General features: G+C 73.0%; 72 protein-coding genes and 1 tRNA gene. 45 read left to right on the forward strand and 28 right to left on the reverse strand.

The window, feature by feature from the left end; all coding sequences use genetic code 11:
- Positions 1 to 358 precede the first annotated feature (358 nt).
- The 5 genes from AB0H53_RS01570 (at position 359) to AB0H53_RS01590 (ending at position 6,478) form a co-directional block, all read left to right on the forward strand.
- Positions 359 to 1,576 (forward strand): NADP-dependent malic enzyme, encoded by a 1,218-nt coding sequence (locus AB0H53_RS01570; protein WP_362105424.1) that lies wholly within the window; start codon positions 359 to 361, stop codon positions 1,574 to 1,576.
- A gap of 293 nt (positions 1,577 to 1,869) precedes the next feature.
- Positions 1,870 to 2,448, forward strand: a complete 579-nt coding sequence (locus AB0H53_RS01575) for a phosphoesterase (protein ID WP_362105426.1) — start codon at positions 1,870 to 1,872, stop codon at positions 2,446 to 2,448.
- The gene (locus AB0H53_RS01580; RefSeq protein WP_362105429.1) at positions 2,445 to 4,001 is read left to right on the forward strand and encodes an alkaline phosphatase D family protein; all 1,557 of its coding nucleotides are present in this window, start codon (positions 2,445 to 2,447) and stop codon (positions 3,999 to 4,001) included. Before AB0H53_RS01575 ends, AB0H53_RS01580 begins: the two co-directional genes overlap by 4 nt.
- A 69-nt stretch (positions 4,002 to 4,070) precedes the next feature.
- Positions 4,071 to 5,036, forward strand: a complete 966-nt coding sequence (locus tag AB0H53_RS01585) for a zinc-binding dehydrogenase (protein ID WP_362105432.1) — start codon at positions 4,071 to 4,073, stop codon at positions 5,034 to 5,036.
- Positions 5,037 to 5,089: 53 nt separating this feature from the next.
- Entirely contained in the window at positions 5,090 to 6,478 is a 1,389-nt protein-coding gene (locus AB0H53_RS01590; protein ID WP_362105435.1) for a cellulase family glycosylhydrolase, read from the forward strand.
- Positions 6,479 to 6,524: 46 nt separating this feature from the next.
- Here the strand turns inward: AB0H53_RS01590 and AB0H53_RS01595 are convergent, their stop codons facing one another.
- From AB0H53_RS01595 to AB0H53_RS01605, 3 genes are all read right to left on the reverse strand, one after another.
- Positions 6,525 to 7,412, reverse strand: coding sequence for a PadR family transcriptional regulator (locus AB0H53_RS01595; protein ID WP_362105438.1), 888 nt, complete (start codon positions 7,410 to 7,412; stop codon positions 6,525 to 6,527).
- A gap of 361 nt (positions 7,413 to 7,773) precedes the next feature.
- On the reverse strand, positions 7,774 to 7,956 hold the full coding sequence (locus AB0H53_RS01600) for a DUF6104 family protein (protein ID WP_003961784.1): 183 nt from the start codon (positions 7,954 to 7,956) through the stop codon (positions 7,774 to 7,776).
- A 76-nt stretch (positions 7,957 to 8,032) separates the two neighbouring features.
- Positions 8,033 to 8,278 (reverse strand): hypothetical protein, encoded by a 246-nt coding sequence (locus AB0H53_RS01605; RefSeq protein ID WP_362105441.1) that lies wholly within the window; start codon positions 8,276 to 8,278, stop codon positions 8,033 to 8,035.
- 153 nt (positions 8,279 to 8,431) lie between these two features.
- Here AB0H53_RS01605 and AB0H53_RS01610 point away from each other — a divergent pair, with 153 nt between their 5' ends.
- Both AB0H53_RS01610 and AB0H53_RS01615 read left to right on the forward strand, forming a co-directional pair.
- Positions 8,432 to 8,563: a hypothetical protein gene (locus tag AB0H53_RS01610; protein WP_362105444.1), complete on the forward strand. Its 132-nt coding sequence runs from the start codon at positions 8,432 to 8,434 to the stop codon at positions 8,561 to 8,563.
- Positions 8,564 to 8,690: 127 nt separating this feature from the next.
- Positions 8,691 to 8,891 (forward strand): DUF6191 domain-containing protein, encoded by a 201-nt coding sequence (locus tag AB0H53_RS01615; protein ID WP_362105447.1) that lies wholly within the window; start codon positions 8,691 to 8,693, stop codon positions 8,889 to 8,891.
- Positions 8,892 to 8,966: 75 nt separating this feature from the next.
- Here the strand turns inward: AB0H53_RS01615 and AB0H53_RS01620 are convergent, their stop codons facing one another.
- The 4 genes from AB0H53_RS01620 to AB0H53_RS01635 all read right to left on the reverse strand — a co-directional run bounded on the left by AB0H53_RS01620 (position 8,967) and on the right by AB0H53_RS01635 (position 15,682).
- Positions 8,967 to 12,833, reverse strand: coding sequence for a multifunctional oxoglutarate decarboxylase/oxoglutarate dehydrogenase thiamine pyrophosphate-binding subunit/dihydrolipoyllysine-residue succinyltransferase subunit (locus tag AB0H53_RS01620; RefSeq protein WP_362105450.1), 3,867 nt, complete (start codon positions 12,831 to 12,833; stop codon positions 8,967 to 8,969).
- A gap of 269 nt (positions 12,834 to 13,102) precedes the next feature.
- Positions 13,103 to 14,197, reverse strand: a complete 1,095-nt coding sequence (locus AB0H53_RS01625; protein ID WP_362105452.1) for an ATP-binding protein — start codon at positions 14,195 to 14,197, stop codon at positions 13,103 to 13,105.
- Complete coding sequence (locus tag AB0H53_RS01630; protein ID WP_362105455.1) at positions 14,194 to 14,931, reverse strand: response regulator transcription factor; 738 nt, start codon at positions 14,929 to 14,931, stop codon at positions 14,194 to 14,196. The genes AB0H53_RS01625 and AB0H53_RS01630 overlap by 4 nt, the downstream gene beginning before the upstream one ends.
- Positions 14,932 to 15,019: 88 nt before the next feature.
- The gene (locus AB0H53_RS01635; RefSeq protein WP_362105457.1) at positions 15,020 to 15,682 is read right to left on the reverse strand and encodes a spermidine synthase; all 663 of its coding nucleotides are present in this window, start codon (positions 15,680 to 15,682) and stop codon (positions 15,020 to 15,022) included.
- Between the two features lie 184 nt (positions 15,683 to 15,866).
- Here AB0H53_RS01635 and AB0H53_RS01640 point away from each other — a divergent pair, with 184 nt between their 5' ends.
- Positions 15,867 to 16,808, forward strand: coding sequence for a rhomboid-like protein (locus tag AB0H53_RS01640; protein WP_362105460.1), 942 nt, complete (start codon positions 15,867 to 15,869; stop codon positions 16,806 to 16,808).
- Here the strand turns inward: AB0H53_RS01640 and AB0H53_RS01645 are convergent.
- The gene (locus AB0H53_RS01645) at positions 16,805 to 17,461 is read right to left on the reverse strand and encodes a GNAT family N-acetyltransferase (protein WP_362105462.1); all 657 of its coding nucleotides are present in this window, start codon (positions 17,459 to 17,461) and stop codon (positions 16,805 to 16,807) included. The two genes, AB0H53_RS01640 and AB0H53_RS01645, sit on opposite strands and share 4 nt — an antisense overlap.
- Before the next feature lie 183 nt (positions 17,462 to 17,644).
- Here AB0H53_RS01645 and lon point away from each other — a divergent pair, with 183 nt between their 5' ends.
- The gene (gene lon, locus AB0H53_RS01650) at positions 17,645 to 20,071 is read left to right on the forward strand and encodes an endopeptidase La (RefSeq protein WP_362105465.1); all 2,427 of its coding nucleotides are present in this window, start codon (positions 17,645 to 17,647) and stop codon (positions 20,069 to 20,071) included.
- Between the two features lie 118 nt (positions 20,072 to 20,189).
- Here lon and AB0H53_RS01655 read toward each other — a convergent pair whose 3' ends face one another.
- On the reverse strand, positions 20,190 to 21,017 hold the full coding sequence (locus AB0H53_RS01655) for a trypsin-like serine protease (RefSeq protein WP_362105468.1): 828 nt from the start codon (positions 21,015 to 21,017) through the stop codon (positions 20,190 to 20,192).
- Positions 21,018 to 21,058: 41 nt separating this feature from the next.
- The gene (locus AB0H53_RS01660; RefSeq protein ID WP_362105471.1) at positions 21,059 to 22,102 is read right to left on the reverse strand and encodes a helix-turn-helix domain-containing protein; all 1,044 of its coding nucleotides are present in this window, start codon (positions 22,100 to 22,102) and stop codon (positions 21,059 to 21,061) included.
- A 173-nt stretch (positions 22,103 to 22,275) separates the two neighbouring features.
- Here AB0H53_RS01660 and AB0H53_RS01665 point away from each other — a divergent pair, with 173 nt between their 5' ends.
- Positions 22,276 to 25,080, forward strand: a complete 2,805-nt coding sequence (locus AB0H53_RS01665; protein WP_362105474.1) for a M4 family metallopeptidase — start codon at positions 22,276 to 22,278, stop codon at positions 25,078 to 25,080.
- 107 nt (positions 25,081 to 25,187) lie between these two features.
- On the opposite strand, the gene AB0H53_RS01670 is transcribed toward AB0H53_RS01665, so the two are convergent.
- Positions 25,188 to 26,015, reverse strand: coding sequence for a lysozyme (locus AB0H53_RS01670; RefSeq protein ID WP_362105477.1), 828 nt, complete (start codon positions 26,013 to 26,015; stop codon positions 25,188 to 25,190).
- 199 nt (positions 26,016 to 26,214) lie between these two features.
- Between AB0H53_RS01670 and AB0H53_RS01675 the strand changes: the two genes are divergently transcribed.
- Positions 26,215 to 26,703: a MarR family transcriptional regulator gene (locus AB0H53_RS01675; protein ID WP_362105479.1), complete on the forward strand. Its 489-nt coding sequence runs from the start codon at positions 26,215 to 26,217 to the stop codon at positions 26,701 to 26,703.
- On the opposite strand, the gene AB0H53_RS01680 is transcribed toward AB0H53_RS01675, so the two are convergent.
- Both AB0H53_RS01680 and AB0H53_RS01685 read right to left on the reverse strand, forming a co-directional pair.
- Positions 26,700 to 27,713 (reverse strand): zinc-binding dehydrogenase, encoded by a 1,014-nt coding sequence (locus tag AB0H53_RS01680; RefSeq protein WP_362105482.1) that lies wholly within the window; start codon positions 27,711 to 27,713, stop codon positions 26,700 to 26,702. The genes AB0H53_RS01675 and AB0H53_RS01680 overlap by 4 nt on opposite strands.
- A 127-nt stretch (positions 27,714 to 27,840) precedes the next feature.
- Entirely contained in the window at positions 27,841 to 28,617 is a 777-nt protein-coding gene (locus AB0H53_RS01685; protein WP_362105485.1) for a hypothetical protein, read from the reverse strand.
- A gap of 428 nt (positions 28,618 to 29,045) precedes the next feature.
- Between AB0H53_RS01685 and AB0H53_RS01690 the strand changes: the two genes are divergently transcribed.
- The 5 genes from AB0H53_RS01690 to AB0H53_RS01710 are packed head-to-tail and all read left to right on the forward strand — an operon-like array spanning position 29,046 to position 34,711.
- Positions 29,046 to 31,928, forward strand: a complete 2,883-nt coding sequence (locus AB0H53_RS01690; protein WP_362105487.1) for a nitrate- and nitrite sensing domain-containing protein — start codon at positions 29,046 to 29,048, stop codon at positions 31,926 to 31,928.
- Entirely contained in the window at positions 31,925 to 32,449 is a 525-nt protein-coding gene (locus AB0H53_RS01695; protein WP_362105490.1) for a roadblock/LC7 domain-containing protein, read from the forward strand. The genes AB0H53_RS01690 and AB0H53_RS01695 overlap by 4 nt, the downstream gene beginning before the upstream one ends.
- A 23-nt stretch (positions 32,450 to 32,472) precedes the next feature.
- Positions 32,473 to 32,850, forward strand: coding sequence for a DUF742 domain-containing protein (locus AB0H53_RS01700; protein ID WP_362105650.1), 378 nt, complete (start codon positions 32,473 to 32,475; stop codon positions 32,848 to 32,850).
- 4 nt (positions 32,851 to 32,854) lie between these two features.
- On the forward strand, positions 32,855 to 33,460 hold the full coding sequence (locus AB0H53_RS01705; protein WP_362105653.1) for an ATP/GTP-binding protein: 606 nt from the start codon (positions 32,855 to 32,857) through the stop codon (positions 33,458 to 33,460).
- A gap of 15 nt (positions 33,461 to 33,475) precedes the next feature.
- Complete coding sequence (locus tag AB0H53_RS01710; protein WP_362105493.1) at positions 33,476 to 34,711, forward strand: styrene monooxygenase/indole monooxygenase family protein; 1,236 nt, start codon at positions 33,476 to 33,478, stop codon at positions 34,709 to 34,711.
- Here the strand turns inward: AB0H53_RS01710 and AB0H53_RS01715 are convergent.
- The 4 genes from AB0H53_RS01715 to AB0H53_RS01730 form a co-directional block, all read right to left on the reverse strand.
- Positions 34,684 to 35,967 carry an NlpC/P60 family protein gene (locus tag AB0H53_RS01715; protein ID WP_362105496.1) on the reverse strand — a complete coding sequence of 428 codons (1,284 nt, stop codon included), beginning with the start codon at positions 35,965 to 35,967 and terminating at the stop codon, positions 34,684 to 34,686. The two genes, AB0H53_RS01710 and AB0H53_RS01715, sit on opposite strands and share 28 nt — an antisense overlap.
- A gap of 77 nt (positions 35,968 to 36,044) precedes the next feature.
- Positions 36,045 to 36,338 carry a hypothetical protein gene (locus AB0H53_RS01720; protein ID WP_362105499.1) on the reverse strand — a complete coding sequence of 98 codons (294 nt, stop codon included), beginning with the start codon at positions 36,336 to 36,338 and terminating at the stop codon, positions 36,045 to 36,047.
- A 10-nt stretch (positions 36,339 to 36,348) separates the two neighbouring features.
- Positions 36,349 to 37,071 (reverse strand): TetR/AcrR family transcriptional regulator, encoded by a 723-nt coding sequence (locus AB0H53_RS01725; RefSeq protein WP_362105502.1) that lies wholly within the window; start codon positions 37,069 to 37,071, stop codon positions 36,349 to 36,351.
- A 39-nt stretch (positions 37,072 to 37,110) separates the two neighbouring features.
- Positions 37,111 to 38,046, reverse strand: a complete 936-nt coding sequence (locus tag AB0H53_RS01730; protein WP_362105505.1) for a diiron oxygenase — start codon at positions 38,044 to 38,046, stop codon at positions 37,111 to 37,113.
- Between the two features lie 169 nt (positions 38,047 to 38,215).
- Between AB0H53_RS01730 and AB0H53_RS01735 the strand changes: the two genes are divergently transcribed.
- On the forward strand, positions 38,216 to 39,322 hold the full coding sequence (locus AB0H53_RS01735; protein ID WP_362105508.1) for a ferritin-like domain-containing protein: 1,107 nt from the start codon (positions 38,216 to 38,218) through the stop codon (positions 39,320 to 39,322).
- 162 nt (positions 39,323 to 39,484) lie between these two features.
- Here AB0H53_RS01735 and AB0H53_RS01740 read toward each other — a convergent pair whose 3' ends face one another.
- The 9 genes from AB0H53_RS01740 to ligD all read right to left on the reverse strand — a co-directional run bounded on the left by AB0H53_RS01740 (position 39,485) and on the right by ligD (position 51,121).
- On the reverse strand, positions 39,485 to 40,987 hold the full coding sequence (locus AB0H53_RS01740) for a penicillin-binding transpeptidase domain-containing protein (RefSeq protein ID WP_362105510.1): 1,503 nt from the start codon (positions 40,985 to 40,987) through the stop codon (positions 39,485 to 39,487).
- Positions 40,984 to 42,366, reverse strand: a complete 1,383-nt coding sequence (locus AB0H53_RS01745; RefSeq protein WP_362105513.1) for an FtsW/RodA/SpoVE family cell cycle protein — start codon at positions 42,364 to 42,366, stop codon at positions 40,984 to 40,986. The genes AB0H53_RS01740 and AB0H53_RS01745 overlap by 4 nt, the downstream gene beginning before the upstream one ends.
- Before the next feature lie 248 nt (positions 42,367 to 42,614).
- Positions 42,615 to 43,808, reverse strand: coding sequence for a HAMP domain-containing sensor histidine kinase (locus AB0H53_RS01750; RefSeq protein ID WP_362105656.1), 1,194 nt, complete (start codon positions 43,806 to 43,808; stop codon positions 42,615 to 42,617).
- 83 nt (positions 43,809 to 43,891) lie between these two features.
- A complete protein-coding gene (locus AB0H53_RS01755; RefSeq protein ID WP_362105516.1) occupies positions 43,892 to 44,629 on the reverse strand; it encodes a hypothetical protein in 738 nt (245 codons plus the stop codon).
- A 157-nt stretch (positions 44,630 to 44,786) separates the two neighbouring features.
- Positions 44,787 to 45,032: a zinc-ribbon domain-containing protein gene (locus AB0H53_RS01760; RefSeq protein ID WP_362105518.1), complete on the reverse strand. Its 246-nt coding sequence runs from the start codon at positions 45,030 to 45,032 to the stop codon at positions 44,787 to 44,789.
- Positions 45,029 to 47,197: a PBS lyase gene (locus AB0H53_RS01765; RefSeq protein WP_362105520.1), complete on the reverse strand. Its 2,169-nt coding sequence runs from the start codon at positions 47,195 to 47,197 to the stop codon at positions 45,029 to 45,031. The genes AB0H53_RS01760 and AB0H53_RS01765 overlap by 4 nt, the downstream gene beginning before the upstream one ends.
- A 961-nt stretch (positions 47,198 to 48,158) precedes the next feature.
- Complete coding sequence (locus AB0H53_RS01770) at positions 48,159 to 49,061, reverse strand: DNA ligase (RefSeq protein WP_362105523.1); 903 nt, start codon at positions 49,059 to 49,061, stop codon at positions 48,159 to 48,161.
- 159 nt (positions 49,062 to 49,220) lie between these two features.
- The gene (locus AB0H53_RS01775) at positions 49,221 to 50,102 is read right to left on the reverse strand and encodes a sulfurtransferase (protein ID WP_362105659.1); all 882 of its coding nucleotides are present in this window, start codon (positions 50,100 to 50,102) and stop codon (positions 49,221 to 49,223) included.
- 125 nt (positions 50,103 to 50,227) lie between these two features.
- A complete protein-coding gene (gene ligD, locus AB0H53_RS01780; RefSeq protein WP_362105526.1) occupies positions 50,228 to 51,121 on the reverse strand; it encodes a non-homologous end-joining DNA ligase in 894 nt (297 codons plus the stop codon).
- A 41-nt stretch (positions 51,122 to 51,162) separates the two neighbouring features.
- Here ligD and AB0H53_RS01785 point away from each other — a divergent pair, with 41 nt between their 5' ends.
- Both AB0H53_RS01785 and AB0H53_RS01790 read left to right on the forward strand, forming a co-directional pair.
- Positions 51,163 to 52,245: a Ku protein gene (locus AB0H53_RS01785; protein ID WP_362105529.1), complete on the forward strand. Its 1,083-nt coding sequence runs from the start codon at positions 51,163 to 51,165 to the stop codon at positions 52,243 to 52,245.
- 66 nt (positions 52,246 to 52,311) lie between these two features.
- Complete coding sequence (locus AB0H53_RS01790; RefSeq protein WP_362105532.1) at positions 52,312 to 53,055, forward strand: alpha/beta fold hydrolase; 744 nt, start codon at positions 52,312 to 52,314, stop codon at positions 53,053 to 53,055.
- A gap of 27 nt (positions 53,056 to 53,082) precedes the next feature.
- Here AB0H53_RS01790 and AB0H53_RS01795 read toward each other — a convergent pair whose 3' ends face one another.
- Complete coding sequence (locus AB0H53_RS01795; RefSeq protein ID WP_362105662.1) at positions 53,083 to 53,787, reverse strand: SEC-C metal-binding domain-containing protein; 705 nt, start codon at positions 53,785 to 53,787, stop codon at positions 53,083 to 53,085.
- A 696-nt stretch (positions 53,788 to 54,483) separates the two neighbouring features.
- Here AB0H53_RS01795 and AB0H53_RS01800 point away from each other — a divergent pair.
- The gene (locus AB0H53_RS01800) at positions 54,484 to 54,765 is read left to right on the forward strand and encodes a hypothetical protein (RefSeq protein ID WP_362105535.1); all 282 of its coding nucleotides are present in this window, start codon (positions 54,484 to 54,486) and stop codon (positions 54,763 to 54,765) included.
- Positions 54,766 to 54,926: 161 nt separating this feature from the next.
- Here the strand turns inward: AB0H53_RS01800 and AB0H53_RS01805 are convergent.
- Positions 54,927 to 54,998 (reverse strand) — tRNA-Arg (locus AB0H53_RS01805).
- A gap of 103 nt (positions 54,999 to 55,101) precedes the next feature.
- Here AB0H53_RS01805 and AB0H53_RS01810 point away from each other — a divergent pair.
- From AB0H53_RS01810 to AB0H53_RS01930, 25 genes are all read left to right on the forward strand, one after another.
- Complete coding sequence (locus AB0H53_RS01810; protein ID WP_362105538.1) at positions 55,102 to 55,656, forward strand: response regulator; 555 nt, start codon at positions 55,102 to 55,104, stop codon at positions 55,654 to 55,656.
- Positions 55,657 to 56,094: 438 nt separating this feature from the next.
- Entirely contained in the window at positions 56,095 to 57,111 is a 1,017-nt protein-coding gene (gene nrtL, locus AB0H53_RS01815; protein ID WP_362105541.1) for an ArgS-related anticodon-binding protein NrtL, read from the forward strand.
- Between the two features lie 15 nt (positions 57,112 to 57,126).
- Positions 57,127 to 58,518, forward strand: a complete 1,392-nt coding sequence (lysA, locus tag AB0H53_RS01820; RefSeq protein ID WP_362105544.1) for a diaminopimelate decarboxylase — start codon at positions 57,127 to 57,129, stop codon at positions 58,516 to 58,518.
- A 98-nt stretch (positions 58,519 to 58,616) separates the two neighbouring features.
- Positions 58,617 to 59,909, forward strand: a complete 1,293-nt coding sequence (locus AB0H53_RS01825; protein WP_362105546.1) for a homoserine dehydrogenase — start codon at positions 58,617 to 58,619, stop codon at positions 59,907 to 59,909.
- Between the two features lie 6 nt (positions 59,910 to 59,915).
- Positions 59,916 to 60,980: a threonine synthase gene (gene thrC / locus AB0H53_RS01830; RefSeq protein ID WP_362105549.1), complete on the forward strand. Its 1,065-nt coding sequence runs from the start codon at positions 59,916 to 59,918 to the stop codon at positions 60,978 to 60,980.
- A 681-nt stretch (positions 60,981 to 61,661) separates the two neighbouring features.
- A complete protein-coding gene (gene thrB, locus AB0H53_RS01835) occupies positions 61,662 to 62,579 on the forward strand; it encodes a homoserine kinase (protein ID WP_362105552.1) in 918 nt (305 codons plus the stop codon).
- 381 nt (positions 62,580 to 62,960) lie between these two features.
- A complete protein-coding gene (gene rho / locus AB0H53_RS01840) occupies positions 62,961 to 65,027 on the forward strand; it encodes a transcription termination factor Rho (RefSeq protein WP_362105555.1) in 2,067 nt (688 codons plus the stop codon).
- Positions 65,028 to 65,348: 321 nt separating this feature from the next.
- Positions 65,349 to 67,085: a trypsin-like serine protease gene (locus AB0H53_RS01845; protein WP_362105558.1), complete on the forward strand. Its 1,737-nt coding sequence runs from the start codon at positions 65,349 to 65,351 to the stop codon at positions 67,083 to 67,085.
- Positions 67,086 to 67,434: 349 nt separating this feature from the next.
- On the forward strand, positions 67,435 to 68,532 hold the full coding sequence (locus tag AB0H53_RS01850; RefSeq protein ID WP_362105561.1) for an LCP family protein: 1,098 nt from the start codon (positions 67,435 to 67,437) through the stop codon (positions 68,530 to 68,532).
- Positions 68,533 to 68,664: 132 nt separating this feature from the next.
- Positions 68,665 to 68,886 (forward strand): 50S ribosomal protein L31, encoded by a 222-nt coding sequence (gene rpmE, locus AB0H53_RS01855; protein WP_362105564.1) that lies wholly within the window; start codon positions 68,665 to 68,667, stop codon positions 68,884 to 68,886.
- A 106-nt stretch (positions 68,887 to 68,992) separates the two neighbouring features.
- Positions 68,993 to 70,069 (forward strand): peptide chain release factor 1, encoded by a 1,077-nt coding sequence (gene prfA / locus AB0H53_RS01860; RefSeq protein ID WP_362105567.1) that lies wholly within the window; start codon positions 68,993 to 68,995, stop codon positions 70,067 to 70,069.
- 39 nt (positions 70,070 to 70,108) lie between these two features.
- Entirely contained in the window at positions 70,109 to 70,990 is an 882-nt protein-coding gene (prmC, locus tag AB0H53_RS01865; RefSeq protein ID WP_362105570.1) for a peptide chain release factor N(5)-glutamine methyltransferase, read from the forward strand.
- 79 nt (positions 70,991 to 71,069) lie between these two features.
- Positions 71,070 to 71,717: an L-threonylcarbamoyladenylate synthase gene (locus AB0H53_RS01870; protein ID WP_362105573.1), complete on the forward strand. Its 648-nt coding sequence runs from the start codon at positions 71,070 to 71,072 to the stop codon at positions 71,715 to 71,717.
- The gene (locus tag AB0H53_RS01875) at positions 71,714 to 72,361 is read left to right on the forward strand and encodes a protein-tyrosine-phosphatase (RefSeq protein ID WP_362105576.1); all 648 of its coding nucleotides are present in this window, start codon (positions 71,714 to 71,716) and stop codon (positions 72,359 to 72,361) included. Before AB0H53_RS01870 ends, AB0H53_RS01875 begins: the two co-directional genes overlap by 4 nt.
- Positions 72,362 to 72,481: 120 nt before the next feature.
- A complete protein-coding gene (gene glyA, locus AB0H53_RS01880; RefSeq protein ID WP_362105579.1) occupies positions 72,482 to 73,777 on the forward strand; it encodes a serine hydroxymethyltransferase in 1,296 nt (431 codons plus the stop codon).
- Between the two features lie 106 nt (positions 73,778 to 73,883).
- A complete protein-coding gene (locus AB0H53_RS01885; protein WP_362105582.1) occupies positions 73,884 to 75,206 on the forward strand; it encodes an MraY family glycosyltransferase in 1,323 nt (440 codons plus the stop codon).
- A gap of 261 nt (positions 75,207 to 75,467) precedes the next feature.
- Positions 75,468 to 75,881 carry a hypothetical protein gene (locus AB0H53_RS01890; RefSeq protein WP_362105584.1) on the forward strand — a complete coding sequence of 138 codons (414 nt, stop codon included), beginning with the start codon at positions 75,468 to 75,470 and terminating at the stop codon, positions 75,879 to 75,881.
- Positions 75,882 to 76,106: 225 nt separating this feature from the next.
- Positions 76,107 to 76,916, forward strand: a complete 810-nt coding sequence (atpB, locus tag AB0H53_RS01895) for a F0F1 ATP synthase subunit A (protein ID WP_362105587.1) — start codon at positions 76,107 to 76,109, stop codon at positions 76,914 to 76,916.
- 85 nt (positions 76,917 to 77,001) lie between these two features.
- Complete coding sequence (gene atpE, locus AB0H53_RS01900; RefSeq protein ID WP_010474382.1) at positions 77,002 to 77,235, forward strand: ATP synthase F0 subunit C; 234 nt, start codon at positions 77,002 to 77,004, stop codon at positions 77,233 to 77,235.
- 41 nt (positions 77,236 to 77,276) lie between these two features.
- A complete protein-coding gene (locus tag AB0H53_RS01905) occupies positions 77,277 to 77,822 on the forward strand; it encodes a F0F1 ATP synthase subunit B (protein WP_362105590.1) in 546 nt (181 codons plus the stop codon).
- Positions 77,819 to 78,634: a F0F1 ATP synthase subunit delta gene (locus AB0H53_RS01910; protein ID WP_362105593.1), complete on the forward strand. Its 816-nt coding sequence runs from the start codon at positions 77,819 to 77,821 to the stop codon at positions 78,632 to 78,634. Before AB0H53_RS01905 ends, AB0H53_RS01910 begins: the two co-directional genes overlap by 4 nt.
- Before the next feature lie 131 nt (positions 78,635 to 78,765).
- Positions 78,766 to 80,364 (forward strand): F0F1 ATP synthase subunit alpha, encoded by a 1,599-nt coding sequence (gene atpA / locus AB0H53_RS01915; RefSeq protein WP_362105596.1) that lies wholly within the window; start codon positions 78,766 to 78,768, stop codon positions 80,362 to 80,364.
- A 20-nt stretch (positions 80,365 to 80,384) separates the two neighbouring features.
- Entirely contained in the window at positions 80,385 to 81,302 is a 918-nt protein-coding gene (locus AB0H53_RS01920; RefSeq protein WP_362105599.1) for a F0F1 ATP synthase subunit gamma, read from the forward strand.
- Complete coding sequence (atpD, locus tag AB0H53_RS01925) at positions 81,302 to 82,744, forward strand: F0F1 ATP synthase subunit beta (protein ID WP_362105602.1); 1,443 nt, start codon at positions 81,302 to 81,304, stop codon at positions 82,742 to 82,744. Before AB0H53_RS01920 ends, atpD begins: the two co-directional genes overlap by 1 nt.
- 152 nt (positions 82,745 to 82,896) lie before the next feature.
- Entirely contained in the window at positions 82,897 to 83,277 is a 381-nt protein-coding gene (locus AB0H53_RS01930) for a F0F1 ATP synthase subunit epsilon (RefSeq protein ID WP_362105605.1), read from the forward strand.
- The last annotated feature ends 141 nt before the right edge of the window (positions 83,278 to 83,418 follow it).

The raw sequence follows: 83,418 nt of genomic DNA on the forward strand, positions 1-83,418 counted from the left end.
TCAGCCGGAAAATCTCCGGTTGATCTCGTCATCCGGACGTGGGATCGGGCACAATTCGGATTCCGTGCGGACTTGTCCAGATTTCCTGCCATGAGTCATATCACCTGAAGGTGATCCGCGACAGGGTCGAGCCACCCTCCGGATATGGACTCGTCGGCGGGGCCGTCCGTCAGGTAAGAAGGATCCTTACACCCCTCATCCGGGGCTCAGGGCGCGTGTGCGGCGCGCCCGCGCGTACGTACCTCCCCCTGCGAGGCGGGCCAACCGCCTGACGCGGGGCACGGACGCGGTGCCCGCCCACCCCTCCTCAACCAGGAGCGGCCACCCTCAACAGATGAAGACTTAAGGGGTCAACAACATGGCAGCGGAGATCGTCAATCCTCGCAGCGACAGTGACAACGCCGCCGAGGGCGCGTCCGACGAGCCCTTCGATCCGGCGTTCGCGCTCCACCGGGGCGGCAAGATGGCCGTGCAGGCCACCGTGCCCATCCGCGACCGGGACGACCTGTCCCTCGCGTACACGCCCGGCGTGGCCAAGGTGTGCAGCGCCATCGCCGACAATCCCGAGCTCGTCCACGACTACACCTGGAAGTCGCAGGTCGTCGCCGTCGTGACGGACGGCACGGCAGTGCTCGGGCTCGGCGACATCGGTCCGGAAGCGTCCCTTCCGGTCATGGAGGGGAAGGCCATCCTCTTCAAGCAGTTCGGTGGCGTGGACGCGGTGCCCATCGCGCTGGCCACCACCGACACGGACGAGATCATCGACACCGTCGTCCGGCTCGGGCCGTCCTTCGGCGGCATCAACCTGGAGGACATCTCGGCGCCGCGCTGCTTCGAGATCGAGCGCCGGCTCCAGGAACGGCTGGACATCCCGGTCTTCCACGACGACCAGCACGGCACGGCGGTGGTCACCCTCGCCGCCCTGCGCAACGCGGCCAAGCTGACCGGGCGCGGCCTGGGCGAGCTGCGCGGTGTGATCTCGGGCGCGGGCGCGGCCGGCGTCGCCATCGCCAAGTTCCTGCTGGAGGCGGGACTGGGCGATGTGGCGGTCGCCGACCGCAAGGGCGTCGTGAGCCGGGACCGCGAGGACCTCACGCCGGTCAAGCGGGAGCTGGCCGAGCTGACCAACCGGGCCGGGCTGACCGGCTCGCTGGAGAGCGCGCTGGCCGGTGCGGACGTCTTCATCGGCGTCTCGGGCGGCACGGTGCCGGAGGCGGCGGTCGCCGCGATGGCCCCCGGCGCGTTCGTCTTCGCGATGGCCAACCCCCACCCCGAGGTCCACCCCGACGTCGCGCACAAGTACGCGGCGGTGGTGGCGACCGGCCGGTCGGACTACCCCAACCAGATCAACAACGTGCTGGCCTTCCCCGGCATCTTCGCCGGCGCGCTCCAGGTGCGGGCCTCGCGGATCACCGAGGGCATGAAGATCGCCGCGGCGAACGCCCTGGCTGACGTGGTCGGCGACCAGCTCGCCGCCGACTACGTGATCCCGTCGCCGTTCGACGAGCGCGTCGCCCCGGCGGTCACCGCCGCGGTCGCCGCCGCCGCCCGCGCCGAGGGCGTCGCCCGCCGCTGAGCCCCGCACAACCCGGCGCGTGCGGCGCCGGGCGGTTCACGGCCGCCGGTAGTCCGAGGGGTGTGGGCCCCGGATGAGAACACCAGAGCCGCGCCGTACTCCCCCGGGAGTGCGGCGCGGCTCTTCGTCCGCCCGGGGGCGGGCCCCACCGCCGTGGCGCGGGGGCGGGGCGCTTGGACTTTCCTGGCCGGTGCCCGGACCGGCCGCGCGATGTTCGCCGCCGCTCTTCCACCGGTTCATGTGCGGCTGCTGTGATGCGCGCGCCGGCATCCACCCCACCACAGGAGGCGCGAGTGAACCTGGTCGTCAACGGTGACGCCGAGAGCGGCCCCGGAGGTACCGCCGAACCCGTCGCGACCGTGACGGGCTGGCGGGTCGCGCAGGGCGCTCCCGCCCTCGTCGCGTACGGCCTCGCAGGCGGCTACCCCACCGCGTCCGACCCCGGCCCCGCCCGGCGCGGCAGCCGGTTCTTCTCGGGCGGCGACTCGCCCCGCACCGCGCTCCTCCAGGACGTCACCCTGCCCGCGACCGGGGCGACCGGCCACGCGGCCGTGGACGCCGGCCGGGTGCGGTACGCGGTGACCGCCTGGCTCGGCGGGTACGCCGGCCAGGAGGACGGCGCGCGGCTCTCGGTGGAGTTCCGCGACACCAAGGGAACCCCGCTCGCGCTCAGCGTGCTGGGCCCCGTCACCGCGGCCGAGCGGCACGGCCGTACCGCGCTGGTGGAGCGCACGGCGGGCGCCGCCGTGCCACCCGGCGCCCGCACCGCCCGCGTGCTGCTCGTCCTCACCCGCACCGGCGGCGGCACCTCCAACGACGGTTACGCCGACGGCATCTCGCTCACCCTCACGGCGACCGGAGGCCCGCTATGACCCTCAACCGACGCGACCTGTTGAAGGCCGCCGGCGCGGCGGGCGCGCTGGGCACCGTCTGGCCGCTCGCCGCCGGCCTCTCCCCGGCGCGGGCCCGCGAGGCCGCCGAGGCGCTCGGCGCCGACTACGACCCCGCGCCCTTCACTCTCGGAGTGGCCTCCGGCGACCCGCAGCCCTCCGGCGTGGTCCTGTGGACCCGCCTGGCGCCCGAGCCGCTCGCCGCCGAACAGCGGCTCCCCGAGATCGTCGAGGTGGAGTGGGTCGTCGCCGAGGACCAGGCGCTCACCCGGGTCGTGGCCCGGGGCACCACGCCCGCGTCGGCGACACTCGGCCACAGCGTCCACGTGCCCGTGACCGGACTCGGCCCGGGCCGCCACTACTGGTACGCCTTCAAGGCCCTGGGGAGGACCAGCCGGGTGGGACGGACGAGGACCGCTCCGGTGGGCAGCGTCCCCCGGGTCCGGTTCGCCGCCGCCAACTGCCAGGCGTTCCACGACGGGTACTACGCCGCGCACCGCGGCATCGCCCGCGAGAACGTCGACTTCGTCGTCCACCTCGGGGACTACATCTACGAGCACGGCCCGGTCGGCGGGGACCACGTGCGCGACCACGACGCGCCCGCCGTCCTCAGCCTCCAGGACTACCGCCGCCGCCACGCCCTGTACAAGGGCGACCCGTCCCTGCGCGAGGCACACGCCGCCCATCCCTGGTTCCTCACCTGGGACGACCACGAGGTCGTCAACGACTACAGCGGCACGGGCGGCGGGGCGCCCTTCCTGCGGCGGCGGGCCGCCGCGTACCAGGCCTGGTACGAGAACATGCCGCACCGCGACGACTCGGCCACCTCCGCCCTGCCCGACCCGGAGATCCACCGGGTCCGCCGCTGGGGGGACCTGCTGGAGCTGACCGTCCTGGACCTGCGCTCGTACCGCTCCGCGCAGAACCTGGCGAACGGCACCATCCTGGGCGCCGCCCAGAAGTCCTGGCTCAAGGGGAACATCGACCGCGCGCCCGACTCCTGGCACGTGTGGGCCAACTCGATCATGCTCAGCCAGCTCCGGGGCCGGCCGGGCGGCCCGTACATGTTCACCGACCAGTGGGACGGCTTCCTCACCGAGCGCGAGGAGGTCCTGAACCACGTGCACGGCAGCGGCCTGGAAGACCTCGTCGTCATCACCGGCGACTGGCACTCCGCGTTCGTCGACGACATCCGCACCGACTTCGACGACATCTCCTCACCGCTGGTCGGCACGGAGTTCACGGCCCACTCGGTGACCTCGGGCGCGTACTCCGCCGACTGGAACGCGGCCAACGGCCCCCTCATGGGCAGGGCCAACCCCCACCTGAAGTACTTCGAGGGCAACCGGTACGGCTACGACGTCTACGAGGTCACCCCCTCCCGGTTCAGCGCCCACATGCGGGTGATCGCCGACCGCCGGGACCCGGTCTCCCCGGTGACCACGCTCACCACCTTCCACGTGGACCGGGGCAAGGCCGGCTCCTACGAGGACCCGGCGACGAAGAACAGCCCGGCCCAGTGGCGCCGCGACTGACCCGGGGCTGACGCACGTCACACCGGTGCGCGGTTCCGCCGCGCACCGGTCCGCCCTATGGTCAAGGTCATGTTCGCTGCCTACGCCGCCCGCATCGACCGCGACCAGCCGCTCAACGGACTCGAACTGGGCGAACGCCCGGCCCCCGAGGCCCGCCCCGGCTGGACCACCGTCACCGTCAAGGCCGCCTCCCTGAACCACCACGACCTGTGGTCCCTGCGGGGGGTGGGACTCGGCGAGGAGAAGCTGCCGATGATCCTCGGCTGCGACGCCGCAGGCCTGGACGAGGACGGCAACGAGGTGGTCGTCCACTCCGTCATCGGCCAGACCGGCCACGGTGTCGGCCCGGACGAGCCGCGCTCCATCCTGACCGAGCGCTACCAGGGCACCTTCGCCGAGCGCGTCGCCGTCCCCGCCTGGAACGTGCTGCCCAAGCCGAAGGAGCTGTCCTTCGAGGAGGCCGCCTGCCTGCCGACCGCGTGGCTCACCGCGTACCGGATGCTCTTCACCAACGCCGGTGTCCGGCCGGGGGACTCCGTCCTGGTGCAGGGCGCCGGCGGCGGTGTGGCGACCGCGGCGATCGTCCTGGGCCGGGCGGCGGGCCTGCGGGTCTTCGCCACCAGCCGCGACGAGGCGAAGCGCCGGCGCGCGGTCGAGCTCGGGGCGGTCGAGGCGTACGAGCCGGGGGCACGGCTGCCGCGGCGGGTGGACGCGGTCATCGAGACGGTCGGCGCCGCCACCTGGTCGCACTCGGTGAAGTCACTGAGGCCCGGCGGCACCCTGGTGATCTCCGGCGCGACGAGCGGCGACCGGCCCTCCCACGCCGAGCTGACCCGCATCTTCTTCCTGGAGCTCAAGGTCGTCGGCTCGACCATGGGCTCCAAGGACGAGCTGGAGGACCTGCTGTCCTTCTGCGCGGCGACCGGGGTGCGGCCGGTCATCGACGAGGTGCTGCCGCTGGACCGGGCCCGCGAGGGCTTCGAGAGGATGGCGGCCGGCGACCTGTTCGGCAAGATTGTCCTGACGAACCCTTGATGGAGCGTCAGCCGCGCTGATGGGATCTCCGGCACCCGACGCCGGAGGTCCCCATGCCCGTCAAGCGCACCGTCGCCCTCGCCCTCTCCGCCCTGCTGGCCGTCGCCCCCGCCACCGCCCGCGCCCACACCCCGGGCGCTGCGGAGGCCCCGGGGATACCCCGCCTCACCGACGACCGGGGCCGGGTCCTGACCCTGCGCGGCTGGAACGTCGAGGACAAGACCCACCGCGGCGCCGCGGCGCTGTCCGCCATCACCGAGAAGCACTTCCGCGACATGCGCGCCCGGGGCTTCGACTTCGCCCGTCTCCTCGTCTTCTGGGACGACCTGGAGCCCAGGCGCGGCCAGTACAGCCGGGCGTACCTCCGCAAGATCGAGCGGATCCTCAACTGGGCGCACGCGCACGACATCCACGTCGTGATCGACGCCCACCAGGACGTCTTCGGCCCCGCCTTCGGCCACCGCGGCATCCCGGAATGGGCCACCCGCACCGACGGGCTGCCCTTCACCCCGCACCCCGGCGACTGGTTCGCGGAGTACTTCGAGCCGGCCGTGCAGCGCGCCTTCACCCACCTGTACCAGGACCCGGACCTGCGGCGCGCCCAGGCGGCGATGTGGCGGGTGCTCGCCGCCCGCTTCGCGCACCACCCGGCTGTCCTCGGCTACGACCTCATCAACGAGCCGATGGGCGAGCTGCGCGGGGGCGAGGACCTGGCGACGGCGGCCCGGCGGATCGAACGCGACCACCTCACGCCGCTGTACAACCGCCTGGCGGACGCGGTCCGTTCGGTGGACGACGGCAACTGGGTCTTCGTCGAGCCGACCCCGATCGTCGGGGAGGGCGTGCCCACGGGGCTCGGCAGGATCGAGGACCCGAAGGTCGTCTACGCCCCGCACTTCTACAACGCCGCGATGGAGGCGGGCGCCGACTACGACCCGGCGGCCGGCTGGATCGAGGCGTACGAGGCCGCGGTCACCACCTATCCGAAGAAGTACCGGGTACCGGTGGTGGTGGGGGAGTGGGGCCCGCTCAACAACACCCTGCCCAACATGGGCCGTTTCCACCGGGAGGCGCTCGCCTCGCTGAACCGCTACAGCTCGGGCTGGGCGGCCTACGTGTGGTGCTACGGCGGCGGGTACTGCGCGGTGGACGCCGCCGGGGCCTTCCGTACCCACAAGGAGCAGACGGCAGCGCCCTACGCGGAGGCGGTGGCGGGCCGGGTCGTGGCGCAGTCCCACGCCCACACCGAGTACCGGCTCTCCTACACCGCCGGGCCCGGGGCCACCGTGCTGTCCCTGCCGCCGAGCGCGCGGGGCTGGCGGGTCGCGGCGGAGGGGCGCGCGTGGCCGCGCACCACACTGGTGGCGCCGGGGCCGTCCGCGCGGGTGGTGGTACGCGCCGTGCCGGGCGCCCCGGTCACGGTCTCCGTCAGCCCGGGGTGAGACGGGCGGCGCGGCGGTGCGACGGGCGGTGCCCTCGGCGGGCGGCTCAGACCCCCGGCGTCCGCAGCACGGCGGCGATGTGGGCCGCCGCCGTGGAGAGGTGGCGGCGGGCCTCGTCGAGCTGCGGCTCCGTCACGCCGTGATCGCGAGCCGCGTCCCGGATGTCGTCGCGGAAACGGTCCAGCAGCCGGTCCAGGTCGCGTGCCGGGTCACCGGAACTCTCCGTGGCGCGCGCCCGGCCGGGAGCGGGCCCGGGCGCGGCCGGGCCCGGCCCGGCCCCCGCCGCCCGGTTCGCCGCCGTACCGCCGAGCAGGCCGCCCAGGTGGCCGACCAGGTCGTGCAGGCCCTCGCCCCGGGTGACGCGGTCCCGCACCTGCTGGGCGAACCGCTGCATCTCCAGGCGGGCCGCGGCGGCGTCCTCGCGGGCCCTGCGCGACTCGTCCCTCGCCCGCCGCGCCTGTTCCTTCCACTCCCGCTCGGCCCGCCGCAGTTCCTCCCTGGCGGTGTGCCAGGCGTCCGCCTCGACACCGCCGCCGGGCGGGGAGTGCCGGGTCCCGTGCGCCGCCGCCCGCACCTCGCCGCGCAGCCGGCCCGCCGCGCCGCGCACGTCGTCGCGGAGCTCGGCGGCCAGTTCGGAGACCGACTCGCGGATCTCCAGCTCCAGGTCGGCCAGTTCGGCGCCCCGGCCGGCCAGCTCGGCGCGGCCCGCGGCGGTGATCGAGTACACCTTGCGGCCACCCTCGGTGGTGTGCCGCACCAGCCCCTCCGCCTCCAGCTTGGCCAGCCGGGGGTACACCGTGCCGGCCGAGGGCGCGTACAGGCCCTGGAAGCGCTCCTCCAGGAGGCGGATCACCTCGTAGCCGTGGCGCGGCGCCTCGGCCAGGAGCTTGAGCAGATACAGCCGCAGGCGGCCGTGGGCGAAGACGGGCGGCATCTCACAGCACCTTTCCCCGTGGGTCCCCGGACTCGTGCGGGGGCCGCCGCAGCAGCGCCGGGGGACCGGACACAGCCCCGTCCCCGCCGGCCCCGAGGGTGCCGGTGCGTCCCGGGACGGGGGCGGACGGCTCCGCCAGACGCAACATATCGCGTTTGTCCCTATACGCGCTATATCGCGGCGGGCGGACGTCACGGGTGAGCCATCGGGGCGGATCGGCCGAGCGCGGTGCGGCGGGTCGACCGAACGTGGTGCCGAGCGCGGTGCGGCGGGTGGAGCGAGCGCGGTGCGGTGGGTCGGCTTCCCGCCGCTGCCCTCACCGTCACGCCCGCCCCGCCTCACGGGGGCGCGGGGTGGCGGACTACTCGTCCTCGTCCTCGTCGTCGAGCCGCGCCAGCCAGGTGGCCAGCCGCTCCACGGGAACCTCGAAGTCGGGGTTGAGGTCGACGAACGTGCGCAGCTGCTCGGCGAGCCACTCGAAGGTGACCTCCTCCTCGCCGCGCCGCTTCTCCAGCTCCTCGATGCCACGGTCGGTGAAGTACATGGGACAAGCCTAACGACAGGGGAAGGGCCCGGCTCCCGCGGATCACGCGGAAGCCGTCCCCTGGGAACGCCGTGCGTCAGGAGATCGCCTTCATGGCCTGCCAGCCGCCGTAGCCGACCACGGCCGGGGCGCCGATCAGGCCGGTCCTGCGGCCCGGGAGGAACTCCAGACCGGCCGTCGTGCTGGCGGTGAGATCGGCGTGGCCGTCCCCGTCGAGATCGCCCGGCGAGGCCAGGGTCATCACGCCCCAGCCGGAGTTGCCGATCGGGTAGCCCGACCGCCGACCGCCGACCGTCGGCCCCGGGGGCGGGCGGTCGGCCAACGACACAGCACAGCGCTGCCGCAGGCTCGTCCAGCGGCACCGCTGCTCGACTTCTCGGGGTTCCACCGCCGCCGCGCGAGCTGGTGGGCCTGTCCGGTGGCACCGTCGTCGAAGGGCCGCTCAAGTCAGGTGAGGGCCGTTGCCGAGGGTCGTGTGACAGCGCTCGACGCCTTCTCGCAGCGCCTGCTCGACCTGGAGCGCCATACCGCCCTTCAAGCCCGTGACTTGCCGGAGCACCTGCCGATCGACGGCGTGACTTTCACAGCGCCCGGCACCGGGGCTTGAGCCGCCCTGCCCCGTGCTGCATGAGAAGGCCGGGCGGGTCACCCCGGTGGGCCGCACGACCCGGTTCTGGCGCACTATGGAAGTCGGCCGCAGCCGGTGCGGTCGCCGATCGACAGGAGTACGACAGATGTTCGGCAGTGCCTTGAACGAGCTGTTCGCTCCTGGGCGGCGTCACACCGAGGAGGAGCGGCGCCGGCAGGAGATCACCCTGGACGAGGTCGGTGACGCGGACCCCGGCCAGGGGCCGATAGACCTCGGCAGCGGTGTCGTCGTCATCCGGGTGCCCGAGACCCGCGACGGTCCGCGGGAGCCGCACATCCGCGCTTGACCCGCGTCACCGCGCACGCCGGAGGGCCCGGCACCCCCTCCGGGGTGCCGGGCCCTCCGTGCGTGCCGCCGCCGGTCAGGCCTCGAAGACCTCGTTGACCAGCTGGACCTGCTCCGCCTGGTGGCGCTTGGCCGAGCCGACCGCCGGGGAGGAGCTGTGCGGGCGCGAGATGCGGCGCAGGCGCTCGCCGTGCGGGATGTCCGCGCCGACCGCCAGGTCGAGGTGGTCGATCAGGTTGAGCGCGATGAACGGCCAGGCACCCTGGTTCGCCGGCTCCTCCTGGGCCCACAGGTACTTCTCGGCGTTCGGGTACTTGGAGATCTCCGCCTGGAGCTCGGCACCCGGCAGCGGGTACAGACGCTCGAGACGGATGATCGCCGTGTCCGTGACCCCGCGCTTCTTCCGCTCGGCGTCCAAGTCGTAGTAGACCTTGCCGGTGCAGAAGACGACCTTGCGGACCGCGTTGGCCTCGACCGACTCGTCACCGATCACCGGGCGGAAGCCGCCGGTGGTGAACTCCTCCGCCTTGGACGCGGCGGCCTTCAGGCGCAGCATCGACTTCGGCGTGAAGACGACCAGCGGCTTGTGGTGCGGGTTGTGCACCTGCCACCGCAGGAGGTGGAAGTAGTTCGACGGCAGGGTCGGCATGGCGACCGTCATGTTGTTCTGCGCGCAGAGCTGGAGGAAGCGCTCCGGGCGGGCGGACGAGTGGTCCGGGCCCTGGCCCTCGTAGCCGTGCGGCAGCAGCAGCGTGACGCCGGACGTCTGGCCCCACTTCTGCTCGGCCGAGGAGATGAACTCGTCCACGACCGTCTGGGCGCCGTTGACGAAGTCGCCGAACTGGGCCTCCCACATGACCAGCGACTCCGGACGGGCCAGCGAGTAGCCGTACTCGAAGCCCATCGCCGCGTACTCGCTGAGCAGCGAGTCGTAGACGTTGTAGCGGGCCTGCTCGTCGGAGAGGTACATCAGCGGGGTGTAGTCCTCGCCGGTCTCCTGGTCGACCAGCACCGCGTGGCGCTGGCCGAAGGTGCCGCGGCGGGTGTCCTGGCCGGCGAGCCGGACCGGGACGCCCTCCATCAGCAGCGAGCCGATGGCGAGGGTCTCGCCCATGCCCCAGTCGACCGTGCCGTCCTCGACGGAGGCCGCGCGGCGCTGCATCTGCGGCATGAGACGCGGGTGGACGGTGATCCGGTCGGGGATGTTGACCTGCGACTCGGCGATCCGCTTCACGACCTCCTGGGAGACCGCGGTGGTGACGGCGACCGGGAACTCGGCCTGGACGCCCGGGCTGGGCGCCGGGGCCGGGTGCGAGGTGGCCTCGCGGACCTCGGTGAACACCTTCTCCAGCTGGCCCTGGAAGTCCTGGAGCGCCTGCTCGGCCTCTTCCAGCGTGATGTCGCCACGGCCGATCAGCGACTCGGTGTACAGCTTGCGCACCGAGCGCTTCTTGTCGATCAGGCTCACCATCTGCGGGTTGGTGAACTGCGGGTTGTCGCCCTCGTTGTGCCCGCGGCGGCGGTAGCAGATGAGGTCGATCACCACGTCCTTGTTGAACGTCTGGCGGAACTCGAAGGCGAGGCGCGCCACGCGGACGCACGCCTCCGGGTCGTCGCCGTTCACGTGGAAGATCGGCGCCTCGATCATGCGGGCCACGTCGGTGGCGTACATCGAGGAGCGCGACGACTCCGGGGCGGCGGTGAAGCCGACCTGGTTGTTGATGACGATGTGGACCGTGCCGCCGGTGCGGTAGCCGCGGAGCTGCGACATGTTCAGCGTCTCGGCGACCACGCCCTGGCCCGCGAAGGCCGCGTCACCGTGCAGGGCGACGGGCAGGACGGTGAAGTCCGTGCCGCCCTTGTTGATGATGTCCTGCTTGGCGCGGACGATGCCTTCCAGGACCGGGTCGACCGCCTCCAGGTGCGAGGGGTTGGCGGCCAGCGAGACCTTGATCTGCTCGCCGTCCAGGCCGGTGAAGGTGCCCTCGGCGCCCAGGTGGTACTTCACGTCGCCGGAGCCGTGCATCGACTTCGGGTCGAGGTTGCCCTCGAACTCGCGGAAGATCTGCGCGTACGACTTGCCGACGATGTTCGCCAGGACGTTCAGCCGGCCGCGGTGCGCCATGCCGATGACGACCTCGTCGAGGCGCGACTCGGCCGCGGAGTCGATGACCGCGTCGAGCAGCGGGATGACCGACTCGCCGCCCTCCAGCGAGAACCGCTTCTGGCCGACGTACTTGGTCTGCAGGAACGTCTCGAACGCCTCGGCGGCGTTCAGCCGGCGCAGGATGCGAAGCTGCTCCTCGCGCTCCGGCTTGGAGTGCGGGCGCTCGACGCGGTCCTGGATCCACTTGCGCTGCTTGGGGTCCTGGATGTGCATGAACTCGATGCCGGTGGTGCGGCAGTACGAGTCGCGCAGGACACCGAGGATGTCGCGGAGCTTCATCATCGACTTGCCGCCGAAGCCGCCGACCGCGAACTCCCGCTCCAGGTCCCACAGGGTGAGGCCGTGCTCGGTGATGTCCAGGTCCGGGTGCTTGCGCTGGCGGTACTCCAGCGGGTCGGTGTCGGCCATGACGTGGCCGCGGACCCGGTAGGAGTGGATCAGCTCGAAGACCCGGGCGGCCTTGGTGACGTCGTCGTCGTGCGAGGTGTCGATGTCCTTGAACCAGCGGACCGGCTCGTAGGGAATGCGCAGCGACTTGAAGATCTCGTCGTAGAACTCGTCCTCGCCCAGGAGGAGGTTGGCGACGACGCGGAGGAACTCGCCGGACGCCGCGCCCTGGATGACCCGGTGGTCGTACGTCGAGGTGAGGGTCATCACCTTGGAGATGCCCAGCTTGTTCAGGGTGTCCTGCGACGTGCCCTGGAACTCGGCCGGGTAGTCCATCGAGCCGACGCCCATGATGACCGACTGACCGGGCATCAGGCGCGGTACGGAGTGGACCGTGCCGAGGCCGCCGGGGTTGGTCAGGGAGACGGTGACGCCGGTGAAGTCATCCATCGTCAGCTTGTTCGCGCGGGCGCGGCGGACGATGTCCTCGTAGGCCTGCCAGAACTCGAAGAAGTTCAGCGTCTCGGCCTTCTTGATGGCCGCGACGACGAGCTGGCGGTCGCCGTTCGGCTTCACCAGGTCGATGGCGAGGCCGAGGTTGATGTGCGGGGGCTTGACCAGGACGGGCTTGCCGTCCTTCTCCCCGAACGACCAGTTCATCGACGGCATGGCCTTGATGGCCTGCACCATGGCGAACCCGATGATGTGCGTGAAGGAGATCTTCCCGCCGCGGGCCCGCTTGAGGTGGTTGTTGATGACGATGCGGTTGTCGAAGAGCAGCTTCACCGGGACGGCGCGGACCGAGGTGGCGGTCGGCAGCTCCAGCGAGGCGTTCATGTTCTTCGCGACAGCGGCCGAGGGGCCGCGCAGCGGCACGATCTCGGGGCCCTCGGCGGCCTCCTTGGCCGGCTCCGCCTTGGCGGCGGGCTTCTCGGCGGCGGGCCTGGCCTCGGCGGCCTTGGCGGCCGGCTCGGCGGTGGCCCGGGCCTGGGGCGCCGGAGCCTGAGCGGCCGGCTGTGCGGCGGCCGCTGCGGGCTTCGGGGCCTGGGGCTGGGCCGGGGCGGCGGCCGCGGGCTGCGCCGGGGTGGCGGGCGCGGCCGGGGCCTGGGGCGCCGCGGGGGACGTCGGGGCCGGCTGCGTCGTGGTGCCCGCAGCCCCCGCGGCCGCGGCACCCTCGCCCGCGGGCTTGTCCGCCGAGCCGGACGTGCCCGGCTTGTAGTCGGCGAAGAAGTCCCACCAGGCGCGGTCGACCGAATTAGGGTCCTGGAGGTACTGCTGGTAGATCTCGTCGACGAGCCACTCATTGGGACCGAACGCGGCAGCAGGGTTCTGACCCTGCCCGTCTTGGTCGGTCGATGTGCTCGAGTTACTGGGGGACTGAGACGACACGGCGGTAACCGCCCTCTTCCGCTTCACAAGGTGATGGACAGCGGAAATAAAGGCTACGCCTCCCTGGCCTGGAGATGCAGGCCGGGCATGCCTTCGTCGCGTACATCACATCGCAAGCCTGGTTTCAGCACGAGAAATGGCGGGAAACAAGTGTGGTTCGGGCATGATCGGGTACACGTCGGCGCGGCTACGGCCTCCGACCCGCCGCACCCCGGCCGACGTCCTGCCCCGGTACACGCAGAACCACGACTTCCGGTTCGAACCCTACGTCAACCGCGCTGCTGAGGAATGCCCGGAAGGGTGACCTTGATTCGGCAACCGCGAGCGGATTCGGCCACTCCGATGCGGCCACCGTGCAGATCGACCGCCCAGCGGGCGATCGCCAGCCCCAGTCCCGTACCGCCGTCGCTGCCCGGGCCCTGCGGCGAGGCGGCGATGCCGCGGTTGAAGCGCTCGAAGACCTTGTGCCGCTCCGACTCCGGGATGCCCGGGCCCTCGTCCAGCACCTCCAGGTCCAGCGACTCCGGCTGCGGCCCGCGCCGGGCCCTGACCGTCACCCGGCCGTGCGGCGGCGAGTGCTTGACCGCGTTGTCGATCAGGTTCGCCACGACCTGGTGCAGCCGCTCGGCGTCCGCGTGGGCGGTCAGCTCCGGCGGCGAGACGTCCAGGTGCAGATGGACGTCGGTACGGGTGTGGCGGCCGGAGCCCGAGCTCAGGAAGCGCTGCGAGGCGGCCAGGTTGGCCTCCTTGAGCACCCCCGACAGGTACGGCCACACCTCGAAGCGGCGCGAGCGCAGCGGTACGACACCGTTGTCGAGCCGGGACAGGTCCAGCAGTGTCTCCACCAGGCTGCCCAGCCGTTCGGTCTGCTTGAGCGCCAGCCGCATGGTCTCCGGGTCGGCGGCGGAGACCCCGTCGACCACGTTCTCCAGCACCGCGCGCAGCGCCGCTATGGGAGTGCGCAGCTCGTGGGAGACATTGGCGACCAGCTCCTTGCGGTGCCGGTCCACCGCCTCCAGGTCGTCCGCCATGCGGTTGATGGTGGAGGCGAGGTCGCCGAGCTCGTCACGCCGCCCGGCGCCGCGCACCCGCCGGGTGTAGTCGCCGTGCGAGATGGACTTGGCGACGGTGTTCATCTCGTCCAGCGGCGCGGTCAGGCCGTGCGCCACGAACTGGGTGATCAGCAGCGTGGCGATCACCGAGAACACGGTGATGAAACGGAGCTCGGTCTCGGTGCGCAGGGCCACCATCAGCAGTCCGGTGGTGATGAAGACCGAGACCACCACCAGGCTGCACAGCTTGGTCTTGATCGAGATCGTCACCGACCGCGCCCGGCGGCGGAGCCGCCCCGCGGGCCACCTCATGGTGCCGGGGTCTCCAGCGCGTAGCCGACGCCGTGCACCGTACGGATCCGCTCCGCGCCGATCTTCCGGCGCAGCGCCTTGATGTGGCTGTCCACCGTCCGGGTGCCCGACGCGTCCGCCCAGTCCCACACCTCCGCCAGGAGCTGCTCGCGCGAGAGCACCGCCCGCGGGGTGCCGGCCAGGCAGACCAGCAGGTCGAACTCGGTGGGCGTCAGGTGCACGTCCTCGCTCCTGACCCGCACCCGGCGCTGGGCGTGGTCGATCTCCAGCTCGCCCAGGCGCAGTATGCCGCTGCGGGGCGTCACCGCGGCCTGCGCCGCCCGCTCCACCCGGCGCAGCAGCACGTGCACCCGGGCCGCCAGCTCCCGCATCGAGAACGGCTTGGTCATGTAGTCGTCGGCCCCGACGCCGAGCCCGACCAGCATGTCGGTCTCGTCGTCCCGGGCCGTCAGCATCAGCACCGGTACCGGGCGCTGGGCCTGCACCCTGCGGCACACCTCCAGGCCGTCGAAGCCCGGCAGCATGACGTCGAGGACCATCAGGTCCGGCTGCCACGCCTCGGCGGCGTCGACGGCCGCCGGGCCGTCGGTCGCCGTCTGCACCAGGAAGCCCTCGGCCCGCAGCCGGGCGGAGATGGCCTCGACGATGGTGGTGTCGTCCTCCACGACCAGAACTCGCCGCTGGGCACCCGGCGTGACCGCCGTCCCGCTGTGGCTGGTGTGTGTCTGCTCCATCGCCCCGCCCCTGTCGCGCCCCGGGGCGCGAACCGCGTGTAGATCCGTGTGTTCGGTCAGCAGCGTAAAGGCAGCGACCGCGTCCCGGCTACGCAGGGCGAACGCCGAGGTGGACCACGTCCGGTACGCCCCGGGCAACCGGGATCTCTTCGGTCCTTACCCCGTTGAATCCGGCATTGCGCAACGACTCTTCGAAATCGGCGGACGGCCGCGCGGACCACACGGCCAGGATCCCGCCGGGATTCAGCCGTGCCGCGCAGGCCGCCAGACCGTCCGGCGAGTAGAGGTTCTCGTTGCCCTGCGTGACCGTCCAGTCGGGCCCGTTGTCGATGTCGAGGCAGAGCGCGTCGTAGGTGTCCGGGGAGGTGCCCAGGTGGGTGAGCAGGTCGTCGTGCACCAGCAGGGCGCGGGGGTCGGCCAGCGCCCGGCCGGAGATCGCGGCCAGCGGGCCCTCGCGGTGCCAGTCGATGATGGCGTGCTCCCGCTCCACCACCGTGATACGGGCCCAGAACGGGTCCGCGGCGGCGTGGGCGAGCGAGAAGCCCACTCCGAGGCCGCCGATGAGCACGGTGGGGGTCGCGCGGTCCCCCAGCGCCTCCCGGGCGGCGTCCACGAGCAGCCGTTCCGAGCGGCCGTCGGAGGTGTCCATGAGGAAGGTCCCGTTGGCGATGATCTCGAAGTGGTCGCCGTCCTGCCGGAGGACCACCTCGCCGTACGGGCCTTCGCGTCGGTCGAGAATCGTGGGAGCCATGGGCCTCAGCGTAGTGAGCGGCGCCCGGCGGCGGTCCGGGCCGTCGGGGGCCGGCGGGCACGGAACCGCGGGCGGGTGCGGGCCGTTCCCGGGTGTGACGCAGGTCATGGACGGGCGCGGTGGTGATCGCGTTGGGTGGGGCAAGGTGGACCGGGGGAAACGGACACGGAAGGACGGCCTCTCGGTGCAGCAGCTCCGTACGCGCGAGGCGCGGGCGACCGGAACGGCCCACGTGACCGGCGGCACGGGCGGCGCACCCCCGGGGGCCGCCGGAGCGGGCCCGAGCGCCGCGCTGCTGGACGCGGTCCCGGCCCAGCGCGCCACCGCCTCGTCCGGGTGCGGATCCACCGCGGCCTCCGTGCCCGGGAGGACAGCCGTGGCCGGAGCGGGACCCGCTGCCACCGCTGCCGAGTCCGGAACCGGAACCGGATCCGGATCCGCTGTCGAGTCGGCGCCGCAGGCCGTTCCAGGCGTCGCCCGCCCGGCCGCTCCCGGTGGTGCCCCCGCCCGGTGGCGGCGTCTCGCGCGGCTGCTGCCCACGCCGGCCGGCACGCCCTTCACCTTCGGCTACGGCCTCATCCTGCTGGCCACCTCGCTGTTCACCGAGTACGGCGACCCCGGGACCGTCACCGCGCTGCTCAACGGCTCCAGCACCGACGTGGCCCATCTGGTGCGCACCCCCCTGCTCGTGCTGGTCGCCAGCGCGCTGTGGGTGGCCGGCGGGCTGCTGTCGCCGTACGCGGTGGGCTTCGTCTTCGTCCTCACCGCGCTGGAACGGCGGATCGGGGCCTGGCGCACCGCCGCCGTGTTCCTGGTGGGGCACGTGGTGGCGACACTGGCCACCGAGATCCCGGTCGGCCTGTCCGTGCTGGCCGGCCACCTGCCCGCGACCTCCCTGCACCGCCTCGACTACGGCATCAGCTTCGGGCTGATGGCGAGCGTGGGCGCGCTGGCCGGGCTGCTCACGCCGGTGGTGCGGGGAGCCGTGCTGGCCTGGGTGTCGCTGATGCTGGTCCAGGACCTGGTCCGGTTCGAGGACCCGCTCACCAACTGGGGCCATCCGTTGGCGCTGCTGGTGGGGATCGCCTGCTGGCAGCCGGTGCGGCGGGTGGCCCGGCGGCGCTAGCCGTCCGCCCGGCCGCCGGGCGCACCGCGCACCACGCCGGTCAGCGGCCCCTGGTACCGCCACCCCAGGGCGCGGTACAGCGCCCGGCCCTGGGTGGTCGCCGCCAGCACGCCGGTCACCGCGCCCGCCCGGGCGCCCGCCGTTTCGAGGACGCGCATCACCGCCCGGCCGAGCCCGCGCCGCCGGTGGCCCGGGTACGTCTCGATCTGGTCCACCACCGCCGTGTGCCCGGTCGGGGCGAGCTGTCCCCGGGCGGCGAGCGCCCCGTCGGTGGCGAGGAACCGCACCCGGAAGACCCCGTCGTACCAGGAGGTCTCCCGCGCGTACCCCGGCGGCAGCGCCGGGGCGGGAGCGGGGCGCAGGGCGGTGAACATCAGGAAGCCGGGGTCGTCCGGCACCGTCCAGCCCGGCGTGATCCAGCCGGCCACCTCCTCGGGCCGGGCCAGGACCTTCAGCCAGGCGCCCGGCCGGGTGACGGCCTCGCAGAGCTCGCGCACCGAGACCTCGTCCGGCTCCGGCAGCACGTGCCGGAACACGTGGTGCGGCAGGCCGACGTCGATGCGGTAACCCCAGGGCTCCACCACCGGAGCGGGGGTGCCACGGGAGACGGCCCAGCCCCGCACCCAGACAGATGTAATAGCTGAATTGCGCATAGAGCCATTACGCACTGCGCACCGGCCGGGCGGCCAGTGGATTCACCGCGCGGCCGGGAGGTTTTCGGCCAGCCGTGGACAGCCGGAACGGTGATCGCCAAGAGCGAACAGAGGGCCGGGAACATTCGGCGGCTCCGTCACATTGAGCCTGTACAGCTCAACTTGACTGCCGAAAGGAAGATCATGGCTTCGACGTCCACACCGCTCACCCTGCCCGTGCTGCCGCTCGACGACGAGGTCGTGCTGCCGGGCATGGTGGTGCCACTGGACCTGTCCGACAGCGAGGTGCGTGCCGCCGTGGAGGCCGCCCAGGCCGCCGCCCGGGCCGACGCGTCCGGCAGCGGCAAGCCGAAGGTGCTGCTGGTGCCGCGCATCGAGGGGACCTACGCGGGGACCGGTGTCCTCGGCACCGTGGAGCAGGTGGGGCGGCTCTCCGACGGCGACCCCGGCGCGCTCATCCGGGGCCGCGGCCGGATCAGGATCGGTGCCGGGACGACGGGGCCCGGCGCCGCCCTGTGGGTGGAGGGCACCGAGGTCGACGAGGCCGTGCCCGACCCGCTGCCCGGAGCGGTCACCGAGCTCGTCAAGGAGTACAAGGCGCTCGCCACCAGTTGGCTGAAGAAGCGCGGCGCCTGGCAGGTCGTGGACCGCGTCCAGCAGATCGACGGCGTCTCCGCCCTTGCCGACAACTCCGGCTACTCGCCGTTCCTGACCACCGCCCAGAAGGTGGAGCTGCTGGAGACGGCCGACCCGGTCGCCCGCCTGAGGCTCGCCACCGAGCAGCTGCGCGACCACCTCGCCGAGCAGGACGTGGCCGAGTCCATCGCCAAGGACGTCCAGGAGGGCGTCGACAAGCAGCAGCGGGAGTTCCTGCTGCGCCGCCAGCTGGAAGCCGTGCGCAAGGAGCTGCGCGAGCTCAACGGCGAGCAGGAGGGCGAGGGGTCCGACGACTACCGGGCCCGCGTCGAGGCCGCCGACCTCCCCGAGAAGGCGCGCGAGGCGGCGCTGAAGGAGGTCGACAAGCTGGAGCGGTCCAGCGACCAGAACCCGGAGACCGCCTGGATCCGCACCTGGCTCGACACGGTGCTGGAGATGCCGTGGAACGAGCGCAGCGACGACCGGTACGACATCCGGGGCGCCAGAGCGGTCCTGGACGCCGAACACGCCGGCCTGGAGGACGTCAAGGAGCGGATCACCGAGTACCTGGCCGTGCGCAAGCGCCGCGCCGAGCGGGGCCTGGGCGTGGTCGGCGGGCGGCGCGGCGGCGCGGTGCTCGCGCTGGTCGGGCCGCCCGGCGTGGGCAAGACCTCGCTGGGCGAGTCGGTCGCGCACGCGATGGGCCGGAAGTTCGTGCGGGTCGCCCTCGGTGGTGTACGCGACGAGGCGGAGATCCGCGGTCACCGGCGCACCTACGTCGGAGCGCTGCCCGGCCGGATCGTGCGCGCCGTCAAGGAGGCCGGGTCCATGAACCCGGTGGTCCTGCTGGACGAGATCGACAAGGTCGGCTCCGACTTCCGGGGCGACCCGGCCGCCGCGCTGCTGGAAGTCCTGGACCCGGCGCAGAACCACACCTTCCGCGACCACTACCTGGAGGTGGAACTGGACCTGAGCGACGTGGTGTTCCTGGCCACCGCCAACGTCCTGGAGGCCATCCCCGAGGCGCTGGCCGACCGCATGGAGATCGTCCGGCTCGACGGCTACACCGAGGACGAGAAGGTCGTCATCGCCCGTGACCACCTGATCCCGCGCCAGCTGGAACGGGCCGGGCTGGAGAGCGGCGAGGTGACCATCGAGGAGGCGGCGCTGCGCCGGCTGGCGGGCGAGTACACCCGGGAGGCGGGCGTACGGAACCTGGAGCGGTCCGTCGCCCGGCTGCTGCGCAAGGTCGCCGCGCGGAACGAGCTGGGTGAGCGCGACCTGCCGGTCACCGTGCGCGCCGAGGACCTGCGGGACCTCGTCGGACGCCCGCACCACGTGCCCGAGTCCGCCCAGGACCCCGCCGAGCGCCGCACCGCCGTGCCGGGCGTGGCCACCGGCCTGGCGGTCACCGGGGCCGGCGGCGACGTGCTGTTCGTGGAGGCGTCGCTGGCCGACCCGGAGACGGGCGCCGCCGGGCTGACGCTGACCGGCCAGCTCGGGGACGTGATGAAGGAGTCCGCGCGGATCGCGCTGAGCTTCCTGCGCTCGCACGGCGCCGAGCTGGAGCTGCCCGTCACCGGCCTGAAGGACCGGGGAGTGCACATCCACTTCCCGGCGGGCGCGGTGCCCAAGGACGGCCCGAGCGCCGGCATCACCATGACCACGGCGCTGGCGTCCCTGCTGTCCGGGCGCCTGGTCCGTACGGATGTGGCCATGACCGGCGAGGTGTCGCTGACCGGCCGGGTGCTGCCGATCGGCGGCGTGAAGCAGAAGCTGCTGGCCGCGCACCGGGCCGGGATCACCACCGTGGTCATCCCCAAGCGGAACGAGCCGGACCTGGACGACGTGCCGGCCGAGATCCTGGACGGGCTGGAGGTCCACCCGGTGACGGACGTCCGGCAGGTGCTGGAGATCGCCCTGTCACCGGCGACGACGGACGCCCCGGCGGCCTCGGTCCCGGCGGCCGCCTGACCGCGCCGGCCGGCTGCCCGACCGGCTGCCCGGCCGTGCCCGGCCGGCCGGGCACGGCCGCCCGTGCCCCGCGCCCCCGCCGGACCGGGGCGCGGGGCCCCGCCGTGCCGGCCGCCGGTCAGGCCTTGACCGCCCGGGTGTACAGGGCCCGCGCCCGGGCGTCGAAGAGCACCGCCGTCGAGGTCGTGTCCGTGTCGCCGCCGCTGAGCACCCCGATCACCCGGCCCGGGTGGGCGGCGTCGCGGTGGTCCGCGAGCCAGGGGCTGCCGCTCGTACCGTCCCAGAAACCGGCGCACCGCATCACCATCGAGCCCGCCAGGTCCGGATCCTCGGCTGTGTCGGTGGTGCAGGAGATGGGGCGGTTGGCCGGATTGTGCTCCTCGTTGGGGTAGCCCACCACCGTCACATGCCGTCGCGGCCCGGACCCCCAGTCGGCGGGCGCCCCGCCCACCACCTGCTGCACCTGCCGTCCCCTGCCGTCCGGCTCCAGGGTCAGGAAGGCGTAGTCGCGGGCGTCGTCGCCGGTGCGCCGCCAGGCGTCGTCCACCTGGATCGCGCGGACCCTCCACTTCCCGTACGGCGCCGAGGCGGCGCCCTTGCCGCGGAAACCGGGGACGAAGGAGAAGCCCTCGGCGTACACCCCGTACTCGTACACGCAGTGCGCGGCGGTCGCGACGACGTTGCCCCTGGGGCTGGCCACCACGCTCGCCGTGCACCAGTGCCCCTCGTCGTCCAGGAGCACCCCGACCGACGGCAGCCCCGCCGACGGCGCGGCCGAGCGCTGCGAGGAGGGCACCGGCGCGGGGGCCGGGCGCCGTTCCTGCCCCTGCGCCCGCTCCTGTCCCCCGTGGGCCGCCGGGCGCGGTGCCGAGTGCGACGGCACCGTACACGCGGTGGCGGCGGTCAGGAGGGCGACGGTCCACAGCAAGGGCCTTTTCCAGTGCATGCGCCCCATCCTGACCCACCGCCCGCCACCAGGGAATTACCTCAGGGCTCCAGCCAGCCCAGCGAGGTCGCCCGCGCCCCCGCCTGGAAGCGCGTCCGGGCGTCGAGCGCCTCCAGCAGCCGGCTGATCCGCCGCCGCGCGGTGTGCACGTGCACACCCAGCCGGCGGGCGATGGCCTCGTCCTTCAGCCCGGCCGCCAGCAGCGCCAGCAATTCCCGCTGCTGCCGCTCGGACACCGCCCCGTCCCGGCCGCCGTCCAGGGGCGTGGCCCGCTCCCACACCGTCTCGAACAGCGGCACCAGGGCGTCCCGCAGCGGCGCCGGCCCGTCGCCGACGACCAGCGCCGCCGCCCGGGGGTCGGCCGGGTCGCCCGGGGGCAGCAGCGCGACCCGGCGGTCGACGGTGATCAGCCCGGCCGGTACGCCGGTGGCGACCCGCACCCGGAGGCCCTGGTCCACCAGGGCGGTCAGCCAGCCGGGCGGCTCCGGTTCCGCCGGCGCCGGCCGCTCCAGCACGGCCCGTACCGTCACCCCCCGGGCCAGCAGCGCCGCCAGCGCCGTGCCGTCGTCCGGCCCGGCGCCGTGCCCCCTGTCCGGCCCGGTGGCCGGCCACGCGCCGAGCCCCGCGCCCGGCGACCGGCGCAGGATCGTCACCTCCCGCTCGGCCGCCGCCAGCAGTTGCCCGGCCCGTTCCCCGATCGCCCGCCGCCCGGTGACGACCTCCACGCCGCAGCCGGGGGCGGCCGGGCCGGGGCGCCCGGCGAGGGCGAGCCGGTCGGCGGTCATCCGCAGCCGCGCCAGCTCCGCCGATCGCAGGTGCAGTTCCGCCTGGCGCCGGTGGATGAGCGTACGGATGGCGGCGGCGGGCGCCGCCGGGCGCGGCAGACCGCGCCCGTCCCCCGGGACGGCCGGCCGCGCGAAGCCGTGCTCCACCAGCCGGTCCAGCGCGGCGTCCACCCGTTCGCGCGGCAGCCGCAGCAGCCGTGCCAACTCGTCCGCGCCGTCCGCCCGTCGGGCGAGCAGTGCCCGGTACGCGCGTTCCTCGGTCTCGCCCAGGCCAAGAGTGGTCAGTTCTCCCTGGATCATGCGGGGGATTCTCACCGCGTCTTCACAGGACACACAAGTGCGCGTGTCCACTTCTCAACGCCGCTGGCTCATTGCCGCCTTGGCATCCCCCCGCTTGCATGGCGGTGACCACCTGAACGGCTGACCAGCACGTGGGAGGGGTACGACCTGTGCGCAAACCCAGTAGACGCTCGGTGAGTTCCGGCATACGAACGGGGCCGGGGGCCAGAGGCGCCGCCGCGTTCCTCGTCGCCGCGGGGCTCCTGATCACCGCGGTTCCGGCCCAGGCGGCGACCGCGCCGGCCGCACCGGCCGCGCCGCGGGCCGGGGCGCCGTCGGCGGACGTCGTCCCGGGGACGAGGACCGCGACCCCGGCCCTGGTCGACGGCATCCGCGAGGCGGTGGACGCCGGGCTGCCCGCCGCGGACGCGGCCCGCCGCCACCTGGCCGCCAAGGAGAGCCGGTACAAGATCGACAATCCCGGGCGCGATCTCGCCCCCCTGCGGACGCAGCGGCACGGCGCCGACGAGACCGTACGGCTCCAGCAGAGGCACCGCGGTGTGCCGGTGCTGGGCGGCCAGTACGTGGTCCGGATGGATAACGGGGGCGGCGAGCGGGTCGTCACCGGCACCTCCGGGAAGTACTTCACGGGCCTGCGGACCGGAACCACACCGTCCGTGGACAAGGACGTGGCGGTACGGCGGGCGGTGACCGCGACCCTCGAACGGCTGGGCGGACACCGGCTCACCGAGCCGGCCCCGGACCGGGGACTGCGCGGCACCGCCGGGGGCCTGGTGGTGATCCCGCGCGGCGAGGGCGTGCTGGCGTACCAGGTGACCGTGCGCGGGGCGGACCCGGTGACCGGCGGGCCGGTGCTCCAGCAGGTGTACATCGACGCGCGGGCCGGGTTCCCGGTGCTCCAGTTCAGCGGCATCAGGACGTTCACGGCCCCGCCGGCGACCGCGGCCGGTGGGACCGCCGCCACCGCGACAGTGCCGGGCCCCGGGGCCGCGGGTGGCGGTTCCGCCGCCGCGCCCGAGCCGGTGACCGGCAGCGGCACACTGCTGAGCGGCGGCAAGGTCGAACTCAATGTGTCCAGGCGGGCCGACGCCTATGTGATGGCCGACGCCGCCCGAGGGGTGAGCACGTGGGACGCGCGCGGCCGGGACGTCATGGAGGCGGCCGGCGGCTGGCCCGAGGGCATCGAGGAGTTCGCCTCGCCCACCGCCGGGTTCGGCAAGGAGGCCACCGACGCGGGCGCGGTCGACGCGCACTGGGCCGCCGCCCGGGTGTACGACTACTACAAGCGGCAGCACGCCCGCGACGGCCTCGACGGCCGTGGTTCGGCCGTCAACTCCCTGGTGGGCGTCACCGACTTCGGTTCGCCGTTCGTCAACGCCTTCTGGGACGGCACGAAGATGGTCTACGGCTCCGGCGACGACGAGTACAAGCCGCTGTCCGGGGACCTCGACGTGGTCGGCCACGAGATGACCCACGGCGTCGTCGAGCACACCGCCAACCTGGTGTACGCGGGCCAGTCCGGCGCCCTCAACGAGGCGATCGCCGACTACTTCGGCAACGCGATCGACGTGACCGTGTCCGGCATGGCGATGGACCACCCGGACGCCGGCCTGGTCGGCGAGGACCTGTGCCGTACCGCCGAGCCGCGCCGGTGCGCCTTGCGCGACCTCGACGACGGCGCGACGACCTCGGAGAACTTCCTGGGCGTGACCTTCGGCACCGACAACGGCGGCGTGCACCTCAACTCCACCATCTTCGCCGGCGCCCTGTGGGACCTGCGCCAGGACCTGGGCGGCGAGCTGGCCGACCGGATCGTCTACAAGGCGCTGTCCGAGTACCTGACCCCGCTGGACGGCTTCACCCAGGGCCGCGACGCGGTGCTGGCCGCCGCGGCGGACCTGGGGGTGGCCGGCGGGCAGCTCACCGCCGTCAGGCGCTCCTTCAACGCCCACGGCATCGTGGCGGGCTGGGAGGAGGCACTGGGGGTCGACTCCGACGAGCTCTTCGGCAAGCTGAACATCAACGGCACCGGCGTCCAGGCCGGCGGCGGCTGGTGGGCCACGTCCAAGTCCAACGACGACGGCACCGAGCCGTACTCGGTGTACGCCGGGCGGGCGGACGGCACCGGCACGCCCAGGCTGATCAGCCCCAACGACGGCCGCTACCACGTGTACCCGGCGACCGACGGCAGGACGGTGGTCTGGGCCGCGTACGGCGGGAGCGGGGTGGACATCCTGTCGCGCCCGCTGGCCGGCGGCCCGGTCAAGAGGCTGTACACCACCGGCACCGGTGACGTCTTCAACCTGCGCGTCGACGGCGGCGTGACCGTCTTCGAGGTCTGGGACCCGTTCGGCGCCCGCCATGTCGCCGTGCTGCGGCCCGGCGAGAAGGCGCCGACGTTCGTCGACGGCGGCCGTGACGACGTGATGACGGCCCTGCCGTCCGTCTCCCGGGGCCGGATCGCCTACGCCAAGGTCTACCCCGACGGTGACGGCCACCGCCTCGGCGTCGACATCCGCGACGTCGCGACGGGCCGGACGGTACCGGCCGGGCAACTGGGCGAACCGCAGTCCCTCGGCCGCACCGCCGTCAACGGCAGCCACGTCTTCTGGCTGGTCGACGAGATCGTCCAGGACGACGGCCGGATGGCGGTCCGCCGTGCCGACCTCGACGGCACGAACGCCTACGACCTCAGCGGTGAGGCCAAGCCGGGGGCGCTGGTCCCCGACGACCTGACGGTCTCCGGGACGGCGGTCACGGTCAGCGCGGTCCTGCCGGAGATGGAACTGCGCAACGAGACGCTGTCGAAGGTCTGGCAGCTCACCCCGGACGGCTCCCGCAAGGAGCGCTTCTCCTGCAACCGGGGCGAGCAGATCTCCCCGGCGGCGGTCTCCGGCACGCAGGTCGTGTGGCTCGACGGCACGACGGGCTGGACGAACCTGGTCACCCGCGGCCGGCCGGCGGGCCGCTGCGGCTGACCGGCGTGGCCGGGCCGCCGCGGCCGGCGGCCCGGCCGGCACGGACCTCCGGCGCCCGCGCGGCGCCGGGGGTCCTCCGGGCGCCGGGCACGGGCCCGGCGGGCCGTTCAGCCGTACGCCAGCGCCTGCACGCGGTCGTAGGCGCCGTTGAACCTGTTGTGGTCGCCGACGATGGGGCCGGACGAGGTGTACTGCCACATCGTGTGGAAGGCCCACCCGGCGGGCAGTTCGCCCACCGTCGTGTTGTAGCGGGCCACCCAGAGCGGGTTGGTGGCGCCGAAGCCGGCGTAGTTGCCGGTGCACTGCTTCCACCAGCTGGTGGCGGTGTAGATCACCGCGTCCCGACCGGTACGGGCCTTGTAGCGGTTGAGGAAGTCGCGGATCCAGGCGACCACGGCGGACTGGCTCTTGCCGTAGCAGGCGGCGCCGTACGGGTTCCACTCGATGTCCAGGACGCCCGGCAGGGTCATGCCGTCGCGGGACCAGCCGCCGCCGTTGTCGACGAAGAAGTCGGCCTGCGCGGCGCCGGTGGCGGTGTCGGGGGTGGCGAAGTGGTAGGCGCCCCTGATCAGGCCGGTGTGGTACGAGCCGGTGTACTGCTGTGCGAAGTACGGGTTCTCGTAGTACGTCCCCTCGGTGGCCTTCACATAGGCCCACCGGACACCGCTGGCCCACAGGGCGCCCCAGTCCACGCCGCCCTGGTGGCTGGAGACGTCCACGCCCTCGGTCTGGGCGACGCGGGGGACGGGCGGCAGGCCGCCGACCCCGTCGTGGGCGGCGACGCCCATGCCCATCCGGGCGGTGCCCCGGGCGGGCTTGTCGGCGGCGGTCGCCGCGCCCGGCAGGGTGAGGAGGAGGGCGAGGACGGCGAGGAGGGCCCCGGCCAGGGGCGTGGGTCTGAGCGGGGTGGCCGTTCCGGATCTGCGCACGGGCATGCGTGCCTCCGAAAAGTCGTGGTGGGGGGCATGTCCTGGTGTGGACATGTCATTGGAAGCTACGCACGTAGACCCACCGGGCGGAAGGGGGTCCGGGCGCCGCCGTTGGTCTACGCCTGCGAAATACTGACCGAGCTGCGGCAATGACCGCCCCGGCAGGAAACTTTCAGAACCAGGAAAGCGCGCGAGGGGTGCTGACGTGCACGGAAGCGGTACGGGGAGCGAACACGGCACCACCGGGGGGAACGGGGTGGACCACGAGTTCCTGGCCCTGGAGCGGGAACTGGCCGTCTTCCTGCGGCGCGCCCGCGCCTCGTCCGGCGAGATGGCCCGCGAGGTCCACCCCGAGCTGGAGCCCGCCGCGTACGGACTGCTCGTCAGGCTGGACGAGGCCGGCCCGCAGCGCGCCACCGACCTCGCCGGCTACTTCGGCGTCGGCAAGGCGACCATGAGCCGCCAGTTGCGCGCCCTGGAGGACCTCGGGCTGGTCGCCCGCGACCCGGACCCCGCCGACCGCCGCGCCTCGCACGTACGCCTCACCGACGAGGGCCGCGGCCGGTTCCGCCGGGTGCGCGACGCCCGCCGCGAGCGCTACGTCCGCAAGCTCTCCGGCTGGAACCGCGCCGAGGTCGCCGAGCTCGCCCGGCTGCTGCACCAGCTCAACACCGGGGCGGAGGACGCCCCCTAGGCCCGCTCCCCCCGGGCCGGATCCGCGACCTCGACCACGATCTTGCCGAACTGGCGGCCGGCGGCCATCCGCTCGTACGCGCCCACCACCCCGGCCAGCGGATGCGTGCCGTCCACCACCGGGACGATCCGGTGCCGGTCCACGAACGCGAGCATGTCCCGGAACTCCTCGGCGCTGCCCATGGACGTACCCAGCAGCGCGTGCTGCGGGAAGAACAGCGACCGCAGCGGCAGCCGCACCTCGTCACCCGAGGTGGCGCCGAACGACACCACCCGGCCGCCGGGCCGCACGACCTCGGAGTACCGCTGGAACACGGCCGGCCCCACCCCGTCCAGCGCCAGGTCCACCGGGTCCCCGCCCAGCTCGGCGCGCCAGTCGCTCCCGCTCTCCAGGGCCCGGTCGGCCCCCAGCGCCAGCGCCCCGGCCCGCTTGTCCGCCTGCCGTGAGGTCACGGTCACCCGGGCCCCGGCGGCCTTGGCCAGCGACAGCGCGAAGGTGGCCACCCCGCCCCCGATGCCGGGGATGAGGACGTGTTCGCCCGGACGCAGACCGCCCCGGGTGAACAGCGCCCGGTAGGCGGTGACGGCGGACAGGGGCAGGGCCGCGGCCTGCCGCCACGTCAGGTGCGGCGGCTTGGGGTGCGTCCGGGCCGCCGGGATCAGCAGGGTCTCGGCGAGCGTGCCGTCGGAGGGACCGCCGAGGATGTCCGGTACGGCGGGCACGTCGGCCGCGCGCTCCCAGTTGAGCGTCGGGTTGACGACGACCTCGTCGCCCTCCCGTACCCCGGTCACGCCGCTCCCGGTGGCCGTCACGACACCCGCGCCGTCCGAGCCCGGCACGAAGGCGGGGTCACCGGTGCCCCGGGTGTCCATCAGGAACAGGTCCCGGTGGTTCAGCCCGGCGGCCCGGATCCTCACCGTCACCTGGCCGGGGCCCGGGACCGGCTCCGGGATCTCGGTGATCTTCAGGCCGGTCAGCCCCTGGTGTCCCTGGTGGATGGCCGCGCGCATCGGGCTCCCCTGTGTCGGTCGGACGCTCGGAGGCGGCGGAGCCGGCCGGGGGTGGCCGGCCGCCGCCGGGATCACCGTACGGTCACGGCCGCCGGCCGCCGCCGGCCGCCCCCTCCGGCCGCACCCGCTACAGCTCCACGTACACGGCGGTCGCGTCGTCGTGCCGTTTGCCCCCGCGCACGCACTCCCGCACCGACTCCAGCTCCCGTACCCGGTCGATCAGCCCGTGGGGGCCCTCCTTGGCCAGCACCGTGAAGCAGTCCGTCCAGTCGCCCTCGCCGAACCGCTCCGTCCAGCGCGTGGCCCCGTCGGTCAGGGCCGCCAGCGCCCGCACCTGACCGCGCGGGGTGCGGCCGGTGACCGCCCGGGCCACCACGGACGGATCGGCCGCGGCCGTGAAGAAGCCGCTCTCCTTGTTCCGCACCGTCGTGTCGCAGACCGCCTCGCTCGCCAGCGCGCCGGGCGGCAGCCGGTCCAGCCGGTCGTCCAGCACCGCCCGCACCGGCCCGTCGGGCGACTGGAGCAGCAGCGCGGAATCGGACAGCACCAGGTGTTCCACCGCGACCGTGTCCCAGCGCGCCATCACCACCGTCGCCTGCGGGGTGCGCACGTGAGAAAGGTCACAGGTGCCGCGATGGGCCTCGGCGGTACGCCGGATGCCCGCCGCCAGGATCTCCACCAGGGTCAGTTCCGGCCGCGAACCGGACAGTTCGGTCAACGCGCTCCCCAGGCGGGTGGTGAACCAGGGAACGGAGTGCACGCACCCGTCGCCGTCCCGGGGTGGCGTCACCCCGTCCAGCACGATCACCGTTCCCCCCTGGCCCGAAGCCGGAACGGCCACGGACGCCCAGTCCTCGTTGGGGCGTTCCCGGTCGCCGGGGATCGAACAGATCTCGGTGCGCATGCGGACCAGTCTGCATGACTTCTCCCCATGCCCGCCGCGATGCCCGAATTGATCTGTTCCAGCAGGTCACGCCGGGCGTACCGGGGCGGAGGACGGCCTTCCGGCAAGGTGCGGGCGCGCATCCTGCCAAAGCCCGCGCGGAAGTTCCAACCCGCCGGGCGGACTCCGGGGCACCGCGCCCGGGGGCGAGTTGTTCGTCAACTCCGGAGTGTTGTTCACTCGTTCAGGTGGCGGAGCGGCCGATGCGCGCACCCTTCCCAAAAGCACTGGAATGGTCGGAAGCCGTACCAGGGGTGGTGGGACGGCGCTCGCGTGACCGGTCGTCACCTCTGCTTCATGGGCGAACGAGTTCAAGAATGTGAGCACCGGTGCAGAAGCGCAGTGACACTCCCGGCGACCCTCAGGCTCCGGGCGGCCGCGGCGTACGTGTGCGCAGCCGACTCGTCGCGGGCGTCGCCCTTGTCGGTATCACCGTCCTCGGGGCCGGCACGCCGGCCGTCCTCACCGCCTCCTCGGAGCTGACCGACTCCCAGCGCCTGGTGACCCTCGCCCAGCTCAATCGCCAGGCGGTCACCCTGGCGCACTCCCTGGCCGACGAGCGGGACCGCGCCACCGCCTACATCGCGGCCGGGCGGGAGGACGAGCGCACCGGGAACCAGGACGGGACGCGGGACGGGAAGCAGGACGGCGGGAGCGACGGAAAGCAGGACGGGAACCAGGACGGCCGGCAGGACGGCGCCGGGCGGAACGGCGCCGGCGTCCCGGACCGGCGCGGCGGCGCCGCGGGCCTCACCGCACGCGTCGACCGGCAGATCGACGAGATCCGCCCGGCCGCCCCCGACGAGCTGCGCCGCGACCTCGCCACCGTCCCCGCCGTCCGGCGCGCCGCCCTCACCGGCAAGGGCACCGCGATGGAGGCCCACCGCGCGTACACCGACATCATCGCCAAGCTCCAGGTCCTCGCCGACGAGCTCGCCGACAGGACCCCTGCCCGCGCCACCGGCGCCGGCACCCGCGCGGCCGCCGAGCTCGGCCACGCCGCCGAGCAGGCCTCGGCCACCCGCGGTCTGCTGCTCGCCGCCCTCGCCGTCCCCGGCAGGAAGGCCACCGGACCGGTCTACGACCCGGTGACCGGGCGGTACACCGGGACCGGCGACCAGGCCGCCGAGGGCGCCGACCGGACCCGCGGCGCGCTCAGCGCCGCCGCCCAGCAGGCCCGGGTGCGCGAGCAGGCCGCCCTCGCCGACTTCGACCAGGCCGCCGGCCCCGCCGCCCGCGACCGCCTCGCCGCCACGGTCACCGGCCCCGAGGTCAAGACCGCGGAGGGCTACCTCGCCCGCCTCACCGACCGGCCCGAGCTGTCCGACGAGGACCGCGGGATCAACGAGGAGAAGCTGGCGGCGGCCCTGACCGCCCGGATCGAGCAGATGCGCGGCGTCGAGTCCGCCCTCGCCACCGGCGAGGTCCAGCACATGGAACGGCTGCGCGACGACGACGTCACCGCCCTGGAGCTGCGTATCGCGCTGCTCGGCGGCTGCCTGCTCGTCGCCATCGGCGTCTCCACCGCCGTCGCCCGTACGCTCACCCGGCCGCTGGCCGTCCTGCGCATCGGCGCCGCCCGGGTGGCCGCCGCGCCCGAGACCGAGGAACCGGTCCGCTTCACCGGCCGCAACGACGAGTTCGCCCAGGTCGTCCGGTCCCTCAACACCTTGCACGGCAAGCTGCTGGACCTCGCCGGCCGGGCCGGGAAGGCCGAGGACGAACGCGCCGACGCGGTCGCCGGACGGGAGGCGCTGGCCGCCGAGCTCGCCGCGCGCCGCGCCGAGCTGAGCGAGCGCACGGCCGAGGTCACCGCCGAGCTGGAGCGGCTGCGGCACAGCGTCCAGCACACCTTCGTCAACCTCTCGCTGCGCACCCTCGGGCTGGTCGAGCGGCAGCTCGCCGTCATCGAGAAGCTGGAGGAGCGCGAGCAGGACCCGGAGCGGCTCGCCACCCTCTTCAAGCTGGACCACATGGCCACGGTCATGCGCAGGCACAGCGAGAACCTGCTGGTCCTCGCCGGCCACGAGCACGGCCACGCGCACCAGGGGCCGGTTCCGCTGGTGGACGTGGCACGCGCGGCGGTCAGCGAGATCGAGCGGTACGAGCGCGTCACCATCCAGTCGCTGCCGCCGCACACCCACGTGGCCGGGTTCGCCGCGGACGACCTCAGCCACCTGGTGGCCGAGCTGCTGGAGAACGCCACGGCGTTCTCGCCGCCGGAGGCCAAGGTCCAGCTCTCCGGCTGGCTGCTGGAGAGCGGTGAGGTGGTGCTCTCCGTCCAGGACGAGGGCATCGGGATGACCGAGGACCGGCTGGCCGAGCTGAACGCCCGGCTCGCCGACCCGGAACCGGACGACGACGACCACGACGGCGAGGGCCTCGGCATCCGCGTCACCGCGCTGCTGGCGGCGCGGCACGGGGTACGGGTGCGGCTGCGCGAGCAGAAGCAGGGCGGCGTGGCGGCGGTCGTCGTCCTCCCGCAGTCCCTCCTCCCGGAGCCCCCGGCGACCGCCGTGGGCACGGCCCCCACGCTGAAACTGCCCGGCTCGGTGGCCGAGGCCAACTCCAACGCCCTCCCGGGCCGTGCCGCCCGCGACGCCGCCGACCCGTTGGTCGCGGCGGCGGAGGCGGCCATCCGGGAGACGTCCCAGGAGCCGGACCCCGAACCCGAGCAGCCGGAGCCGGAGCGTCAGGAGCCGGAGCGTCAGGAGCGGGAGCAGGACGCGTCGTCCGCGCCGCCGGCCGGGCCCGGGGAGCCCACCTCCGAGACGACGCTCCAGGTCCGTGTCCCGGAGCCGCCCGCCGGGCCCGCCGCTCCCGAGCCGCCCGCCGAACCCGCCGCTGACGGGCCGGCCGGCCCCTACGCCGTCGGGCCCGACGCCCATGAGCGGGCCGCTGAGGCACCGGGCCACGAGGACAGCCACGACCGGCCCGGCCGGGCCCCGGAGTCCGACGGCGCCGAGCGGCCCGACCCGGCGGCGGAGCAGGACGCCGGGCATCCCGGTGAAGCGTCCCGGCCCACCTGGGAGCGCGTCACCGACAAGGGGCTGCCCAAGCGGACGCCCCGGATCGTGCAGGCCGGCACGGCGCCCGCCGAGCGCGCCGGCGGGGTCGACGCCGAGGCGCTGCGCGCCCGGCTCGGTGGCTTCCACCAGGGCGCCCTGGCCGGCCGCCGTGATGTGGAAGCGCAGCTCGCCGAGGAAACACAGCAGCTGGAAGCGGTAGGTACCGAAGAGACGGGGGACACAGTCGAGGAGGCACGCAGTTGACCGCGACGACAGGCACCGGCACGTTCGGACTGAGCAGTGAGGCCCGCAACCTGCACTGGCTGCTGGGCAACCTCGTCGAGGAGGTGCCAGGGGTCCGTTCCGTCGCCGTCGTCTCGTCCGACGGGCTGCTGCTGCTCTCCTCCGACCCCGAGCAGAACGCCGCCGCCAGGAACAAGCCCGCCGCCGTCACCGCCCCGGCACCCGGCGGCCAGCGCCCCGACGGCCCGCGCGGGTCGAGCGCGGACCTCGCCACCATCGTCTCCGGCATCGGCAGCCTGACCGTCGGCGCCGCCAAGCTGATGGACGGCGGCGCGGTCAAGCAGACCATGGTCGCCATGGAGCAGGGCAGCGTCTTCGTGATGTCGATCAGCGACGGCTCGCTGCTGGGGGTGCACGCGACCCCGGACTGCGACATGAGCGTCGTCGCCTACCACATGGCCCTGTTCGTCGGCCGCGCCGGACACGTACTCACCCCCGAACTCCGCAGCGAGCTGCGCAAGTCGATGGAGAGCGCCCAGTGACCGCCGCTTCCGCCAGGCTGCCGATGCGCGGCGAGGGGCGGCGCCCCGCCCGGGTGCGCCCCTACTCGCTCACCGGCGGCCGGACCCGCTTCGGCCACGTCCTGCTGGTCGAGACGTTCGTCGCCGCCCTGGAAGCGCCCGAGGAGCGCAAGGAGCTGCCGAACGGCGGGCTCGCCTCCCGGGTGATGCCCGAGATGCGGGCCATCGTGGAGCTCTGCCGGCGGATGCGTACGGTCGCCGAGATCTCCGCGTTGCTGAGGATGCCGCTGGGGGTCGTCCGGGTGCTGCTGAGCGACCTGGCCGACCAGGGAAGGATCCGCGTGTACGGGACCGGTCACGGCACCGGCCAGCCCGACCGCGCGCTGCTCGAAAGGGTGCTGAGTGGACTCCGCCGTCTCTGACGACCTGCTGGAGGCGGGGCGGGCCGAGGAGGCTCCGCGCTCCTGGCAGCTCGACCACACCCGGGCGCCCATCGCGACGAAGGTCGTCGTCGCGGGCGGCTTCGGCGTCGGCAAGACGACCTTCGTCGGGTCCGTCTCCGAGATCACGCCGCTGCAGACCGAGGCGCTGATGACGCAGGCCAGTGAGGCCACCGACGACCTCACCGCGACGCCCGGGAAGACCACCACCACCGTCGCGATGGACTTCGGCCGCATCACCCTGGACGACGACCTGGTGCTGTACGTCTTCGGTACGCCGGGACAGCAGCGCTTCTGGTTCATGTGGGACGACCTGGTGCGCGGTGCCATCGGCGCGGTCGTGCTGGCGGACACGCGCCGGCTGACCGACTGCTTCCCCGCGCTGGACTACTTCGAGAGCTGCGGGCTGCCGTACGTGGTGGCCGTCAACCACTTCGAGGGCACCGAGCTGTTCGAGGTCGAGGACGTGCGTGAGGCCTTGACGGTCCCGCCGGACGTACCGATCGTGATCATGGACGCCCGTCAGCGGACCACGGTGATCGAGTCGCTGCTGACACTCGTCGCCCGCGCGCTCGAAACCACCCCAGAGTAAGGAAGCCCCCTCTCGATGCGGAAGATACTCATCGTCGGAGCCGGCCAGTCCGGTCTTCAGCTCGCCCTCGGACTCCAGTCCCAGGGGTACGAGGTCACCCTGATGTCCAACCGCACACCGGACGAGATCCGGGCCGGCCGGGTCATGTCCACCCAGTGCATGTTCCACACGGCGCTCCAGCACGAGCGGGACCTGGGCATCAACTTCTGGGAGTCGCAGGCCCCGCGCATCGAGGGCTTGGGCATCTCCGTCGCCGCGCCCGACGCCACCCGCGCGGTCGACTGGGTCGGCAGGCTGGAGGGGTACGCCCAGTCCGTCGACCAGCGGGTCAAGATGGCGGGCTGGATGGAGACCTTCGCCCAGCGCGGCGGCCAGCTGGTGATCCACGGCGCGGCCGTCTCCGATCTGGACTACTTCTCGCGGACCTACGACCTGGTGCTGGTCGCGGCCGGCAAGGGCGAGCTGGTGTCGATGTTCGCCCGCGACGCCGCCCGCTCCCCGTACGGCGAGCCGCAGCGCGCGCTGGCCGTCGCGTACGTGCACGGGCTCGGCCCGCGCCCGGAGCACCCGGAGTTCGACGCGGTGCGCTGCAACCTGGTACCGGGGGTCGGCGAGCTGTTCATCATGCCGACGTACACCCTCAGCGGCCGGGCGGACATCCTGTTCTGGGAGGGCGTCCCCGGCGGGCCGCTGGACGTCTTCCAGGGCGTCAAGGACCCCGCCGAGCACCTGTCGCTCACCCTGGAGCTGATGGAGCGGTTCCTGCCCTGGGAGTACGCGCGGACCAGCGGGGTCGAACTGACCGACGCGGGCGGCACCCTGGCCGGCCGGTACGCCCCCACCGTCCGCAACCCCGTCGGCCGGCTGCCCGGCGGCGGCCTGGTACTGGGCGTCGCGGACGTCGTCGTCGCCAACGACCCGATCACCGGCCAGGGCTCCAACTCGGCGTCCAAGTGCGCCGCCGCCTACCTGGCGTCGATCACCGAGCACGGCGACCGGCCGTTCGACGAGGCGTGGATGCGGCGGACGTTCGACCGTTACTGGGAGACGGCACGGCACGTCACCAAGTGGACCAACGCCATGCTGGGCGCGCCGCCGGAGCACGTGCTGAACCTGATCGGCGCCGCCGGGCAGATCCCGGCCGTGGCCGACCGGTTCGTGAACGGCTTCAACGACCCGGCCGACTTCGAGAACTTCTTCTACGACCCGGAGAAGACCGCCGCCTACCTGGCGTCGGCCACCCCCGCCTGACCCTCCTGGGCGCCGGCAGCGTCACCGGTGCCGGCGCCGTACCCCTCGTCGGAGCCGTCCGCCGCTCCGGCGGGGAGCTCCGGCGGGGTGTACGAGCGCAGCGGCCGGGCCGCCGGGTCCGGGCGCACCGCGCCCAGCGGCGGGTTGGCGGCCAGCGGGGACACCTTGACGCGGGCGCCCGGGCGCGGGGCCTGGATCACCAGGCCGCCGCCCAGGTAGATCGCCACATGGGTGGCCTCGGGGAAGTACACCACCAGGTCGCCGGGGCGCAGGGACCGCAGCGGCACCTTGGGCAGGGTCCGCCACTGCTCCTGGCTGGTGCGCGGGATGGCACGGCCCGCGCTCGCCCAGGCCCGGGACGTCAGGCCCGAGCAGTCGAAGGCCCCCGGGCCCTCGGCGCCCCACAGGTACGGCTTGCCGATCTGCCCGGCCGCGTACCGGAGCGCCTCGCCGCCGTCCTCGGACGGGGTGCGCGCGTCGTCGAGCTCGCCGGTGGCCAGCAGCTCGCGCTGGGCGTCGGCCGTCTCGGCCCGTTCCAGCTCCGCCAGCTCGCCGATCTCCTCGTCGGAGAGCGAGGCGAGCAGTTCCTCGACCTCCTTCAGCCGTGCCGTCACGCTGTCGCGGGCCGTGCGCCGCCGGTCGGCCAGGGCCTGCTGCCGGTCCAGGGCCCGGCGGGCGGCCGTCGCCAGTTCGTCCGCCCGCCGCTCGCCGCGCTCCAGCCGGGTCACCGCCGCCGCTCGCTCGCGCGCCGCCCGGCGGACCAGGTGCCCCTGGTCCAGGGCGTGCTGCGGGTCGCGGGCCAGCAGCAGTTGCAGGGAGGAGGAGAAGTCCAGCCGACCCTGGTACTGCGCCCGGGCCAGCCGCCCGGCCTCCGCCCGGCCGTGCGCCAGCGCGTCGCGGGCCCGGGTGAGCTCACCGGTGAGCCGCTTCGTGGCGGCGCTGTGCGCCCTCAGCTCCTCCTCGGCGGCGTTGTACGCCTCGGTCGCCGCCTCGGCCTGCCGGTAGAGGGTGCGCAGCCGGCCGAGCAGCCCGGCGACGGAGGACCGCTCCCCGGCGGTGCCGGGCGCGGGTCCGTCCGCCGGTCCGGTGGTGGCCTCCGCCGACGGTCCGGGCGTCGACTCCGCCGGCGGCTCGGCGGCGGGGGAGGAGGGTGTGGGCGCGGGCCCGGGGGCGGCCGTGGCGGGCGCGAGGGACGTGACGGGGAGCGCGGCGACCAGTACCGCCGTGCAGATGGAACGCAGGAGTGGTCCTGACACATCATCACCTCCGTCCGCATTCATGCGGCGGCGGATGATACGACTAACTCACGACTGGTGCGAACGGCCCAATCCGGTCACCCGCCGTGGGGGCCGCCACCGCTCCGCCGGGGTTTCGACCAGGGCCACTTCGGCCCGCGCGGCCCCCGGCCCTCCGGGACGTACTCGTACTTCCAGCCGCGCTGGATGCCGAGCCGCTTGGTGTGGCCGGCCGGGACGCGGCGGTAGGCGTGGACGGTGGGCGGCCCGCCGTCGGCGGCCGGGACCGGGATCTCGTACCACTTGGGCGGGTGTCCGGTGGCGCCGGTCAGGACCGGCAGGGCCTGCCCGTCCAGCGGGCCGCCGCAGAAGGGGGTGTTCTCGCTTCGCACGGGAACAGTGTCACAGCAGATGGGCCGCGTCGCCCAGCACGGGGGCCACCCGGCGGGCCAGCGTCCCCACCGGCCCCTCGGGCGTCTCCAGCGACAGCAGCGCCGCCATCACCTCCGCGGTCCGCGGGTCGGTCGCCGCCGTCGCCGCCAGCAGCGCGACCAGGTGGTCCACCAGCCAGGAGCGCAGCTCGGGGGCGGGCGGCCGCTTGCCCTCGTCCAGCCAGATCAGCGACGCGGCCTCCACCGCCGCTATCCAGGTGCGCACCATCATCCGGAGCCTGGGCCCCGGCTCCGGCACGCCGAGGTGGATCAGGATCTGTTCGGCGGCGGCCCGTCGCACCTCGTCCACGATCGCGGTGGCGCGGGAGGTCTCGGCGACGCTGCCGCCCCGCAGCAGCGCGCTGAAGCCGGTGTCGTGCCCGTCCACGAAGGCCAGGTAGCGGTCGAGGACCCGGGTCAGCCGCTCGGTGGGGGGACCGGCGGGCGGCTCGGTGAAGCACGACTCCAGCTCGTCGGCCGCCGACCGCAGCGCCGCCTCGTACAACTCCTGCTTGCCGCCGGGGAAATAGCGGTACACCAGCGGCCGGGAGACGCCGGCCGCCTCGGCCACGTCGTCCAGCGAGACCTCCTCCGGGGCCCGGTGCGCGAAGAGCGAGAGGGCGACGCCGAGGAGCTGGCCGCGGCGCTCCTCGACGCTGAGCCGCCGGTACGCGGGCGTGGCGGGACTGGTCATGCCCGCAGCGTAACTCCGCGCCCCGCGCCGCGGGTCCCCTCAGGCGAGGAGTCCGGAGCTCTTCCACAGCCGGCGCCCCGGGCCGCGCAGCACGCCTATGTCGTCGAGGAAGTCCGTCAGCCGCCGGGCGCCGGACTGCATGACCTCCCGGCGGTGGCCGCTCGCCCTGACCTGGGCGACCGCCTCGCGCCGGTCGAGGCCGACGTTCTCGTACACCTGGGGGTTGACGAAGCAGACGGAGAAGACCCGGGCCGCCTCGCCGCAGCTGATCCTGGTGAACTCCTGCTCCCAGCGCGGCGCCGTCACCATCTGGCGGCGCAACTCCTCGCGCGCGTACCGGACATGGCGGGCCTCCTCCACCACGTGGATGCGGGTGACCCCGCGCACCAGGGTCTGGACGCGCTCGTCCGGGAAGGTCAGGCGCTGCATCCAGTCGAGGATCTCCTCGCCGAGCAGGGTGGCCGCGAACGACCCCGGGGTGGTGGAGACGGTCTTCAGGACGCGGGCCATGTTGTGGTACCGCCGCGGTACGGGGTAGGCGGGCGCCCCGCCCTTCTGGATCATCCGGGCGAACATCATCGAATGGCGGCACTCGTCGGCGATCTCGGTGAGGGCGTAGCGCACGTGGTTGCTGGTGACGGACTTGTCGTAGATGTGCCGCACCAGCAGCTGCATCAGGATGATCTCGAACCAGATGCCGAGGGAGGCGAGCGACGCGGCCTCGTGCCGGGCCAGGTCCATCCGCTGCTCCTCGGACATCCTCCGCCACAGCGGGGTGTCGTAGAGCGAGACCAGCTCCGGGGGCCAGAACCACTTGCCCTCCTCGGCCGGGGCGTCCCAGTCGAGTTCCTCGTCGGGGTCGAAGGAGTGCTTGGCCGAGGATTCGAGCAGGCGCTGGGCGACCTGCTCGCGGTCCCGGAGCGGGCCGAGCGCGTCGCTGAGCAGACGTATGTCGCGTCCGGTCACGGTCGTCATGGCTGAGGGCACCTCGCGCAGTTGGGTTACCGGGGGTCATCCCTTATAAGACTGCTTGTCAGCAAGGCCGTCAATCCCCCGCGCGCCACTTGTTGACCCGGCGTCTACCAACGTGTGAGCCTGCCCCTCATCCGTACGTTCGCGGGAACGAGTGGGCAAAGGAGCCGCCGTGCCGACGCAGGACCTCTACGCCAAGGACCCCGGAGACCCGATCTGGCAGGTGCCGGCCACCGGTTCGGCCCGCTTCAACTGGGAGTACGACGAGGGCCGCGACCGCCTGCTGGCCCTCTACCAGAAGGGCAAGGACAAGCAGTGGGACGGCGCCAAGCGCATCGACTGGGAGCTCGAGGTCGACCCGTACGACCCGCTGGGCACCCCGGACGAGTCGATGTCGCTGTACGGGACGCGGCACTGGTCGAGGATGACCGACAAGGACAAGGGCGAACTGCGCAGGCACTACGCGTCCTGGCAGTTCAGCCAGTTCCTCCACGGTGAGCAGGGCGCGATGATCTGCGCGGCCCGGATCGTCGAGTCGGTCCCCGACATGGACGCCAAGTTCTACTCCGCCACCCAGACGATGGACGAGGCCCGGCACGCCGAGATCTACGGCCGCTTCCTCCACGAGAAGATCGGGATGCTCTACCCGATAAACGACAACCTCCAGGGCCTGCTCGGTGACACCCTGCGCGACTCCCGCTGGGACATGCCCTACCTCGGCATGCAGGTGCTCATCGAGGGCCTGGCGCTCGCCGCGTTCGGGATGATCCGCGACACCACCGACAAGCCCCTGCCCCAGCAGATCCTGGCGTACGTGATGCAGGACGAGGCCCGCCATGTCGCGTTCGGCCGGATGGCGCTGCGCGACTACTACCGGCAGCTGACCGACGCCGAACTGCGCGAGCGTGAGGAGTTCGTCATCGAGGGCTGCTACCTGATGCGCGACCGGCTGCGCGGCGTCGAGGTGCTGGAGAACTTCGGCATCGGCCGGAAGGAGGCCGAGGAGTACGCGGAGAACTCCGAGTTCCTGCACCTGTTCCGCAAGCTGCTGTTCAGCCGGATCGTGCCCTGCGTCAAGGACATCGGCCTGTGGGGCGAACGCCTCCAGCGGGCGTACGTCGACATGGGCGTCTTCGAGCTCGGCGACTCCAGCCTCGACCTGCTCATGTCGCAGGACGAGGAGATCGCCGAGCGGCTCGACCGTGAGCGCTTCGCGGCCGAGGAGGCCGAGCGGGTGGCGGAGGTACGGGAGGCGATCGCGGACGGCGGCACGGCGTGAGCCACCGGCCGGCTCCGGGCGGGACGCGGTGCGGCCCGGCCGTCCGGCCCGCCCCCGGGCGCCCAGGGCCTCGCCCCGGGCTCGCCGCCAGGAGGGGGGCCGCCACCGGTCCGGGCGCGGCGAGTACGTCCGCGAGTACCGGGGCGCCGGACGTCCCGCGCGCTACCCCTCGCGGCGCAGCGCCTCCTCCATCACCGACCGCGCGATGGGCGCCGCGCTGCCGCCGCCGCTGATGTCCTCGCGCTCCGCCGACGCGTCCTCCACCACCACCGCCACCGCGACCGCGGGCTGCCCGGCGTCCCGCGCCTGGGCCCAGCCGATGAACCAGGCGTACGGCGTGCCCGTGTTGCCCACGCCGTGCTGGGCGGTGCCTGTCTTGCCGCCGACCCGCGCGCCCTCGATGGCCGCCTTGCTGCCGGAGCCGCCCTCCACCACGTCCACCATCAGCCGGCGCAGCCGCAACGCCGTCAGCGGCTCCATGGCCCGCTGGTAGGGGCGGCGCGTGGTCTGCGACACCACCGTGCCGTCCGGCCTCGTCGTCCGGTCCACCAGATACGGGTACGCCAGCTCCCCGCCGTTGGCCACCGCCGCGGCGACCATCGCCATCTGCAACGGGGTGGCCGTCGTGTCGTACTGCCCGATGGCCGACAGGGCGAGCTGGTCCGGCGTCATACGGCGGTCGAAGTTGGACACCGCCACCCGCGAGGGGATGCGCAGCGACGAGTCGTTGAAGCCGAACCTGGACACCGCGTCCAGCATCCCCGCCGGCCCCACCCGCACGCCCAGGTGGGCCATCACCGTGTTGCACGACCAGCGGATCGCGTACGCCAGTGAGGCACCGCCGCAGCCCTTGGCCTCGTCCGGCAACCGGGTGCGGGTGCCCGGCAGCAGGTAGGGGTCGGGCGCGCCCGCCGGGGCGTCGACGTCCGTCACGACGCCCGCGTCCAGCGCCGCCGCCGCTGTGACGATCTTGAAGGTGGAGCCGGGCGGGTAGGTCTCCCGGATGGCCCGGTTGAGCATCGGCCGGCCGCGCGCCGCGTTCAGCCCGCTCCACGCGCCGCTCACCCGCGCCCCGGTGCCGGACAGCAGCCCGGGGTCGTACGAGGGGCTGCTGACCAGCGCCAGGATCCGGCCGCTCGACGGCTCGACCGCGGCGACGGCCCCGCGCCTGCCGTCCAGGCCCTCGTAGGCGGCCCGCTGCAACGGCGCGCTGATGGTGGTGACCACGTCCCCGCCGGGCCGCCGGGCGCGGCTGAAGTCGTGCCACAGGGGGAAGGGGCTCAGCAGCGCGCTGGTACCGGAGAGGATCGCGTCCTCGGCGTTCTCGACGAGGGTGGTGCCGTAGGTCTGGGAGGCGTACCCGGTGACCGGGGCGTACAGCGGCCCGTCGGTGTACGTGCGCTCGTAACGCAGCGCCTGGCCGGTGTCCTTGGAGCCGGTGACCGGCTCGCCGTCGACCACGATGTCCCCGCGCGGCTGCGCGTAACGCGCCATGACCAGGCGCCGGTTGGCCGGGTTCTGTTCCAGGGACGAGGCCTGGAAGACCTGGACGCGGGCCGCGTTCCCGAGCAGGGCGACCAGCAGCAGCAGGCACAGCACGGCGGCGCGCCGGACGGTGGAGGTCCCCCCGGTCCGGGCGAGGTCGAGGGACGGCGGGAGGCTCACCGCACCCCCTCCGCCAGCGGGGCGGGAGCGCCGGGCACGGCGGGCCCGGGCAGCGGGGCGCGGGCCGAGTCGCTGACCCGGATCAGCAGCGCCACGATGATCCAGTTGGTGACGACGGACGAACCGCCCTGCGCCAGGAACGGCATCGCCATGCCGGTCAGCGGGATCAGCCCCATCACCCCGCCCGCGATGACGAACACCTGGAGCGCCACGATGGAGGCCAGGCCCACGGCGAGCAGCCGGCCGAAGGGGTCCCGCAGGGCCAGGCCGGTGCGGTAGCCGCGGGCCACCAGCAGGGCGTACAGCAGGAAGAAGGCCGTCAGCCCGGCCAGCCCCAGCTCCTCACCGGCGGTGGCGAGGATGAAGTCGGACTTGGCGGCGAAGCCGATCAGGGTGGAGTGCCCCAGGCCCAGGCCGGTGCCCAGCACCCCGCCGGAGCCGAAGGCGAACAGCGACTGGGCCAGCTGGCCGGGCCCGCGGCCCGCCTCGATCGACGCGAACGGGTCCAGCCAGTCCTGCACCCGTGCCGCGACGTGCGGTTCGAGGTCGCCCATGGCGAACGCGCCGAGCGCGGCCAGCAGCAGCCCGGCGGTCACCCAGCCGGTCCGGCCGGTCGCCACGTACAGCATGATCACGAAGAGGCCGAAGAAGAGCAGCGAGGTGCCCAGGTCCCGCTCCAGCACCAGCACCCCCACACTGAGCAGCCAGACCGCCACGACCGGGCCGAGGACCCGGCCGGCGGGGAACCGCAGCCGCCAGACCCGGCGGCCGGTGAGGGTGAGGGCGTCCCCCTTGGCGGCGAGGTACGCGGCGAAGAAGACGGCCAGCAGGATCTTGGCGAACTCGCCCGGCTGGAACGACAGCCCCCCGACCCGGATCCAGATCCTGGCGCCGTTCACGGCCGGGAAGAAGATCGGCACGCTGAGCAGGAGCAGCGCGGTGGCGACACAGAGGTACGCGTACCGCTGGAGGACCCGGTGGTCGCGGACGGCGACGACGACGCCGATGAACAGCCCCACGCCGAGGGTGGACCACACGAGCTGGGTGGGCGCGGCCCGGTCGGCGGGGGTCTCCAGGTCGAGGCGGTAGATCAGGACCAGTCCGAGACCGTTGAGCAGGACCGCGATGGGCAGGGGGAGCGGATCGGCGTACGGGGCGCGGAGGCGGACGGCGAGGTGGGCGAGCAGGGCCAGCAGGCCCAGGCCGGCCCCGTAGCCGGCGGCGTCGGGCGGGACCTCGCCGTTCCTGGCCAGCCCGACGCCGATGTAGCCCTGGACGCAGATGAGGACGGCGCAGAGGAGGAGCGACAGCTCCACGCCGCGACGCCCGGCCAGGCGCGGCCCGGGCGGGCGCGCGGCGTCGGCCCTGGTGGCGGTCATGGACCGCAACGTAGCAAGCCGGGCAACGAATGTCCTTTATGCCCGGGTGTCCCGTCCGGTGGTGCGAGTGGGTGCGCGGGGCGGCGCGGGCGCGGTGCGCCCGTACGGGTTCGGGCGCGCGGGCCCGCGCCGTGGCGCCCGCCGTGCGGGTCCGGGGCCGTGCGGGTTCGGGGCGCGGACCTGGCCGGGGCACCGCCGGGCGGATGCCGGGCCGGGGGCCTCCGGGAGGGCGGCCGTGGCCGGGCGGTTCAGCCGGGCGGTTCGGCCTGCCCGGCGCCGGGCAGGGCCAGGCGGGCCTCGGCACCGCCGTCCGGTGCGTTGCCGAAGGTCAGCTCGGCGCCGATGACCGCCGCCTGGCCCGCCGCGATGGTCAGGCCCAGCCCGTGGCCCTTGCTGCCGCTCTCGGTGCGGAACCGCTGCGGCCCGTGCTCCAGGAGGTACTCCGGGAATCCCGGCCCGTGGTCGCGGACGGTCAGCACCGGCCCGTCCACGGTCACGACGACCGGGGGGCGCCCGTGCCGGTGCGCGTTGGCGACCAGGTTGCCCAGCACCCGTTCCAGGCGCCGCCTGTCCGTCTCCACCCGGGCGTCCCTGACGACCCGTACCTCCGTCCCGGCGCCGGCCGCCCGTATCGCCCGCTCGGCCAGCGGACCCAGCGCGTGCACGTCCAGGTCGACCTGCTCGGTACGCGCGTCCAGCCGGGAGATCTCCAGCAGGTCCTCGGTCAGCGCGCGCATCGCCCGCACCCGGTCCCGCACCAGTTCCGATGGCCGCCCCGGCGGCAGCAGCTCGGCCGCCGCCGACAGCCCGGTCAGGGGTGTGCGCAGCTCGTGCGCCACGTCGGCGGTGAAGCGCTGCTCGCTGAGCAACTGGCGCTGGAGCGAGGACGCCATGGTGTCCAGCGCCCCGGAGACCGTGGCGACCTCGTCCTCGGGGCGCGAGGGGTCCCTCGTCCGGGGATCGTGGACCCGCGCGTCCAGGTCGCCCGCGCTGATCCGGCGCGCCACCTGCGCCGTCAGATGCAGCCGGCGCGTCACCCGGGTCACCGCGAACGCGCCGACCAGCAACGTCGCCCCGATCGCCAGCACCGACGAGCCCACGATGGCCTGGTCCAGGCCGCTGATGGTCTGCGCGCTCAGCGAGTAGTCCACGCGCACCGCCAGCGCCCGGCCGTCGGCGGGCCCGGCCGCCCACATGGTGGGGCGCCCGGCGTCGGCCGCGACCATCGTGCCCCGCCGGCCCCTGAGGGCCAGGTCCCGCAGCGAGGGCGGCAGGCCGCTCGGATCCACCCCGGCGAACGGCGGCAGCGGCTCGCCCGCCTCGTAGGCGTGGGTCACCTCCTCCAGCCGGTCCAGCGCCTTCTCGCGGGCGGTGTCCACGGTCTGCTGGGTCACCGAGACATGCACCAGGATGCCCAGCAGCGCGGCCAGGGCGCAGCACATCACCGTGATGAAGACGGCGGCCTTCCAGGTCAGGGTCGCCGTCCAGGCCGGCACGCGCAGCCGGCGCGGTCGCCCCGCGCGCCTCACCGGGACCCCGCCGGCGGGGAGGGAGGCGGGGCCGAGGGCTCCGACGGGGACGTCGGCGGGGGGACCGGCTTGACGCGGACGATCTCGTCCCGGGTCGGCAGCATCGTCCGCTGCTGGGCGTCCCACGACCAGGCCGTGCGGTACTCGTAGCCGGGGATCCCCGCCGACACCACCCGGACGACCAGGTCCCGGCCGGCGAGCTCCACGCTGACGATCTGGTCGACCGTGGACATGATCCGGGTCAGCCCGCCCCTCTCGGGGGTGTAGCAGCGCAGCCCGAGCTGCTGGTCGGGCATCCTGATGCCGACGATCAGCTCGTCCCGGCCGTCGCCGGTCAGGTCCCGGTAGTGCGGCGGGAGGACCGGGCACGCCTTCGGCTTCCTCCGGCAGTCGGAGATCTGCCGTGCCGTCTCCGCGTACAGCCCGTCAGCTCCGCTGTACTCGCCGGGGTGCGCCGACGCCTCGGCCCGCACGACGGCGACCGGGTCGACCTGGTGGACGTCGCCGTCCGGCACCGCGACGCCCGGAACCCGCTCGGTGTCGCTCTCGCCGTAGTCGATCGGCGGCGAGGTGATCGGCGGCAGCGTGGGCCACAGCCGGACCGGGCCGGTGGCCGTCGGGGTCGGGCCCGCGCTCTGGAGCTCACCCGCGTTGTCGCAGCCCGACAGCAGCGCGACGGCCACCGAGGTCGTCAGCAGGAGCGCCGCTCGCGGGGCGGGACGGTGGCGGATCACTGGGCTCCTGCCTGGGTCGGATGGTCGGTCGTCCCGTAAACCCTAAAACCTTATTCACGGGGAAGTCCTATTTGTCCATCCGGTGGACCGTCCGGCACCGGGCACCGGCGGGCGACGGCGCCCCACCGGGCACCGGCACCGCACCGGCCCCCGCGCCTCAGCGCGTCCCCGAGCCCTGCGCCGCCATCCGCTCGGCCTGCTCCGCCGTGACCCGCTGCTCGGCACCGCAGAACGAGCACTGCGTCAGGTACTTGGTCGACACCGGGAACAGCGGGACGAAGAACAGCGTGAACTTGGTGACCCGCTTGCGCAGCGTGTGCGCCGCCGGGTTGCCGCAACGGCCGCACACCAGGGTGAGCACCGCCAATGAGTACAGGTAACCCTTCGTACCGAAGATGATCACGAGGCGGTCCCTCTTCCGCAGTGGCCCAGTGCCCGGCGGCACAGGGCCAGCAGCTTCTCGTCGTGGTGGATGTCGTGGTCGCCGGAGCTGCCCTCCGCGACGTTGTGGCGGCGCGGGCGGGCCAGCTCGGACCGGAGCAGCGGCGCGGCCTCCGGTGCCACCGGGCCCAGCTCCGCCAGGCACTCGGCGATCTCCAGCCGGGTGTACCGGTTCTCCCTCCAGGCTGCCACGAGTACCGGCAGCGCCTCACGGGCGTCCCCGGTCACCCGGCTCAACGCCACCCCCGCGTCCACCCGCAGCCACAGGTCCTCCGACGCCAGACAGGCCCGCAGCTCCGGCGCCGCCGCCACCGCCGCCCCACCGATCGCGCCGACCGCCCAGGCCGCCTCCCGACGGTCGTGCACGTCCGGCGCCAGCAGCAGCGCGCGCAGCCTCGGTAGCACCGGACCGGCGTCGCCCTCCACCGCCCACAGGGCGCGGGCCGCCGAGGCCGCCAGTCCCACCGAACCGTCGCTCAGCAGGGCCCGCAGGTCACCCACCGCCTCACCGGCCGCGGGCCCGAAGGCGGTGATCGCCCGCAGGGCCGAGTCGACCACCCACTGGCGGCGGAACGCCGGAGCCCCGCGCAGCACCCGCAGCACCTCCGGCAACGCCTCCACGGCCCGCATGTGTGCCAGCGCCAGCAGCAGCGGAGCCGCCTGTTCGCTCAGCTCGTCGTCGAGCGGCAGCTCGCCCAGCCGCCGGCACAGCAGGGGCACCAGCGGGGCGCCGGCGTCCGCGACGTACGGGATGGCGTACGCGAGCCGGCTGTTCAGCTCCGGCTCCGCCAGGGCCCGGGCCAGTGCCGGTACCGCCCGCGGGTCACCCGCCCGGGTGAGCGCCAGCAGCGCGCTGCTCACCCCGTACCGGCCGCCGGTCCGGTCCGGCGCCCAGGGGGCCGGGTCCTCGGCCACCCGCGCCGCCAGCGCGTCGGCGGCCGGCCGGGCCAGCCCGAACAGCCCCTCCAGCCAGGCCGCCGCCGCCTCCCGCAGCCGTGGCTCGGGGTCGGCGAGCTGCGCCCCGACCAGGCGCACCACCTCGTCGTACGCGCCGCGCCAGGTCCGCACCAGCCCCCCGCACATCCACACCGCGTCGGCCCGCTGCTCCCAGTCGGGACTGCGCAACTGGGCGGTGAGCAGGGCGATCCGGTCGTCCACGCGGTCGTCCAGGGCGCCGTGCAGCGTCCGCAGCAGGTCGTCCGCCCACGCGGTGCCACGGCCCGCCCGCTGCTCCTCGCGCGGCTCACGGAAGGGGCTCCTCCCCGAGCCCGGCCGAGCGCCGTCCACCAGGTCCGCCGGGTCGAAGCCGTCGACCAGGTCCAGCGCGTCGAGGCCCTCCAGCGCGTCGGCGGGCCGCCACCCGTCAACGGTCAGCGCCGCGCCCCGCACCCCGCGCCGCAACTCCGCCAGCAGCCCGGTCACCGTCACCACCACGTCCCGGGGCAGCCGCGCGGGCGCGCAGCGCGCGAGCTGCGCCAGCGACGCCAGCCGCAGCGACGGGTCCTGGGCGGCGCCCATCAGCCACTCCAGCCAGTCGACGATCTCGTCCCGCATCGACTCGTACCGCAGCGCTATCCGGCCCACCGCCTCGACCAGCGCCAGCCGCACCTCGGAGTCCGTCTCCACGGTGAGCCGCTCCCGGAGCATCAGCAGGACCCGGGTGGGGTCGCGGTGCAGCGAGGCGAGCGCGCCGGGCGCCGCGAGCCGCACCTCGCGGTCCTCGTCGTCCAGCAGACCGAAGAACACGTCGGCACCGGCGGCGACGGCCGCGGCGGCCATGGCGTAGTTCGCGGCGTCCTCGAACTCGGCGCCCTCCGGGTCGAGTTCGTCCACCTCGTCGTCACCGCACAGGTCGATGCAGCCGATGCTGGTCAGCAACTCGACGATGCAGCCGCGGTCCAGGACCTCCGGGTCGGCCACCAGCTCCAGCAGGAACGGGATGCAGGCGAGGGTCGAGTCGTACACATCGCCCTGGTGGTGCACCGCGCCGTACATCCCGTCCAGCGCGCTCTCCCGCTCCGCCGGGTCCGCCGACGCCAGGCCGCGCAGCAGCGCGGGAACGTCGTCGGCCGGACCGTAGGCATGACCCAGCGAGGCCCAGTCGACCTCGTCGATCCCCGTGAACATGCCCATCCCTCCCCGCGAACACTGCACTTCGGGGCAATAGTGCACCACACCACCGCCGACGATGACCCGGCAATCGGACAGGGCCGGTTGTCCCGTCCCGTCCCGCTTGTTGCCCTGTGGGCAACCCGTCGCGGCCCCCGCCGAGGCGGCCGCGCGGACGCCCGCACCGCGTGTCCCACCGGCCCGGCGGCCCTGCCGGTCCCACCCGGTGCCGGTGGCCCGGAGGCGCCGGGCGCGGCGCGGTACGCGGGGCAGAGCGGCCGGATCAGTCTGCTGGCCGCCCGCCGCTCGCCCGCTCCCGCCCACCACTGCCGGGGCCGGCGGGCTCCCGGCCCCGCCCACCGCTCGTGCCCCGTCCGCCCCCCGCTAACCCAGGAGGAACCGGGGCCGCGCCGTCCGGCCCCCGGTCCGCCCGCGAGGACCCGGCCCGTCCGGCCCGCCCGAGCGACGGCGCGGGCGGCCCCGGGCCGGCAGCGGCCACCGCACCGGTGCCGGTGCCCGTGCCGCGGCGGTGAAGGGCCCGGCAGCGGTACGGCGCTCCGGCCGGGACCCGCGCCGGGGGGCGCGTACCGGGCCGGTGCGGGGGTTGGCGTCCGGCGACGTCACGGGAGCGGTACGGCACCGGTGGGGCAGCCGCCCGGCGACGTCACGGAAGCGCGCGGCACCGGTACGGGAGGAGCCCCGGCCGCGGCACGGGCATGCTCCCGGCACCGGCTGTTACCGGCCACCCGGCCGCCGTCCGGTGGGGTGGCCGCGCGGCCGGGTGGCCACGTGCCGGCCGCCGGCGCGGGGCCTTGACCGGCCGTACGGAGGTGTCCCGGCGCCCCCGGTGGCCACCGCTCCGGCGCCGGGCGGGCCGGCCGCGCGCCGTGGTCCGTCCGGCCTCGCGGGACGGCGGGATTCCGACCCCTGGGCCCCCCGAAGGAGGGACGGCGGGGCCGGCCCGGCCGCCGTCCCCGCCTCACCCCTCCGGCCGCACCCGCACGAACCGGGCCGTCTCATGGCGGCCCGCCGTCTCCCGGAGCTCCACGGGCAGCGGCCGGGTGAGCATCCGCACCGGCCCGTGCTCGGGATGCTCCCGCCGCTCGCCCAGGCGGTCGGCCACCAGGTCGCCGACCTCCCGCGACTGCAGGGGCGTCAGCCGCGGCGACGTCTTCACCGTCCGGCCGTCAGGCAGTTCCACGAGCAGCGCCCGCGGGCGCTGCTGCGGTCCGAACACCCCGAGCAGGGCGCCGTCCCGGGTGTCGGAGTGCCGGACCTTCCGCCACGACCAGGTACCGCCCGCCCGGTACGGCGAGTTCAGCGCCTTGGCCACGATCCCCTCGACGCCCACCGCCCTCATGTCCCGGAACCAGACGCGGGCGGTCCCCTCGTCCACCGTGGCCAGCACCCGTTGCAGGGGCGGGCCGGTCTCCCGCAGGACCGCGCCGAGGAGTTCCCACCGCTCGCGCAGCGGCAGTGCCCTGACGTCCCGGCCGGGGACGGCGAGCACGTCGAAGGCGATGTACGAGACGGGCACCCCGGCGCGCTCCCGGTCGGCGCGGGACCGCAGCAGGTCGGTGAAGCTCAGCCGCCCCTCCCGGTAGGCGCACAGCTCTCCGTCGAGCACGGTCCCGGCGGGCAGGTGCTCGCGCAGGTACGCGCCGACCGTGGGGAAGTCGCCGCCGAGGTCCCGCCCGGAGCGGGACTGGAGGAAGACCCGGCCACCCTCCAGGACGAAGGCGAGCGCCCGGAAACCGTCCAGCTTGACGGAGTACTGGAACCCTCCCGGCACGCTGGACTGCCCCGGGATCTCCTCCGCCCGGCGCGGACGCATCACGGCGACGGGTGGCCGCAGGACCACGTGCGACGGGCTGTCGTTCATGCATCCAGGGTCCGCCGCCCGGCCGCCGGGGCGGGGAGGGCTCGCTGGTGCGCGGACTCTGTCACCGGGACAGCGTCACGGGGGTGCGGACATCGCCGCTCCCACGCCCGGGCCGGGCGTGGGAGCGGCCGGGGCCGAGGGCCCGCGCGGACCCGGGCTTCAGGTTCCGGAACCCCGCCCGGCGTCCCGTCCATCGTCCCGCCCGTCGTTCAAGCCCGTCACGACCGGCAGCCCCGACGAGGGCAGACCCCACTCGCTCCAGGACCCGTCGTACACCGCGAGGTCGTCGTACCCGGCGAGCTCCGCCCCCAGCGCCAGTACGCACGCGGTGACGCCCGACCCGCAGGTCAGAACCAGTTTCCGCCGCTCGCCGGCGGCCCCGGAGAACACCCGGCGCAACTCCCGGACCGGGCGCATCAGGCCGTTGTCCTGGAGCTCGCCGAAGGGCAGGCTGACCGCCCCCGGCATGTGCCCGGCGCGCAACCCGGGGCGGGGCTCGGGGGCCGTGCCCGTGAACCGCTCCCGGGCGCGGGCGTCGAGGACGGCCGAGGCGGGGTCGGCCAGCGCCGCCGCCACCCGGCCGCTGCCCACCAGGAGCCCGGGCCGGGGGCGGGCGGTGAAGTCACCGCGCGGCCCGGTGTACCGCGCCGCCGCGCTCTCCACCGGCAGCCCGGCGGCGGTCCAGGCGGGCAGGCCGCCGTCGAGTACCGCGGCCCGGTCGAAGCCCATGGCGCGCAGCATCCACCAGGCGCGGGCGCTGGAGTGGATCCCGGCGCCGTCGTGGACGACGACCGTGCTGGTCTCGTCGAGCCCCAGCGAACGCAGCTCCCGGGTGAGGTGGTCCGCTCCCGGCATGGTGTGGGGCAGCGGCGAGGTGGGGTCGGACAGCGCCCCGTCGATGTCGAAGGGCCGGGCCCCGGGTATCCGCCGCCGGGCACCCCGGTGAGCGCCCACCGACGCGTCGAGGACCACCAGCCCTGGCTCCCCGAGCCGCCGCGCGAGCCAGTCGGCGCCGACCAGGGGACCGGGAAGGGGGCCGATCACGGTGTGTCCTCCGGGGGTCAGGGGTGCGGGCGGATGATCACCGAAGCACCGGCGGCACCGGCTGTCAACGGCGCTTCGGCACCCGGCCGGCTGTGCGCGGCGCTCCGGCACCCCGCCGGCCGTCAGCGGCGGCTCGGCACCCGGCCGGCGCCGTCCGCGTCGATCAGGGGCGCCAGCAGGTCCCCGTACCGCTGGAGGCGCGGACCGACGTCCGCCAGGAGGAACACCAGCTCGGACGGGTCGTCGCAGCATTCGACCTCCTCCCACGTCACCGGGGTCGAGACGGCGGGCTGCCGGCGGGCGCGCAGGGTGTAGGGGGCGGCCGTGGTCTTGGCGGCGGCGTTCTGGCTGTGGTCCACGAACACCTTGCCGGGGCGCAGCGCCTTGGTCATCCGGTGCACCACGAGCGCGGGGAGGTCCGCCTCCGCCTCCACGGCGAGCTCCTTGGCGTACGCCGAGACCTGCCCGGAGGGGGTGGGCTCCAGCGGCACGTACAGGTGCAGTCCCTTGGCGCCGGAGGTCTTGGCGTAGGCGTGCAGCCCGTCGGCCGCCAGCCGTTCCCGCAGCCAGACGGCGACCCGGCAGCACTCCACCACGGTGGCGGGCGGGCCGGGGTCGAGGTCGAGGACCAGCCGGTCGGCCTCGGCCGGGGCGCCGGCCCGCCACTGGGGGGTGTGCAGCTCGACCACCAGGTTCGCCGCCCACATCAGTGCGGCGAGGTCCTGGATCACCACTTGGCGGGCGTTCTTGTCCTCCGACCGGGGGACGGCGACGGACTTCACCCAGGCGGGTGTGCCCGGGGGTGGGTTCTTGGTGAAGAAGAGCTGGCCGTCGGGGCCGTCGGGGTAGCGGAGGAAGGACAGCGGGCGGTCGTGGAGATGCGGGAGGAGGCTGTCGGCGACGGTCGCGTAGTAGTGCAGGACCTCGCCCTTGGTGGTGCCGGTGGCCGGATAGATGACCTTCTCCAGGTTGCTGAGCGCCAGGCGCCGCCCCGCCACCTCTGTGATCGGCGTCATACGATGAGACTCCCACGATTTCGGTACGAAAGGTACGAACCGTGCGATCCATCTGGAACGGCGCGATTTCGTTCGGACTGGTCAGCATTCCCATCAAGCTGGTCAACGCGACCGAGAACCGGTCCATCTCCTTCCGGCAGATCCACACCGAGGACGGTGGCCGGATCCGCTACCGCAAGGTGTGCGAGCTGGACGGCGAGGAGGTGCCGACTGCCGAGATCGGCAAGGCGTACGAGGAGTCCGACGGCTCCATGATCCCGATCACCGACGAGGACCTGGCCGCACTGCCGCTGCCCACGGCGAAGACGATCGAGATCGTCGCGTTCGTACCGGCGTCCCGGATCGACCCGCTCCAGATGGACGCGGCGTACTACCTGTCGGCGAGCGGTGTGCCGGCCGCGAAGCCGTACACCCTGCTGCGTGAGGCGCTCAAACGCAGCGACCGGGTCGCCATCGCCAAGTTCGCCCTGCGCGGCCGGGAGCGCCTGGGCATGCTCCGGGTCGTCGACGACGTCATCATCATGCACGGACTGCTGTGGCCGGACGAGATCCGCCGTCCGGAGGGCGTCGCGCCGGAGACCTCGGTGACCGTACGGGAGGCCGAACTGGACCTCGCCGACGCCCTGATGGACACCCTCGGCGAGGTCGACCTGGACACGCTGCACGACGACTACCGGGAAGCCGTGGAGCAGATGATCGCCGCCAAGGCGGAGGGCGTCCCGGAGGCCGCGCCGGCGCCCAGGGCGGAACCGGGCGGCCAGGTCATCGACCTGATGGCCGCGCTGGAGAACAGCGTGCGCGCGGCGAAGGAGGCACGCGGCGAGGAGACCCCCGACGCGTCGGTCACCGACCTGTCGGCCCGCCAGCAGCCACCCCGGTCGGCGGCGACGCCCAAGGAGAGCGGTACCAAGAAGTCGACGGCGAGGACGGCCGCGAAGAAGACGGCGTCGGGCGCCTCCTCCGCCCGCAAGACCACCTCGAAGGCGTCGGCGGGCGGCAAGGCGGCGGAGAAGAAGTCCACGGCAAGGAGGACGACGGCCAAGAAGACCCCGCAGAAGGCGCCGGAGAAGGTGGGGGAGAAGACCCCGGAGAAGAAGACCCCGCCGCGCAAGCGCTCCGCCTGACCGCGCGGCGCCGTCCTCTAGGGTGGAGCCGTTGTGGAGAGACCCGCCGGTCAGAGGAGGATCCGCGTGAGCGCGTGGATACGCAACTTCCACCCCGCCCCCCGAGCGCGTGTGCGGCTCTTCTGCTTCCCCCACGCGGGCGGCGCCGCGAGCGCCTACTTCCCCTTCTCCGCGGCCCTGTCGGGCGAGGTGGAGGTCCTGACCTTCCAGTACCCCGGCCGGCAGGACCGGCTGGCCGAACCGCCGCCGACGGACCTCGACAGCCTGGTCGAGGCGTGCCTGGCCGAGCTCTCCCCGTACACGGCCGAACCGTTCGCGCTGTTCGGACACAGCATGGGCGCCGTCATCGGCTACGAGGTCGCCCGGCGCCTGGAGTCGGCCGGCCGCGCCCGCCCGGCCGCGCTGTTCGTCTCCGCCCGGCAGGCCCCGGCGCTGCCCTGGCCGCCCGAGGGCCTGTTCCCGGAGGACGGGCCGGACGACGACTGGGTCATCGGCGAGGCCCGCCGGCTGGGCGGGATCGATCCGGCGCTGCTGGACGAACCCGAACTGCGCCGGCTGACCCTGCCCGCCCTCCGCGCCGACCTGCGCGCGATCTTCGCCCACACCCACCGTCCGGGACCCCGGCTGACCTGCCCCCTCACCGCCCTCACCGGTGACCGCGACCCCAGTGTGACCGTCGCCGGCGCCCGGGCCTGGCACAGCGAGACGACCGGCCCCTTCGACCTCCATGTCTTCCCCGGCGGCCACTTCTACCTGAACGACCAGCTCCCCGAGGTGACCAAGCTGATCGCCACGTCGTTGCCGGAGTGACGGCGGGGACACCGCTGCCAGCGGCGCCTACGGTGACGTGGGCATCCTGCCGGGCCGCCCCCAGCGGTGCACGCAGCGCTTGAACTTCCGGCCGCTCCCGCAGGGGCAGGGCGCGTGCGCTCCGGGGCCCGGTGGCCGAGCGGGAAGTCCAGCAGCGGCGACTCGGCGATCCCCGTCGTCAGCCCGAGGTCGTCCAGCACCCAGCGCGCGTCGGCGAGGTCCCGCTGGAGCCGGTCCGAGGCCAGGACGACGGGGTCGGCGGCCTTCCGCGCGACCGTGGGCGTCAGGGCGCGGGGGTGGGACACGGTCGGCCGCAGCGGGTGACGGGCGTACTGCTCGAACTGGTGGGACCGCGCCGGGTCGACGGCCCGGACAACGGTGTAGGTGGTGGAGGACCCGTAGCTGGGGTGGACGGCGTCGCAGAGCCACTCGTAGACGTCGACGACATCGGACTCCGGGGTGCGCCTGGCCGGCTTGTCCAGGTACGTCATCACATGGGTGCTCGGCACCTTCGGGGGCCTGCCCTGCCCCTGTCCGGCGCGCGTCGCGTACTGCGGGCGCAGGACGTCGCAGTTCAGGCGGTCCATGAACTCCGCGAGCGACCCGGTGGTGGGGCGGCCGGCCCGTTTGTAGGCGTCCCACACCCCGATGAGCTTCGGCACCTCCGTGGACAGCGCCGCCGCCCCCTCCAGCAGGGAGCGCGCACACGCGGCGGCGACCAGCGGGTTCCACCGCTCGATCGCGTCACGGGCCGCGACCGCCAGCTCGGCACCGCGCCACAGTTGCGTGAGCCACCAGGAGCCGAGCCGGGTGTAGAGGTCGGAGAGGGCGAAGGTGATCAACCAGTCCGGCGAACCGAGCGGTGCGCTCTGGCGCAGGAACGGACTGGCCTTCCCGACAACCCGCCCGTCGTCGGTGACGCGGGTGGTGTACGTCCACGGCGCGTCCGGATCCGCCGAGTGCAGCAGGCGCAGCAACTCCAGCCCGGCCGCGTCCGGAGCCGGCGCGGTGAGCGGGACGGGCAGGTGGACGACTCCGCAGGTGTACTGCGGCGCGGCATCCGCCAGAGCCGCCAGCCGCTCCACCCCGGCCTCGACCCGAAGCGCCCGCTCGCCACCGAGCGCCTCCACCACAAGTCCGCTGAACGCCAAACGATTTCGCCCCCCCCCGGCCGGAATGGTAGGCGGCGCCCGGGGGCGGGCCCGCCGGGCCCGGGACCGGGGGAATACGACGGCCACAGTTCGCGCGCGACGCTAGGCTTCGAGCCCCTGGACCTGCCCGGGAGCTCTCGCCGTCGAGGGGCCGGGCGGGAACGGGCGGCGGGGTCCCGCTGCTTGCCCAGGGGGCAACGAGCGGGTGGGCTTCACCGGGTCGGTTCCTGCGTCGGCCCTCGGAATGAAACGGCGCCTTGTGATCTTGGGAGACGGTATGGGCTTGCTTGTGGTCCTCGATGAAGCGGTGGCCGCTCTCAAGGCTCCGCTGAGGGAGGACGACCGGGCGCAGGGCTGGAACGACGATCTCCGAAGAGAGGTGCAGGAGGAGATATCGATCAGTCGCTCAGTGCTGCGTCGCCACGGGCTGGGGATGGCACGGCACTTGCGTCCTCGCTTCGACGAGTGGATGGAAAACGAGGGCGTGCGGCCCGGACGCCTCCGGGACCTGGTGGGCAACGTGCAGCGGTCGCTGGTGGAGGCCCGGGCCAAGGCGTGAGAAGCGCCCGCCGGCCCGGCCGTTCGTCGTCTGCCGCCAGTCCGCGAAGTTCACGGACCTCGGCATACGGCCGCTCCGGGCGGCATACGGCTGCACATACGCGAAGACCCCGGCCTCAGCGTTTCCGCTGGTGACGGGGTCTTTGGGCACCTTCTGCAAGGTGCCCCCGGCAGGATTCGAACCTGCGCACACGGCTCCGGAGGCCGTTGCTCTATCCCCTGAGCTACGGGGGCGTCCGCCGCGTTCGGCGGCGACGGGTAGAACCCTACCAGCTCCCACGGGGTGGCTGTGAACAGGGATTTCCGCCGGGTGGCGGGGTGCTGTCGCTCGCGCGGGGTGGAAGTGGGCAAAACCCGGACGCAGGGGCGGAGCGGGTCCTACTCTCGAGTTGTGTCAGGCGTGTCCGGCCGGGTGCTCGTCGTGGACGACAACAAGGTCATCCGGCAACTGATCAGGGTCAACCTCGAGCTGGAGGGCTTCGAGGTCGTGACCGCGGCCGATGGTGCCGAGTGCCTGGAAGTCGTGCACCAAGTCCGCCCCGATGTGGTCACTCTCGATGTCGTCATGCCCCGGCTCGACGGGTTGCGTACCGTCGCCCGGCTTCGGGAGGACGCGCGGACCAGCGGGCTGCCGGTCGCGATCATCAGCGCGTGCACGCCCAACGAGCTGGAGTCCGGGCTCGCCGCCGGTGCCGACGCCTTCCTCGCGAAGCCCTTCGAGCCCGCCGAGCTCGTGCGGCTCGTCCGGGAGCTGGCACGCCGGGCGAACGGCCGCGCCGCCGCCGACGACGGCCCTGGCGAAGAACCCGAGGCCGGTCACGGCGTGGACGCCGCGCGTGGCGCCGGCCCGGGCGGGCCCAACGCCGGGGCGGCCCCGAGCCCACGCGGTTGACACTCGGCTGCCGGCCGCGCCACCCGGCCGCCCGGCCCCGTGGCCGGTGTGCCCAGGCAGGGCCGAGCCCTGGTGGCCGGCGGACGCAGCCGGCCCCTCCCATGCGTGTCCGGGGCCCCGGCCGGCGCCCAGGACCTCGCTAGCAGGGCCGCCCCGGCCGGCTCGACCGGAACCAGCACCCGCGCCGCCCCCCGTCCACCCCGTTCCCGTCCCGGCCACCGCCCTCGCGCCACCGGACCGCGCGACGATCCGGCGCACCCGCCCCGGACACCGCCCCGGATCCCAGGTCCCGGCCTCCGGCGCCGGACCGGCCGCCCCGGAGGCGTCACCGGTTCCGGCCCCGCCCCCGCCCCGTCGGCGCGTAACCCGTCCGCTCCCCGGTGCCCGCATCGCGAAACCGGTTCCGTGCAACCACCCCTCCTCCCATACGCTTGTCCCGTGACCCCCGCGGACCTCTCCCTCACCGTGCTGCGTGCCGTGCGCCGCGCAGTCGGCGAGGGTGTGCTGCCGGCCGGGGCAGTGGCCGCGGCCGGTGTCGCGGAGCGGGTCACGGTGGAGCGTCCCCGGCCCGGGGGGCGGGGGGACTGGGCCACCAACGCGGCACTCCGGCTCGCCCGGCCCGCCGCCCTGCCGCCGCGCCGGGTCGCCGAGATCCTGCGGGCCCGGCTCGACGGTGCCCCCGGCATCGAGCGCGTCGACATCACCGGACCCGGGTTCCTCAACTTCACCCTCCGCCCCGACACCGCGCGGGCACTGGTCGGCCGGATCCTGGCCGAGGGCGAGCGGTACGGGCACGGGGACGCCCTGCGCGGTACGCATGTCACCTTCCGGCCGGGCCACGGGCCGCGGGCCGCCGTGGTCACCGCGACCGTGGCCGCCCTCCTGCGCGCCCAGGGCGCCCGGGCCTCCGTCGGCCCGGACGGTACCGAGACCCTCCGCCCGCTGCCCGCCACCGGGCCCGTGCCGAACGACGACGCCGGCCGCTGGGCGCTGCTGCGGCCCGCCGCCCACGACCGTGTCCTGGAGCGCGCGCCCCTCCTCGTGCAGACCGAGGCCAACGGGCTGTTCACCGTGCGGTACGCGCACGCCCGCGTCCGCGCCCTGCTCCGCAACGCCGCGCAGCTCCACCTCACCGCTGCCTTCGATGACGACCCCGCCCACGAGGACGACCCCGCCCACGAGGACGACGTCCACGCCGCGCGCCTGCTCACCGCTCTCGGCGACCACCCCGCCGTGCTCGAAGCCGCCGCCCGCCTTCGCGCCCCCGACCGGGTCGCCCGGCACCTGGAGGCCACCGCCGACGCGTTCCTGGGGTTCCAGCACACCGTGCTGCCCCTCGGGGACGAGAAACCCTCGGCCGCCCACCGCTCCCGGCTGGCCCTCGCCGAAGCCGCCGGAACGGTGCTCGCCGGCGGTCTGGCCCTGCTCGGCATCAGCGCCCCTGCCTACCTGTGACCCTGTGAGAGAGACATGAGCCGTTCCGCACACCCCGCCGGGCCCCGTCACGGGGACGTCCTGCCCGAGGGCCACTACACCGCCCCGCCCGCCGACCTCAACCGTCTAGACGAGAAGGTCTGGTCCCGCACGGTGGCCCGCACCGCGGACGGCGTCGTGACCGTCGGCGGCATCGAGGTCACCCGGCTGGCCGAGGAGTTCGGCACCCCGGCCTACTTCCTGGACGAGGCCGACTTCCGCGCCCGCTGCCGCGCCTGGGCCGACGCCTTCGGCCCGGACGCCGATGTCTTCTACGCCGGCAAGGCCTTCCTGAGCAGGGCGGTCGTCCGGTGGCTCAAGGAAGAGGGACTCAACCTCGACGTCTGCTCCGGCGGTGAGCTGGTCTGCGCCCTGGACGCCGGTATGCCCGCCGAGCGCATCGCCTTCCACGGCAACAACAAGAGCACCGAGGAGATCGAGCGGGCCGTCGAGGCCGGCGTCGGCCGGATCGTGCTCGACTCCTTCCAGGAGATCGTCCGCGTCGCCCACATCGCGCAGAGCAGGGGCAGGCGCCAGCGCGTCCAGATCCGCGTCACCGTCGGGGTCGAGGCGCACACCCACGAGTTCATCGCCACCGCGCACGAGGACCAGAAGTTCGGTATCGCGCTCGCCGGCGGCCAGGCGGCGGAGGCCGTCCGCCGCGCGCTGAAGCTGGACGGGCTGGAGCTCATCGGCATCCACTCGCACATCGGCTCGCAGATCTTCGACATGGCCGGTTTCGAGGTCTCCGCCCGCCGGGTCGTGCAGCTCCTCGCCGCCGTCCGCGACGAGCACGGGGTCGAGCTGCCCGAGATCGACCTGGGCGGCGGCCTCGGCATCGCGTACACCTCCGACGACGACCCGCGCGAGCCGCACGAGATCGCCAAGGCGCTCAGTGAGATCGTGACCCGGGAGTGCGAGGCCGCCGGGCTGCGCACCCCCCGGATCTCCGTCGAGCCGGGACGCGCGATCGTCGGCCCGACCGCCTTCACGCTGTACGAGGTCGGCACGGTCAAGCCGCTGGAGGGTCTGCGGACGTACGTGAGTGTCGACGGCGGCATGTCGGACAACATCCGCACCGCCCTGTACGACGCCGAGTACTCCGTCGCGCTGGTCTCGCGGGCCTCGGACGCCGAGCCGATGCTCAGCCGGGTCGTCGGAAAGCACTGTGAGAGTGGCGACATCGTGGTACGGGACGCCTTCCTCCCCGCCGACGTGGCGCCGGGCGACCTGGTCGCCGTACCGGCCACCGGCGCGTACTGCCGATCCATGGCCAGCAACTACAACCACGCACTTCGCCCGCCCGTCGTCGCCGTGAGGGACGGCGAGGCGCGGGTGATCGTCCGGCGTGAGACGGAGGAGGATCTCCTGCGTCTCGATGTCGGTTGATGAAATAGATGTCTCAGGATCCGGACGGTGGGCCAGAAACCCCCGTCCGGTGAGTGAGACTGGTCGCACGCCAAGCTGTAAGAGGGAAACGAGGTCGGATGATGCGTACGCGTCCGCTGAAGGTGGCGCTGCTGGGCTGTGGAGTGGTCGGCTCAGAGGTGGCGCGCCTTATGACGACGCACGCCGACGACCTCGCCGCGCGCATCGGCGCCCCGGTCGAGCTCGCCGGCGTGGCGGTCCGCCGGCCGTCGAAGGTGCGGGAGGGCGTTCCGCCCGAGCTGGTCACCACCGACGCGACCGGGCTGGTCGAGCGCGGCGACATCGACGTGGTGGTCGAGGTCATCGGCGGTGTCGAACCCGCCCGCACGCTGATCACCACCGCCTTCGAGTACGGTGCCTCCGTGGTCTCCGCCAACAAGGCGCTGCTCGCCGAGGACGGGGCCGCCCTGCACGCCGTGGCCGAGAAGCACGGCCGGGACCTGTACTACGAGGCCGCCGTCGCGGGAGCCATCCCGCTGGTGCGCCCGCTGCGGGAGTCGCTGGCCGGCGACAAGGTCAACCGCGTCCTCGGCATCGTCAACGGCACGACGAACTTCATCCTCGACAAGATGGACACCTCCGGCGCCGGGTACTCCGAGGCGCTGGACGAGGCCACCGCGCTGGGTTACGCCGAGGCCGACCCGACCGCCGACGTCGAGGGCTTCGACGCCGCCGCCAAGGCCGCCATCCTCGCCGGCATCGCCTTCCACACGCGGGTGCGCCTGGACGACGTGTACCGCGAGGGCATGACCGAGGTCACCGCCGCCGACTTCGCCTCCGCGAAACGGATGGGCTGCACCATCAAGCTGCTCGCGATCTGCGAGCGGGCCGCCGACGGCGAGTCCGTCACCGCGCGCGTGCACCCGGCGATGATTCCGCTGAGCCACCCGCTGGCCTCCGTGCGCGGCGCGTACAACGCCGTCTTCGTGGAGGCCGAGGCGGCCGGCCAGCTGATGTTCTACGGTCCGGGCGCCGGCGGTTCGCCGACCGCGTCCGCCGTCCTGGGCGACCTGGTCGCCGTCTGCCGCAACCGCCTCAACGACGCGACGGGGCCCGGCGAGTCCGCGTACACCCAGCTTCCCGTGAGCCCCATGGGCGACGTGGTGACGCGGTACCACATCAGTCTCGACGTGGCCGACAAGCCGGGCGTCCTCGCCCAGGTCGCGACGGTCTTCGCCGAGCACGGCGTATCCATCGATACGGTGCGCCAGCAGGGCAAGGACGGTGAGGCATCCCTCGTCGTCGTCACCCACCGCGCGCCCGACGCCGCCCTCACCGGCACCGTCGAGGCGCTGCGCGAGCTCGACACCGTGCGCGGTGTCGCCAGCATCATGCGTGTTGAAGGGGAGTAAGGACCCATGACCAGGACCCACCAGTGGCGCGGCATCATCGAGGAGTACCGGGACCGCCTTCCGGTCACGGACACGACGCCGGTCGTCACGCTGCGCGAGGGCGGCACGCCGCTCGTCCCGGCCCAGGTCCTCTCCGAGCGCACCGGTTGTGAGGTGCACCTCAAGGTGGAGGGCGCCAACCCGACCGGTTCCTTCAAGGACCGCGGGATGACCATGGCCATCACCCGGGCCAAGGAAGAGGGTGCCCGGGCCGTCATCTGCGCCTCCACCGGCAACACCTCGGCCTCGGCCGCCGCCTACGCGGTGCGCGCGGGCATGGTCTGCGCCGTGCTGGTGCCGCAGGGCAAGATCGCGCTCGGCAAGATGGGGCAGGCGCTGGTGCACGGCGCGCAGATCCTCCAGGTCGACGGGAACTTCGACGACTGCCTGACCCTGGCCCGCTCGCTCTCCGACAACTACCCGGTGGCGCTGGTCAATTCGGTGAACCCGGTCCGTATCGAGGGCCAGAAGACCGCCGCCTTCGAGATCGTGGACATGCTGGGCGACGCCCCCGACATCCATGTGCTTCCGGTCGGCAACGCGGGCAACATCACCGCGTACTGGAAGGGCTACACCGAGTACGCGGCCGACGGCATGGCGGCCGGCCGGCCGCGCATGTGGGGCTTCCAGGCGTCCGGTGCGGCGCCCCTGGTGCGCGGTGAGGTGGTCAAGGACCCGTCCACGATCGCCACCGCCATCCGGATCGGCAACCCCGCGTCCTGGCAGTACGCGCTGGCCGCGCGGGACGAGTCGGGCGGCTTCATCGACGAGGTGACCGACCGTGAGATCCTGCGCGCCTACCGGCTGTTGGCCTCCCAGGAGGGCGTCTTCGTCGAGCCCGCCTCCGCCGCTTCGGTGGCCGGCCTGCTGAAGGCCGCCGAGCAGGGCAAGGTCGACCCGGGTCAGCGGATCGTCTGCACGGTCACCGGCAACGGCCTCAAGGACCCGGACTGGGCGGTCGCCGGAGCCCCCCAGCCGGTCACCGTCCCCGTCGACGCGGCCACCGCCGCCGAGCGCCTCGGCCTCGTCTGAGCCCCGCCGGCGGGCGGCGCGGCCGGTGCCACGCCGCCGGCCGACGGTCGCTGGTCCGGGGCGAGGCTTGTGCGGGCAGCGGGCAGCGGCAGCGGGCAGCGGGCAGCGGGCAGCGGGCAGCGGCTGCGGGCTGGGCCTGCGGTCCGGCCGCCCGCCGGGTCGGGCCCTGTGCCGGCGGGCCCGCCGCGCGGACGGCGTGTCCCGGCTCCGGTGTCCGGTCCGCCGACCCGCCGGCCGGTACCGGAAAGGCCGGGCGAACGGCTCCGGCCGGGCATCGGCGTCCCCGTACCGGAGGCCGGGGGCCCGTCGGGTTCCGGCCGTCTCCCGGTACCCGGACGGCGCTCCCCGCCGGGTTGGCCGTGTCCGGGCGGGTCCCGCGCGCCGACCGCGATTTTCGGCCACTCGCGCGTAATGAGCCAGTGGCCGAAAATCGCAATCCGCACGGCGACGTACACCGAAGCACAGGAGGGCTTGCGACACGCATCGTGCGCCGCCTGTGCGCCCTATGTCGCCGCAGAACCTTCCTTCGATAGGCTGTACCGAACCCGCCCGCCGCATATGCCGCGGTGCTGTCGCCGTTGAAGCCGCTGCGGCCCATGGGTCTTCGTACTTATCTTGACAACCCCCACAATCCCCGAGCGAGAACCTTCGCTGTCCAGAACCAAGGAGAGTCATCGAGCGATGGCCGGTCCCGCGTTCCGCGCCGCCGCCGTCCGGGTGCGCGTTCCCGCCACCAGCGCCAACCTCGGCCCGGGCTTCGACGCCCTCGGCCTGTCGCTGGGGCTGTACGACGACGTCGTCGTCCGGGTCGCCGACTCAGGGCTGCACATCGACATCGCCGGCGAGGGCGCCGAAACGCTCCCGCGCGACGAGAGCCACTTGCTCGTACGCTCCCTGCGCACGGCCTTCGACCTGCTGGGCGGCCAGCCGCGCGGCCTGGAGGTCGTCTGCGCCAACCGCATCCCGCACGGACGCGGCCTGGGTTCCTCGTCGGCCGCCATCTGCGCCGGCATCGTCGCGGCCCGCGCGGTGACGATAGGCGGCGACAGCCGGCTCGACGACGCGGCGCTGCTCGAACTCGCCACCGAGATCGAGGGCCACCCCGACAACGTCGCCGCCTGTCTGCTCGGCGGCTTCACCGTCGCCTGGACCGAGGGCGGCGCCGCCCGGGCGATCAGGATGGACCCCGCCGGTTCCATCGTTCCGGTGGTTTTCGTACCGGGAAAACCGGTACTCACCGAGACGGCCCGCGGCCTGCTGCCGCGTACCGTCCCCCATGTGGACGCCGCGGCCAACGCGGGCCGCGCGGCGCTTCTCGTGGAGGCCATGACCAGGCGTCCCGAGCTGCTGCTGGCCGCCACCGAGGACCGGCTCCACCAGGAGTACCGGGCGCCGGCGATGCCGCAGAGCGTCGACCTGGTGAACCGACTGCGGGCCGACGGCATCCCCGCGGTCATCTCCGGCGCGGGGCCCACGGTCCTCGCGCTGGCCGAGGACGGCGCGGCCGAGAAGGTCGCGCGGCTGGCGGGCGAGGGCTGGGCGGCCAACCGGCTGGACCTCGACGTCGCCGGTGCGAGCGTTCTGCCGCTCGCGCCGTAGGGCACGGTTGCCGGTGTTGGAGAGGGGGAATGTTTGTTGGAGCCGGTAGTGTTAACCTCAAGTCTGCACCCGACGTCTTTGTGGCGCGGTGCGTCGTGTCCCCATCCGGGACCACCATTCTTCCGGGAGCCTCCCCAACTGCCTGAGCAGCCTGCCTGAGCAGTTTCGAGCACGCTCCGGAACCGGCGCGCGTCACCCCTCGCTTTTCCCAGGAGCGGGCCGAGCAGGGGGCCTCGGGCCGGACCCAAGCACGTTTTTCTCTTCCGCCGTACCCGGCGGGACCACCGCCCCGACCCGGTCCGGACACCACGGACCGCAGTCGGACAGCACAACCGGTCGCCGAGCCAGAAGGCCGACGTCCGCTCCAGGGAAGGACCCTTCGTGAGCGACACCACCGATCTGATGGGCGTGACTGCCGACAACAGTGTCGACACCGCCGCGCCCGCCGCAGGTGCTGCCACTGGCACCACCTCACGGCGCCGCCGCTCCGGCACCGGCCTCGAGGGCATGGTCCTGGCCGAGCTGCAGCAGGTCGCGTCAGGCCTCGGCATCAGGGGCACCGCGCGGATGCGCAAGAGCCAGCTGATCGAGGTCATCAAGGAGGCGCAGGCCGGCAGCGGCGCGGGCGCAGCCACGTCCGCGCCCAAGGGCGCCGACACCGCCGAGGCCAAGCCGAAGCGGCGCGCCACCTCCAAGGCCCGTACGGGCGACGCCGCCCCCGCCGACAGCGGCAAGGCCGCCGCCGTCAAGGCCGAGAAGGCCGTGGCGCAGCAGCAGATCGACATCCCCGGTCAGCCGGCCAGCGACGACCAGCCCGCGGGCGAGCGCCGTCGCCGCCGCGCGACGGCCCCGGTCGGCAGCCCCGACGGCGAGACCCGTACCGAGGCCAGGACGGACGCCCGTACCGACGTCCGCACCGAGGCGCGCACGGAGACCCGTACCGACGTCCGCGCGGACGTCAGGACCGACGCCCAGCCCGAGGCCAAGGCCGACGCGTCGGCCGACACCGCCGAGGGCCGTCGCCGCGACCGCGGCGAGCGTGGCGACCGCGGTGAGCGCGGGGGCGAGCGCGGCGACCGCCGCGAGCGCCAGCGCGACCGCCGCGACCGCGGCAAGGGCGACGACCAGCAGGGCGGCGGCCAGCGCCAGCAGCGCCAGGCCGGCCAGCAGAGCCAGGCCGGCCCGCAGGACGACTTCGACGACGAGGCCGGTGGCCGGCGCGGCCGCCGCGGCCGCTACCGCGACCGCCGGGGCCGTCGTGGCCGCGACGAGTTCGTGACCGGTGAGCCGCAGGTCTCCGACGACGACGTGCTGATCCCCGTCGCGGGCATCCTGGACATCCTCGACAACTACGCGTTCATCCGGACCTCCGGCTACCTGCCCGGTCCGAACGACGTGTACGTCTCGCTCGCCCAGGTCCGCAAGAACGGCCTGCGCAAGGGTGACCACGTCACCGGCGCCGTACGCCAGCCGAAGGACGGCGAGCGCCGCGAGAAGTTCAACGCGCTGGTCCGCCTCGACTCGGCCAACGGCATGGCCGCCGACTCCGGCCGGGGCCGTCCCGAGTTCAACAAGCTGACGCCGCTCTACCCGCAGGACCGGCTCCGTCTGGAGACCGACCCGGGTGTGCTGACCACGCGGATCATCGACCTCGTGTCGCCGATCGGCAAGGGCCAGCGAGGCCTGATCGTGGCCCCGCCGAAGACCGGCAAAACCATGATCATGCAGGCGGTCGCCAACGCGATCACCACCAACAACCCCGAGTGCCACCTGATGGTCGTCCTGGTCGACGAGCGTCCGGAAGAGGTCACCGACATGCAGCGCTCGGTCAAGGGCGAGGTCATCTCCTCGACCTTCGACCGGCCCGCCGAGGACCACACCACGGTCGCCGAGCTGGCCATCGAGCGTGCCAAGCGCCTGGTGGAGCTGGGCCACGACGTGGTCGTCCTGCTCGACTCGATCACCCGTCTGGGCCGCGCGTACAACCTCGCGGCGCCCGCCTCCGGCCGCATCCTGTCCGGTGGTGTCGACTCGACCGCGCTCTACCCGCCGAAGCGCTTCTTCGGCGCGGCGCGCAACATCGAGGACGGCGGCTCGCTGACCATCCTGGCCACCGCGCTGGTCGACACCGGCTCGCGCATGGACGAGGTGATCTTCGAGGAGTTCAAGGGCACCGGCAACATGGAGCTCAAGCTCGACCGCAAGCTCGCCGACAAGCGCATCTTCCCGGCCGTCGACGTCGACGCCTCCGGTACGCGCAAGGAGGAGATCCTCCTCGGCAGCGACGAGCTCGCCATCACCTGGAAGCTGCGCCGCGTGCTGCACGCGCTGGACCAGCAGCAGGCGATCGAGCTGCTGCTGGACAAGATGAAGCAGACGAAGTCGAACGCCGAGTTCCTGCTCCAGATCCAGAAGACGACCCCGTCGGCCGGCAACGGCAACGACTGACGTCGTATCAGGAACGCTGGCCGCCCCGTCACTTCGGTGACGGGGCGGCCGTGTGTTTCCGGCCGAATTCCGGCGTTCCCACGGGCCGCTGGTCAAGCAACAGTTGACAGGCGTAACATCTCCCCATCGAGGTGGGGGGAAATACCGCCACGCAGCACCAGCCCGGCCCCCGGAGGGCCCCTGTGGCGTGCTGCCCGCGAACCCGTTGTGCCCCGCCATCGCCATGGTTTTCTTCCGGTGGGGCGGTCGCGCCCCGCCGGGCCGACCCAAGGGGTTAACTGAGTGCAGATACGCACGCGCGGCGGCCGGCACCGGCGCCGCATGACAATCGCCCTGCCGGCGGCCGCCGCAGTGGTCGCTCTGGTCGGCGCCGGCATCGCGGTCACCGGCTCCGACTCCGCGCAGGCGGACGAGGCGCCGGGCATCAGCACGGCGCCGCGGGCCGAGCAGCCGGTGTCGCAGGACGAGCTGAAGCAGCGTGTGGCCCGGGCCATGAAGGCCGACGAGCGCAGCCCGCGCCGTCTGGTCAAGAAGCCCGCGGCCGGCACCGCCGAGACCGCGCCCGGCGCCCGCATCATCGGTGGTTCGACCACCACCATCTCCACCGCGCCCTGGATGGCGCAGCTCCACTTCACGGACAGCACCGGCGCGGGATACTTCTGCGGCGGCACCGTGATCGCCCCGAACAAGGTCCTCACCGCCGCCCACTGCGTCAAGGGCATCAAGTGGTACTCGGACGGCGTCGTGGTCCTGGGCACCGACCAGCTGCCCACCGGTGACGACCTGCACGGTGGCAAGCCCCACCTGGTCAGCCGCCAGTGGAACCACCCGCAGTACGACCCGTACACGCTCGACAACGACGTGGCCGTGCTGACGCTGGACGAGCCCACCGCCATCAAGCCCCTGCCGCTCGCGCAGCCCACCGACTCGGCGCTGTACCAGGCGGGGCTCGACGGCAAGGTGTACGGCTGGGGCCGCACCAGCTCCACCGAGCCCGACAGCGGCTCGCAGACCCTGAAGGTCGCCGACGCCGACGTCGTGGCGGACAGCCAGTGCCAGGCCGCGTACCCGGAGGCGACCGCGACCTCCGCCAAGTTCCTCAAGGGCCACATGCTGTGCGCCGGCGCGGCCCCGACCGGCAGCGACGCGACCACCGAGACCACCTGCAACGGTGACTCCGGCGGCCCGCTCGTGGTGGGCGGCAAGCTGGTCGGCGTCGTCTCCTGGGGCGACGTGGACTGCTCGGCGCAGGGCAAGTACGGCGTGTACGCGAAGGTCGGCACCTACTCGGCCCCGATCCAGTCGCGTGTCGACGACACCAACTGGAACGGCGACCACACGGCCGACCTGCTGGCCCGCCGTACCTCGGACTCCACGCTGTTCGGCTGGACCTCCAAGGTGACCTCGCTGGCCCGGACCGAGAACCTGGGCAACTTCGCGGGCTTCACCCTGGCGCTGCAGAACGACCTGGACCGCGACGGTCTCGCGGACGTGCTGAGCCGCTACAACGGCGACGTCTACTGGGACCACTACAACCGCGCCACCGGCGAGGGCGAGAACAAGCTGGTCGCCAAGGGCTGGGGCAAGCACAAGCAGATCCTGGTCCCCGGTGACGTCACCGGCGACGAGCTGCCCGACATGGTCACGGTCGACTCGGCCGGCACCATGCGTGTCTACCCGGGCAAGGGCAACGGCACCTTCGCCGCCCCCGTCTCCGTCGGCACCGGCTGGGGCTCGTACACGATGGTCCGCGGTCACGGTGACTTCACCAACGACGGCAAGGCCGACATCTTCGCCCGGGCCACGGACGGCAAGACCTACCTCTACAAGGGCACCGGCGTCGCCACCAAGCCGTGGGCCGCGCCCGTCCTGGTCGGCTCCTTCGGTTCCATGAACGCCCTGGTCACCACCGGTGACGTCAACAGCGACGGGATCGCCGACCTCCTGGCCCGCGACACCGCAGGCAAGCTGTGGCTGTACCCGGGCAAGGGCAACGGGGGCTTCAACCCCCGCGTCGCCATGGCCACCGGCTTCCAGGCGTACAACCTCTTCGGCTGATCCGGCCTCGCGGCCCGGCCCGCCGGCCGGGCCGAGCCGGAGCGGCGGCAGTGCACCGTGCCCACCGCGCGTCCGCGCGGTGGGCACAGCCGTGTCCCGGTGCGACCTTCACCACACGCGCCGCCCCCTCGCCACCCGCGCCGGGGCACGACGGCGCAGGTCCGTGACCGGTTTGGTCCGCGGGCGCACCACCAGGCGCGTCACTCGCTCTCAAGGAGTTCTCAACCGGCCGTGCAACCCTTTTGGCCGCTTCCCCGTCTGGACAATCGTCGGGCCAGGACAACTGCCGACAAAACGGCGCCCGATCACCATGCCCGGGGCAGCGGGATCAGCGAGGACTGAGGAGAACATGGCCGAGCAGGGCAAGGACAGGGGCAGCCGGATACGCGGCACCGGAAGCCGCCGCAAGCGGCCCACCGGGCGCCGCAGGGCGCTCACCGTCGCCGCGTGGTCCGCGGCCGGTCTGGTGGCGGTCGGCGGGTCCGGACTGGGGTACGCCTACGTCAAGTTCAACGGCAACATCGAGAGCGTCGACATCAACGCCCAGCTCGGCGACGACCGGCCGCTGGACGTCGACAACGGCTCCATGGACATCCTGGTGCTGGGCTCCGACTCCCGCTCCGGCGCCAACGCCCGCTACGGCAGGGACGACGGTGCCGCCCGCTCCGACACCGCCATGATCCTCCACGTCTACGAGGGCCACCGGAAGGCCGGCGTGGTCTCCATACCGCGCGACACGATCGTCGAGCGGCCCGCCTGTGCCGACAGGACCGGCGCGCCCGTGCCGGGCCAGCGCAAGGCCATGTTCAACACGGCCTACGAGGCCGGCGGCCCCGCCTGCGCGGTCAAGACCGTCGAGCAGATGTCCGGCATCCGCATGGACCACTACATCGAGGTCGACTTCACCGGCTTCAAGAAGCTCATCGACGAGCTCGGCGGCGTCGGGATCACCACCACCAGGGCGATAGACGACAAGAGCAGCCACCTCGTCCTGCCGGCCGGCCGGCACACGCTCAGCGGCGAGCAGGCCCTGGGCCTCGTCCGGACCCGCAAGGGCGTCGGGGACGGCAGCGACCTGGGCCGCATCCAGCTCCAGCAGGCGTTCATGAAGGCCTTCATCGAGCAGGCCAGGAGCGTCGGGGTCTTCACCAGCCCCAAGAAGCTGTGGAACCTCGCCGACACCGCCACCAAGGCCATCACCCCGGACTCCGAGCTGGACTCGGTCAAGGAGCTCGCCGACTTCGCCGGCGGCCTCAAGGGGCTCGGCGCCGACGACGTCCACATGATCACCCTGCCGGTGCGCTACGACCCCGCCGACCCCAACCGGGTGGTACCGCTCCAGGCCCAGTCCGAGCTGGTGTGGACGGCCCTCAAGCAGGACCGGCCCATCCCCGCCGCCGCGGCCCGGGGCGCCGCCAAGGGCCAGGCCGACCGCGTGGTCCAGTAGGCCGGAATAGATCTGGCCCCACCCCGGTTTTGGGAGATACGGCCGGTCCTGGCAGACTGGTACGTCGGCCCCGGTTCACGCACGAGCATCCCGCCCCTGCGACCCGGTGCCCTCCCGAACCTAGGAGACACCTTGAAGCGCGACATCCACCCCGAGTACGTCGAGACGCAGGTCAGCTGCACCTGTGGCGCGTCGTTCACCACCCGCAGCACGATCGACAGCGGCGCCATCCGTGCCGAGGTCTGCTCCGAGTGCCACCCGTTCTACACGGGCAAGCAGAAGATCCTCGACACCGGTGGCCGCGTGGCCCGCTTCGAGGCCCGCTTCGGCAAGAAGGCTGCCGCCCAGAAGTAGCGAGCCACTGCGCCGGTCCTCGGCGCCCCTCTCCCGGGGGGTGCCGAGGCCGGCGCTTTGCCGTCCAGAGCGCAGCCCACTCCGTACGAAGACTCAGGAGCCCCCGATGTTCGAGGCGGTCGAGGAACTGGTCGGCGAGCACGCCGGCCTCGAGAAGCAGCTCGCCGACCCTTCGGTCCACTCCGACCAGGCCAACGCCCGCAAGCTGAACAAGCGCTACGCGGAGCTGACGCCCATCATCGCCACCTACCGCTCCTGGAAGCAGACCGGCGACGACATCGAGACGGCCCGTGAGTTCGCCGCGTCCGATCCGGACTTCGCCGCCGAGGTCAAGGAGCTGGAGAAGGAGCGCGAGGAGCTCACCCAGAAGCTCCGGCTGCTGCTGGTTCCGCGCGACCCCAGCGACGACAAGGACGTCATCCTGGAGATCAAGGCCGGCGCGGGCGGCGACGAGTCCGCCCTGTTCGCCGGGGACCTGCTGCGGATGTACCTGCGGTACGCCGAGCGCGTCGGCTGGAAGACCGAGATCATCGACGCCACCGAGTCCGAGCTGGGCGGCTACAAGGACGTCCAGGTCGCCGTGAAGACCAAGGGCGGCAACGGGGCCACCGAGCCCGGCCAGGGCGTCTGGGCGCGGCTGAAGTACGAGGGCGGCGTGCACCGCGTGCAGCGTGTGCCCGCCACCGAGTCGCAGGGCCGTATCCACACCTCGGCGGCCGGTGTCCTGGTGACGCCCGAGGCCGAGGAGATCGACGTCGAGATCCACGCCAACGACCTGCGCATCGACGTCTACCGCTCGTCGGGCCCCGGCGGCCAGTCCGTCAACACCACGGACTCGGCCGTCCGCATCACGCACCTGCCGACCGGTATCGTCGCCTCCTGCCAGAACGAGAAGAGCCAGCTCCAGAACAAGGAGCAGGCCATGCGCATCCTGCGCTCCCGGCTGCTCGCCGCCGCCCAGGAGGAGGCCGAGAGGAACGCCGCGGACGCCCGCCGCAGCCAGGTGCGCACCGTCGACCGGTCCGAGAAGATCCGCACGTACAACTATCCCGAGAACCGGATCTCGGACCACCGCGTCGGCTTCAAGGCGTACAACTTGGACCAGGTGCTCGACGGCGAACTCGACGCGGTGATCCAGGCGTGTGTCGACGCCGACTCCGCCGCCAAGCTCGCCGCCGCGTAACCACCCAGCCGAAACACCCGCCCAGCCCGGAGGACCAGCGTGCAGCCACATGCCGGGGGACGACCCCCAGGCCCCCGCACTCTGCTGCTTGCCGAGGTGGCCCAGGCCACCCAGCGGCTGGCCGACGCCGGGGTGCCGTCACCGCGCTTCGACGCGGAGGAGCTCGCCGCGTTCGTGCACGGCGTCAAGCGGGGAGAGCTGCACAACGTCAAGGACGCCGACTTCGACGCCCGCTACTGGGAGGCGGTCGCCCGGCGGGAGGCCCGCGAACCGCTCCAGCACATCACCGGGCGGGCGTTCTTCCGCTACCTGGAGCTCCAGGTGGGCCCCGGCGTCTTCGTACCGCGTCCGGAGACCGAGTCGGTCGTCGGGTGGGCCATAGACGCCGTACGCGCCATGGACGTGGTCGAGCCGCTGATCGTGGACCTGTGCGCCGGCTCCGGCGCCATCGCCCTCGCCATGGCCCAGGAGGTGCCGCGCTCCCGCGTGCACGCCGTGGAGCTGTCCGAGGACGCCCTGCGCTGGACGCGGAAGAACGCCGAGGGGTCCAGGGTCACCGTCCACCAGGGCGACGCCCTGACCGCCCTGCCGGAGCTCGACGGGCAGGTCGACCTGGTCATCTCCAACCCTCCGTACATCCCCCTCACCGAGTGGGAGTACGTCGCGCCCGAGGCCCGCGACCACGACCCGGAGATGGCGCTCTTCTCCGGCGAGGACGGCCTCGACACCATCCGCGGCATCGAACGCACCGCCCACCGGCTGCTGCGTCCCGGCGGCCTCGTCGTCGTGGAGCACGCCGACACCCAGGGCGGCCAGGTCCCGTGGATCTTCAACGAGGAGGCCGGCTGGGCGGACGCGGCCGACCACCCGGACCTGAACAACCGCCCGCGTTTCGCGACCGCGCGCAAGGCGATGCCGTGACGCGCCGGTGCTTTCCGCCGGCGGGGCCGCCGTGCCCCGGCGGCGAACCGAGTGACCACGAATAGGGAGGCCCGTTAAAATGGCTCGGCGATACGACTGCAACGACGCGACCGACCGCACGACCGGCCTGCGGGAGGCCGCGTCCGCCGTCCGCCGCGGCGAGCTCGTCGTGCTGCCCACCGACACCGTGTACGGGATCGGTGCGGACGCCTTCAGCGCGGAGGCCGTCGCCGACCTGCTGGCGGCCAAGGGGCGCGGCCGCAACATGCCGACCCCCGTCCTGATCGGTTCCCCCAACACCCTGCACGGGCTGGTCACCGACTTCTCCGAGCAGGCCTGGGAGCTGGTCGACGCCTTCTGGCCCGGTGCGCTGACGCTGGTCGCCCGGCACCAGCCGTCGCTCCAGTGGGACCTGGGCGACACGCGCGGCACCGTCGCCATCCGGATGCCGCTGCACCCGGTGGCCCTGGAACTGCTCACCGACGTCGGCCCGATGGCGGTCTCGTCCGCCAACCTGACCGGGCACCCCGCGCCCGAGGACTGCGACGCGGCGCAGGGCATGCTCGGCGACGCCGTCTCGGTGTACCTGGACGGCGGCCCGACACCCGGCATCGTGCCGTCGTCGATCGTGGACGTCACCGGCGACGTCCCGGTCCTGCTGCGCGCGGGCGCCCTGGATGCGGAGGAGCTCCGCAAGGTCGTACCCGACCTCGAGGTGGCGAATTGACCGCCCCTGAGGGGCGTGGCATAGGTGCGGCCACCACCGGCGACACGTTCAGGATCCTCCACGTCAGCACCGGCAACGTCTGCCGCTCGCCCATCACCGAGCGGCTGACCCGCCACGCCCTGGGCGCCCGCCTGGGCGACCGGCTGGGCGGCGGCCTGATCGTGGAGAGCGCCGGCACCTGGGGGCACGAGGGCGCCCCCATGGAGGCCAACGCCGAGACGGTGCTGGCCGACTTCGGCGCGGACACCACCGGCTTCGTCGGGCGCGAGCTGCTGGACGAGCACGTCATCCGCGCCGACCTGGTCCTGACGGCCACCCGCGACCACCGTGCCCAGGTCATCTCGATGGGGCACTCGGCGGGGCTGCGGACGTTCACGCTCAAGGAGTTCACCCGGCTGGTACGGGCGATAGATCCGGCCACGCTGCCCGACCCGCTCACCGACGGTGTCGTCGAGCGCGCCCGCGCCCTGGTCCGCGCGGCCGCCGCGCTGCGCGGCTGGCTGCTGGCGCCCAGCGCCGAGGCGGACGAGGTGAACGACCCCTACGGCGCGCCGATCACGTTCTTCCGCTCCATCGGCGACGAGATCAACCAGGCGCTGGACCCGGTGGTCACGGCGCTGACGGGCGTGCCGGCCAAGCGCTGAGCCCCGCCGGAGACCGGCGCGACGGCGCGCGTTCCGGCGTCGACCCGCCATCGGCGCGCACGCGGCCCGCCCCGGGCCTACATTGGAGCTGACGGGGCCCGCCCACGCCTGGAGCCACTGATGCCGGTCACCGCTGCCGACGACGCCGGCGCCGACGCCGCCGCGCGCGTCACCGCCTACGGGGCGGACGCCGACGCCCTGCGCCGGCAGGATCCCCAGATCGCCGACGTACTGGCCGGGGAGACCCGGCGGCAGGCGGACGGCCTCCAGTTGAACGCCGCCGAGAACTTCGTCTCGCCCGCGGTGCTCGCCGCCCTGGGTTCGCCGCTGGCCAACAAGTACGCCGAGGGCTACCCCGGCGTCCGGTACCACGGGGGCTGCGAGTTCGTCGACACCGCCGAACGGCTCGCCGTGCAGCGGGCCACCGCCCTGTTCGGCGCCGACCACGCCAACGTGCAGGCCCACTCCGGCTCCTCCGCCGTCCTGGCCGCGTACGCGGCCCTGCTGCGCCCCGGGGACACGGTGCTGGCCATGGGGCTGCGGGACGGCGGGCACCTGACGCACGGCTCGCCGGCCAACTTCTCCGGGCGCTGGTTCGACTTCGTCCCGTACGGGGTGGACCCCGGGACCGGCCTCATCGACTACACCCGGGTGCGCGCCCTGGCCCGCGGGCACCGGCCGAAGGCGATCGTCTGCGGCTCGATCTCCTACCCGAGGCACATCGACTACGCCGCGTTCCGCGAGATCGCCGACGAGTGCGGAGCCTGCCTGATCGCCGACGCCGCCCACCCCATCGGCCTGGTCGCCGGGGGAGCGGCGCCCAGCCCCGTCCCGTACGCCGACGTGGTGTGCGCGACCACCCACAAGGTGCTGCGCGGGCCGCGCGGCGGCATGCTGCTGTGCGGCGCCGAGCTCGCCGAGCGCGTGGACCGGGCGGTGTTCCCGTTCACCCAGGGCGGGGCCCAGATGCACACGATCGCCGCGAAGGCCGTCGCGTTCGGCGAGGCGGCGACGCCGGCGTTCGCCGCGTACGCCCGCCGGGTGGTGGAGAACGCGCGCACGCTGGCGGACGCGCTCGCCGCCCGGGGACTGGCGGTCACCACCGGTGGCACCGACACCCACCTGATCACCGCCGACCCGGCCCCGCTGGGCGTCGAGGGGCGCGCCGCCAAGGCCCGGCTGGCCGCCGCCGGCATCGTCGTCGACACCTGCGCCCTGCCGTACGGGGACGGACGCGGCCTGCGGTTCGGCACGGCGGCCGTGACCACCCAGGGCATGACGGCCGCCGAGATGGAGCCGGTCGCCGCCCTGTTCACCGCCGCGCTGACCGAGGGCGCCGACGACGCCGGCCGGGCCCGCGCGATCCGGGCGGGGGTGAGGGAACTGGCGGAGCGATTTCCACCGTATCCGGGGTAGAAGACAGACCGTGCAACCGTCGCGGGCGGCCTGATGTCCTCGACCACATGGACACCACGGCTAGTGTGTGGGGCTGAGATGGCCAGCGATTCCTGTGGGGCAGCCCGTGCGTGATTACCTGCTGACGCTCTGTGTCACGGCTGCGGTGACCTATCTGCTGACCGGCCCGGTGCGGAAGTTCGCCATCGCGGCCGGCGCGATGCCGGAGATCCGCGCGCGCGACGTGCACCGAGAACCGACGCCGAGGCTCGGCGGCATCGCCATGTTCTTCGGACTGTGCGCGGGCCTGCTGGTCGCCGACCACCTGCAGAACCTCAACAGCGTCTTCGCCCTGTCCAACGAGCCACGCGCGCTGCTCTCCGGCGCGGCCCTGATCTGGCTGATCGGCGTCCTCGACGACAAGTTCGAGATCGACGCGCTGATCAAGCTGGGCGGCCAGATGATCGCCGCGGGCGTGATGGTCATGCAGGGCCTGACGATCCTGTGGCTGCCCATCCCGGGCGTCGGCACCGTCGCCCTGACCCAGTGGCAGGGCACGCTGCTCACCGTCGCCCTGGTCGTCATCACCATCAACGCGGTGAACTTCGTCGACGGGCTCGACGGCCTGGCGGCCGGCATGGTGTGCATCGCCGCCGCCGCCTTCTTCCTGTACGCCTACCGGATCTGGTACGGGTACGCCATCGAGGCCGCCGCGCCCGCGACGCTCTTCGCGGTGATCCTCATGGGCATGTGCCTGGGCTTCCTGCCGCACAACATGCACCCGGCGCGGATCTTCATGGGCGACTCGGGTTCCATGCTGATCGGCCTGGTGCTGGCCGCGTCCGCCATCTCCATCACCGGCCAGGTCGACCCGGACGCGCTGAAGATGTTCGAGGGCTCCACCCGCCAGGCCACCCATGCCGCGCTGCCGGTGTTCATCCCGCTGCTGCTGCCGCTCACCATCATCGCGATCCCCGTCGCCGACCTGGTCCTCGCCATCGTGCGCCGCACCTGGAACGGCCAGTCGCCGTTCGCCGCCGACCGCGGACACCTGCACCACCGACTGCTGGAAATCGGCCACTCGCACAGCCGGGCGGTGCTGATCATGTACTTCTGGTCGGCGCTGATCGCCTTCGGCACGCTGGCCTACTCGGTGCACTCGGCGTCCATGTGGATCGTCCTGGTGGTGGTCGCGCTCAGCGCGATCGGGCTGGTGCTCCTGCTGCTGCCCCGGTTCACACCGCGCGCGCCGCGCTGGGCCGAGTCCTTCGTCCCGCCGCGCTACCGCCGCCGACGGCCCCGGCCGCGGCAGCCGGAAGCCGGCGCCCCGGCCGTATCCTCGTCCGAGGAGGCGGAACGGGTTCCCGTGGCGGCCGGGGTCAACGGGGCTACCGCGCTGAGCGCCCGTGGCCACCTCCACGACCGGCGGAAGGCCGGAACGCCCGGTTGACGAACACCTCAGCAGCGCCCAATACCAGACAAAGTTCGGCGCGGTTGTGCACACACGGGCGGGTTCACTCTCATGTGTGAGAGTTCGCACACGAACGGGTAAAGACCTCTTCAAATAGTTTGTGATACGGTTCACGAGACCCGGCGACAGAGCCGAAGGACCGGAGTGCGCCGGTTCAGCGGCCCCGAGACACACCTCGGACCGGGCCTACGCTCGTCCATGACGACACCACTGCCCCCACCAGTAAGCGGAGATGCCGCCATGCCGTCCAACGACGTCCGCCTCCTCCTGCACACCGCCGTACCCACCCTTGCCGTCGGCGCTGTCGCGACCGTCGTCAGCGGTGTGGTCGCCGGTGGCAAGGGAGCGCTCGGCGCCGCTGTCGGCACGGCCGTGGTCATCGTCTTCATGGGCATCGGGCTGGTGGTGCTCCAGCGGACGGCGAAGTCGCTGCCGCACCTGTTCCAGGCGATGGGGCTGATGCTCTACACGGCACAGCTGCTGGTCCTGTTCATCTTCCTGGCCCTGCTGAAGGACACCTCGCTGTTCGACTTCAAGGCTTTCGCTTTCACCCTGCTCGCGGCCACCGTCATCTGGGTCGCCGCGCAGGCGCGCGCGTATCTGAAGGCCAAGATCCTCTACGTGGAGCCCGAGAAGACGGGGTCGTCGACGTGAGGAGTAGGGCCGGGATAAATGGCCGTTCGGGATGCTGCTATCGTCCGGTGCCAACTGCGGCACTGCGGGCGCGGGCATCCGAGCTGACGCCCGTCCCAGCGCGAGGCTCCACGCCGAACCGCCGCCCCCTTATCCGTAAGACCAGTCCAGTGCCGAACCGCGGCTGCGTGCCGCGCCGACACAACGAGGTTGCCGTACCTATGCGCCACGCTGAAGGAGCCCGCGGTGAGTGCTGACCAGACGCTTGCCTTCGACCCGAGCTGTCACATCTTCACCGGATGCGGCTTCCCGGCGCCGGGCCTCCACACGTTCATCTACGAGCCCATCGCCAAGATCGGCGGCTTCGAGTTCACCAAGCCGATGCTGCTGGCCCTGCTCGGAACGATCGCGATCGTCGCGTTCTTCTGGGCCGCCTTCGCCAAGCCGAAGCTGGTCCCGGGGAAGCTGCAGATGGTTGGCGAGGCCGGTTACGACTTCGTGCGCCGCGGCATCGTCTACGAGATCATCGGCAAGAAGGACGGCGAGAAGTACGTCCCCTTCATGGTGTCGCTGTTCTTCTTCGTGTGGATCATGAACCTCTGGTCCATCATCCCGCTCGCGCAGTTCCCGGTGACGTCGCTGATCGCCTTCCCGGCCGGTCTCGCGCTGATCGTCTACGTGATGTGGGTCGGCCTGACCTTCAAGAAGCACGGCTTCGTGGGCGGCTGGAAGAACATCCTCGGCTACGACAAGAGCCTGGGCGCGATCCTGCCGCTGATCATGCTGCTCGAGTTCTTCTCGAACCTGATCATCCGGCCCTTCACGCACGCGGTGCGACTCTTCGCGAACATGTTCGCGGGCCACCTGCTGATCGTGATGTTCTCCCTGGCCACCTGGTACCTGATGAACGGCCTCGGTTTCGTCTACGCCGGCGCCTCGTTCGTGATGGTCATCATCATGACGGCCTTCGAGCTCTTCATTCAGGCCGTCCAGGCGTACGTCTTCGTGCTCCTGGCCAGCAGCTACGTCCAGGGCGCGCTCTCCGAGCACCACTGAGCGAGCTCCGGCCCAGCCCACCCCTACCAACAGACGTCCGGTGGCCAACCCCCACCGGGTCCTTGAAAGAGAAGGAAGAACCGGCATGTCCGCTCTCGAGACTCTCGCCGCTGTCAACGGAAACGTCGCCTCCATCGGCTACGGTCTGGCCGCGATCGGCCCCGGCGTCGGCGTCGGCATCATCTTCGGTAACGGCACCCAGGCCCTCGCCCGTCAGCCCGAGGCGGCCGGCCTGATCCGTACCAACCAGATCATGGGTTTCGCCTTCTGTGAGGCGCTCGCCCTCATCGGCATCGTCATGGGCTTCGTCTACAAGTAAGCCGGACCGACAGCCCAACCCCTTTCACGGAAGGCACTGATGTGAACGCTCTGTTCCTTGCGGCGGCTGAGGAGCCTCAGAATCCTCTGCTCCCGCATCTCGACGAGCTCGTCATCGGCCTGATCGCCTTCGTCATCGTCTTCGGCTTCCTCGCCAAGAAGCTCCTCCCGAACATCAACAAGGTTCTGGACGAGCGCCGCGAGGCGATCGAGGGCGGCATCGAGAAGGCCGAGTCGGCCCAGATCGAAGCCCAGAGTGTGCTCGAGCAGTACAAGGCTCAGCTCGCCGAGGCCCGCCACGAGGCCGCGCGGCTGCGTCAGGAGGCGCAGGAGCAGGGCACCGCGATCATCCAGGAGATGAAGGCGGAGGGCCAGCGCCAGCGCGAGGAGATCATCGCGGCCGGCCACACCCAGATCGAGGCCGACCGCAAGGCCGCGGCGAACGCGCTGCGCCAGGACGTGGGCAAGCTCGCCACCGACCTGGCCGGCAAGCTGGTCGGCGAGTCCCTCGAGGACCACGCCCGCCAGAGCCGTGTCATCGACCGCTTCCTCGACGAGCTCGAGGAGAAGGCCGAGGCCGCCCGATGAACGGAGCGAGCCGCGAGGCACTGGCCGCCGCACGCGAGCGTCTCGACGCGCTCACCGACAACACGTCGGTGGACGCGGCGAAGCTCGCCGGTGAGCTGGCCGCCGTCACCGCGCTGCTCGACCGCGAGGTGTCGCTGCGTCGGGTCCTGACCGACCCGGCGCAGGCCGGCGAGGCCAAGGCCACGCTGGCCGGGCGGCTGCTGAGCGGTCAGGTGGGCGGCGAGACCGTCGACCTGGTCTCCGGCATGGTCCGTTCCCGCTGGTCGTTCTCGCGCGACCTGGTCGACGCGGTCGAGGAACTGGCGAACACCGCCGACCTCACCGCGGCCCAGCGGACCGGTGCGCTCGACAACGTGGAGGACGAGCTGTTCCGGTTCGGCCGGATCGTCGTCTCCAGCACCGAGCTGCGTGCCGCGCTGTCCGACCGGGCGGCCACGGTCTCGGCCAAGGGCGAGCTGCTGCGCAGCCTGCTCGGCGGCAAGGCCGACCCGGCCACCGAGCGGCTGGTCGTCCGTCTTGTTACCCAGCCCCGGGGACGTAGCCTGGAAGCGGGACTCGACTCCCTGTCCAGGCTCGCCGCGGCGCGCCGGGACCGGATGGTCGCGGTCGTCACCTCGGCGGTGCCGCTGACCGACCAGCAGAAGCAGCGCCTCGGCGCGGTGCTGGCCAAGCTGTACGGCCGCCAGATGCACCTGAACCTGGACGTGGACCCCGAGGTCCTCGGCGGGATGTCGGTGCGCGTCGGTGACGAGGTCATCAACGGCACGGTCGCCAACCGCCTCGGCGAGGCGGCCCGGCGACTGGCCGGCTGACCAGGCCGGCACAACACAACAAGCGTTACCTACGGCCCGGTTGGGCCGTGCACAGGATGCAGAAGTTCTGGGGGGAGCCCCCAGATCCCCCAAAGAAACTTCGGGCCCAACAAGGAGAGCAGGGAACCCAGATGGCGGAGCTCACGATCCGGCCGGAGGAGATCCGGGACGCGCTGGAGAACTTTGTCCAGTCGTACAAGCCGGACGCGGCCTCGCGCGAGGAGGTCGGTACGGTCAGCCTTGCCGGCGACGGCATCGCGAAGGTCGAGGGGCTGCCCTCGACCATGGCGAACGAGCTGCTGAAGTTCGAGGACGGCACCCTCGGCCTCGCCCTCAACCTCGAGGAGCGCGAGATCGGTGCCATTGTCCTCGGTGAGTTCAGCGGCATCGAGGAGGGCCAGCCGGTCACCCGCACCGGCGAGGTCCTGTCCGTCGCCGTCGGCGAGGGCTACCTGGGCCGGGTCGTCGACCCGCTCGGCACCCCGATCGACGGTCTCGGCGAGATCGCGACCGAGGGCCGCCGCGCCCTCGAGCTGCAGGCACCCACGGTCATGCAGCGCAAGTCGGTTCACGAGCCGATGGAGACGGGCTACAAGGCCGTCGACGCCATGACCCCGATCGGCCGTGGTCAGCGTCAGCTGATCATCGGTGACCGTCAGACCGGCAAGACCGCCCTGGCCGTCGACACGATCATCAACCAGCGTGACAACTGGCGCTCCGGCGACCCGAAGAAGCAGGTCCGCTGCATCTACGTCGCCATCGGCCAGAAGGGCTCCACCATCGCGTCCGTGCGCGGCGCGCTGGAGGAGGCCGGTGCCCTGGAGTACACGACCATCGTCGCCGCCCCGGCGTCCGACCCGGCCGGCTTCAAGTACCTGGCGCCCTACACCGGTTCCGCCATCGGCCAGCACTGGATGTACCAGGGCAAGCACGTCCTGATCATCTTCGACGACCTGTCGAAGCAGGCCGACGCCTACCGTGCCGTGTCCCTGCTGCTGCGCCGCCCGCCGGGCCGCGAGGCCTACCCGGGTGACGTCTTCTACCTGCACTCGCGTCTGCTGGAGCGCTGCGCCAAGCTCTCCGACGAGATGGGTGCCGGTTCGATGACCGGTCTGCCGATCGTCGAGACCAAGGCCAACGACGTCTCGGCGTTCATCCCGACCAACGTCATCTCCATCACCGACGGCCAGTGCTTCCTGGAGTCCGACCTGTTCAACGCCGGTCAGCGTCCGGCCCTGAACGTCGGTATCTCGGTCTCCCGTGTCGGTGGCTCCGCCCAGCACAAGGCCATGAAGCAGGTCTCCGGCCGGCTCCGCGTGGACCTCGCCCAGTTCCGTGAGCTGGAGGCGTTCGCCGCCTTCGGTTCCGACCTGGACGCCGCGTCGAAGGCCGCGCTGGAGCGTGGCAAGCGCATGGTCGAGCTGCTGAAGCAGCCGCAGTACCAGCCGATGTCCACCGAGGACCAGGTCGTCTCGGTGTGGGCCGGTACCACGGGCAAGATGGACGACGTGCCGGTCGCGGACATCCGCCGCTTCGAGCGCGAGCTGCTGGACCACCTGCACCGCGAGCACAAGCCGCTGATGACGTCCATCGTCGAGGGCGGCAAGATGTCCGACGACACCCTCACGGCCGTCGCCGACGCCATCGCCGCGTTCAAGAAGCAGTTCGAGACGTCGGACGGCAAGCTGCTGGCTGAGGACGCCCCGGCCGCCGCCAACGTCTCGAAGTGACGACGGAAGGGACCTGACTCATGGGAGCTCAGCTCCGGGTCTACAAGCGTCGCATCAAATCCGTCACGGCGACCAAGAAGATCACCAAGGCGATGGAGATGATCGCCGCCTCGCGCATCGTCAAGGCGCAGCGCAGGGTGGCGGCCTCCACGCCGTACGCGACCGAGCTCACCCGCGCGGTCACCGCGGTGGCCACCGGGTCGAACACCAACCACCCGCTGACCACCGAGGCGGACAACCCGGCTCGGGCCGCGGTGCTGCTCGTCACGAGCGACCGCGGTCTGGCCGGCGGCTACTCGTCCAACGCCATCAAGGCCGCGGACCAGCTCACCGAGCGGCTGCGCGGCGAGGGCAAGGAGGTCGACACGTACATCGTCGGCCGCAAGGGTGTGGCCTACTACGGCTTCCGCGAGCGCAAGGTCGCGGAGTCGTGGACCGGCTTCACTGACAGCCCGAGCTACGCGGACGCCAAGAAGGTCGCCGCGCCCCTCATCGAGGCCGTCACCACGGAGACGGCCGAGGGCGGGGTGGACGAGCTGCACATCGTCTTCACCGAGTTCGTGTCGATGATGACGCAGACGCCCGTCGCCAACCGGATGCTTCCGCTCAGCCTGGAGAAGGCCGCGGAGGAGACGGGGACGAAGGGCGAGATCCTTCCGCTGTTCGACTTCGAGCCGTCGGCCGAGGACGTCCTTGACGCCCTGCTGCCGCGGTACGTCGAGAGCCGCATCTACAACGCGCTGCTGCAGGCCGCCGCTTCCGAGCACGCCGCCCGCCGCCGCGCGATGAAGTCGGCGACCGACAACGCCGGAGAGCTGATCAACTCTCTCTCCCGGCTTGCCAACGCGGCCCGCCAGGCCGAAATCACCCAGGAAATCAGCGAGATCGTCGGTGGCGCCAGCGCCCTGGCCGACGCGACCGCGGGGAGTGACAAGTAATGACCACCACTGTTGAGACGGCCGTTGCCACGGGCCGCGTCGCCCGGGTGATCGGCCCGGTCGTCGACGTGGAGTTCCCCGTCGACGCCATGCCGGAGATCTACAACGCGCTGCACGTCGAGGTCGCCGACCCGGCCGAGGACGGCAAGAAGAAGACGCTGACCCTCGAGGTCGCCCAGCACCTCGGTGAGGGCCTGGTCCGTACGATCTCGATGCAGCCCACCGACGGCCTGGTCCGCCAGGCCCCGGTGACCGACACGGGCGCGGGCATCTCCGTCCCGGTCGGCGACTTCACCAAGGGCAAGGTGTTCAACACCCTCGGTGAGGTGCTGAACCACCCCGAGGAGAACGCCAACGTCGGTGAGCGCTGGCCGATCCACCGCAAGGCCCCGGCCTTCGACCAGCTCGAGTCCAAGACCGAGATGTTCGAGACCGGCCTGAAGGTCGTCGACCTTCTCACCCCGTACGTCAAGGGTGGAAAGATCGGTCTGTTCGGTGGTGCCGGTGTCGGCAAGACCGTGCTGATCCAGGAAATGATCATGCGTGTCGCCAACCTCCACGAGGGCGTCTCCGTCTTCGCGGGCGTCGGTGAGCGCACCCGCGAGGGCAACGACCTCATCGCGGAGATGGAGGAGTCCGGCGTTCTGGACAAGACCGCCCTGGTCTTCGGCCAGATGGACGAGCCCCCGGGCACCCGTCTGCGCGTCGCCCTGGCCGGTCTGACCATGGCGGAGTACTTCCGCGATGTGCAGAAGCAGGACGTGCTCTTCTTCATCGACAACATCTTCCGGTTCACCCAGGCCGGCTCCGAGGTGTCCACCCTGCTCGGCCGTATGCCGTCCGCGGTGGGTTACCAGCCGAACCTGGCCGACGAGATGGGTCAGCTGCAGGAGCGCATCACCTCGACGCGTGGTCACTCGATCACCTCGATGCAGGCGATCTACGTCCCCGCGGACGACCTGACCGACCCGGCCCCGGCCACCACCTTCGCCCACCTCGACGCGACGACGGTTCTCTCCCGTCCGATCTCCGAGAAGGGCATCTACCCGGCCGTGGACCCGCTGGACTCCACGTCCCGGATCCTGGACCCGCGCTACATCACGCAGGAGCACTACGACGCCGCCATGCGCGTCAAGGGGATCCTGCAGAAGTACAAGGACCTCCAGGACATCATCGCGATCCTCGGTATCGACGAGCTGGGCGAGGAGGACAAGCTCGTTGTCCACCGTGCCCGTCGTGTGGAGCGCTTCCTGTCCCAGAACACCCACGCCGCCAAGCAGTTCACCGGCGTGGACGGTTCGGACGTGCCGCTCGACGAGTCGATCGCCGCGTTCAACGCGATCTGCGACGGTGAGTACGACCACTTCCCCGAGCAGGCCTTCTTCATGTGCGGCGGTATCGAGGACCTGAAGAAGAACGCCAAGGAGCTCGGCGTTTCCTGAGTCCTGTGACTCGTGAAGGGGGCGGGTTCCGTCCCGCCCCCTTCTCACGCCCCGCGCTTCACCCCGGGACCGCGCGCTTCGGCGCCCGGCACCCTACTAGACTTATGAACCAACACCCGGCACACGCCGGGTGGTGACCCGAGGAGCCACCCTTGGCTGCTGAGCTGCACGTCGAGCTGGTCGCCGCGGACCGGAGTGTCTGGTCCGGCGAGGCCAGCCTGGTCATCGCGCGCACCACGTCCGGCGACATCGGCGTCATGCCCGGCCACCAGCCGCTGCTCGGTGTGCTGGAGTCGGGCCCGGTGACCATTCGCACGAGCGAGGGCGGCACTGTCGTCGCCGCGGTGCACGGCGGTTTCATCTCCTTCGCGGAGAACAAGCTGTCGCTGCTCGCGGAGATCGCCGAGCTCGCCGACGAGATCGACGCCCAGCGCGCGGAGCGGGCGCTGGAGCGGGCGAAGGCCGAGTCGGACGCCGCCGCCGAGCGGCGCGCCGACATCCGGCTGCGCGCGGTGGCGGCAGCGGTGCGCTAGCGCACCGCGCCGAGAGTTGTGCCCTCAGCCGCGGCGGGGGGGCGGCCCGCGGGACGCGCCGGGGGAGCGGGGCTCGAGCTGGGCGGTGGGTTGGGGTTCACGACGCTGCGAGGGGGGGGGGGGGGGGGGTTGGCAGGGTTG

Source organism: Streptomyces sp. NPDC050856 (assembly GCF_040653855.1).
Lineage (GTDB): Bacteria > Actinomycetota > Actinomycetes > Streptomycetales > Streptomycetaceae > Streptomyces.

Coding starts and splice junctions, on each gene's coding strand:
- AB0H53_RS01570 (WP_362105424.1), top strand. CDS start 359: ATGGCAGCGGAGATCGTCAATCCTCGCAGCGACAGTGACAACGCCGCC.
- AB0H53_RS01580 (WP_362105429.1), top strand. CDS start 2,445: ATGACCCTCAACCGACGCGACCTGTTGAAGGCCGCCGGCGCGGCGGGC.
- AB0H53_RS01585 (WP_362105432.1), top strand. CDS start 4,071: ATGTTCGCTGCCTACGCCGCCCGCATCGACCGCGACCAGCCGCTCAAC.
- AB0H53_RS01590 (WP_362105435.1), top strand. CDS start 5,090: ATGCCCGTCAAGCGCACCGTCGCCCTCGCCCTCTCCGCCCTGCTGGCC.
- AB0H53_RS01595 (WP_362105438.1), bottom strand. CDS start 7,412: ATGCCGCCCGTCTTCGCCCACGGCCGCCTGCGGCTGTATCTGCTCAAG.
- AB0H53_RS01600 (WP_003961784.1), bottom strand. CDS start 7,956: ATGTACTTCACCGACCGTGGCATCGAGGAGCTGGAGAAGCGGCGCGGC.
- AB0H53_RS01615 (WP_362105447.1), top strand. CDS start 8,691: ATGTTCGGCAGTGCCTTGAACGAGCTGTTCGCTCCTGGGCGGCGTCAC.
- AB0H53_RS01625 (WP_362105452.1), bottom strand. CDS start 14,197: ATGAGGTGGCCCGCGGGGCGGCTCCGCCGCCGGGCGCGGTCGGTGACG.
- AB0H53_RS01630 (WP_362105455.1), bottom strand. CDS start 14,931: ATGGAGCAGACACACACCAGCCACAGCGGGACGGCGGTCACGCCGGGT.
- AB0H53_RS01635 (WP_362105457.1), bottom strand. CDS start 15,682: ATGGCTCCCACGATTCTCGACCGACGCGAAGGCCCGTACGGCGAGGTG.
- AB0H53_RS01645 (WP_362105462.1), bottom strand. CDS start 17,461: ATGCGCAATTCAGCTATTACATCTGTCTGGGTGCGGGGCTGGGCCGTC.
- lon (WP_362105465.1), top strand. CDS start 17,645: ATGGCTTCGACGTCCACACCGCTCACCCTGCCCGTGCTGCCGCTCGAC.
- AB0H53_RS01655 (WP_362105468.1), bottom strand. CDS start 21,017: ATGCACTGGAAAAGGCCCTTGCTGTGGACCGTCGCCCTCCTGACCGCC.
- AB0H53_RS01660 (WP_362105471.1), bottom strand. CDS start 22,102: ATGATCCAGGGAGAACTGACCACTCTTGGCCTGGGCGAGACCGAGGAA.
- AB0H53_RS01670 (WP_362105477.1), bottom strand. CDS start 26,015: ATGCCCGTGCGCAGATCCGGAACGGCCACCCCGCTCAGACCCACGCCC.
- AB0H53_RS01680 (WP_362105482.1), bottom strand. CDS start 27,713: ATGCGCGCGGCCATCCACCAGGGACACCAGGGGCTGACCGGCCTGAAG.
- AB0H53_RS01685 (WP_362105485.1), bottom strand. CDS start 28,617: ATGCGCACCGAGATCTGTTCGATCCCCGGCGACCGGGAACGCCCCAAC.
- AB0H53_RS01700 (WP_362105650.1), top strand. CDS start 32,473: ATGCGCGGCGAGGGGCGGCGCCCCGCCCGGGTGCGCCCCTACTCGCTC.
- AB0H53_RS01710 (WP_362105493.1), top strand. CDS start 33,476: ATGCGGAAGATACTCATCGTCGGAGCCGGCCAGTCCGGTCTTCAGCTC.
- AB0H53_RS01725 (WP_362105502.1), bottom strand. CDS start 37,071: ATGACCAGTCCCGCCACGCCCGCGTACCGGCGGCTCAGCGTCGAGGAG.
- AB0H53_RS01730 (WP_362105505.1), bottom strand. CDS start 38,046: ATGACGACCGTGACCGGACGCGACATACGTCTGCTCAGCGACGCGCTC.
- AB0H53_RS01745 (WP_362105513.1), bottom strand. CDS start 42,366: ATGACCGCCACCAGGGCCGACGCCGCGCGCCCGCCCGGGCCGCGCCTG.
- AB0H53_RS01750 (WP_362105656.1), bottom strand. CDS start 43,808: ATGTGCTGCGCCCTGGCCGCGCTGCTGGGCATCCTGGTGCATGTCTCG.
- AB0H53_RS01765 (WP_362105520.1), bottom strand. CDS start 47,197: ATGTTCACGGGGATCGACGAGGTCGACTGGGCCTCGCTGGGTCATGCC.
- AB0H53_RS01770 (WP_362105523.1), bottom strand. CDS start 49,061: ATGAACGACAGCCCGTCGCACGTGGTCCTGCGGCCACCCGTCGCCGTG.
- ligD (WP_362105526.1), bottom strand. CDS start 51,121: ATGACGCCGATCACAGAGGTGGCGGGGCGGCGCCTGGCGCTCAGCAAC.
- AB0H53_RS01800 (WP_362105535.1), top strand. CDS start 54,484: ATGGGCTTGCTTGTGGTCCTCGATGAAGCGGTGGCCGCTCTCAAGGCT.
- lysA (WP_362105544.1), top strand. CDS start 57,127: ATGAGCCGTTCCGCACACCCCGCCGGGCCCCGTCACGGGGACGTCCTG.
- AB0H53_RS01825 (WP_362105546.1), top strand. CDS start 58,617: ATGATGCGTACGCGTCCGCTGAAGGTGGCGCTGCTGGGCTGTGGAGTG.
- thrC (WP_362105549.1), top strand. CDS start 59,916: ATGACCAGGACCCACCAGTGGCGCGGCATCATCGAGGAGTACCGGGAC.
- thrB (WP_362105552.1), top strand. CDS start 61,662: ATGGCCGGTCCCGCGTTCCGCGCCGCCGCCGTCCGGGTGCGCGTTCCC.
- AB0H53_RS01845 (WP_362105558.1), top strand. CDS start 65,349: ATGACAATCGCCCTGCCGGCGGCCGCCGCAGTGGTCGCTCTGGTCGGC.
- AB0H53_RS01850 (WP_362105561.1), top strand. CDS start 67,435: ATGGCCGAGCAGGGCAAGGACAGGGGCAGCCGGATACGCGGCACCGGA.
- prfA (WP_362105567.1), top strand. CDS start 68,993: ATGTTCGAGGCGGTCGAGGAACTGGTCGGCGAGCACGCCGGCCTCGAG.
- AB0H53_RS01870 (WP_362105573.1), top strand. CDS start 71,070: ATGGCTCGGCGATACGACTGCAACGACGCGACCGACCGCACGACCGGC.
- glyA (WP_362105579.1), top strand. CDS start 72,482: ATGCCGGTCACCGCTGCCGACGACGCCGGCGCCGACGCCGCCGCGCGC.
- AB0H53_RS01890 (WP_362105584.1), top strand. CDS start 75,468: ATGCCGTCCAACGACGTCCGCCTCCTCCTGCACACCGCCGTACCCACC.
- atpE (WP_010474382.1), top strand. CDS start 77,002: ATGTCCGCTCTCGAGACTCTCGCCGCTGTCAACGGAAACGTCGCCTCC.
- AB0H53_RS01910 (WP_362105593.1), top strand. CDS start 77,819: ATGAACGGAGCGAGCCGCGAGGCACTGGCCGCCGCACGCGAGCGTCTC.
- atpA (WP_362105596.1), top strand. CDS start 78,766: ATGGCGGAGCTCACGATCCGGCCGGAGGAGATCCGGGACGCGCTGGAG.
- AB0H53_RS01920 (WP_362105599.1), top strand. CDS start 80,385: ATGGGAGCTCAGCTCCGGGTCTACAAGCGTCGCATCAAATCCGTCACG.
- atpD (WP_362105602.1), top strand. CDS start 81,302: ATGACCACCACTGTTGAGACGGCCGTTGCCACGGGCCGCGTCGCCCGG.